At 74.2% G+C, this 111,071-nt stretch carries 109 protein-coding genes (2 of these 109 only partly in view); 55 read left to right on the forward strand and 54 right to left on the reverse strand.

The annotated features are described in order from the left end of the window. A protein-coding gene (rox, locus tag Q2K19_RS28045; RefSeq protein ID WP_302772785.1) for a rifampin monooxygenase crosses the window boundary here: on the forward strand, positions 1 to 596 show its final stretch. Its footprint begins 856 nt before the window's first position; the window shows 596 of its 1,452 coding nt (coding positions 857–1,452); the start codon falls outside the window, past its left edge; the stop codon is at positions 594 to 596. On the opposite strand, the gene Q2K19_RS28050 is transcribed toward rox, so the two are convergent. Next, positions 593 to 1,432 (reverse strand): helix-turn-helix domain-containing protein, encoded by an 840-nt coding sequence (locus tag Q2K19_RS28050; protein WP_302765121.1) that lies wholly within the window; start codon positions 1,430 to 1,432, stop codon positions 593 to 595. The two genes, rox and Q2K19_RS28050, sit on opposite strands and share 4 nt — an antisense overlap. A 101-nt stretch (positions 1,433 to 1,533) precedes the next feature. Here Q2K19_RS28050 and Q2K19_RS28055 point away from each other — a divergent pair, with 101 nt between their 5' ends. Continuing rightward, positions 1,534 to 2,241, forward strand: coding sequence for an SDR family NAD(P)-dependent oxidoreductase (locus Q2K19_RS28055; protein ID WP_302765122.1), 708 nt, complete (start codon positions 1,534 to 1,536; stop codon positions 2,239 to 2,241). Positions 2,242 to 2,257: 16 nt separating this feature from the next. Here the strand turns inward: Q2K19_RS28055 and Q2K19_RS28060 are convergent, their stop codons facing one another. Then, complete coding sequence (locus Q2K19_RS28060; RefSeq protein ID WP_302765123.1) at positions 2,258 to 2,737, reverse strand: DnaJ family domain-containing protein; 480 nt, start codon at positions 2,735 to 2,737, stop codon at positions 2,258 to 2,260. Positions 2,738 to 2,891: 154 nt separating this feature from the next. Between Q2K19_RS28060 and Q2K19_RS28065 the strand changes: the two genes are divergently transcribed. Continuing rightward, positions 2,892 to 3,323, forward strand: coding sequence for a YkvA family protein (locus Q2K19_RS28065; RefSeq protein WP_302765124.1), 432 nt, complete (start codon positions 2,892 to 2,894; stop codon positions 3,321 to 3,323). Positions 3,324 to 3,326: 3 nt separating this feature from the next. After that, positions 3,327 to 4,046, forward strand: coding sequence for a sulfite exporter TauE/SafE family protein (locus tag Q2K19_RS28070; protein WP_302765125.1), 720 nt, complete (start codon positions 3,327 to 3,329; stop codon positions 4,044 to 4,046). A gap of 43 nt (positions 4,047 to 4,089) precedes the next feature. On the opposite strand, the gene Q2K19_RS28075 is transcribed toward Q2K19_RS28070, so the two are convergent. Next, complete coding sequence (locus Q2K19_RS28075) at positions 4,090 to 4,638, reverse strand: GNAT family N-acetyltransferase (protein ID WP_302765126.1); 549 nt, start codon at positions 4,636 to 4,638, stop codon at positions 4,090 to 4,092. Positions 4,639 to 4,775: 137 nt separating this feature from the next. Between Q2K19_RS28075 and Q2K19_RS28080 the strand changes: the two genes are divergently transcribed. Beyond that, positions 4,776 to 5,426 carry a LysE family translocator gene (locus Q2K19_RS28080; protein ID WP_302765127.1) on the forward strand — a complete coding sequence of 217 codons (651 nt, stop codon included), beginning with the start codon at positions 4,776 to 4,778 and terminating at the stop codon, positions 5,424 to 5,426. Between the two features lie 34 nt (positions 5,427 to 5,460). Here the strand turns inward: Q2K19_RS28080 and Q2K19_RS28085 are convergent, their stop codons facing one another. Next, on the reverse strand, positions 5,461 to 5,970 hold the full coding sequence (locus Q2K19_RS28085) for an NUDIX hydrolase (RefSeq protein ID WP_302765128.1): 510 nt from the start codon (positions 5,968 to 5,970) through the stop codon (positions 5,461 to 5,463). A gap of 94 nt (positions 5,971 to 6,064) precedes the next feature. On the opposite strand from Q2K19_RS28085, the gene Q2K19_RS28090 reads away from it, so the two are divergent. The 3 genes from Q2K19_RS28090 to Q2K19_RS28100 are packed head-to-tail and all read left to right on the forward strand — an operon-like array spanning position 6,065 to position 8,484. Next, positions 6,065 to 7,183, forward strand: a complete 1,119-nt coding sequence (locus tag Q2K19_RS28090; RefSeq protein WP_302765129.1) for a coiled-coil domain-containing protein — start codon at positions 6,065 to 6,067, stop codon at positions 7,181 to 7,183. A gap of 22 nt (positions 7,184 to 7,205) precedes the next feature. Next, positions 7,206 to 7,835, forward strand: a complete 630-nt coding sequence (locus tag Q2K19_RS28095; RefSeq protein ID WP_302765130.1) for an alpha/beta hydrolase — start codon at positions 7,206 to 7,208, stop codon at positions 7,833 to 7,835. A gap of 58 nt (positions 7,836 to 7,893) precedes the next feature. Next, positions 7,894 to 8,484: a pyridoxamine 5'-phosphate oxidase family protein gene (locus Q2K19_RS28100; protein ID WP_302765131.1), complete on the forward strand. Its 591-nt coding sequence runs from the start codon at positions 7,894 to 7,896 to the stop codon at positions 8,482 to 8,484. Positions 8,485 to 8,496: 12 nt separating this feature from the next. Here Q2K19_RS28100 and Q2K19_RS28105 read toward each other — a convergent pair whose 3' ends face one another. Continuing rightward, positions 8,497 to 9,978 (reverse strand): peptide MFS transporter, encoded by a 1,482-nt coding sequence (locus tag Q2K19_RS28105; RefSeq protein WP_302765132.1) that lies wholly within the window; start codon positions 9,976 to 9,978, stop codon positions 8,497 to 8,499. A 222-nt stretch (positions 9,979 to 10,200) separates the two neighbouring features. Here Q2K19_RS28105 and Q2K19_RS28110 point away from each other — a divergent pair, with 222 nt between their 5' ends. Further along, on the forward strand, positions 10,201 to 10,542 hold the full coding sequence (locus Q2K19_RS28110) for an RNA polymerase-binding protein RbpA (RefSeq protein ID WP_007460094.1): 342 nt from the start codon (positions 10,201 to 10,203) through the stop codon (positions 10,540 to 10,542). Between the two features lie 66 nt (positions 10,543 to 10,608). Here the strand turns inward: Q2K19_RS28110 and Q2K19_RS28115 are convergent, their stop codons facing one another. From Q2K19_RS28115 to kdd, 9 genes are all read right to left on the reverse strand, one after another. Then, positions 10,609 to 11,133, reverse strand: a complete 525-nt coding sequence (locus Q2K19_RS28115) for an FxsA family protein (RefSeq protein ID WP_302765133.1) — start codon at positions 11,131 to 11,133, stop codon at positions 10,609 to 10,611. 55 nt (positions 11,134 to 11,188) lie between these two features. Continuing rightward, positions 11,189 to 11,977: a polyprenol monophosphomannose synthase gene (locus Q2K19_RS28120; protein ID WP_302765134.1), complete on the reverse strand. Its 789-nt coding sequence runs from the start codon at positions 11,975 to 11,977 to the stop codon at positions 11,189 to 11,191. A gap of 41 nt (positions 11,978 to 12,018) precedes the next feature. Further along, positions 12,019 to 13,623: an apolipoprotein N-acyltransferase gene (gene lnt / locus Q2K19_RS28125; RefSeq protein WP_302765135.1), complete on the reverse strand. Its 1,605-nt coding sequence runs from the start codon at positions 13,621 to 13,623 to the stop codon at positions 12,019 to 12,021. A gap of 573 nt (positions 13,624 to 14,196) precedes the next feature. Continuing rightward, positions 14,197 to 15,534, reverse strand: coding sequence for a glutamate mutase L (locus Q2K19_RS28130; RefSeq protein WP_302765136.1), 1,338 nt, complete (start codon positions 15,532 to 15,534; stop codon positions 14,197 to 14,199). Further along, entirely contained in the window at positions 15,531 to 15,923 is a 393-nt protein-coding gene (kal, locus tag Q2K19_RS28135; RefSeq protein WP_189196058.1) for a 3-aminobutyryl-CoA ammonia lyase, read from the reverse strand. The genes Q2K19_RS28130 and kal overlap by 4 nt, the downstream gene beginning before the upstream one ends. After that, on the reverse strand, positions 15,920 to 16,672 hold the full coding sequence (gene kamE, locus Q2K19_RS28140) for a lysine 5,6-aminomutase subunit beta (RefSeq protein ID WP_302765137.1): 753 nt from the start codon (positions 16,670 to 16,672) through the stop codon (positions 15,920 to 15,922). Before kamE ends, kal begins: the two co-directional genes overlap by 4 nt. Further along, positions 16,669 to 18,228: a lysine 5,6-aminomutase subunit alpha gene (gene kamD, locus Q2K19_RS28145; protein ID WP_302765138.1), complete on the reverse strand. Its 1,560-nt coding sequence runs from the start codon at positions 18,226 to 18,228 to the stop codon at positions 16,669 to 16,671. Before kamD ends, kamE begins: the two co-directional genes overlap by 4 nt. After that, a complete protein-coding gene (locus Q2K19_RS28150; RefSeq protein ID WP_302765139.1) occupies positions 18,225 to 19,796 on the reverse strand; it encodes an amidohydrolase in 1,572 nt (523 codons plus the stop codon). Before Q2K19_RS28150 ends, kamD begins: the two co-directional genes overlap by 4 nt. A 4-nt stretch (positions 19,797 to 19,800) precedes the next feature. Then, the gene (gene kdd, locus Q2K19_RS28155) at positions 19,801 to 20,862 is read right to left on the reverse strand and encodes an L-erythro-3,5-diaminohexanoate dehydrogenase (RefSeq protein WP_446839753.1); all 1,062 of its coding nucleotides are present in this window, start codon (positions 20,860 to 20,862) and stop codon (positions 19,801 to 19,803) included. A 145-nt stretch (positions 20,863 to 21,007) separates the two neighbouring features. Here kdd and Q2K19_RS28160 point away from each other — a divergent pair, with 145 nt between their 5' ends. Next, positions 21,008 to 22,414, forward strand: coding sequence for a KamA family radical SAM protein (locus tag Q2K19_RS28160; protein ID WP_302765140.1), 1,407 nt, complete (start codon positions 21,008 to 21,010; stop codon positions 22,412 to 22,414). Between the two features lie 55 nt (positions 22,415 to 22,469). Here the strand turns inward: Q2K19_RS28160 and Q2K19_RS28165 are convergent, their stop codons facing one another. After that, a complete protein-coding gene (locus tag Q2K19_RS28165; RefSeq protein ID WP_302765141.1) occupies positions 22,470 to 22,805 on the reverse strand; it encodes a YnfA family protein in 336 nt (111 codons plus the stop codon). A 97-nt stretch (positions 22,806 to 22,902) separates the two neighbouring features. Further along, the gene (locus tag Q2K19_RS28170) at positions 22,903 to 23,082 is read right to left on the reverse strand and encodes a CsbD family protein (RefSeq protein ID WP_302765142.1); all 180 of its coding nucleotides are present in this window, start codon (positions 23,080 to 23,082) and stop codon (positions 22,903 to 22,905) included. 173 nt (positions 23,083 to 23,255) lie between these two features. Here Q2K19_RS28170 and Q2K19_RS28175 point away from each other — a divergent pair, with 173 nt between their 5' ends. Continuing rightward, complete coding sequence (locus tag Q2K19_RS28175) at positions 23,256 to 23,867, forward strand: histidine phosphatase family protein (RefSeq protein ID WP_302765143.1); 612 nt, start codon at positions 23,256 to 23,258, stop codon at positions 23,865 to 23,867. Here Q2K19_RS28175 and Q2K19_RS28180 read toward each other — a convergent pair. The 3 genes from Q2K19_RS28180 to Q2K19_RS28190 form a co-directional block, all read right to left on the reverse strand. Continuing rightward, positions 23,797 to 24,303, reverse strand: a complete 507-nt coding sequence (locus Q2K19_RS28180; RefSeq protein ID WP_302765144.1) for an Lrp/AsnC family transcriptional regulator — start codon at positions 24,301 to 24,303, stop codon at positions 23,797 to 23,799. The two genes, Q2K19_RS28175 and Q2K19_RS28180, sit on opposite strands and share 71 nt — an antisense overlap. A 103-nt stretch (positions 24,304 to 24,406) precedes the next feature. Next, entirely contained in the window at positions 24,407 to 25,549 is a 1,143-nt protein-coding gene (locus Q2K19_RS28185; protein WP_302765145.1) for an acyl-CoA dehydrogenase family protein, read from the reverse strand. Then, positions 25,546 to 26,655 carry a M24 family metallopeptidase gene (locus Q2K19_RS28190; protein WP_302765146.1) on the reverse strand — a complete coding sequence of 370 codons (1,110 nt, stop codon included), beginning with the start codon at positions 26,653 to 26,655 and terminating at the stop codon, positions 25,546 to 25,548. Before Q2K19_RS28190 ends, Q2K19_RS28185 begins: the two co-directional genes overlap by 4 nt. Positions 26,656 to 26,809: 154 nt before the next feature. Between Q2K19_RS28190 and Q2K19_RS28195 the strand changes: the two genes are divergently transcribed. Together Q2K19_RS28195 and Q2K19_RS28200 are read left to right on the forward strand one after the other, a co-directional pair. After that, the gene (locus Q2K19_RS28195; RefSeq protein WP_302765147.1) at positions 26,810 to 27,169 is read left to right on the forward strand and encodes a putative quinol monooxygenase; all 360 of its coding nucleotides are present in this window, start codon (positions 26,810 to 26,812) and stop codon (positions 27,167 to 27,169) included. Beyond that, entirely contained in the window at positions 27,159 to 27,767 is a 609-nt protein-coding gene (locus tag Q2K19_RS28200) for a YdeI/OmpD-associated family protein (protein ID WP_302765148.1), read from the forward strand. Before Q2K19_RS28195 ends, Q2K19_RS28200 begins: the two co-directional genes overlap by 11 nt. 45 nt (positions 27,768 to 27,812) lie before the next feature. Here the strand turns inward: Q2K19_RS28200 and Q2K19_RS28205 are convergent, their stop codons facing one another. After that, positions 27,813 to 28,652, reverse strand: a complete 840-nt coding sequence (locus Q2K19_RS28205; RefSeq protein WP_302765149.1) for a siderophore-interacting protein — start codon at positions 28,650 to 28,652, stop codon at positions 27,813 to 27,815. Then, complete coding sequence (locus Q2K19_RS28210; protein WP_302772802.1) at positions 28,649 to 29,680, reverse strand: ABC transporter substrate-binding protein; 1,032 nt, start codon at positions 29,678 to 29,680, stop codon at positions 28,649 to 28,651. Before Q2K19_RS28210 ends, Q2K19_RS28205 begins: the two co-directional genes overlap by 4 nt. A 141-nt stretch (positions 29,681 to 29,821) precedes the next feature. Here Q2K19_RS28210 and Q2K19_RS28215 point away from each other — a divergent pair, with 141 nt between their 5' ends. From Q2K19_RS28215 to Q2K19_RS28225, 3 genes are read left to right on the forward strand one after another with little or no spacing between them, the layout of a single operon-like run. Continuing rightward, the gene (locus Q2K19_RS28215) at positions 29,822 to 30,820 is read left to right on the forward strand and encodes a FecCD family ABC transporter permease (RefSeq protein WP_302772804.1); all 999 of its coding nucleotides are present in this window, start codon (positions 29,822 to 29,824) and stop codon (positions 30,818 to 30,820) included. Next, positions 30,820 to 31,845: a FecCD family ABC transporter permease gene (locus tag Q2K19_RS28220; RefSeq protein ID WP_302772806.1), complete on the forward strand. Its 1,026-nt coding sequence runs from the start codon at positions 30,820 to 30,822 to the stop codon at positions 31,843 to 31,845. Before Q2K19_RS28215 ends, Q2K19_RS28220 begins: the two co-directional genes overlap by 1 nt. A 29-nt stretch (positions 31,846 to 31,874) precedes the next feature. Further along, a complete protein-coding gene (locus tag Q2K19_RS28225) occupies positions 31,875 to 32,687 on the forward strand; it encodes an ABC transporter ATP-binding protein (RefSeq protein ID WP_302765150.1) in 813 nt (270 codons plus the stop codon). A gap of 10 nt (positions 32,688 to 32,697) precedes the next feature. Here Q2K19_RS28225 and Q2K19_RS28230 read toward each other — a convergent pair whose 3' ends face one another. Both Q2K19_RS28230 and Q2K19_RS28235 read right to left on the reverse strand, forming a co-directional pair. Next, the gene (locus Q2K19_RS28230) at positions 32,698 to 34,635 is read right to left on the reverse strand and encodes a potassium transporter Kup (protein ID WP_302765151.1); all 1,938 of its coding nucleotides are present in this window, start codon (positions 34,633 to 34,635) and stop codon (positions 32,698 to 32,700) included. 153 nt (positions 34,636 to 34,788) lie between these two features. Further along, positions 34,789 to 36,054 (reverse strand): L,D-transpeptidase, encoded by a 1,266-nt coding sequence (locus tag Q2K19_RS28235; protein ID WP_302765152.1) that lies wholly within the window; start codon positions 36,052 to 36,054, stop codon positions 34,789 to 34,791. A gap of 465 nt (positions 36,055 to 36,519) precedes the next feature. Between Q2K19_RS28235 and Q2K19_RS28240 the strand changes: the two genes are divergently transcribed. Continuing rightward, complete coding sequence (locus Q2K19_RS28240) at positions 36,520 to 37,770, forward strand: D-alanyl-D-alanine carboxypeptidase family protein (RefSeq protein WP_302765153.1); 1,251 nt, start codon at positions 36,520 to 36,522, stop codon at positions 37,768 to 37,770. Positions 37,771 to 37,893: 123 nt separating this feature from the next. Here the strand turns inward: Q2K19_RS28240 and Q2K19_RS28245 are convergent, their stop codons facing one another. Both Q2K19_RS28245 and Q2K19_RS28250 read right to left on the reverse strand, forming a co-directional pair. Further along, on the reverse strand, positions 37,894 to 38,952 hold the full coding sequence (locus tag Q2K19_RS28245; protein WP_302765154.1) for a S8 family serine peptidase: 1,059 nt from the start codon (positions 38,950 to 38,952) through the stop codon (positions 37,894 to 37,896). A 64-nt stretch (positions 38,953 to 39,016) separates the two neighbouring features. After that, the gene (locus tag Q2K19_RS28250; RefSeq protein ID WP_302765155.1) at positions 39,017 to 41,347 is read right to left on the reverse strand and encodes a hypothetical protein; all 2,331 of its coding nucleotides are present in this window, start codon (positions 41,345 to 41,347) and stop codon (positions 39,017 to 39,019) included. 146 nt (positions 41,348 to 41,493) lie between these two features. Here Q2K19_RS28250 and Q2K19_RS28255 point away from each other — a divergent pair, with 146 nt between their 5' ends. The 9 genes from Q2K19_RS28255 to Q2K19_RS28295 all read left to right on the forward strand — a co-directional run bounded on the left by Q2K19_RS28255 (position 41,494) and on the right by Q2K19_RS28295 (position 53,127). Then, positions 41,494 to 42,270, forward strand: a complete 777-nt coding sequence (locus Q2K19_RS28255; RefSeq protein ID WP_302772808.1) for an FkbM family methyltransferase — start codon at positions 41,494 to 41,496, stop codon at positions 42,268 to 42,270. Positions 42,271 to 42,466: 196 nt separating this feature from the next. Next, positions 42,467 to 43,468 carry a LacI family DNA-binding transcriptional regulator gene (locus tag Q2K19_RS28260; RefSeq protein ID WP_302765156.1) on the forward strand — a complete coding sequence of 334 codons (1,002 nt, stop codon included), beginning with the start codon at positions 42,467 to 42,469 and terminating at the stop codon, positions 43,466 to 43,468. A 121-nt stretch (positions 43,469 to 43,589) separates the two neighbouring features. After that, a complete protein-coding gene (locus Q2K19_RS28265) occupies positions 43,590 to 45,266 on the forward strand; it encodes an ABC transporter substrate-binding protein (RefSeq protein ID WP_302765157.1) in 1,677 nt (558 codons plus the stop codon). Between the two features lie 88 nt (positions 45,267 to 45,354). Further along, complete coding sequence (locus tag Q2K19_RS28270; protein ID WP_302765158.1) at positions 45,355 to 46,518, forward strand: ABC transporter ATP-binding protein; 1,164 nt, start codon at positions 45,355 to 45,357, stop codon at positions 46,516 to 46,518. After that, positions 46,515 to 47,492: an ABC transporter permease gene (locus Q2K19_RS28275; protein WP_302765159.1), complete on the forward strand. Its 978-nt coding sequence runs from the start codon at positions 46,515 to 46,517 to the stop codon at positions 47,490 to 47,492. Before Q2K19_RS28270 ends, Q2K19_RS28275 begins: the two co-directional genes overlap by 4 nt. A 3-nt stretch (positions 47,493 to 47,495) precedes the next feature. Next, positions 47,496 to 48,545: an ABC transporter permease gene (locus tag Q2K19_RS28280; RefSeq protein ID WP_302765160.1), complete on the forward strand. Its 1,050-nt coding sequence runs from the start codon at positions 47,496 to 47,498 to the stop codon at positions 48,543 to 48,545. Further along, positions 48,542 to 49,540 carry an ABC transporter ATP-binding protein gene (locus Q2K19_RS28285; RefSeq protein WP_302765161.1) on the forward strand — a complete coding sequence of 333 codons (999 nt, stop codon included), beginning with the start codon at positions 48,542 to 48,544 and terminating at the stop codon, positions 49,538 to 49,540. The genes Q2K19_RS28280 and Q2K19_RS28285 overlap by 4 nt, the downstream gene beginning before the upstream one ends. A 47-nt stretch (positions 49,541 to 49,587) precedes the next feature. Then, positions 49,588 to 51,051, forward strand: a complete 1,464-nt coding sequence (locus tag Q2K19_RS28290) for a GH1 family beta-glucosidase (protein WP_302765162.1) — start codon at positions 49,588 to 49,590, stop codon at positions 51,049 to 51,051. Positions 51,052 to 51,231: 180 nt separating this feature from the next. Further along, the gene (locus Q2K19_RS28295) at positions 51,232 to 53,127 is read left to right on the forward strand and encodes a ricin-type beta-trefoil lectin domain protein (protein ID WP_302765163.1); all 1,896 of its coding nucleotides are present in this window, start codon (positions 51,232 to 51,234) and stop codon (positions 53,125 to 53,127) included. A 43-nt stretch (positions 53,128 to 53,170) separates the two neighbouring features. Here the strand turns inward: Q2K19_RS28295 and Q2K19_RS28300 are convergent, their stop codons facing one another. After that, on the reverse strand, positions 53,171 to 54,430 hold the full coding sequence (locus tag Q2K19_RS28300) for an ROK family transcriptional regulator (protein ID WP_302765164.1): 1,260 nt from the start codon (positions 54,428 to 54,430) through the stop codon (positions 53,171 to 53,173). A 445-nt stretch (positions 54,431 to 54,875) separates the two neighbouring features. Between Q2K19_RS28300 and Q2K19_RS28305 the strand changes: the two genes are divergently transcribed. Beyond that, complete coding sequence (locus tag Q2K19_RS28305) at positions 54,876 to 56,237, forward strand: carbohydrate-binding protein (RefSeq protein ID WP_302765165.1); 1,362 nt, start codon at positions 54,876 to 54,878, stop codon at positions 56,235 to 56,237. A 59-nt stretch (positions 56,238 to 56,296) separates the two neighbouring features. Here the strand turns inward: Q2K19_RS28305 and Q2K19_RS28310 are convergent, their stop codons facing one another. Next, complete coding sequence (locus Q2K19_RS28310) at positions 56,297 to 56,617, reverse strand: TraR/DksA family transcriptional regulator (RefSeq protein ID WP_302765166.1); 321 nt, start codon at positions 56,615 to 56,617, stop codon at positions 56,297 to 56,299. Positions 56,618 to 56,972: 355 nt separating this feature from the next. Between Q2K19_RS28310 and Q2K19_RS28315 the strand changes: the two genes are divergently transcribed. Continuing rightward, positions 56,973 to 57,461, forward strand: a complete 489-nt coding sequence (locus Q2K19_RS28315; RefSeq protein WP_302765167.1) for a hypothetical protein — start codon at positions 56,973 to 56,975, stop codon at positions 57,459 to 57,461. Between the two features lie 11 nt (positions 57,462 to 57,472). Here Q2K19_RS28315 and Q2K19_RS28320 read toward each other — a convergent pair whose 3' ends face one another. After that, the gene (locus tag Q2K19_RS28320) at positions 57,473 to 58,693 is read right to left on the reverse strand and encodes an LCP family protein (protein ID WP_302765168.1); all 1,221 of its coding nucleotides are present in this window, start codon (positions 58,691 to 58,693) and stop codon (positions 57,473 to 57,475) included. Positions 58,694 to 58,819: 126 nt separating this feature from the next. Here Q2K19_RS28320 and Q2K19_RS28325 point away from each other — a divergent pair, with 126 nt between their 5' ends. After that, on the forward strand, positions 58,820 to 59,248 hold the full coding sequence (locus Q2K19_RS28325) for a PPOX class F420-dependent oxidoreductase (RefSeq protein ID WP_302765169.1): 429 nt from the start codon (positions 58,820 to 58,822) through the stop codon (positions 59,246 to 59,248). Positions 59,249 to 59,317: 69 nt separating this feature from the next. On the opposite strand, the gene Q2K19_RS28330 is transcribed toward Q2K19_RS28325, so the two are convergent. Continuing rightward, entirely contained in the window at positions 59,318 to 60,508 is a 1,191-nt protein-coding gene (locus tag Q2K19_RS28330; RefSeq protein ID WP_302765170.1) for a thiolase family protein, read from the reverse strand. A gap of 142 nt (positions 60,509 to 60,650) precedes the next feature. Between Q2K19_RS28330 and Q2K19_RS28335 the strand changes: the two genes are divergently transcribed. Further along, complete coding sequence (locus Q2K19_RS28335) at positions 60,651 to 61,229, forward strand: TetR/AcrR family transcriptional regulator (RefSeq protein WP_302765171.1); 579 nt, start codon at positions 60,651 to 60,653, stop codon at positions 61,227 to 61,229. A 4-nt stretch (positions 61,230 to 61,233) separates the two neighbouring features. Here the strand turns inward: Q2K19_RS28335 and Q2K19_RS28340 are convergent, their stop codons facing one another. Further along, positions 61,234 to 62,409: a CaiB/BaiF CoA transferase family protein gene (locus Q2K19_RS28340; protein WP_302765172.1), complete on the reverse strand. Its 1,176-nt coding sequence runs from the start codon at positions 62,407 to 62,409 to the stop codon at positions 61,234 to 61,236. Between the two features lie 147 nt (positions 62,410 to 62,556). On the opposite strand from Q2K19_RS28340, the gene Q2K19_RS28345 reads away from it, so the two are divergent. After that, complete coding sequence (locus tag Q2K19_RS28345; protein ID WP_302765173.1) at positions 62,557 to 63,300, forward strand: zf-HC2 domain-containing protein; 744 nt, start codon at positions 62,557 to 62,559, stop codon at positions 63,298 to 63,300. Positions 63,301 to 63,313: 13 nt separating this feature from the next. On the opposite strand, the gene Q2K19_RS28350 is transcribed toward Q2K19_RS28345, so the two are convergent. The 3 genes from Q2K19_RS28350 to Q2K19_RS28360 form a co-directional block, all read right to left on the reverse strand. Further along, positions 63,314 to 63,889 (reverse strand): sigma-70 family RNA polymerase sigma factor, encoded by a 576-nt coding sequence (locus Q2K19_RS28350; RefSeq protein ID WP_302772811.1) that lies wholly within the window; start codon positions 63,887 to 63,889, stop codon positions 63,314 to 63,316. Positions 63,890 to 64,058: 169 nt separating this feature from the next. Further along, positions 64,059 to 65,141, reverse strand: coding sequence for a PIN domain-containing protein (locus Q2K19_RS28355; RefSeq protein WP_302765174.1), 1,083 nt, complete (start codon positions 65,139 to 65,141; stop codon positions 64,059 to 64,061). Between the two features lie 72 nt (positions 65,142 to 65,213). After that, positions 65,214 to 65,684, reverse strand: a complete 471-nt coding sequence (locus Q2K19_RS28360) for a molybdenum cofactor biosysynthesis protein (protein ID WP_302765175.1) — start codon at positions 65,682 to 65,684, stop codon at positions 65,214 to 65,216. 145 nt (positions 65,685 to 65,829) lie between these two features. Between Q2K19_RS28360 and Q2K19_RS28365 the strand changes: the two genes are divergently transcribed. Further along, positions 65,830 to 66,219, forward strand: coding sequence for a DUF2267 domain-containing protein (locus Q2K19_RS28365; RefSeq protein ID WP_302765176.1), 390 nt, complete (start codon positions 65,830 to 65,832; stop codon positions 66,217 to 66,219). A gap of 73 nt (positions 66,220 to 66,292) precedes the next feature. Here the strand turns inward: Q2K19_RS28365 and Q2K19_RS28370 are convergent, their stop codons facing one another. Further along, positions 66,293 to 66,577, reverse strand: coding sequence for a hypothetical protein (locus Q2K19_RS28370; protein WP_302765177.1), 285 nt, complete (start codon positions 66,575 to 66,577; stop codon positions 66,293 to 66,295). After that, a complete protein-coding gene (locus Q2K19_RS28375; protein WP_302765178.1) occupies positions 66,571 to 66,888 on the reverse strand; it encodes a hypothetical protein in 318 nt (105 codons plus the stop codon). The genes Q2K19_RS28370 and Q2K19_RS28375 overlap by 7 nt, the downstream gene beginning before the upstream one ends. Before the next feature lie 102 nt (positions 66,889 to 66,990). Between Q2K19_RS28375 and Q2K19_RS28380 the strand changes: the two genes are divergently transcribed. Then, positions 66,991 to 67,323 (forward strand): putative quinol monooxygenase, encoded by a 333-nt coding sequence (locus Q2K19_RS28380; RefSeq protein ID WP_302765179.1) that lies wholly within the window; start codon positions 66,991 to 66,993, stop codon positions 67,321 to 67,323. Positions 67,324 to 67,339: 16 nt separating this feature from the next. Here Q2K19_RS28380 and Q2K19_RS28385 read toward each other — a convergent pair whose 3' ends face one another. The 3 genes from Q2K19_RS28385 to Q2K19_RS28395 form a co-directional block, all read right to left on the reverse strand. Then, positions 67,340 to 67,843, reverse strand: coding sequence for a hypothetical protein (locus Q2K19_RS28385; RefSeq protein ID WP_302765180.1), 504 nt, complete (start codon positions 67,841 to 67,843; stop codon positions 67,340 to 67,342). Between the two features lie 69 nt (positions 67,844 to 67,912). Next, complete coding sequence (locus Q2K19_RS28390; RefSeq protein WP_302765181.1) at positions 67,913 to 68,632, reverse strand: hypothetical protein; 720 nt, start codon at positions 68,630 to 68,632, stop codon at positions 67,913 to 67,915. Beyond that, positions 68,625 to 69,233 carry an RNA polymerase sigma factor gene (locus tag Q2K19_RS28395; protein ID WP_302765182.1) on the reverse strand — a complete coding sequence of 203 codons (609 nt, stop codon included), beginning with the start codon at positions 69,231 to 69,233 and terminating at the stop codon, positions 68,625 to 68,627. The genes Q2K19_RS28390 and Q2K19_RS28395 overlap by 8 nt, the downstream gene beginning before the upstream one ends. A gap of 46 nt (positions 69,234 to 69,279) precedes the next feature. Here Q2K19_RS28395 and Q2K19_RS28400 point away from each other — a divergent pair, with 46 nt between their 5' ends. Beyond that, entirely contained in the window at positions 69,280 to 70,530 is a 1,251-nt protein-coding gene (locus Q2K19_RS28400; protein ID WP_302765183.1) for a YncE family protein, read from the forward strand. Between the two features lie 23 nt (positions 70,531 to 70,553). Here the strand turns inward: Q2K19_RS28400 and Q2K19_RS28405 are convergent, their stop codons facing one another. Next, entirely contained in the window at positions 70,554 to 71,819 is a 1,266-nt protein-coding gene (locus Q2K19_RS28405) for a multidrug effflux MFS transporter (protein WP_446839752.1), read from the reverse strand. A gap of 171 nt (positions 71,820 to 71,990) precedes the next feature. Between Q2K19_RS28405 and Q2K19_RS28410 the strand changes: the two genes are divergently transcribed. After that, positions 71,991 to 72,755 carry a DUF427 domain-containing protein gene (locus Q2K19_RS28410; protein WP_302765184.1) on the forward strand — a complete coding sequence of 255 codons (765 nt, stop codon included), beginning with the start codon at positions 71,991 to 71,993 and terminating at the stop codon, positions 72,753 to 72,755. A gap of 158 nt (positions 72,756 to 72,913) precedes the next feature. Beyond that, complete coding sequence (locus Q2K19_RS28415; RefSeq protein ID WP_302765185.1) at positions 72,914 to 73,747, forward strand: alpha/beta fold hydrolase; 834 nt, start codon at positions 72,914 to 72,916, stop codon at positions 73,745 to 73,747. Between the two features lie 24 nt (positions 73,748 to 73,771). Here Q2K19_RS28415 and Q2K19_RS28420 read toward each other — a convergent pair whose 3' ends face one another. Beyond that, positions 73,772 to 75,346 (reverse strand): Na+/H+ antiporter, encoded by a 1,575-nt coding sequence (locus Q2K19_RS28420; RefSeq protein WP_302765186.1) that lies wholly within the window; start codon positions 75,344 to 75,346, stop codon positions 73,772 to 73,774. Positions 75,347 to 75,423: 77 nt separating this feature from the next. Then, positions 75,424 to 76,044 (reverse strand): L-threonylcarbamoyladenylate synthase, encoded by a 621-nt coding sequence (locus Q2K19_RS28425; RefSeq protein ID WP_302765187.1) that lies wholly within the window; start codon positions 76,042 to 76,044, stop codon positions 75,424 to 75,426. Positions 76,045 to 76,166: 122 nt separating this feature from the next. Between Q2K19_RS28425 and Q2K19_RS28430 the strand changes: the two genes are divergently transcribed. Beyond that, positions 76,167 to 76,481, forward strand: coding sequence for a hypothetical protein (locus tag Q2K19_RS28430; RefSeq protein ID WP_302765188.1), 315 nt, complete (start codon positions 76,167 to 76,169; stop codon positions 76,479 to 76,481). 195 nt (positions 76,482 to 76,676) lie between these two features. Here the strand turns inward: Q2K19_RS28430 and Q2K19_RS28435 are convergent, their stop codons facing one another. From Q2K19_RS28435 to iolC, 5 genes are all read right to left on the reverse strand, one after another. Continuing rightward, positions 76,677 to 77,057, reverse strand: coding sequence for a VOC family protein (locus Q2K19_RS28435; protein WP_302765189.1), 381 nt, complete (start codon positions 77,055 to 77,057; stop codon positions 76,677 to 76,679). A 108-nt stretch (positions 77,058 to 77,165) separates the two neighbouring features. Next, positions 77,166 to 79,016, reverse strand: a complete 1,851-nt coding sequence (iolD, locus tag Q2K19_RS28440) for a 3D-(3,5/4)-trihydroxycyclohexane-1,2-dione acylhydrolase (decyclizing) (protein ID WP_302765190.1) — start codon at positions 79,014 to 79,016, stop codon at positions 77,166 to 77,168. Next, positions 79,016 to 79,900, reverse strand: coding sequence for a 5-deoxy-glucuronate isomerase (gene iolB, locus Q2K19_RS28445; protein WP_302765191.1), 885 nt, complete (start codon positions 79,898 to 79,900; stop codon positions 79,016 to 79,018). Before iolB ends, iolD begins: the two co-directional genes overlap by 1 nt. Next, positions 79,897 to 80,784, reverse strand: a complete 888-nt coding sequence (locus Q2K19_RS28450; protein ID WP_302765192.1) for a Cgl0159 family (beta/alpha)8-fold protein — start codon at positions 80,782 to 80,784, stop codon at positions 79,897 to 79,899. Before Q2K19_RS28450 ends, iolB begins: the two co-directional genes overlap by 4 nt. Beyond that, complete coding sequence (gene iolC, locus Q2K19_RS28455) at positions 80,781 to 81,746, reverse strand: 5-dehydro-2-deoxygluconokinase (protein WP_302765193.1); 966 nt, start codon at positions 81,744 to 81,746, stop codon at positions 80,781 to 80,783. The genes Q2K19_RS28450 and iolC overlap by 4 nt, the downstream gene beginning before the upstream one ends. 193 nt (positions 81,747 to 81,939) lie before the next feature. Here iolC and Q2K19_RS28460 point away from each other — a divergent pair, with 193 nt between their 5' ends. The 9 genes from Q2K19_RS28460 to Q2K19_RS28500 all read left to right on the forward strand — a co-directional run bounded on the left by Q2K19_RS28460 (position 81,940) and on the right by Q2K19_RS28500 (position 93,122). Beyond that, positions 81,940 to 82,677 (forward strand): GntR family transcriptional regulator, encoded by a 738-nt coding sequence (locus tag Q2K19_RS28460; RefSeq protein ID WP_302765194.1) that lies wholly within the window; start codon positions 81,940 to 81,942, stop codon positions 82,675 to 82,677. A gap of 152 nt (positions 82,678 to 82,829) precedes the next feature. Continuing rightward, entirely contained in the window at positions 82,830 to 84,227 is a 1,398-nt protein-coding gene (locus Q2K19_RS28465; RefSeq protein ID WP_302765195.1) for an extracellular solute-binding protein, read from the forward strand. Further along, positions 84,202 to 85,149: a carbohydrate ABC transporter permease gene (locus tag Q2K19_RS28470; RefSeq protein ID WP_302765196.1), complete on the forward strand. Its 948-nt coding sequence runs from the start codon at positions 84,202 to 84,204 to the stop codon at positions 85,147 to 85,149. Before Q2K19_RS28465 ends, Q2K19_RS28470 begins: the two co-directional genes overlap by 26 nt. Continuing rightward, positions 85,146 to 86,003, forward strand: a complete 858-nt coding sequence (locus Q2K19_RS28475) for a carbohydrate ABC transporter permease (RefSeq protein ID WP_302765197.1) — start codon at positions 85,146 to 85,148, stop codon at positions 86,001 to 86,003. Before Q2K19_RS28470 ends, Q2K19_RS28475 begins: the two co-directional genes overlap by 4 nt. Beyond that, positions 86,003 to 87,139 carry an ABC transporter ATP-binding protein gene (locus Q2K19_RS28480; protein WP_302765198.1) on the forward strand — a complete coding sequence of 379 codons (1,137 nt, stop codon included), beginning with the start codon at positions 86,003 to 86,005 and terminating at the stop codon, positions 87,137 to 87,139. Before Q2K19_RS28475 ends, Q2K19_RS28480 begins: the two co-directional genes overlap by 1 nt. A gap of 2 nt (positions 87,140 to 87,141) precedes the next feature. After that, positions 87,142 to 88,350 carry a CehA/McbA family metallohydrolase gene (locus Q2K19_RS28485; RefSeq protein ID WP_302765199.1) on the forward strand — a complete coding sequence of 403 codons (1,209 nt, stop codon included), beginning with the start codon at positions 87,142 to 87,144 and terminating at the stop codon, positions 88,348 to 88,350. Beyond that, entirely contained in the window at positions 88,341 to 89,252 is a 912-nt protein-coding gene (locus Q2K19_RS28490; protein ID WP_302765200.1) for a sugar phosphate isomerase/epimerase family protein, read from the forward strand. Before Q2K19_RS28485 ends, Q2K19_RS28490 begins: the two co-directional genes overlap by 10 nt. Beyond that, positions 89,249 to 90,382, forward strand: a complete 1,134-nt coding sequence (locus tag Q2K19_RS28495; protein WP_302765201.1) for a Gfo/Idh/MocA family protein — start codon at positions 89,249 to 89,251, stop codon at positions 90,380 to 90,382. Before Q2K19_RS28490 ends, Q2K19_RS28495 begins: the two co-directional genes overlap by 4 nt. A gap of 1 nt (position 90,383) precedes the next feature. Beyond that, the gene (locus tag Q2K19_RS28500; protein WP_302765202.1) at positions 90,384 to 93,122 is read left to right on the forward strand and encodes a glycoside hydrolase family 38 N-terminal domain-containing protein; all 2,739 of its coding nucleotides are present in this window, start codon (positions 90,384 to 90,386) and stop codon (positions 93,120 to 93,122) included. A 15-nt stretch (positions 93,123 to 93,137) separates the two neighbouring features. Here Q2K19_RS28500 and Q2K19_RS28505 read toward each other — a convergent pair whose 3' ends face one another. After that, entirely contained in the window at positions 93,138 to 93,764 is a 627-nt protein-coding gene (locus Q2K19_RS28505) for an SGNH/GDSL hydrolase family protein (RefSeq protein ID WP_302765203.1), read from the reverse strand. Positions 93,765 to 94,036: 272 nt separating this feature from the next. On the opposite strand from Q2K19_RS28505, the gene Q2K19_RS28510 reads away from it, so the two are divergent. The 6 genes from Q2K19_RS28510 (at position 94,037) to Q2K19_RS28535 (ending at position 99,759) form a co-directional block, all read left to right on the forward strand. Continuing rightward, positions 94,037 to 95,281 carry a sensor histidine kinase gene (locus Q2K19_RS28510; RefSeq protein ID WP_302765204.1) on the forward strand — a complete coding sequence of 415 codons (1,245 nt, stop codon included), beginning with the start codon at positions 94,037 to 94,039 and terminating at the stop codon, positions 95,279 to 95,281. Next, on the forward strand, positions 95,278 to 95,736 hold the full coding sequence (locus Q2K19_RS28515; RefSeq protein ID WP_302765205.1) for a roadblock/LC7 domain-containing protein: 459 nt from the start codon (positions 95,278 to 95,280) through the stop codon (positions 95,734 to 95,736). Before Q2K19_RS28510 ends, Q2K19_RS28515 begins: the two co-directional genes overlap by 4 nt. A 21-nt stretch (positions 95,737 to 95,757) precedes the next feature. Then, positions 95,758 to 96,099: a DUF742 domain-containing protein gene (locus Q2K19_RS28520; RefSeq protein WP_302765206.1), complete on the forward strand. Its 342-nt coding sequence runs from the start codon at positions 95,758 to 95,760 to the stop codon at positions 96,097 to 96,099. Continuing rightward, a complete protein-coding gene (locus Q2K19_RS28525) occupies positions 96,077 to 96,682 on the forward strand; it encodes a GTP-binding protein (RefSeq protein WP_302765207.1) in 606 nt (201 codons plus the stop codon). Before Q2K19_RS28520 ends, Q2K19_RS28525 begins: the two co-directional genes overlap by 23 nt. Before the next feature lie 17 nt (positions 96,683 to 96,699). Then, positions 96,700 to 97,938, forward strand: coding sequence for a styrene monooxygenase/indole monooxygenase family protein (locus Q2K19_RS28530; RefSeq protein WP_302765208.1), 1,239 nt, complete (start codon positions 96,700 to 96,702; stop codon positions 97,936 to 97,938). Positions 97,939 to 98,118: 180 nt separating this feature from the next. Beyond that, positions 98,119 to 99,759: a glycoside hydrolase domain-containing protein gene (locus tag Q2K19_RS28535; protein WP_302765209.1), complete on the forward strand. Its 1,641-nt coding sequence runs from the start codon at positions 98,119 to 98,121 to the stop codon at positions 99,757 to 99,759. A gap of 6 nt (positions 99,760 to 99,765) precedes the next feature. On the opposite strand, the gene Q2K19_RS28540 is transcribed toward Q2K19_RS28535, so the two are convergent. Further along, complete coding sequence (locus Q2K19_RS28540) at positions 99,766 to 100,638, reverse strand: SDR family NAD(P)-dependent oxidoreductase (protein ID WP_302765210.1); 873 nt, start codon at positions 100,636 to 100,638, stop codon at positions 99,766 to 99,768. A gap of 172 nt (positions 100,639 to 100,810) precedes the next feature. Here Q2K19_RS28540 and Q2K19_RS28545 point away from each other — a divergent pair, with 172 nt between their 5' ends. Then, positions 100,811 to 101,845: an NAD(P)H-dependent flavin oxidoreductase gene (locus Q2K19_RS28545; RefSeq protein WP_302765211.1), complete on the forward strand. Its 1,035-nt coding sequence runs from the start codon at positions 100,811 to 100,813 to the stop codon at positions 101,843 to 101,845. Between the two features lie 7 nt (positions 101,846 to 101,852). Here the strand turns inward: Q2K19_RS28545 and Q2K19_RS28550 are convergent, their stop codons facing one another. The 3 genes from Q2K19_RS28550 to Q2K19_RS28560 are packed head-to-tail and all read right to left on the reverse strand — an operon-like array spanning position 101,853 to position 105,958. After that, the gene (locus Q2K19_RS28550) at positions 101,853 to 102,275 is read right to left on the reverse strand and encodes a glutaredoxin domain-containing protein (RefSeq protein ID WP_302765212.1); all 423 of its coding nucleotides are present in this window, start codon (positions 102,273 to 102,275) and stop codon (positions 101,853 to 101,855) included. 51 nt (positions 102,276 to 102,326) lie between these two features. Then, positions 102,327 to 103,124, reverse strand: coding sequence for a DUF4253 domain-containing protein (locus Q2K19_RS28555; RefSeq protein WP_302765213.1), 798 nt, complete (start codon positions 103,122 to 103,124; stop codon positions 102,327 to 102,329). A 38-nt stretch (positions 103,125 to 103,162) separates the two neighbouring features. Continuing rightward, positions 103,163 to 105,958: an FAD-binding and (Fe-S)-binding domain-containing protein gene (locus Q2K19_RS28560; RefSeq protein WP_302765214.1), complete on the reverse strand. Its 2,796-nt coding sequence runs from the start codon at positions 105,956 to 105,958 to the stop codon at positions 103,163 to 103,165. A 184-nt stretch (positions 105,959 to 106,142) separates the two neighbouring features. Between Q2K19_RS28560 and Q2K19_RS28565 the strand changes: the two genes are divergently transcribed. Then, on the forward strand, positions 106,143 to 107,000 hold the full coding sequence (locus Q2K19_RS28565) for a S1 family peptidase (protein ID WP_302765215.1): 858 nt from the start codon (positions 106,143 to 106,145) through the stop codon (positions 106,998 to 107,000). Positions 107,001 to 107,265: 265 nt separating this feature from the next. Here the strand turns inward: Q2K19_RS28565 and Q2K19_RS28570 are convergent, their stop codons facing one another. The 3 genes from Q2K19_RS28570 to Q2K19_RS28580 are packed head-to-tail and all read right to left on the reverse strand — an operon-like array spanning position 107,266 to position 110,170. Continuing rightward, positions 107,266 to 108,369: a glycoside hydrolase family 18 protein gene (locus tag Q2K19_RS28570; protein ID WP_302765216.1), complete on the reverse strand. Its 1,104-nt coding sequence runs from the start codon at positions 108,367 to 108,369 to the stop codon at positions 107,266 to 107,268. Positions 108,370 to 108,424: 55 nt separating this feature from the next. Then, positions 108,425 to 109,198: a nucleotidyltransferase domain-containing protein gene (locus tag Q2K19_RS28575; RefSeq protein ID WP_302765217.1), complete on the reverse strand. Its 774-nt coding sequence runs from the start codon at positions 109,196 to 109,198 to the stop codon at positions 108,425 to 108,427. A 42-nt stretch (positions 109,199 to 109,240) separates the two neighbouring features. Then, entirely contained in the window at positions 109,241 to 110,170 is a 930-nt protein-coding gene (locus Q2K19_RS28580) for a diacylglycerol/lipid kinase family protein (RefSeq protein WP_302765218.1), read from the reverse strand. A gap of 155 nt (positions 110,171 to 110,325) precedes the next feature. On the opposite strand from Q2K19_RS28580, the gene Q2K19_RS28585 reads away from it, so the two are divergent. Further along, positions 110,326 to 111,071 carry the 5' portion of a hypothetical protein gene (locus Q2K19_RS28585; RefSeq protein ID WP_302765219.1) on the forward strand. It continues 241 nt past the right edge of the window, so only the first 746 of its 987 coding nucleotides appear in the window; it begins with the start codon at positions 110,326 to 110,328; its stop codon lies off the right edge, out of view.

Below are 111,071 nucleotides of genomic sequence, written 5' to 3' on the forward strand. Positions count from 1 at the left end.
GACAGGGCCTCAACCTGGGCGTTCAGGACGCATTCAACCTCGGCTGGAAACTGGCCGCACAGATCCGCGGCTGGGCGCCGGAAACACTGCTGGACACCTACCAGGCCGAACGTCACCCTGTCGCCGAGGACGTGCTGGACAACACCCGCGCCCAGATGGAACTGCTGTCCACCGAACCGGGCCCGCAGGCCGTGCGTAGGCTGCTCACCGAACTGATGGACTTCGACGAGGTGAACCGCCATCTGATCGAGAAGATCACCGCGATCGGCATCCGCTACGACTTCGGCGCTGGCCCCGACCTGCTCGGCCGCCGCCTGCGCGACATCGACGTGAAACAGGGCCACCTCTACGGTCTGCTGCATCGCGGCCGCGGCCTGCTGCTGGACCGCACCGAACGCCTGACCGTCGGCGGCTGGTCGGACCGGGTCGATTACCTCGGGGATTCCACTGCCGTATTGGATGTTCCGTGCGTCCTGCTACGCCCCGACGGCCACGTCGCCTGGATCGGCGACGATCAGCAGGACCTGGACGACCACCTCGCCCGCTGGTTCGGCAAGCCGCCAACTCAAACGAGAAGAGACAGGCGGCTCACCTAGACCAGGGTCTGGGTGCCGAGGACGGTGAGCAGCGCGAGCCGGTCGGCGTCCTCGGTGCCGGGCTCGGCCGTGTAGACCATGATCCGCAGGTCGCTGCCGGCCACGCTCAGCACATCGCAGTCCAGGGTCAGCGCGCCCACCTGCGGATGGTCGATGGTCTTGCGGGCGGCCTCGTGGCGCCCCACGACACCGGAGTCCCACAGCTCGGCGAACCGGTCGCTGTTCGCCCGCAGCTCCCCCAGGAGCCGTCGCAGCCGCTGGTCCGCCGGGTAGCGGGCGACGGCGGAGCGCAGGTCGGCGACGAGCGCCGCCTCGAAACCGCGCAGCGATTCCGGCGTGTGCCGGACCCGCGAGGAACCGCGGCCGAGAAAATGCCGCCACACCCCGTTGCGCTCGTGGCCCCGCCAACCGGACGAATCACCCATCAGGGCCGCGTAGGGCGGATTGGCCAGCAGCAGCGTCCAGGCCGCGTCGTAGACCGCGACGGGTGTCCCGGTCAGCCGGTCCAGCAGCCGCTGGACGCTGGGGGTGACGTCCGCGGGGATCGCGTCCGGGCCGGGCGGCGCGAGCCCGGCCAGCCGGTACAGGTGCGCGCGCTCCATGCGCGCCAACCGCAGCGCCCGGGCCAGCGCCTCGACGACCTGCGCCGACGGGTTGGCCGCCCGGCCCTGCTCCAGGCGGGTGAGGTAGTCGACGGAGATCCCGGCCAGCAGGGCCAGCTCCTCCCGGCGCAGGCCGGGCGCCCGTCGCTGCCCGCCGGCGGGCAGCCCGGCGGCCTCGGGCGGGACCCGGTCACGCCAGCGGCGCACCGCCTGCCCGAACTCCCCCGTGGCCATGCCACCAGTCTGCCGCGCCGGCCACCCGCCTGCCTGGTACCCGCGGTCCCAGGAAGACCGGACGCCTGGCTGACCGCCCGGGGCGGGCGGAACGTGGAGCCATGACGACAACACTGATCACCGGAGCGAACAAGGGTCTCGGCTTCGAGACCGCCCGCCGGCTCATCGCCGCGGGCCACACCGTCTACCTCGGCAGCCGGGACGCCGAGCGCGGCCGGCAGGCCGCCGACCGGCTGGGCGCACGCCTGCTGCTCATCGACGTCACCGACGACGCGTCCGTCGCGGCAGCGGTCAAGACCGTCGAGGCCGAAGGCGGACTGGACGTGCTGGTCAACAACGCCGGCATCGAAGGCCGGACCGGGGGGAACGGGGTGGTTGGCGCCGCCGAGGTGACCGCCGACGACATGCGCACGCTGTTCGAGACGAACGTCTTCGGCGCGGTGCGCGTCACGCACGCGTTCCTGCCCCTCCTGCGGCGCTCCGCCGCCCCGGTCGTGGTCAACGTGAGCAGCGGCCTGGCCTCGATGGCCCGGGTCACCGACCCCGGCACCCCGGCGTACGCGTACCCGGGGGTCGCCTATCCGGCCTCCAAGGCGGCGCTGAACATGGTCACCGTGCAGTACGCCAAGGCGTTGCCCGGCTTCCGGGTCAACGCGGTGGAGCCGGGCTTCACCGCGACGGACCTGAACGGGCGCACCGGCACGCAGAGCGTCGAACAGGGCGCCGAGATCATCGTCCGGATGGCGCAGCTGAGCCCGGACGGCCCGACCGGAGGCTACTTCGACGCGCAGGGCCCACTGCCCTGGTGAGGAGCGGTCCGGCGGGTCAGCGGCGTCGCCAGGGCAGCCGCCACCGCCGCCGCTTGACCGCCGGCGCGGCGGGGGCGTCGTCGGGCGCCGCGGCGGCCGGTGCCGCCGCCCGCTCCCGGTCGGCCCGCCACCGGCGTACGGTGTCGTCGGCGTTGACCGGGCGGACCACCACCCGGGGCCCGGTCGGGGTCCGCAGCCAGTCCACGATCTGCCTGTTCAGGTCGGCCACGTAGGCCCGCACCGACTGCTCGGTCGGCAGGTCGCGCACCTCGTCGGGGAGCCGTTCCACGCGGCGGCGCAGTTGCAGCGGCGTGGGCAGCAGGAGGTCGCTGGGCAGCTTCTCGCGCTCCAGGAAGCTCTTGATCCACCACGACTCGTCGTACGGCAGGTCCCGTCCGGGGATCGGTTTGCCGGCGCCGGGCAGGTTGTCGAACTCGCCCCGCTCCTGGGCCGAGCGGATCTGCGCCTCGACCGCGGCCTCCCAACCAGTCGTCACGCCGTCACCTCCCGCGCCTACCGTATCCGCCGGTTCCGACCGGGGTCAGCGCTCGTCGGGCGCGGCGCATTCCCCGCCGCGCGGTCGGGGCCGGCGCGGCGTACATTCCTGGTGGGCCGGCGGCGGCCCGTGCCGTGCGGGAGGGACCAGGGTTGTGCGCGACTGGCTGATCGGTCTCGGTGTCGCGGTGGCCTGCCTGCTGGCGAGCTGGGCGCTGCTGGTGCTGCTGGCCCGGCGGCTCCCGCCGGGCATCCTGCGGGACCTGGCGGCGTTCATCCCGGACTGCCTGACCACCGTGCGGCGGCTGCGCAAGGACCCCCGGGTGCCGCGCCGGGCGAAGGTCGCCATCGTGATCGCCGGGCTGTGGCTGGCCAGCCCGATCGACCTGATCCCCGAGTTCCTGCCGGTCATCGGCCCGCTCGACGACATCGTCGTGGTGGCCCTCGCACTGCGGTACGCCGGCCGGCAGGTGCCCCGGCAGGTGCTGCTCGACGCCTGGCCGGGCGAGCCGCGGCTGCTGCTGCGCCTGCTCGGCCCGGCACGGGACGACGCTGCCCCGGCCGGCGCCGAACCGGTCGACCGCTGACCGGTGCTCGGCACCCTGCTGGCCGCGTCGGCGGCGGCGTTCCTGCTGGCCCTGCTGTCGGCGGTGACCGGTTTCGGCGGTGGTGTGCTGCTGCTGCCGGTGTTCACCGCCCTGTTCGGGCTGCGGGTCGCGGTGCCGGTGCTCACCCTCACCCAACTGTCCAGCAACGCCGCCCGGGTCTGGCTGAACCGGCGCGAGCTGCGCTGGCCGCTCGCGGGCCGGTTCGCCGTCGGGGCGGTGCCCTTCGCGGTGGCCGGCGCGCTGCTGCTGGCTCACGCTCCGCTGGCCGCGTTGAAGCGGCTGCTCGGGGTGTTCCTGCTCGCCGTGGTGGCCTGGCGGCGCCTCGGCCGGCGGCCGGGTCGCCCCGGCGAGCGCACCTTCGTGGCGGTCGGCGCGGCCTCGGGTCTCGGGTCGGCGCTGCTCGGGTCGGTCGGCCCGCTCACGGCGCCGTTCTTCCTGGCGTACGGGCTGACCCGGGCCGCGTACGTGGGCACCGAGGCGGCCGCCGCGCTCACCCTGCACCTGTCGAAGACCGCCGGGTACGCCGCCGCCGGCCTGCTCGGCCGGCAGGTGATCCTGCTCGGGGTGGCGCTGACCCCGGCCACCCTGGCCGGCGCGTGGGTGGGCCGGCGGATCGTCGGCCGGATCAGCGACCGCCTCTTCGTCGCCCTGGTCGAGGTGGGGCTGGTCGCGGCGGCGCTGGTGTTCCTCGCCGGCTGGTGAGCGGGCGGCCAGACAACACCGGACAATGGGCCAGCGGGCGCCGTCAGGGTCGGCGGCGGACGTGGCGGTGGCCGTCCCGCGGGAACGGCGGCCGGGCGGGCAGCAAATCCTGGAACGCGTACCCGCTCTTCTCCGCCACCCGGCAGGAGGCCGGGTTGTCGATCTGGTGCATCAGCTCGAGGTGGGTGAGCCCGGCGGCGGCGAAGCGGGCGAACGCCCAGGCGCTGACCGCGTCGACCGCGCGCGGCGCGACGCCGCGCCCACGGGCGGGCGCGGCCGTCCAGTAGCCCACCTCGGCGGACGGCCGGCCGGGGGTGACCTCCTTGAGCACCACGTTCGCCACCAGCCGCTGCCCGTCGGCGGCCGGCTCCAGCACCGCGAAGCTGAACCGGCGGTCGGCCGCCCAGCCCTGCCGGCTGCGGCGCAGGAACGCGCGGGCCTCGGACCGGGTGGTCACCGGGAACCTGGTCCACTGGCGCAGCACCGGATCCCGGTAGGCCGCCAGCACGGCGTCGATGTCGTCGTCGCGCCAGGGTCGCAGCACGAGTTCGGGAGTGGCCGACGTGGCCGGGGCGCGCAGGACGATGGGCATCCCCGCATTCTCGCCCGGGCACTCCGGTCCGTGGGGGCGGCGCTCGGGGCGGGCGCGCCGGATACCTCGGTCCGCGGCGGCGGGCCGTGATCATCCGGGCGTAAGGTCGCAGCAGGACTTGCGAGGACGGGGGCGTCATGGTCACTATCGGCGCGTTGGTGGGCATCGGGCTGGTCGCGCTGGGACTGGTGCTCACGCCCGGCCCGAACATGGTCTACCTGGTGTCCCGGTCGGTCACCCAGGGCCGGCGGGCCGGGCTGGTCTCACTGCTCGGGGTGGCCGTCGGCTTCCTGGTCTACCTGGCCGCGGCGGTCGCCGGGATCGCCACCGTGTTCGTGCTGGTGCCCCCGCTGTACGTGGCGGTGAAGCTGGGCGGGGCGGCGTATCTGCTGTGGCTGGCGTGGCGGACGCTGCGCCCGGGCGGCACGTCGGCGTTCACCCCGGCACCGCTGCCGCCGGACCGCCCCCGGCGGCTGTTCACCATGGGCCTGGTGACGAACCTGCTGAACCCGAAGATCGCCATCCTCTACGTGTCGCTGCTGCCGCAGTTCGTCGACCCGGCGCGCGGGCACGTGGCGGTGCAGAGCCTGCTGCTGGGGCTGACCCAGATCTGCATCGCGCTGACCGTGAACGCGCTGATCGTGCTGACCGCCGGCGCGGTGTCGTCGTTCCTGACCCGGCGGCCGACCTGGGCGAAGGTGCAGCGGTACGTGATGGGCAGCGTGCTGGCCGGCCTCGCGCTCCGCATCGCCGCCGACCGCTCCCGCGCCGCCGTCGCCACCCCCTGACCGGTACGCGCCAGGAGGGTCCGCCGGGCCGACGTCAGAGGCTGTCGGGCTGGCGCAGCGCGGGGTGGCGCTCGCCCGCAGCGGCGTACCAGGCGGTGGGCTCCTCGCGCAGGGCGGTGCAGATCCGCAGCCGGGACCAGTCGTCCAGTTCGGGCAGCTCGTCGGGGTCGAACCAGCCCACCGCGAGGGACTCGTCGCCGTCGGGGGTGGCGGCTCCGCCGACGGCCCGGCAGCGGAACCAGACGTTTAGGTATTCGCAGACGTCGCCGTTGGGGTAGACGACCGGGTGGGTGGCCACCCCGCCGAGCCGCTCGATCTCGACCTTGACGCCGGTTTCCTCGTGGACCTCGCGCAGCAGCGCGTCCGCCGGCTGCTCGCCGGGGTCGACCATGCCGGCCGGCACGGACCAGCGGCCGTTGTCGCCCCGGCGGGCCAGCAGCACCCGCCCGGCGTCGTCGGTCACCACCGCGCTCACCCCGTAGAGCAGGAGCAGCTCGGATCCGATGTGCCGGCGCATGCGGGCCACGTACGGCGACAGGGGCATGCCGGGCACCCTACCGCCGGGTCGCCCAGGACCATGCCGCCGGTGCGCCCGCCGCGGCGCCGCCACCGGGGTCGGCCACTAGACTTCGGCCCCGATGGACGCCCAGCCCGCCCCCGACACCCGTCCCTGCGCCCACTGCGGACGCGAGGTGCCGCAACGCGCCGGCGCCGGCCGTCCCTTCCGGTACTGCCGGGACAACGACGGCGCCTGCCAGCGGGCGTCGCGCAACTCCCGGATGCGCCACCGCACCGCCCCCGGCCTGCCCGGTCAGGTGGCCCGCACCTGGGAGGCGGTGGACCGGCTCGACCAGATCGTGGAGACGCTCACCGAGGCGCTGCACGCCGAGCTCTCCCCGGGCGGCGTGGAGCGGCAGCTCGCGCAGGTCCGCGCCGAGGCGGCCGCCCAGGTGGCGGCCGCGCACACCGAACGGGACGAGGCCCGCCGGGACGCCGAGGACGCCGCGGCGACCGCCGCCCGGGCCCGCCAGGAGGCCCGGACCGCGCAGGCCGAGCGGGACACCGCGCGGGAGCGCGGCGACCGGGCCGAGGCGGAGGCCGCCCGCGCCGGCGACCGGGCACGGCACGCCGAGGCGGCCCGCGACGAGGCGCGCGGGGCGGCCAGCGCGGCGCAGGCGCTGCGGGTGCAGGCCGAGCGGGACCGGGACGCCGCCCGCCACGAACTGCGTGCCGTGGGGGCGGAGCTGGAGGGTGAGCGGCGCCGGGTCAGCGACCTGACCGCCGAGCGGGACGGCGCCCGCGCCGACGCCGAGCGGGCCACCCGCTCGGCCGCCGAGGCGGTGGAGCGCGCCGAGCGGCTGCGGGCCGAGGCGGACCGGTCGCGGGCCGCCGCCGAGGCCGCCGGCAACGCGGCCGCGCGGGCCCGGGCGGAGGCCGACGAGGCGCGGCTGGCCCGCCGGGACGCGGAGAGCGCCCGGGATCGGGCGGCGGCCGCCCGGGCAGAGGCCGACCAGGCGGCCGCGGCGGTCCGCGCGGAGCTCGCCACCCGCACCGGCGAGCGCGACGCCCTGGCCGCGGACCTGGCGGTGGCGCGGGAGGCCGCCGGCGCCGCCGACGCCCGGCTGGCCGAGCTGGCGGCCCGGCTGGCCGCCGCCGAGGCCGACCGCGACGCGGCCCAACGGCGCGCCGGGCAGCTCGCCGACCAGGTCAGCGACCTGGCCAGTGCCCTGGCGCGGCTCGGCAGCCGGGCCGGCTGACCGCCCGCGCTATCCTGGTTGAATGCTCAACCAGTTTTCCTCGCCGGTGGTGGTCACCGCCGGCCACACCGACCCGGCGGCCCCCCTGGTCGTCCTGCTGCACGGCCGCGGCTCGCACGAGCGGGAGATCCTCACCCTCGCCGACCACCTGCCGGCCGGCCCGGCGTACGCGGCGGTCCGCGCGCCGATCGCCGAGGGCGGCGGGTACGCGTGGTTCGCCAACCGGGGCATCGGCCGGCCGGTCGCCGGGTCGCTGCGCGCCACGATGGACTGGTTCACCGGCTGGCTCGACGCGGTCGCCCCGGCGGGCCGCCCGGTGGTGCTGGTCGGGTTCAGCGGCGGTGCGGCGTTCGCCGGCGGCCTGCTGCTCGACGACCCGGCCCGGTACGCCGGCGCGGCGATCCTCTACGGCACCCTGCCCTTCGAGGCCGGCGTGCCCACCACACCCGGCCGGCTGGCCGGGGTGCCGGTGTTCGTGGCGCAGGGCGAGCACGACACCGTCATCCCCCGCGAGCTGCTGGACCGCACCTGGGCCTACCTGTGCGGCGAGTCCGGCGCGGCGGCCGCGGCGCGGCGGGACCCGATCGGCCACGGCATCGCCGGGGAGGCCCGGACCGCGCTCGGCGACTGGCTGCGCGAGCGGCTCGGCTGAGCCGCCACGGGCTGGGACGAGGCAGCGGCGCGGCCGCCCCGACGTGGATGATCGGGGCGTGGGAAAGACGTACGAACGCATCGACGGCCGGCTGCGCACCTTCATCGAGGCGCAGCCGATGTTCTTCACCGCCACCGCCCCGCTCGCCGGCGACGGCACCATCAACCTCTCCCCCAAGGGCCTGCGCGGCTCCTTCGCGGTGCTGGACGAGCACACGGTGGCCTACCTGGACTTCGCCGGCAGCAACGCCGAGACGGTCGCGCACCTGCGGGAGAACGGCCGCATCACGCTGATGTGGTGCGCCTTCTCCGGCCCGCCGAACATCGTGCGGGTGCACGGGCGAGGCGAGCCGGTGTTCCGCGACGATCCCCGGTGGACGCAGCTGCTGCGCCGCTTCCCCGACATCGACCCGAGCGTCCACGGGCTGCGGGCGATCATCCTGGTCCGGGCCGAACTGATCCGCGACACCTGCGGCTACGCGGTCCCGCTGATGACCTACCAGGCCGACCGGGACCTGCACGGCCGGCGGTTCGCCCGGGAGGACGACACCTCGCTGAGCGCGTACTTCGCCGGCAAGGAGCACGTGGCGGCCAGCATCGACGGGCTGCCCGGCCTGCCCCTGCCCTTGCCGCACACCCCGGCGGCCTGATCACCCGGCCGGTCAGTGGATGCCGGCCATCAGGTGCCGAATCTGCCGGGCGAACATCACCGCTGCCACGCCCAGCACCACCGAGGCCAGCCCGAAGGTCAGGAAGTACGTCGGCTCGGACCAGGTCTCGGCCAGCCGGGCCACCTGGCCACCGATCGCGTCACCGACGGCGGTGGCGAGGAACCACAGGCCCAGCATCTGGCTGGCGTACTTGACCGGGGCCAGCTTCGTGGTGGCCGACAGGCCCACCGGGCTCAGCGCCAGCTCACCGGCGACCTGGATCGCGTACACCGCCACCAGCCACCACGGCGAGACCAGCCCGCCCCCGACGGCGGCCTGCGCGGCGGCGGCCATCAGCACGAACGACAGGCCGTTGAGGACCAGACCGACGGCGAACTTCATCGGCGTCGACACCCGGTGCCCGAGCCTCAGCCACAACCAGGCGGCCAGCGGCGCGCCGATGATGATCAGGATCGGGTTCACCGACTGGAGCCAGGACGCCGGGAAGGTGAACCCGGCCACGTTCCGGTCGGTCTTGTCGGCGGCGAAGATGTTCAGCACCGACCCGGCCTGGTCGTAGATCAGCCAGAACGCGGCGGCGAACACGAACAACCACAGGTACGCCTTCATCCGGCTGCGTTCGGTGGCGCTGATCTCCCGGTCGGTCAGGATCCGGGCGAAGTAGCCGATGGTGACCAGTACGGTGACCGCGGTGAGCAGGTTCACCACGGTGTTGACGGTGAACAGCCCGAGCAGGGCGAGCACGGCCAGCACCACCAGCACCACCACGGTGACCACAGCGATCCGGGTCAGCGCCCGCCGCCGGTCCGCCCCGAGCAGCGGGTCCGCCGGCCGGGCGCCCGCGTCGCCCAGGTTGCGCCGGCCCAGCACGTACTGGAGCACACCGAAGGTCATGCCGATTGCTGCGGCGCCGAAGCCCAGATGCCAGTTGATCTTCTCGCCGAGGAAGCCGGTGATCAGCGGGGCGATGAACGCGCCCAGGTTGATGCCCATGTAGAAGATCGAGAAGCCGGCGTCGCGGCGCGGGGAGTCCCGGTCGTACAGGTCGCCGACCATGGTCGAGATGTTCGGTTTGAGCAGGCCGGTGCCGAGCACGATCAGCGTCATGCCGACGAACACGCTCCACCGCACCGGCACGGCCATCACGTAGTGGCCGGCGGCGATGACCACGCCACCCCACAGCACGCTGCGGCGGGCCCCGAGCAGCCGGTCGGCCACCCAGCCGCCGGGCAGCGCCATCAGGTACACCATCGCGTTGTAGGTGCCGTAGACCGCGTTGGCGGTGGACTCGCGGATGCCCAGCCCCTCGTCGGCGACCGCCGCGGTCAGGTACAACACCAGGATGGCCCGCATGCCGTAGAAGCTGAACCGCTCCCACATCTCGGTGAGGAACAGGGTCGACAGGGCGCGCGGATGACCGAAGAAGGTCTTCCCGCCGGGCGGCCGGGCCTCGACCGGCGCGTCACTGGTCATCGTCACCTCCGAACCTGTGGAGGCGGCTAACATCCCCGTTGACAGTCGAAACACTCCACCGATTCGACCCGGCCGGGGACGACCCCGCCGGGCAACTGTCATGGCCGGTTACCCTTGCAGGGTTCCGATCCGCGCGGACGTGTCGGCGTGGGCGGGAATGTCCCGGCGGAGACGGGCCGTTACACCGAGAAGACCAGCACCACGAGCGAGGGGAAGTCGATCATGGGCGAGCGCATGCTGCGCGGAAGCCGCCTGGGCGCGGTCAGCTACGAATCCGACCGCAACACGGAGCTCGCGCCGCGTCAGACCCGCGAGTACCTCTGCGCCAAGGGCCACCAGTTCGAGGTGCCGTTCGCCGTCGACGCCGAGGTCCCGACGACCTGGGAGTGCAAGTTCGACGGCAGCGTCGCCCGGCTGGTCGACGGCAACGAGCCGGAGCAGAAGAAGGCCAAGCCGCCGCGTACCCACTGGGACATGCTGCTGGAGCGGCGCTCGATCGCCGAGCTGGAGGACATCCTCGCCGAGCGGCTCCAGGAGGTCCGCACCCGGCGCGGCCGCGCCTGAGCGCACCGAACGACCGAAACGCCCCCCGGGATCACCCGGGGGGCGTTTCGTCACGTACGGGGTGGTTCAGGGCCGGCCCGGCTCGATGATCTCCCCCTCGATGGCCGGTCCCGGCTCGGCGGGCGGCGGCTGCGGCGGGCCCGGCGCCGGCGGTGGCGGCGACTCGCCCCGGTGGACCCGCACCCGGCGCGGGCCGAACAGGTCACCGGCGACCATCGACGACACCCGGCGCTCGGCGACCCGCTGCACCCCGCCGCGGGCCAGCCGCCGCACCGGCGGCACCAGCAACAACAGCCCCACCGCGCCGCTGACCAGGCCGGGAAGGGCCAGCAGCAGCGCCCCGACCAGGCCGACCAGCCCGTCGGTGACCTGCCGCCCCGGCGGCTGCCGGGACTCCACGGCGGCGCGGAAGCCCCGCCACGCCCGCATCCCCTCCCGACGTAGCAGCACCAGGCCGAGCAGCGACGCCGCGAACACCAGCAGCACCGCGGCGCCGAAACCGAGGCCCCGGCCCACCAGGACGAACACGGTCAACTCCAGCACCGCGAGCAGCAGCAGGGCCGGTGGTACGAACCTCAGTCCTCGGCGCATCTCACCTCATCAGCCAGGGGCGTCATCACGCCCCTCCAGCATGACACGCCGACGCTCACGGCCACCGCGCCAGCGCGTCCGGTCGGCGCGCCGCGGCCCGCCGGTCCCGCAGCCCCCAGCTGGTGATCCGCCACAGCGCCTCGGCCACGATCAGCGGGCTCATCTTGCTGTCACCGTGCTCCCGCTCGGCGAAGGTGATCGGCACCTCGACCATGCGCACCCCGGCGCGGTGCGCCAACCGGGACAGCTCCACCTGGAACGCGTACCCCTGGGAGCGCACCGAGTCCAGGTCGATGGCGTCCAGCACGGTCGACCGGTACACCCGGTAGCCGCCGGTGGCGTCGGAGACCGGCATGCCCAGCGCCAGCCGCGCGTACAGGTTGCCGCAGCGCGACAGCAGCAGCCGCCGCAGCGGCCAGTTCACCACCCGCGCGCCGCGGGTCCACCGGGAGCCGATCACCACGTCGGCGTTTTGGGCGGCGTCCAGCAGCGCGGGCAGGTCCTCCGGGGCGTGCGAGCCGTCGGCGTCCATCTCCACCACGGCGTCGTAGCCGCGCTGCCGGGCCCAGGCGAAACCGGCCAGATACGCCGCACCGAGCCCTTCCTTGCCCTGCCGGTGCAGCACGTGCACGTGCGGGTCGCTTCCGGCCAGGGCGTCGGCGATCGCGCCGGTGCCGTCGGGGCTGTTGTCGTCGGCGACGAGGATGTCCACCGCCGGGGCCGCCTCGCGGACCCGGGCGACGATCCGGCTGACGTTGTCGGCCTCGTTGTAGGTCGGGATGACCACGAGGACCCGTCCCACCCCGGGATGGCCGGCCGTCCGCCTGTCGGCTGCCACGCCCACCGTCGTACCGCCTCCCCGCCGGCCGCACCGGCACCGTCGTGCTAGCCGGGGGTGACCTCCCGGCGGCGGCGCAGCACGGCCGCGCCGGCCAGGGCCGCGACGGCGAGCGCCGCGAGGGCCACCTCCGGCCACACCCCGGCCCGGGTGGCCAGGGTCCGTCCGTCACCGAGCCGCATCTGCCGCACCACCACGGCGGCGGTGTTGAACCCGGTGGCCCCGTCTACCCGCCCGTCGGGGGAAACGAACCCGGACACCCCGACCGTGGAGGCCATCAGGGCGCTGCGGCCGTGCTCGACGGCGCGCAGCCGCACCATGGCCAGCTGCTGGCGGGCCTCCGCCACGTCGAAGGTGGCGTTGTTGGTCTGCACCACCAGCAGCTGGCCGCCGCCGGTGACGGTGTCGCGCACCAGGCCGTCGTAGGCGACCTCGAAGCAGATCACGTCGCCGAGGGTGGCCGGGCCGGCGTCGAGGACCCCGGCGTGGGCGCCGGGGACGAAGTCGGAGCGGACCCGGTCGACCTCCGCGCTGACCATCCGGGCGATCTTGCGCAGCGGAATGTACTCGGCGAACGGCACGGGGTGCCGCTTGGTGTAGAGCTGGTCCAGGTCGGGGCCGGTGCCGGGCCGCCACAGCAGGCCGGCGTTGCGGACCTGCCCGGCGCCCGGGCCCAGCAGCACCGCACCGACCAGGATCGGCGCGCCGATCGCGTCGGCCGCCTGGGAGATCCGATATCCGGCGTCGGGATTGCGCAGCGGGTCGATGTCGCTGGAGTTCTCCGGCCACACCACCAGGTCGGGCCGGCGCTGGCTGCCGGCGGTGACCTGCTCGGCGAGTTTCAGGGTGGCCTCGACGTGGTTGATGAGCACCGCCTCCCGCTGGGCGTTGAAGTCCAGCCCGAGGCGGGGCACGTTGCCCTGCACGATGGCCACCGTGATCGTGTCGCCGCCCCCGCGCACGCCGGCCGGGACGGCGGGTCCGACGGCGAGCAGGGCGGCCAGGGCGGCGGCGAGCGCGGCCACCGGCCGCCACTGCCCGGCGGGGCGCCGCCAGTCGCGCCAGGCGAGGGTGACCAGCAGGCCACCGGCGAGGGCGGCGGCGAAGGTGACCAAGGGTGCGCCACCGAGCGCGGCCAGCCGCAGCAGCGGGGAGGTGTCCTGGCTGAACGCCAGCCGCCCCCACGGGAACCCGCCGAACGGGGTGCGGTCGCGCAGCGCCTCCTGCCCCACCCACAGCAGCCCGGTGACCGCGGGCCACGCCCAGCGGTGCCGGTCGACCAGCGGGGACACCCAGGCCGTGGCGGCGCCGAGCAGCGCGAGGTAGCCGGCCTGCAGCAGGGACAGCAGGATCCACGGCAGGTAGCCGGTGTGCAGGTTGGTCCACTCCAGCAGCGGCCCGAACAGCGCCACCCCGGCCAGGAAGCCCAGCCCGGCGCCGGCGCGCAGCCGGCGGCGGTGCGCGGCGGCGGCGAGCAGCGCCACCCCGGCCGGGGCCAGCGCCCACACCCCGTACGGGGGGAACGCGGCCAACATCGCCAGGCCGGCCAGCAGGGCCGCCGGCACGGCCAGCTTCAGCGGCAGCGGGCGGCCACCCGCGCCGTCACGTGCCACGCCGGTGGCACGGGTCTGTTCCCGGTCGAGCGTCGTCACCGGCACCTCATCACGATCACGCGCCGAAGGCTACCCGCCCGGCCCGGGGATCGGCGTCGCCCCGTCCGGGTGGCGGCACGGGGCCTCGGGTCGCCGGTGACCGACGCAGGATCGGTCCCGCCCCCGCCGCGGTGTACAAGGTCATCAACGGTTGATCCGGGCGCCCAAACGAAATCGGGGCGCGGCTCGCGCCGCGCCCCGATGCTCCCAGGCCCTTCCCGGCCGGTGGGGCGAGGGAGAACGGCGCCGACCTTCGGACCGACCGGACGTGGACTGGCTGCCCCCGCCGGGCCGTTGTCTACTGGCCGTGCCTTTCACCCTGCCCGTACACCGGTTACCGCGGCCGGTTCGCGCCGCCCCGCCGACCCCCGCCCGCTGGACCTGGCCGCCGCAACCACTCGGGTCGCTCGGCCAGCGGACGAAGGGACGAAGCGAACAACAGCCGCTTCCCGTGGTAGGACTCAAAGACGGTACGGCGTCCACCCCCGCCGCTGTCAACCCACCCGGGCCTGTCGTGTGTTGCCCCACGGCGTGTCGCGTCGGCGCGTCTCGATCCGTGCCCGCGCCGCCGGCTCAGGCCCCACCGAGGTGCCGGCGCAGCAGCGCCGCCGCGGCCTGCGGATGCTCGGCGGCGAGGAGCCCACCGGCGGCGAGGACGTAGTCGACGTCGACGACCGGGCGGGCGGCGCGGGGCAGCGGCCACCCCCCGGCCTGGTCGCCGAGCACCGCGGCGAGCACCGCGGCGGCGTCGGCGGGCTCGGCGTGACGCAGCACCCCGCCGGAGCCGACCATCAGTTTCACCTCGCGCAGGTCCCGGCCGGCGCGTTCCCCGGTGGCGGCGCCGCGGGCGTGCCGACGCAGCGCCACCGTCGCGGCGAGCGCGGCGATCCGCCGGTCGACGGCCCGGTCGGTGTCGTCGGCGGGCAGGAACCCGGGATCGCCGGCCCGCACCTGCGCCGCCGCGGCCAGGTCGTCCTCCTCCCCCGGCCCGAGGAGACGTTCCTCGGCGGCGGCGCGGACCACACCGGGCGCGCTCCACCGCATGCCCAGGTCCCCTTCGACGGTGCGGGCCCGCCACAGAGTGCCGGCGACCTCCCGGCCGGGGCCACTGTCCCGCTCGTCCGGGGTGAGCACCGAGTACACGTCGGTGGTGGCGCCGCCGACGTCGACGACGGCCAGGTCGCCGCCGAGCGCGTCGGCGAGCACCTCCACCCCGGTGAGCACCGCGTCGGGGGTGGCCGCGCGGACCAGGTTCGCGAACCGGTTGCCCCGGGACAGCCGCTTGCCGCCGATGACGTGCCGCAGGAACACCTCGCGGATGGCGGCCCGGGCGGGGGCCGGGGCGAGCACCCCGATTCGGGGCAGCACGTTGTCCGCGGCGGTGACCGGCACCTTCGCGGCGGCCAGCAGCGCGTACAGGTCGTCGCGGGCGTCGGCGTTGCCGGCGAGCACCACCGGCACCCGCCAGCGGGCCCGCGCCAGCCGGGTCGCGTTGTGGGTGAGCGTGTCCACGTCCCCGCCGTCGGTGCCGCCGACCAGCAGCACCACGTCGGGGCGGGCGGCGCGCAGCGCGGTCAGCTCGGCCGCGCCGAGCCGCCCGGCGGCCACGTGCACCACGTTCGCCCCGGCGGACAGGCCGACCCGCCGGCCGGCCTGCGCCGTCACGAGAGGCTCGTAGCCGATGACGGCCAGCCGCAACCCGCCGCCGGCGGACGAGCACACGTACCAGGGCAGGTCGCGGACACCCACCCGGGCGGTGGCCGCTTCGACGGCGGCGTCCAGGCCGTGCAGCACGTCCGTGCCGACGGTGGTCGGCGCGGACGCCGCCGCGACGAGCCGGCCGCCGTCGAGGTCGACCACCGCCGCCTTGGTGTACGTGGATCCGACGTCGGCGCAGACGGCGACGTTCACGCCGCCGGCGGGACGACCACGGTGCCGGTCGCGGTGACCGCCACGATCGGCTCGGCGAGGACCTCGGCGGCCGACTCGGACCTGTCGGGGCGGCCCCGGCACACCACCCGGGCCGCGAAGTCGATGGTGCGGCTGCGGGTGCCCACCCGGGTGACGGTGGCGACCACCTCGAGCACGTCACCGGCCTTCATCGGCGCCTTGAACTGCACGTCCGAGTAGGAGGCGAACAGCCCCTCGTCGCCGTCGGTGCGGATGCACACCTCCGTGGCGACGTCCCCGAACAGGCCCAGCGCGTACGCCCCGTCGACCAGGTTGCCCGCGTAGTGGGCGTGCGAGTACGGCACGTACCGGCGGTGGGTGACGGTCAACCCGACCCGAGAGTCGCTCATGCTTTCGCCTTCTTGTTCGTGATCAGGGCGTGGACCAGATAGCTGGCGACCTCGCCGGGGGTGGTGCCGCGACCGAAGATGCGGTCCACGCCCAGCTCGCCGGTCATCGTCTCGTCGAAGCGGGGGCCACCGACGATCAGCAGGGGCCGCTTCCCGGCCGGCATGGCCTCCCGGAACGCGGCGGACATCTCCCGGGTGTTGTGCAGGTGCGCGTCGCGTTGGGTGACCACCTGCGACACCAGCACCGCGTCGGCCTTCTCCTGCCGGGCCGCCTCCACCAGCTCCGGGACGCTGACCTGCGCGCCCAGGTTGGTGACCTTCAGCTCCCGGTAGTACTCCAGGCCCTTCTCCCCGGCGATGCCCTTGACGTTGAGGATCGCGTCGATGCCGACGGTGTGCGCGTCGGTGCCGATGCAGGCGCCCACCACGGACAGCTTGCGCCGCATCCGCTGCTTCACCACCGCGTTGACCTCCTTGGCCGACAGCAGCGGGAAGTCCCGCTCCACCACCTGCACCTGGGCGAGGTCCACGAGGTGGTTCACCCGCCCGTAGACCACGAAGAAGGTGAACCCGTCGCCCATCTGCTTGGCGTGCACCAGCATCGCCGGGTCGATGCCCATCTTGTTGGCCAGCTGCACCGCCGCGCCCTCGGCCCGCTTGTCGTGCGGCACCGGCAGGGTGAACGACACCTGCACCATGCCGTCGCCGGTGGTGTCCCCGTACGGCCGGACGACCTTCTTCTCCGTCATGCCGCCTGCTCCAGGATCTCCGTGGCCGGGTTGTAGTAGTCGGCCTCGTGCCGCGCGACACCGTCGAGGCCCTTGCCCCGGTCCGCGGGCCGCTTCATGATCCCGAAGGTGCCCTCGGCGATCGCCGTCAACAGCGACTGGTCACCGATGCGTTCGAGGAGGTCGACGGCCTCACCGAGGACCCGGTGGGCGCGCTGCTGGATGAACCCGCCCGGGGCGGGCACGAAGTCCTCGTGCAACCCACCGGCCGCGCCCAGCACGTACCGCACGTTCTGCAGGGCGATGTCCCGGTCCGACAGCCACGGCGTCACCACCGCCTCGGTCATCATGCCGACCAGCAGGATGCCCTGCCCGGTCATGGTGCCGGCCAGGTTGAAGAACCCGTCGAGCAGGTTGCCGCGGAACACGTCACCGGTCATGTGCTTGGTCGGCGGCATCCACTTCAGCGGCGCGTCCGGGAACAACTCCCGGGCCAGCAGCGCGTGCGCCAACTCCAGCCGGAACGACTCCGGCAGCTCCGGGTTGATCTCGAACGCGTGCCCCAGCCCCAACTGCCAGTCGGCCAGCCCCGCCTCGTGCGCGAAATACTCGTTGAGCAGCTGCGACACCGTCACCGTGTGCGCCTCGTCGACCGCGTCCGCGGTGGTGAGGTAGTTGTCCTCGCCGGTGTTGATGATGATCCCGGCCCGGGCGTGCACCTGCCGGGAGAACCGCTGGTCGACGAACGTGCGGATCGGGTTGATGTCGCGGAACAGGATGCCGTACATCGAGTCGTTGAGCATCATGTCCAGCCGTTCCAGACCCGCCAGAGTGGCCATCTCCGGCATGCACAGACCCGACGCGTAGTTCGTCAACCGCACGTACCGGCCCAGCTCCCGCGACGACTCGTCCAGCGCCGCCCGCATCAGCCGGAAGTTCTCCTGCGTGGCGTACGTACCGGCGAACCCCTCCCGGGTCGCGCCCTCCGGCACGTAGTCCAGCAGCGACTGCCCCGTCGAGCGAATCACCGCGATGATGTCCGCACCCGCCCGCGCGGCCGCCTGCGCCTGCGGGATGTCCTCATAAATGTCACCCGTGGCCACGATCAGGTAGATCCACGGCCGCTGCTCCGGGTCCCCGTACCGCTTCACCAGGCGGTCCCGCTCGGCGCGGCGCCGGTCGATCTGCCGCACCCCCGCGCCGACCGCCCGGCGGGCCGCCCTGCGGGCGGCCGTGGCGGCCTTCCCGGTGGGCTCGCCGAAGCTCACCGACCCGGCGGCGGCCTTCTGCGCCAGCAGCGTCACGTCGGTGATGCCCTCCCGGGCCAGGGCGTCGAACACCGGCACCGCCACCCCGTGCCCCAGCCCCACATCCGCCACCACCGCGTCGACCAGCCGGTTGACCCACGGGATGCCGTCGGGGTCCGCGCCGGTCACCCCGGCCAGCCGCAGCACCGCCCGCTCCACCGACACCGTGGTGTGGCTGCGCGCCAGATCCACCACCGGCTGCCCGGCGCGGCGCGCCAACTCCCGCGCCCGCGCCACCAGCGCCGGATCCAGCCCAAGCTTCCCTGTCACGAAGTGCCTTCCTGATAGATCACGTCACCGCGCAGCACCGTGGCCCGGCACACCGGCAACGGCGTCGGGTCGTCCGCGCCGCGCGCCTCCGGGTCCTCCGCCTGCAACACGGGCAGGCCCCGCTCCACCCCCGCCGGGGTGGACCACACCGCGAAGGTGGCCGGCGCGCCCAGCGCCAGCACCCCCTCGTTGTCCAGGTGCACCGCCCGCCACCCGCCGCGGGTGTGCGCGGCGAACGCCGCCCGCACGCTCATCCGCTGCACCGGGTTGTGGTGCGCCGCCGCGGCCCGCACCGACCCCCACGGGTCCAGCGGGGTCACCGGCGAGTCCGACCCGAAGGCCAGGGCCACCCCGACCGAGTGCATCGCGCCCATCGGGTTCGACTCCAACGACCGGTCCAGCCCCAACCGCGACTCGTACATCCGCCCCGCCCCGCCCCACAGCCGGTCGAACGCCGGCTGCATCGACGCGACGACGCCGTACTCCACGAACCCGGCGATCAACCGCTTGTTCATGATCTCCGCGTGCTCGACCCGGTGCCGGGCGGCCCGCAGCCGGTCCACACCCAGCTTCTCCGCCGCCTGCGCGAACCCGTCGAGCACCGTGCCGATCGCCGCGTCGCCGATGGCGTGGAAACCGCCCTGCAGGCCGTGCGCCGAACAGTCCAGCAGATGGTCACGCACCTGCTCGGCGCTCACGTACCCGTGCCCGCACGACCCCGGCTCCCCGTCCAGGTACGCCGCCGACACGTGCGCCGTCCGCGACCCCAACGCCCCGTCCGCGAACAGGTCACCACCGGCGCCGACCGCACCCAGATCCCGGGCCCGCGCCGCGCCCAGCAGCTCACCCCAGTACCCGTACACCTCCGGCAGCCCCGCCCCGGAAATGGCCAGCAGCCCGGTGAAGTCCTCCTCGTCGGAGATCTCCGGGCCGCCGCACTCGTGCACCGCGGCGATGCCCAGCGACGCCGCGTGCCCCAGTGCCCGCCGCTGCGCCGCCACCCGCTGCGCCCGGGTCACCGACGCGAACGCCGCCGCCCGCACCACATGGTGCGCGTCGCGGCGCAGCCAACCCGACGCGTCATAACCCGCCGCGGCCGCCGCGTCCGGGCAGGCCGCCAGCAACGCCCCCGACACCAGCGCCGAGTGGATCGACGCCTGCGACAGGTACACCCGCCGGCCGCCGGCCGCCCGGTCCAGCGCCGCCGCGTCCGGCAACGCCCGGTCCGCCCAGCCCGACTCGTCCCAACCGTGTCCCAGCACCACCGCGTCCCGCGGCAGCCGCGCCGCGAACGCCGACACCGCGTCCAGCAGCTGCGCGGCCGACCGCACCGCCGACAGGTCCAGCCCCGACAGGGCCAGCCCGGTGTCGGTAGCGTGCACGTGCGCGTCCACGAACGCCGGCGTCACCAGCGCCCCGGCCAGCTCCACCACCCGGTCGGCGGCCGGCGCGTCCGCGTCGGCACCCAGCCAGCCGATCCGCCCGTCGCGCACCAGCAGCGCCGTCGCGCTCGGGTCGGCCGGACAGTGCAGCACTCCGCCGCGGTACAAGATCGAGGGGTTCGTCATGGTGTCAGTCTGCCGCCAACCGGCCCTCGAAGAGTCGACGCACCCCCGGCTCGGCGCGCAGCAACTCCAGCGCCAACTCCGCGTGACCGGGCACGTACCCGTTGCCCACCAGCATCGTGACGTCCGCCGCCAGACCCTCCGCGCCCAACGCCGCCGCCGCGAAGCTCGTCGCCATCGAGAAAAAGATCACCGTGCCGCCGTCCTCGGTCGCGAGGACCGCCCCGTGCTCGCAGCCCGGCACGTCCACGCAGACCACCGTCACATCGGCCGGGGTGCCCAGCGCACTGGTCACCGCCGTGGACAGCCCCACCGGGTCCCGGGCGTCAGCCAACGCGACCACGTCGGCCAGGCCGGCCGCCTCCAGCGCGTCGCGCTCCCCCGCCACCGGCACCACCCCGACCGTACGGGCGGCGCCCGCCCGCCGCGCCGCGGCCAGGGACAGCGACCCGCTCTTGCCGGCTCCACCGATCACCGCCACGCTCACCGGCCGCGGGTCACCCTCGCGCCGCCGCCGCGCCACCTGCTCGGCGACCACCCGCGCGGTCAGCGCCGGCGCCCCGCACACGTCCAGCACCGCCAGGGACAACTCCGGGTGCAGGTCCGCCGGCAGCACCGCCGCGATCGACCGGGCGAACAGGATCGCGTACCCGTCGCAGGGCACCTGCTCGCTGCGCCCGTCCCAGCGGGCCAGCCCGTCGAGGATCAGCAGCGGGGTCAGCGTCAGCGACACCAGGGTCGCCACCCGGTCGCCCGGCTTGAGCCCCAGCGGGGACCGCTTGCCGGCCTCCTCCACCGTGCCGATCAGCATGCCGCCGGAGCCGGTCACCGGGTTCTGCATCTTCCCCCGGGTGGAGATGATCTCCAACACCTCGGCGCGGACCTTCTCCCCGTCGCCGCCGTGCTTCTCCGACAGCTGCCGGAAGCTCGCCGCGTCCAGGTTCAGCCGCTCCACCCGGATCCGCACCTCGTTCGAGGCGATCCGGGGGTCGGCGTCCAGCCGCCAGGCCGCCTGCGGCAGCACCCCCGCCGGTTCCACGACGCGGTGCAGACCCACCGGTGACGTCACGCCGACCCTCCTCCGTACCACCGCCCGAACCCCTGGGCAGGGCTCGCGTCGCGGGAAAACTTCCGGCAGAATAATTTCTTCACCGGATATTTTCCAGTAGCCTTCGCAACCGTTGATCCACCCGCACCGCCAACGAGGAGGGGCCGTGACCCAGACCCAACCGGTGGAGACCATCCCAGCGCCCCGCTCCACGCCGGTCGCGGTCCCCACCGCCGGACAGCCCTACGAATACCGCCGCAGCCCCCTGGTCGAGCCCGACTGGACCCGCTTCCCCGGCTGGCGCCACGTCACCCGCGAGCAGTGGGAGAGCGCCCAGTGGCAGCGGGTCAACTGCGTCAAGAACATCAAGCAGCTGCGCAACATCCTCGGCGACCTCGTCGACGAGACCTTCTACGCCGACCTCGAGGCCGACCAGAAGGCCCTGGCCACCATGTCGATGCTGGTGCCCCCGCAGATGCTCAACACCATGGTGCCGTTCGCGCCCATGACCACCGAGGCGTTCCTCGCCGACCCGGTCCGCCGCTACATGATCCCCGTCGCCTCCGACCGGCGCACCGACTGGCCGTCCCACCCCTACGCCACCCGCGACAGCCTCCACGAGCACGACATGTGGGTCGCCGAAGGCCTCACCCACCGCTACCCCACCAAGGTCCTCGCCGAGCTGCTCTCCACCTGCCCGCAGTACTGCGGGCACTGCACCCGCATGGACCTCGTCGGCAACTCCACCCCGACCGTCGACAAGCTCAAGCTCACCCTCAAGCCCGTCGACCGCTACGACGCCCACATCGCCTACCTCAAGGCCCACCCCGGCGTCCGCGACGTCGTCGTCTCCGGCGGCGACGTGGCCAACGTGCCGTGGAAGAACCTCGAGTCCTACCTCATGCGGCTGCTCGAGATCGAGACCATCCGCGACATCCGGCTCGCCACCAAGGCCCTCATGGGCCTGCCCCAGCACTGGCTCCAGCACGACGTGGTCGAGGGTCTCGAACGGGTCGCCCGCACCGCCGCCCGCCGCGGCGTCAACCTGGCCATCCACACCCACGTCAACCACCGGCAGTCCATCACCCCACTGGTCGCCAAGGCCGCCCAGACCGCCCTCGACGTCGGCGTCCGCGACGTCCGCAACCAGGGCGTGCTCATGCGCGGCGTCAACGCCACCAGCGCCGACCTGCTCGACCTCTGCTTCGCCCTGCAGGGCGAGGCGGGCATCCTGCCGTACTACTTCTACATGTGCGACATGATCCCCAACGCCGAGCACTGGCGGGTCCCGGTCTGGCACGCCCAGCAGCTCCAGCACGACATCATGGGCTACCTGCCCGGCTACGCCACCCCGCGGATCGTCTGCGACGTCCCCTTCGTCGGCAAGCGCTGGGTCCACATGCTCACCGAGTACGACCGCGAACGCGGCATCTCCTACTGGACCAAGAACTACCGCACCTCGATCGAGTCCGCCGACCTCGAAGCGCTCAACAAGCGCTACGCCTACTACGACCCGATCGACACCCTGCCCGAGTCCGGCCAGACCTGGTGGGCGGCCCACCGCAACGACTGACCGAACCCCGTCCGTCGCCCCCGTCGGCCCGCCGGCCCACGGGGGCGACGCGCGTTCACGTCCCCCGCGGCGCGTACATGATGAGCGCGACGCCGAGCAGGCAGATCGCCGCGCCCAGCACGTCCCAGCGGTCCGGGCGGAACCCGTCCACCAGCACCCCCCACGCCAGCGACCCGGCCACGAAGACACCCCCGTACGCGGCCAGGATCCGGCCGAAGTGCGGATCCGGCTGGAAGGTCGCCACGAACCCGTACGCCCCCAGGGCCAGCACGCCGGCCGCGACCCACCACAACCCCCGGTGCTCCCGCCAGCCCTGCCAGACCAGCCACGCTCCCCCGATCTCCGCCAGCGCGGCCAGCACGAACAGCACCAGGGAACGCAGCACGATCACCCCGCGACCCTACCCAGCCCGCGACCCCGCGAACGGGACCGGACACCGGAGGCAAACGGTGGCGGGCTCCCGGAATCCCGGGAGCCCGCCGAACGGGTCACTTCTCGAAGGCCTTGTTGACGTTCCGACCGGCCTCCTTCTGCCGGGCTCTCGCCATGTTCTGCTCACTGGCGCCTTCGGCCCGCAACCGCTCGTTGTCGGTGACATCGCCGATCCGCTCCTTGGCGACGCCGCTCAGCTCCTGGGCCTTGCTCTTCGCCTTGTCGGTGAAGCTCATGGGACTCCCCTCCGCTGCCGGGGTGCGCCGGGCCGGACGGCCCGCTGCACCTCTCGCGTCCCCGTCGGCCGCCTGTCGAAACGCCTGCTCGACCGGTGACCGGCTGCACCACCGCTATGGCGTCCTAGGACACTAGGTGAACGGCGGAGCGGCGCGACTGGTTAACTGGACGAATGGGAGAGATCCTGCTGATCCGCCACGGGGAGACCACGTGGAGCGCCAGCCACCGGCACACCTCGTACACCGACCTGGAGCTGACCCCCGACGGCGAGCGGCAGGCCCGCGCGCTCGGCGTGCTGCTCGCCGGCCGGCGCTTCGTCCGCGTCCTGTCCAGTCCCCGGCAGCGGGCGGTGTGCACCGCGCACCTCGCCGGTCTCGACGTCGACGCCACCGATCCGGACCTGGCCGAGTGGAACTACGGCGAGTACGAGGGACGCACCACCGCCGACGTCCACGAGGAGAACCCGCACTGGAACCTGTGGACCGACGGCTGCCCCGGCGGGGAGTCACCGGCGCAGATCGGCGAACGCCTCGACCGGGTGATCGCCCGGGTCACTCCCCTGCTCGACCAGGGCACCGTCGCCCTGGTCGCCCACGGGCACAGCCTGCGAGTGCTCGGCGCCCGCTGGATCGGCCTGCCGCCGTCCGCCGGCGCGCTGCTGCGGCTGGACACCGCCACCGCGAGCGTGCTCGGTCACGAGCACGGCCGGCGGGTCATCCTGCGCTGGAACCAGCCGGCTCCGCCGCCGCCCGGGACCGCCCCCGACCAGGCAGCTCGCCATTGATCCGCGGCGACCGGTTCTCGTAGGGCGTGGAGAGCACCACCGTGGTGCGGGTGGTGACGTTGGCGGCGGTGCGGATCTCCTGCAGCAGCCGCTCCAGGTCGGCCGGGCCGGCCACCCGCACGAGCAGCAGGTAGAAGTCCTCCCCTGCCACCGAGTAGCACGAGTCGATCTCGGGCAGGTGGGCCAGCCGCTCCGGCGCGTCGTCCGGCTGGGACGGATCGAACGGCCGGATCGCCACGAACGCGGTCAGCGGCAGGTCCAGCGCCTCGAACGAGACGCGCGCGGCGTACCCCTTGATGACGCCGCGCTGCTCCAGCCGGCGGACCCGCTGGTGCACGGCGGACACCGACAGGCCGACCCGCTCGGCCAGGTCGGTGTACGACAGCCGGCCGTCCTCGGTCAGCGCGGCGACGATGGCACGGTCGATCTCCTCCACGCGGTGCAACCTACCGGAGATAACGCTCCCATGCCGCACCCGGCCCGCGGGCGTCACGCTCGGCCGGCGGGCCGGTCGCGCACCGCGCCCGGGCGCCGTCGGTTCAGTCCTTGGCGAGGGCCCGCGAGATGACCAGCCGCTGGATCTGGTTGGTGCCCTCGACGATCTGCAGCACCTTCGCCTCCCGCATGTACCGCTCCACCGGGTGGTCGGCGACGTAGCCGGCGCCGCCGAGCACCTGCACCGCGTCGGTGGTCACCCGCATCGCCATGTCGGTGGCGAAGAGCTTCGCCTTCGCCGCCTCGAGCGAGTACGGCCGGCCGGCGTCGCGCAGCCGGGCGGCGGCCAGCATGAGCGCGCGGGCCGCGGAGATCTGGGTGGCGTGGTCGGCGAGCATGAAGCCGAGGCCCTGGAAGTCGATGATCGGCTGGCCGAACTGCTGCCGCTCCTTGGCGTAGCCGACCGCGTAGTCGAGGGCGGCCTGGGCGAGGCCCACCGCGCACGCGGCGATGCCCAGCCGGCCGGAGTCCAGGGCGGACAGGGCGATGGTGAAGCCCATCCCCTCGCCGCCGATCAGCCGCTCGGCCGGCACCCGGACGTCGTCGAAGGCGATCTGGGCGACCGGGGAGGCGTGCAGGCCCATGGTCCGCTCGGCGGCCTGCGGGTGGATGCCCGGGGTGTTCCGGTCCGCCAGGAGGCAGGAGATGCCCTTCGGGCCGGGGCCGCCGGTGCGGCAGAAGATGTTGTAGAAGTCGGCGACCCGGGCGTGGGTGATCCACGCCTTGGTGCCGGAGACCACGTAGTCGTCGCCGTCGCGGACCGCCCTGGTGGTCAGCGCCGCGGCGTCGGAACCGCCCTGCGGCTCGGAGAGGCAGTACGCCCCGAGCAGTTCCCCGCCGATCATGTCGGGCAGCAGCTTGCGCTGCTCGTCGGTGCCGAACTGGGCGAGCGGGTAGCAGGAGAGCGTGTGCACGCTGACCGCCTCGGCGACGGCGAGCCAGCGGCTGGCGAGGATCTCCAGCACCTGCAGGTAGACCTCGTACGGCTGGGCGGCGCCGCCGTGCTCCTCGGCGTAGGGCAGGCCGAGCAGGCCGGCTCGGCCCAGGGTGCGCAGCACCTCGCGGGGGAACTCAGCGCGCTCCTCGAAGCCGGCGGCCTTGGGGGCGAGCTCGCGGTCGGCGAGCTCGGTGGCGAGGTCCAGCAGGTCGTGGGCCTCGTCGGTGGGGAGGATCCGGTCGACGTTCATAGCGCGATGAGCTCCGTGGGGGTGGTGTTGAGCCGTTGCCCGCCGTCCGTCGTGCAGACGACGATGTCCTCGATCCGGGCGCCGTGCCGCCCGGCGAGGTAGATCCCGGGTTCGACCGAGAAGGCCATGCCGGCCTCCAGGGGTCGCGGGTTGCCGGCCACGACGTACGGCTCCTCGTGGGTGTCGAGGCCGATGCCGTGACCGGTGCGGTGCAGGAAGGCGTCGCCGTAGCCGGCGGCGCTGATGACGTCCCGGGCGGCCGCGTCGACCGCCTCGGCGGTGACGCCGGGGCGGACCGCCGCCACCGCGGCGCGCTGCGCCGCGTGGAGCACCGCGTAGTAGTCGGTGAACTCGGCCGGGGCGGGGCCGCCGACGACGTAGGTGCGGGTGCAGTCGGAGCGGTAGCCGGAGGGCATGGTGCCGCCGATGTCGACCACCACCGGCTCCCCGGCCCGGATCGGCCGGTCGGCGGTGCCGTGGTGCGGGCTGGCCCCGTTCGGGCCGGCGGCGACGATGACGAAGTCGACGCTGACGTGGCCGGAGGCTCGGATGGCGGCGGCGATGTCGGCGGCCACCTCGACCTCGGTCCGGCCGGGGCGCAGCCACTCCCCCATCCGGGTGTGCACCGCGTCGATCGCGGCGCCGGCCTCGGCGAGGGCGGCCACCTCGGCCGGGGACTTGCGGATCCGTAGCTCGCGCAGCACCTCGGAGGCGAGGCACTGGGTGGCGTCGGGCAGGGTGGCGCGCAGGGCCAGGACCTGCGCGGCCCACATCCGGTCGGCCAGCCCGACGGCGGTCACCGGCCCGGGCAGCGCCGCGCGGACCAGCGGGTACGGGTCGGTGCCGTCGGCGTGGTCGACGAGACGGACACCGGTGGCCGGGGCGGCTTCCGCGGCGGGCCGCTCCAGGGTCGGCACGATCAGGGTGGGTTCGCCCTCGGCCGGGAGCACGAGGCAGGTCAGCCGCTCCCCCTCGTGCGCGTCGTAGCCGGTCAGGTAGCGCAGGTCGGATCCGGGGGTGAGCAGCAGCGCGTCGAGGCCGGCGGCGGCGGTGGCGCGCTGCCCGGCGGACAGCCGTTCGGCCGGGTAGAGCTGGTCGGTTCCCACCCCCCGAGCTTAACGGTCGTTTGGGCCGCGCGGGGAGTCGGCCGCCCCGCCGCCGGGCGCGACGTCAGCCGCTCCGGTCCCGGCGCGGGACCGCCCGCGGCCGGGACACCGCGTACGCTCGGTGCCGACCGGTGGCAGGAGGTGGAAGGTCACGATGGACACGGCAGCACGGACCGGCCGACTGATGACCATGCGCGCCCAGCCCGGCCGGGGCGCCGAACTCGCCGACACGCTGCTGCGGGTCGCCGAGGGGCTGCGCGGCTTCCCCGGCTGCGAGCTGTACGTGATCAGCCGCGACCACGCCGAGCCGGACACCGTCCGGGTGACCGAGGTGTGGTCCGACGAGGAGGCGGTGCAGGCGGCGCTCGCCGCGACCCCCGCCGATTCGTCCCGCCCGAGCATCTCCGACGTGCTGGCGATGCTGGCCGGGCCGCCCGAGCGGGTGGACGTCGTGCCCCTCGGCGGGGTCGGCCTGCCGGCCGGCACCGACCCGGTCGATCGCCGTGCCCGCTGAGCCGCCCGAGCTGGTCGTCGCCGACGGGCCCGCCTGGCGGGACTGGCTCGGCGCGCACCACACCGACCCGACCGGGGTGTGGCTGGTGCTCGCCAAGCGGGGCACCACCGTCCCCACCAGCCTCGGCTACGACGAGGCGCTGGAGGAGGCGCTCTGCCACGGGTGGATCGACGGCCAGGTGCGGCGCCGCGACGAGGCCACCTACCGGCAGCGGTTCACCCCGCGCCGGCAGCGCAGCCCCTGGTCGGCCCGGAACGTGGGCATCGTGGAGCGGTTGACGGCACAGGGGCGGATGCACCCGGCCGGCCTCGCGGAGGTGGACCGGGCCCGGGCCGACGGTCGCTGGGATGCCGCGTACGCCGGACAGTCCACCGCGGAACCCCCGGCCGAGCTGCTGGCCGCGCTGGCCGCCGAACCCCGGGCCCGGCAGATGTTCGACCTGCTCACCGCGCAGAACCGGTACGCGGTGATCTACCGGGTCAGCAGCGCGAAGCGGGCCGACACCCGCAGCCGGCGGATCGGCGAGTTCGTGGCGATGCTGGCCCGCGGCGAGACGATCTACCCGCAGCGACGCACCCTCGGCGACGCCAGGGACTGATGGCGCGGCCGCCCACCGAAGGGGGTGGCCGGCGATCGGGTGCCGTCAGGCGGTTTCGGCCTCGGCGCGGAGGTCCTCCTCGGACGCCCCCCGCCGCCAGTAGCCTGCGAAGGTGACCCGGGCCCGGTCCAGGCCGCGCTCGCCCACGAGGTGCCGGCGGGCGGCCCGCACCATGGCCGACTCCCCGGCGATCCAGGCGTACGGGCTGGCGCCGGGCAGCCGCGCCGCGCGCAGCGTGTCGGCCAGCAGGGCGCCGCCCGGTGCGGTGGCACCACGGACCAGCCAGGTCACCTCGGCGCGGGCGCCGGTGGCCAGCGGTTGGATGTCGCCGGCGGCGGGCACCTCGACGAAGGCCCGGGCCGGGGTGCCGGCGGGCAGCCAGTCGAGGATGCCGCCGACCGCGGGCAGCGCGGTCTCGTCGGCCACCAGCAGCACGGCGTCGGTGCCGGTGGGCGGCTGAAAGCGGACGCTGCGCTCGTCGGCCACGGCCGGGCCGAGCAGCAGCACCGGGTCGCCGGGGCGGGCCCGCCCGGCCCAGCGGGTGGCCGGGCCGGTGTCGCCGTGCCGGACGAAGTCGATGTCCACCTCGGCCCGCTCCGGGCGCTGGGCGCGGATGGTGTACGAGCGCATCACCGCCCGGACCTGCGGGTCGAGGGCGCGCCAGGCCGCGTACCAGTCCTCCCCCGCCTCGACCGGGACGACCGGGGCGGGCTGCCCGGGGTGGGGCAGGAAGAGGGAGACGCTCTGGTCCCGGCCGCCGCCGGCGAAGTCGGCGAGGTCGGCGCCGTGGAAGGTGACCCGGACCAGGGAGGCGCCGACCCGGCGGGTGGCGGCCACCCGGGCGGCGTGGAACCGGTACCGCAGGGCGACGGCCGCCGTGGTCACGTGGTGACCTTCTTCGCGCCCCGGATGGCGGTCGCCAGGTTCTCCAGCAGCGGGGCCGCGCCCCCGTACGAGAAGCGGGGCGCCGCGTCCCACGGGGTGACCTGGCCGGCCCGGACCGCGGGCAGTTGCGTCCAGGTGGGCTTCGCGGCGAGGTCCTTGGGTTGCAGCGCGGTGGGGCGGTTGTCGAGCAGGATCAGGTCGGCCGGGAACGTGCCGGCATTCTCCCAGCTCAGCGCTTCGAAGTAGTCGCCCTGTTCGAGCTTGGTGGGCAGCACCAGGTCGACGCCGAGTTCGGCGAAGTACATCAGGTCGGTGCTGACCTTCGGGTTGGAGACGTAGAACAGGTCGGGGCTGCCGGAGGCGGCCATCACCCGGATCCCCGGATTCGCCTGCACCGCCTGGCGCACGGCGTCGGCGGCGGCGGTGAAGCGGGCCTTCGCCTCGGTGACCTTCGGCGCGGACAGGTCGGCGCCGAGGGACGCGGCGAGCTGGGCGTACCGCTCGATTGGGCGGGTCATCGGCACCCGGGCGGTGGTCACCGCGACGCTCGGCGCGAGCGGGAGGATCTTCGCCTTGCTCTCGTCCGGGACGTACCAAAGGGCGCCGGGGTCGTACATGTGGGTGACGAGCAGGTCGGGGCGGAGCGCCGCGTACCGCTCCAGGTTGAACTCGCCCCAGGCGTTGCCGATGATCTCGACCCGCCCGATGTCGAGGTCGCCGGCCTGCGGCTCCGGGCTGCCGTCGGACTTCTTCGTCTCGCCGAAGACGCCGACGATCTGGGTGTCGAGTCCGAAGTCGACCAGGGCGGCGGCCACCCCGGTGAAGGCGACGACCCGGGACGGCCGGGCGGCGGCGTCGACCTGCTGCGGGCGGTCGTCGGTGAAGGACCAGGGTCCGCCGGTCGGCGCGGTGGCGGCGGTGCCGCCGTCCCGCCCGCAGCCGGCGAGGAGGGCGGCGAGGCCGGCGGCGCCACCGGCGGCGAGCAGGCCGCGGCGGGTGAGCCGGCGGCCGGACAGGGTGTCGGGCATGGCGATGTCTTTCGGGTACGGGTCGAGAATGACCATGGACAGCGAGGTTAGGTTAACCTAACCTAACTTCCTGTCAAGGCCCTTCCGTCATCGGAGCCCACCCTGTCCGTCATCGCCTCACCACGATCCGCCGCCCCCGCGCTGCCGTCGCCCGGCCGACGTCGGGCCCGGGCCGCCGGCCTGCTGCTCGGGCTGCTGCTGCTCGCCGCGGTGGCGGTGCTCAGCATCGCCGTCGGCGCGAAACCGCTCGCCCTCGCCGAGGTCTGGCACGGCCTCACCGACCCCGCCTCCCCCGACTACGCCGTCGTGCACCGGATGCGGCTGCCCCGCACGCTGCTCGGCCTCACCGCCGGCGCGGCCCTCGGCGTGGCGGGCGCCGCCATGCAGGTGCTCACCCGCAACCCGCTCGCCGACCCCGGCCTGCTCGGCATCAACGCGGGCGCCTCCGCCGCCGTGGCCACCGCCACCGTCCTGTTCGGCGTGACCGCCCTGGACCACCAGGTCTGGTACGCGCTGCTCGGCGCCGCCCTGGTCACCGTCGGGGTGCACGCGGTGGCCGGCGGGCGGCAGGCCACCCCCGCGCGGCTGGCCCTGGCCGGCGCGGCACTCAACGCGGCCCTCTACTCGTACGTCAGCGCGGTCATGCTGGTCGACACCACCTCGCTGGAGCGGCTGCGGTTCTGGACGGTCGGCTCGCTGGCCGGCGCGCGCACCGACACCGTGCCCGGCCTGCTGCCCTTCGTCCTGGCCGGCCTGGCGCTCGCCCTGCTCGTCACCCGCCCGCTGGGCGCCCTCGCGCTCGGCGACGACGCGGCCCGGGCGCTCGGCGCCCGGCCCGGCCTGGTCCGGGTCGCGGTCGTCGCGGCCGTCACCCTGCTCTGCGGGGCGGCCACCGCCGCGTGCGGGCCGATCGTCTTCGTCGGGCTGCTCGCTCCCCACCTGGTCCGCGCGTTCACCGGGCCCGACCCGCGCCGGCTGCTGCCGTGGTGCGCGGTCTTCGCGCCCGTGCTGCTGCTGACCGCCGACGTGGCCGGCCGGGTGCTCGGCCGGCCGGGGGAACTCCAGGTCGGCCTGGTCACCGCCGTGCTCGGCGGGCCGCTCTTCCTGCACCTGGTCCGGCGGGGACGGGTGGCCCCGTGATGATCGTGCTGCGCCTCCCCGGCGGGCTGTCGCTGCGCCTGCCCGCCCGCGCCCTCGCGGTCGGCCTCGCCGGCGCCCTGCTCGCCCTGGCCCTCGCCGTGCTCGCGGTCGGCGCCGGCGACTACCCGATCAGCCCCGGCGCGGTGCTGCGGGTGCTGGCCGGCGGCGGCAGCCCCGCGGACCGCTTCGTCGTCACCGAACTGCGCCTGCCCCGGCTCGCCACCGCCCTCGCCGTCGGCGCCGCGCTCGGCCTGGCCGGCGCGGTGTTCCAGTCGCTGACCCGCAACCCGCTCGGCAGCCCGGACGTCCTCGGCGTCACCTCGGGCGCGGCCACCGGCGCGCTGGTGGTGGTCGTGCTCGGCGGCGGCAGCGCCGCCCTGGCCGGGGCCGCGACGACCGGCGGGCTCGCCACCGGCGCGCTGCTGTTCGCCCTCGCCGGACGGGCCGGCGTGGGCGGCCAACGGCTGGTCCTGGTGGGCATCGGCGGCACCGCGATCCTCACCGGCGTCAACGGCTGGCTGCTCACCCGCGCCCCGCTGATGGACGCGGCCCGCGCCGCGCTCTGGCTCACCGGCAGCCTGGACGGGCGCGGCTGGGCGAACGCCACCCCGGTGCTCGCCGCGCTGGCGGTGCTGACGCCCGCCGTGCTGCTCGCCCGCGCACCGGCGCTGCGGCTGCTGGAGATGGGCGACGACGCCGCGGCGGCGCTCGGCGTTCCGGTCCGCCGGGTGCGGCTGGCCAGCCTCGGCACGGCGGTGCTGCTGGTCTCGCTCGCCGCGGCGGCCGCCGGGCCGGTGTCGTTCCTCGCGCTGACCGCGCCGCACCTGGCGCGCCGGCTGACCCGCGCCCCGGGACCGAACCTGCTGCCGGCGGCCGCGCTGGGCGCGGCGCTGCTGGTCGCCGCCGACCAGGTGGCCCAGCACGCGGTCGCCGGCCACCAGCTGCCGGTCGGGGTGGTCACCGGCGTGCTCGGCGGCGGCTACCTCGCCTGGCTGCTCGCCGGCGAACGCGGCGCCCGGCGATGACCGTCCCGTCCACGACAGGAGCACCTCCCATGGCACCCGACACCGCCCGGCTGGTCGGCGAGGCGTTGACCCTCGCGTACGACCGGCGCACCGTCGCCGAGGACCTCACGGTGGCCGTCCCGGACGGCTCGTTCACCGTGATCATCGGGCCGAACGCCTGCGGCAAGTCGACCCTGCTGCGGGCCCTGGCCCGGCTGCTGCGGCCCACCCGCGGCACGGTGCTGCTCGACGGCGCGGACATCCACCGCCGGCCGAGCCGCCAGGTCGCCCGTACGCTGGGGCTGCTGCCCCAGTCCGCCGTCGCCCCGGACGGCCTCATCGTCGCCGAGCTGGTCGCCCGCGGTCGCTACCCGCACCAGGGCCTGCTGCGGCAGTGGTCCCGCGAGGACGAGCGGGTGGTCGCCGAGGCGATGACCGACACCGGGGTGGCGGAGCTGGCCGACCGGCCGTTCGACGAGCTCTCCGGCGGGCAGCGGCAGCGGGTGTGGATCGCCATGGCCCTCGCCCAGCAGACCCCGCTGCTGCTGCTCGACGAACCGACCACCTACCTGGACATCGCCCACCAGGTGGAGGTGCTGGACCTCTGCGCCCGGCTGCACGAGGAGCAGGGCCGCACCCTCGCGGCGGTGCTGCACGACCTGCACCAGGCGGCCCGGTACGCCACCCACCTGGTGGCGATGCGCGACGGGCGGGTGGTCGCGTCGGGCGACCCGCGCCGGATCCTCACCGCCGAGCTGGTCGAGGAGGTGTTCCGCCTGCCCTGCCGGGTCGTCCCGGATCCGGAGACCGGAACTCCCCTGGTGGTCCCGACCGCCCGACGCCGGACCACCGTGCGCGGCTGAGCGGGCGGGCTCAGACGGGGACCTCGGCGCTGAGGACGATGGTGCGTTCCTCGGGCAGGCGCAGGAACTCGGCCTGACTGGCGGCGTTGTGGGCGAGGCCGATGAACAGCCGCTTGCGCCAGGTGGCCATGCCGGGGCGACGGGTGCACCGCAGGGTGATCCGCGAGACGAAGTAGGAGACCTCGTCGTGGGCCACCCCGGCGGCCAGGGGGTCGGTGGCGACGCGGCGCAGCACCTCGGGGAAGTCGGTGAGGTCCTGGAAGCCGAAGACGGCGGTGATGTGGATGATGCCGTCGTTCGGGTCGCCGAGGTCGTCGATGGTCAGCCGCTGATCCCACGGGATGTGCGGGACGTTCGCGGTCTGGCCGGAGATGATCACGATTCGCTCGTGCCGGATGTGGTTGTGCGCGACGTTGGCGCGCAGGGCCAGCGGAGTCGTCTCCTTGTTCGGATGGGGGAAGACGGCGGTGCCCGGCACCAACGGGATGTTCATGGCGTGCAGCTTGTCGATGAACTCCGCCAGCGGACCTTCCAGCTCGGTCCGTCGTGGCGTGACCAGCTCGGCCCCGCGCCGCCACGTCAGCAGGACGGTGAACACGACGATCGCGATGAGCAGGGTCAACCAGCCACCGTGGCTGACCTTGGCCAGGTTCGCGGTGAAGAAGACCAGCTCGAGGCTGCCGAAGACGACCCCGAACAGCACCACCCGCCGGGTGGACCAGTGCCACAGCGCCCGCGCGACGACCAGGAACAGGGTCGTGGTGATCAGGAAGGTGCCGGTGACCGCCACCCCGTAGGCGGCAGCGAGGTTCGTGGACGAGCCGAACGCGAACGTCACCAGCATGACGGCCGCGAACAGGCTCCAGTTCACCCCGGGCGCGTAGATCTGCCCGTACTCGCGGAGGGAGGTCTGCCGGATACGCAGGTGCGGCAGGAAGCCCAACCGCATGGCCTCCCGGGACACCGAGAACGCCCCGGAGATCACCGCCTGGGACGCGATCACGGTGGCCACGGTGGCCAGCACGACCATCGGTAGCCGCGCCCACTCCGGAACGAGAAGGAAGAACGGGTTATCCCGGCTCTCCGGTGCCCGGAGGATCAGCGCGCCCTGACCCAGGTAGTTGAGCGTCAACGCGGGAAACACGATCGCGAACCAGGCCCGGCGGATCGGGGCGCGGCCGAAGTGGCCCATGTCGGCGTAGAGCGCCTCGGCGCCGGTGATCGCCAGCACCACGGCGCCCATCGCGACGAACGCGATGACCGGGTGGTCCACGACGAACAGGACCGCGTACGTCGGTGACAGCCCGGCCAGGACGCTCGGGTGACGGAACACCTCGGCCGCGCCGACCACGCCCAAGCAGGCGAACCAGACCAGCATGATCGGCCCGAACACGGCACCGACCCGTCCGGTGCCCCAGCGCTGGATGACAAACAGCAGGGTGAGGATCACCGCCGAGACCGGCAGCACCACCACCGCCCACCCCGGGGAGGTGACCTCCAGACCCTCCACCGCCGACAGCACCGAGATCGCCGGGGTGATCACGCTGTCGCCGTAGAACAGGGCGGCGCCCAGCGCCCCGAGCGCCAACACGGTGCCGCCCCGCCGGGCGCCGGCCTCGCCCAGCGCCCGTCGGGCGAGTGCGGCCAGCGCCATCACCCCGCCCTCCCCGTCGTTGTCGGCCCGCAGGATGAAGCTGACGTATTTGATCGACACGATCAGCGTGATCGACCAGAAGACGAGCGAGATCACGCCGAACACGTCCGGGGCGTCCGGGACCAGGCCGCGGTCGAGGGTGAAGACGGTCTTCAGCGCGTACAGCGGGCTGGTGCCGATGTCGCCGTACACCACACCCAACGCGCCCAGCAGCAACGCCAGGCCAGCCGCCCCGCCGGCCGCTGGCCCGCTGTCGACGGCCGCGGACCGCTCGTCGTTCGGTTGCTCCGACACCCCACAGGCATACCAGCCCGCGCGCCGCCACCCGCCCGGAAACCGGAACTGGGCGGGAGGCGGCGGCGATGGGCCGGCGCGCGGGGCGATGCTGGGCCAGGTCCGTTCGGGACCCACCACCGCCCGGCACACCGCCGGTCGAGGACTTCCGGATCAGCCCCCGGCGCCGGAGCGGGCGGGGGCGGGCGCCGAGCCGCCGGCCACCACGCCCGGATGCGGCGTGGCACCGACAGTGGGCTTCAGGCCGGCCGGTACGGGCAGCGCGCTGCCCTTGGCGAACTCGTCCCAGCTGACGTTCCAGGCGGTCCAGCCGTTGCCCGCGTCCAGCGTCACCTCGGTGCCCTTGACCGTCACCAGGTCACCGACGTGCGTGATCCCCATCAGCCAGTCGGCGTTGGTGGAGGACACGTTGGTGCAGCCGTGCGAGACGTTGGTGCTGCCCTGGTCCCCCTCCGACCACGGCGCGGCGTGGATGAACTCGCCACCGTTGGTGAGCCGCTGGGCGTCCTCGACGTCCACCACGTAGCCGCCCATCGGGTCGCCCCGGGTGTCGAACGTGGTGTAGTCGAACTTCTCCATGATCACCATGTTGCCGCTGGAGGTCGGCGTGCTCGGCTTGCCGAGGCTCACCGGGACCTTCCGCAACAGCTTGCCGCCCCGGTAGACGGACATCTGCTTGGTGGCGTTGTCGATGTCGAGCGAGACCTGCTGGCCGACCTTGGCGGTGGCGGAACGGTCGGCGTCGCCGATGGCGTCCTTGCCGATCGGCAGCCCCTCCAGGGCGCTCCGCACGCTGATCTTCGTGCCGGGCGTCCAGAAGTCGGGCGCCCGGTATTCGACCTGAGTGCCGTCGCCCAGCCAGGACCAGGTGCCCGGCTGCGGCGGATCCGTCCGCACGAACAACCGGCGCTGCACGTCCGCCCGGGCCGCCTTGGGAATGCCCGGGTCGAAGGTGACCACCACCGGCAGCGCCGTCCCGTACGTCTGGTCGCCGGTGACATTCAGGACGCTGGTGACCGCCGGCTTGCTCGACGTGGCCGTCGTGGTGAACGTCGTCCGCTGCGTGGTCGTCCGCCCGCCCGCACCGGTCGCCGTCACCTCCGCCGTGTACGTCCGCGAATTCCGCAACGGACGGGTCGGCACCCAGCTCGACCCGTCCTCCCGCGGCTCGGCCGGCACCTGGGTGCCCTTGTCGTCGGTCAACCGCACCGAGGTGACCTTCCCGCCCTTGACGACGGTCCCCACCTCGGCGCTGATCGGCACGTCCCGCGCCCGGTCGCCCGGCGTCACCGTCAGCTGCGGCGGGGCCGCCTTCGCCTGCCGGGCACCCGGCAGGTGGTCGGCCGTGCACCCGGCGAGGACCAACGGTGTGGCCGCGATGGTCACCGACAGCAGCCTCAATCGCCGCCTCAGCTCCATATTGCTCCCCCCGTTCGTGGCTTTTCCTCCGCCACATTCTCGCGGCGGCGGGGCCCATCGCGGCGCGATTTCTCCGGAGTCGTCGAAAACGGCCGACGGCAAGCAATTCCCGCGCTCTCCCCGTTGCCGGAAACGGGCCGGGAACCTCTGTTTCGCGGCCGTTCCGGCAGTAAGAGCGAGGCACTGCCCACCCATCCCGTCGCGGCCCGGCTGCCCGGCGTTTCCCCTTGTGGCACTGTCGACCCGGCCGCCGTCCACCCTCCCGCGGATCCGGATCAGGACCGGCCGGGCCGCTCTGCGCCGGTTCGCCGACAACGACCGGATCGCGGTACGACCCCATCGGGACGCAGCCCACGAAACGGCACAACGAGCGCGGCCCCTCCGCCCCGCGGAATTGCCGCCGTTCCGGGACCAATTTCGGCAACCGGCCCGGGCGCGCCCGGTCGGCGATTACGGTGCTTTCACGTGACCGTCATTCGCATTGCCGCCGTGGCGCTCAGCGCCGTTCTCACCACGCCCGCCGTGGCGGCCGGGTCGTCGACCGCGGCCGCCGTGCCGTACGTGCCGTGTCCGGCCGTGAAGCCGCCCGTGGCCCCGCCCGCCGCCCCGTCGCCGCCACCGGTCAGCCCCGCCGACCTGGCCGTCGGGGGCGCGGCGCTGGCGACGGCGGGACTGTCCATTCCCGCCGGCGCGCCGACGGCGCCCGCGGTGACCGCCACCTCGTGGCTGGTGGCCGACCTGGACAGTGGCGCGGTGCTGGGTGGGTGCGGCCCACACGAGCGTCGCACGCCGGCCAGCGTGCAGAAGATGCTGCTGGCCGCCGCCCTGATGCCCCGCCTCGACCCGACCCAGACCGTCGAGGTGACCCGGGCGGACCTGCACGACCTCGACCCGGCCAGCTCGGTGATGGGGGTGGCCGAGGGCGGCCGCTACTCGATCGAGAGCCTGTGGCTCGGGCTCCTCCTCAGGTCCGGAAACGACGCGGCCAACGTGCTGGCCCGCGTCGGCGGCGGCGCCGCCGGGCGGCAGGGCGGCGTGCGGGCGATGAACGACGAGGCGCACCGGCTGGGCGCGAACCAGACCCACGCGGCGACACCCTCCGGTCTGGACGGCCCCGGCCAGTACACCAGCGCGTACGACCTGGCGCTGATCGCACGCGCCACGTACGCCCGCCCGGACTTCCGGCGGTACATCGCCACCCGGGCGGCGGAGATACCGGCCGGGTCGGGCACGCCGGGCCTCTCCCTGACCCACGACAACACCCTGCTGGACCACTACCCCGGCACGCTGGGCGGCAAGACGGGCTTCACCGACCTGGCCCGACAGACGTACGTGGGGGTGGCTGAACGCAACGGCCGGCGGCTGGCCGTGACCCTGCTCGGCGCGGAGACCGCGCCGCTGGGCAGCCTGGGCGAGGCGGCGGCCCTGCTCGACTGGGGCTTCGCCCTCTCCCCCGACGCCTCCGTCGGCCGCCTGGTCACCCCCGACGAGAAGAAGCGGGACCGCCCGGTCGCCGCAGCCCCGGGCGAGCGCCACGGCCACGCCGCGGAGCCTTCCGCGGCACCGCTGCGGACCGCGCTCGGCGCCGGCGCCGCCGTCGTGCTGGCCGTCCTGCTCCTGGCGGCCCCCTGGCGGCGGCGGGCCGGGGCGCGCCCGGCCGACCACCCGATGCCGAGCCCGGAACCCACGGTCGACCGGACCCCGTCCGAACCGTAGGCGAACGGCGGCCGCCCGGCGGGTCACCGAGTCGATGACCAGGACGCCGCCGGGAAGACCTCGGCGCGGCCGTCCGACGGCCGGCGAGCCCGGCATCCGCACCGGGCCCGTCGGCCGTCCAGGTCAGACGCGCGGCGCGGCCACGGCGGCCTGGGCGTCGACGATGCCCCAGCCGTACAGCGGCGAGTAGACGCCGCGCAGACCGACGACGGGGGTGCGGGCGGTGGACATCAGCACCGCGTACACGTTGTCGAGGCTGCGTCCCTGGGCGACGAGCAGGGCGGCGACGCCCGACACGGCGGGGGTCGCCATCGACGTTCCGGCGTACGCGTCATAGTTTGCCTGCCCGCAGCCGGCGGAGCCGGTGCCCACGGGGACGCTGGACCACACGTCGTCGTCGCAGTTGACGAGGCCGGCGCCCCCGGGCGCGGCGACCGCCTTCAGGTCGGTCTTCACGCCCAGGTTGGAATACCAGGCCTTCACCTCGTTGCGGTCGGTGGCGGTGACGCAGAGCGCCCCCGCCTCCCAGGCCGGGGTGTCGCAGAGCGGGGCGGTCTCGTTGCCGGCGGCGGCGATGACGGCGACGCCCTTCGTCTGCGCGTAGGCGATCGCCGCGGTGACGTCGGCCTCCAGCCCGGTGAGGGTGAGGGCCTGCGAGCCCGGCTGCGCCCCGAGGCTGAGGTTGACCACCTTGGCGCCGTGGTCCGCCGCGTAGCGGATGCCGGCGGCGATGTCGGCGAAGCTGCCGCTGCCCGCCTCCAGCACCTTGATCGGCATGATCTTCGCGTCCGGGGCGACGCCCGCGACCCCGACGCCGTTGCCGGTGGCCGCCGCCGCGATGCCCGCGACGTGGGTGCCGTGCTCGTCGCCGGCGTCGGCGGTGCCGTCGGGGCCCCGCCAGTCGCCGTTGCCGCAGGAGGTCGGGCCGCAGTCGACGAAGGTGGCACCGGGCACGAGCTTGCCGCTCAGGTCCGGATGGCTGAGGTCGACGCCGGTGTCCACCACCGCGATCACCACACCGGCTCCGGTGCTGGTCGTCCAGGCCTGGTCGGCGTGGATCTGCCGCAGCCCCCACTGCTTGGCGGACAACGGGTCGTTGACGGCCGCCTGCGCGGGCGTGGCGGTGCCGGCCACGAGTGCCGTGGCCACGGCGGCGCCGGCGAGTAGTCGGTTGATCGACATGGGACCTCCTCAGATGCGGCAGGGTTCATCCGCATATCGGGGAGGACCGTCGATGTGCAACAGATCAGCGGCGGTGCAGTCGGGCGACGAGATCGGCCACCGCGCGCCGGTACTCCGCCTCGTTCGGGTCGAAGCCGTGGCCGCGAACCACCGGCGGCACGGTGTCCGCCGACGGGGTCAGCAGGCCGCACGGATCCCGCAGCCGCAGATCCACCCCGGCCGCCGGGTCGGCGCCCGTCGGACCGCCCATCGCCGCCGGGGCCGGTGCCGGTGCCGGTGCCGGGGAGAAGACCCAACCACCGACCGGGTCGGTGTCCCGCCACAGGTTCCGCCAGCGCCACCCCAGCCGGTCGCCGATGTCGCGCAGGGTCGCCGGACCCAGATACGCGGGGAAGACCATGCTGTAGAGGCGGCGCAACGGATTGGCACTGGTCAGCAGCGCGACCCGGTCGAGGCAGGCGGGCTCCAGTTGCAGCACCGCCGCGGCCACCAGCAGCGCGCCGTGGCTGTGCCCGGACAGCACCACGGCGCCGTGGTGACGGGTCAGGTACCGGACCCGGCGGGTCAGCTCCGGCACCACCCGTTCCGTGTAGCAGGGCGGAGCGAGCGGGTGGGTGGTGCGGGGCCAGAAGGTCGCCAGCTCCCACACCACCCCCACGATGCGGACCGCCTTCGACCGGTGCGACACGCCGGCGAACGCCATCGCGGCGGCGAAGAGCACCGTCAGGTTGGTGCCGAGATGGCTGAGGAACACCGCCGACCGGGCCAGCGACTCACCGCCGATGCGCAGGCCGAGGTCCCGCGGCCCGATGCTGGCGAGGGAGAGCCCGGCGGAGCCGAGGATCAGCACGAAGATCACGGCGTACGCGGCGGGCAGCGGCCAACTCCACTCGGTCAGCTTCGCCCGGGCGATGGCCTCGCGTACCGCGCGGACCCGGGGCTGCTGTTCCGCCGGAGCGTCGGGAAAGTCGCGGCGCAGGATCTCCATCGCCGCCCGGTGCCGTCGACCCAGCGTCAACCGGCCGCGCAGGACGGCGGCGAGACCGGTCGCCAGCAGCGCCACGAAGAAGCCCATCGCGGCCCATCGGTAGGCCACCGGCGGCAACAGCGGCGGCACGTTGCCGGGCAGCAGCCGGCGCGGGGTCGGATTGAGGTTCCGGTCGAGGTAGTACGAGGCCGCGTAGAGCACGGCGGACGAGTAGGCCACCCCGAGTCCGACGGCGAAGGCGGCGGCGACCGGGGCACCCAGCCCGTCCAGGTAGGCCGGGGTTCGCGTCCGGCCGCGCTGCCACAGGACCACCGCGGCGAGGAGCAGCATCAGGGCCGCCTGACTCACGTAGAGCGAGGCGACCAGCGAGTCGTAGCCGGGCAACTCGGTCGCCGGAGTCCACCGCGATCGGGGCAGGGCGGCGTACCCGACCGTCAGCGCGGTGAGCACCAGCATGACCCCGTGCACCGCCTGGACGGCCGCGCCGAGCAGGCGGTCCCGGGGGTGGCCGGGCCGGGCGGGGCGGCAGAGCAGCGCCGCCGCGGCCAGCAGGACGATGGCGGCCAGGCCGAGCAGGCCGTAGCCGGCGCTCCCATTGTCGTGCGGGGCGACCGCCCCCAGCAGGACGACATCGATGATGCCGAGCGCGACCGTCCCGTGCAACGCCCGCAGCCGGCGGAGAAGGGCCCGGTTGTCCCAGAAGTCGTGGTCGTCGAGGCGCAGCGCGCCACAGCCGCCCGGCACCTCGGTCGCCGCGGCGTCCTCGGGCAGCCGCCACGATCGCGCCCCGAGCCACCGGATGAGCGCCACGGCGGCGATCGGCACCAGGGCGGACAGCGCGATCCGCTGCCCGGGCTGCAGGCCGGCCAACCAGGAGATCGTCCGGCGCTCCGCGGCGCAGTGCTGGTAGCCGGCACACTGCCAGGCGACCAGGTCGACCGCCACGCCGACGACCGCCAGCACGTACATCGCGGTCAGCGTGGCGGCCAGCAGCCGGCAGATCGCCCGGGCGACCGCGACCGACCCGGCCGATGCCGGCGGCAGCATCCAGATGGCGATGTTGCTCAGCATGAACGGCAGCAGCAGCACCAGGGAGAGGATGCGGGTCGTCCGGCCGCCGGTCAGGTCGCCCCAGCCGTACGCCTCGATGAGCCCGCCCGGCCCTCTCGGCTCGCCGTGGCCCGCCGTCGGACGGTAGAAACCGGCGTTCCGGTCGCCGGCCACCCGGGTCACGATCGGCCGGTCGAGGATTCCCTCCGGGCTCGATCCGCCGACGCCCGGCACCCGCAACTCGGTCGTCTCCACCGGCACCCGCCGTCCCGTCGACTCGTGGCGGCGGCCGGATACCCGTTCCCTCCTGCCGCACGCCCGGCGGGGCCCGGCGTGCCCGCCGGTCGGCCAGGTCACCACCTCTCCGGCGTCCTAGGAGGCTGGGTTCCGCCGCCCGAAGGCGGATGGACGCGAACCAGGCTCGCGATCGTCCGGGCGCCACTAGCGTCGGAGCCGTGGGCGATCAGCACGGGGTGATCGAGGCGCTCAAGGCGGATCCGGCCATGTCGGGCCTGCGCCGCTCGCTGGAGACGTACTACGGCGACCCGGCCCGCGACGCCGCGATGGACGCCTTCTACGCCGACCTCGTCCACCCCGGCGACCTGGTCTTCGACGTCGGCGCGCACGTCGGGGACCGGCTCGGCAGCTTCCGCCGCCTCGGTGCCCGGGTGGTGGCCGTGGAGCCGCAGCCGCTGTGCGCCCGGGCCCTGCGCACGCTCTACGCCGAGGACCCGGAGGTGACCGTGGTCGAGGCGGCCTGCGGCCACCGCGCCGACCCCGTCCGGCTGCACCTCAACTCCGCCAACCCCACGATCGCCACGGTCTCCCCGGGGTTCATCGCGGCGGCGGCCGGGGCGGCCGGCTGGGCGCACGAGCGCTGGGACGCCCAGGTCGAGGTCGGCGGCACCACGATGGACGCGCTCATCGCCGCGCACGGGGTCCCCGACTTCGTGAAGATCGATGTGGAGGGCTTCGAGGACGCCGTGCTGGCCGGGCTGAGCCGCCCGCTGCCCGCGCTGTCGTTCGAGTTCACCACCATCGCCCGGGAGCTGGCCCTGCGCTGCCTGGACCGGCTCACCGGGCTCGGCTTCACCGGGTTCAACGTCGGGCTCGGCGACGAGATGGCGCTTGCCCTGCCGCGATGGCTGCCGGCGGCGCAGGTGGCCGCGTACCTGACCGCGCTGCCGCACGAGGCGAACTCGGGCGACGTGTACTGCACCTCCCGAGCGGTCCGCCGTCCCGCGGCGGCGCGCCGCGGTGGAGCGCCCCGAGCCGCCTGATCCGCGACGGCCGGCGGGCTGTCCGGCGCCCGTAACCGGCCCCCGCCGGTCACTTTTTTAAGGTTTTGAACTTAGCCATGTTTCGTTACCGGCCCGTTATTGACGTGGCCGCCGCCACTTCGGTTGACTGCGACGGAACCGCTTCCGCAACCGGTTCCGAAACATCCCCCTCACCCCTGCGACCCGGGAGCGTCACGTGCCGATCACCATCGCCGACGTCGCCACCCGGGCCGGGGTGAGCAAGACGACGGTCTCCCGGGTGCTCAACGGCAAGGGCGAGGTGCACGTGCGTACCGCCGACCGGGTCCGCGCGGTGATCAGCGACCTCGGATACGTGCCCAGCGCCCGCGCGGTCGGCCTGGCCCGCGGGCGCACCCGGGTGGTCGGCATGCTCGTCCCCGCCCTGACCTGGCCCTGGATGGGCGAGGTGCTGCAAGGCGCGGCCGACGTGGTCGAGGCCGAGGGGTACGGGATGCTGCTGTTCACCTGCACCCAGGGCGACGAGTCGATGCGACGGTTCGCCTCCCAGGTCTCCGCCAAGTCCTTCGACGGCCTGCTCGTGGTCGAGCCGGAGGGCACCCTCGACTACATCACCGAACTGCACGAGCAGGGCCTGCCGGTCATCCTCATCGACGACCGCGGGCACCAGCCCGGCTTCCCGTCGGTCCGGACCACGAACGAGTCCGGCGCCCGGGCCGCCGCGGCGCACCTGCTGGCGCTCGGGCGCAAGCGGCCGCTGGTGGTCACGGGCCTGAGCCGCTTCGGCTGCACCCGGGAGCGGCTCGCCGGCTTCGCGGGCGGCTACGCCGACGCCGGCGTGCCCATCGAGCCCGCCCTCGTCGTGGAGGGCGACTTCACCTTCGAGTGCGGGCGGGTCGCGGTGGAACGCCTGCTCGCCGACGGCGTGACGTTCGACGCCGTCTTCGCCCACAACGACCTCTCCGCCGCCGGCGCGCTCCAGGCGCTGCGCGACGCCGGCCGGCGCGTCCCGGACGACGTGGCGGTGGTCGGCTTCGACGACCTGCCCCTCGCCGGGCACACCCACCCGCCGCTGAGCTCGGTACGCCAGCCGTTGCGGGAGATGGGGGCGGCCGCCGCCCGCACCCTCATCGCCCACCTTGCCGGCACGCCGCTGCCCGACACCCCGACCGTCATCCCCACCAGCTTCACCGTCCGCGCCTCGACCCGCGCCACCTGACCCTCCACCGCCGTATCCACCACCCACACCGGCGGGCAGCGCGCCCGCCGGTGGTAACACCGCACACCCTCCATCCACCACATCCCGCTCGAGGAATGCGGGACCACTGAGGGAGACCTCCATGAGAAGAAGGCAACTCCTCGCCGTCGCGTTGGCCGGCGCGATGGCCACCGCCCTCGCGGCGTGTGGCGACAGCCCGAACGCCAACAAGAAGAACGGGCAGGCGGCCACCGTCCTGAACGTCGGCATGCCGAACGGTCCACAGGCCGAGAACAACAACCCGTTCCTCACCACGTCCGCCGCGGCCTCCCTGGGCTACCGCTGGCAGATCTTCGAGCCGCTGATGATGTGGAACCCGGTCAAGCCGGCCGACCCGTTCAAGCCGTGGCTGGCCACCAAGGCCGAGTGGTCGCCCGACTACACCTCCGTCAAGGTCACCATCCGTGACAACGCCACCTGGTCGGACGGCCAGAAGGTCACCGCCGAGGACGTCGCGTTCACCTACAACCTGGTCAAGAAGTACCCGGCGCTCAACGACCAGGGTGTGCCCTACACGGACGCGACCGCCAGCGGCAACGAGGTCACCATCAAGATGGCCAGCCCGCAGTTCGTCAACCAGCAGAAGGTGCTGTGGCGGGTGCCGATCGTGCCCAAGCACCTGTGGGAGAAGATCAGCGACCCGACGACCGACCCGGTGAAGCAGCCGGTGGGCAGCGGCCCGTACACGCTGAAGTCGTTCACCCCGGCCACGACGACCCTGACGGTGCGGGACAAGGGCTACTGGCAGGACCTGCCGAAGGTCAAGGAGTTGCGCTTCACGTCCTACACGGACAACAGCGCGCAGACCACCGCCCTGGCCAACGGCGAGTCGGAGTGGAGCTTCGTCTTCATCCCCAACTACCAGGCCGTCTTCGTCGCCAAGGACCAGGCCCACCACAAGGTGTGGGCACCCCCGGTGCTCGGCATCCACGGCCTCTACCTCAACACCACGAAGAAGCCGTTCGACGACCCGACGCTGCGCCGCGCGATGAACATGGTCATCGACCGCGAGGACATCTTCACCACGGCCGAGGCCGGCTACTTCCACCCGCTGGTGAAGAGCGTGACCGGTCTGCCCAGCCCGGCCGGTGACGCGTTCGTCGCCCCGGAGTTCAAGGGCCAGGAGCACAAGGTCGACGTCGAGGGCGCCAAGGCGCTGCTCACCGGCGCCGGCTACAAGCTCGACGGCAACACCCTCAAGGACAAGACCGGCAAGGCGGTCACGGTCAAGCTGACCGACCCGGCCGGCTGGTCGGACTACCAGACCAGCCTCGAGATCGTGAAGGACGGCCTGTCGAAGATCGGCATCGCCGCGACGGTCGACAAGGCCAACCAGGACGCCTGGTTCCGCAACGTCGAGCAGGGCAACTTCGAGGCGACCTTCCGCTGGACCGAGGGCGGCGCCACGCCGTACGACATCTACCGGACCGTGATGGACGGCCGGCAGCTGAAGCCGATCGGCACCGCCTCCCCCGCCGGCAACTTCGGCCGCTTCAACAACAAGGAGGCGACCGACGCCCTGGTCGCCTACGCGAACGCGACTGACGAGGCCGCCCGCACCACCGCGATGAACACCCTGCAGAAGGTCTTCGTCGACCAGATGCCGATGATCCCGGTAGGCGCGGACAACATCGGTGGCGCGTACAGCACGAAGAACTGGACCGGCTGGCCGGACGACTCGAACCCGTACGGCGCCCTGCAGCCCACCCAGCCCAACGCGCTGGACGTGGTCCTGCACCTCAAGCCCGCCGGTAGCTGACCCCCGGCCCCGCCTCCCCGGTCGGCCGCGGCCGACCGGGGAGGCGGAACCCACTTCATGACACGGCAACCCCAGACAGGAACTCGGCATGACGTTGAGCGAGAGCGCGGCGGCGCCGGGCGACGAGGTGGTGCTGGAGGCGGTCGGCCTGACCAAGCACTTCCCCGTCCGCAGACGGCTGCGTGACCTCTTCTCCCGGACGCCGGCAATCGTGCACGCCGTCGACGACGTATCGTTCGCGCTGCGTCGCGGCCAGGTGACCGCGCTGGTCGGGGAATCCGGCTCCGGCAAGTCCACGGTGGCCCGTCTGCTGGCCCAGATCTACCCCCGCACCGCCGGCGACATCCGCCTGCACGGCAGGTCGACCAGGGTGCACGGCGGCCGGGCGTTCCGCGCGTACGTGCGGCGGATCCAGCTGATCCTCCAGGACCCGTTCGCGTCCTTGAACCCGGTGCACACGGTGCGCTACCACCTCACCCGATCGCTGCGGATCCACGGGAACGCGGGGCGGACCGCCGAGGACCTGGACCGGGCCCTCGCCGATCTGCTCACCCGGGTCCGCCTCACCCCGCCCGAGCGCTTCCTCGACGTGTTCCCGCACGAGCTCTCCGGCGGCCAGCGGCAGCGCGTCGCCATCGCCCGGGCGCTCGGCGCCGACCCGGAGGTGCTCCTCGCCGACGAGCCGGTCTCCATGCTCGACGTCTCGATCCGCCTCGGCGTGCTCAACCTGCTCCAGGACCTCAAGGACCGGCTCAACCTCGCCATCCTCTACATCACCCACGACATCGCCTCGGCCCGCTACTTCGCCGACGAGACGATCGTCATGTACGCCGGCCGCATGGTCGAGGGCGGCGACAGCGAGATCGTCACCCAGCACCCGGCCCACCCGTACACCCGGCTGCTCATCGAGTCGGCACCGGACCCCGACCGCATCACCGGCGACGGTGGCGCCGGCGAGACCGCCGGGCAGGACCGTGGTCACGGCGAGCCGCCGAGCCTGATCAGCCCGCCCACGGGCTGCCGGTTCCACCCGCGGTGCCCGGACGCCATGCCGCGCTGCACCACGGACCTGCCGCCCCGGCTGACCATCGGTGACCGGCCCGGCCACTGGGCGGCGTGCTGGCTCTACGACCCGGCCACCGTCGCCGCCGACGCCCCCGGCTCCGCCGCTCCCGACGCCGACCCGACCGAACCGCCACCGCCGGCGCTGGTCGAGCCGGACGGCACCGCGACCCTGGGTGAGGCACGATGAGATTCCTCCTGCAGCGCACGGCCTTCTACCTGTTCACCGCGTGGGCCGCGATCACGCTCAACTTCTTCATCCCGCGGCTGGTCCCGGGCGACCCGGTCCAGTCCCTCATCTCGCGCAACCAGGGCCGGATCAGCGCCGACGCCATCCAGTCGCTGCGCGTGCTGTTCGGTCTGGACAAGAACGAGAACGTCTGGCAGCAGTACCTCGACTACTGGCGCCAGCTCCTCCACGGCGACCTCGGGCTGTCGTTCACCTTCTTCCCGACGCCGGTGTCGACGGTGATCGGCGACAGCCTGCCGTGGACGGTCGGCCTGGTCGGCATCACCACAATCATCAGCTTCTTCCTCGGCACCGCGCTCGGCGTCGGCGCCGGCTGGCGGCGCGGCTCGTGGATCGACGGGCTGCTGCCGGCCACGACGTTCCTGTCCTCGATCCCGTACTTCTGGCTGGGTCTCGTCGCGATCGCCGTGTTCACCGGGCCGGGAAGCTTCTTCCCGTCGTCCGGCGGCTACGAGCCGGGCCTGGTGCCCGCGCTCGACCAGTACTTCATCCCGAGCGCGATCCAGCACAGCGTCCTGCCCGCCGCCACCATCCTGGTCTCCTCGATGAGCGGCTGGATCCTCAGCATGCGCAACATGATGGTCACCGTCTCCTCGGAGGACTACATCACGGTCGCCCACGCGAAGGGCCTGCCGGAGCGCCGGGTGGCCCTGAGCTACGCCGCCCGCAACGCGCTGCTGCCCAACGTCTCGGGTTTCGCCCTGTCGCTCGGGTTCATCGTCGGCGGCACGCTGCTCGTGGAGATCGTCTTCTCCTACCCGGGCCTCGGATACCAGCTCTTCCAGGCGGTCGGCTACAAGGACTACCCGCTGATGCAGGGGATCTTCCTGATCATCACGATCTCCGTGCTGGTGGCGAACCTGCTGGCCGACGTCGCGTACCTGCTCCTCGACCCGCGGACCCGAAAGAGCTGAGCGATGACAATCTCACCGTCGAGCATCGAGCAGGTCATCCCCGGCCAGGGGGCGATGGCCCAGCCGTCGGCCGCGCCGGGCCGGGCGAAGCGGCGCCGGTTCCGGTTCGTGGCCAACGCCAAGGCCGCGACCGGCCTGGTCATCCTGGCCGTCTACGTCCTCTTCGCGGTCATCGGGCCGTGGGTCGCCCCGTACGATCCGGACGCCCGCAGCGGCGACGTCCTCCAGGCGCCCTCGGCGCAGCACTGGTTCGGCACCACCCACCTCGGTCAGGACATCTTCAGCCAGATCCTGGTCGGCGCCCGCAGCGTCATGGTCGTGGGCCTGACCGCCGGGGTGCTGGCGACGATCCTGTCCATCCTCATCGGCGTGACGGCCGGCTACCTCGGTGGGGCGGCCGACGAAGGGCTGTCGGCCCTGTCCAACGTGTTCCTGGTCATCCCCGCGCTGCCGCTGATCATCATCGTGACGTCGATCGTCGAGCAGGCCAGCGACACGCTGGTCGCGCTCATCATCGGGCTCACGTCCTGGGCGTGGGGCGCACGCGTGCTGCGCGCGCAGACGCTGTCGCTGCGCCGCCGCGACTACGTCGAGGCGGCCCGGGCCACCGGCGAGCGGACCGGGCGCATCATCCTGTTCGAGATCCTGCCCAACCTCACGGCGATCATCGCGTCCGGCTTCGTCGGCACCGTCATCTTCGCCGTCATGTCGGAGATCACCCTGGCCTTCATCGGCATCTCGTCGATCTCGTCGTGGAACTGGGGCACCATCCTGTTCTGGGCGCAGGGCCAGCAGGCCCTCGCGCAGGGTGCCTGGTGGTGGTTCGTCCCCGCCGGGCTGGCCATCGCCCTGCTGGGCACCGCCCTCGCGCTGATCAACTTCGGCATCGACGAGTTCGTCAGCCCCCGGCTGCGCAGCGGTGGCCGGGCCCGGATCCGCACCGCAGACGGGCGCAGCGTGCGGATGCGGGTGGGCTTCACCCCCGTTCTGGCGCCGTCCGCGGCCGTGCCGGCACCGCGGCACGCCGCGAGTCGAGAGGAAGTCACGCGATGAGCGACCCGGTCCTGGAGATCCGCGGACTGCGGGTCGACTACGGCCTCGGCGACCAGGCGGTGCACGCCGTGCGCGACGTCGACCTGACCCTGCACCGCGGCGAGGTGCTCGGGCTGGCCGGCGAGAGCGGCAGCGGCAAGTCCACCCTGGCGTACGGGCTGACCCGGCTGCTGCCGCCGCCCGGCGTGGTCAGCGGCGGTCAGGTGATCTACCACCCGGCCGACGGCCCGTCGGTCGACGTGCTGGCCCTGACGCCCGCGAAGCTGCGGCAGTTCCGCTGGGCGGAGACCTCGATCGTGTTCCAGGGCGCGATGAACTCGCTCAACCCGGTGCACCGCGTCTCCACCCAGCTGCTCGACGTGATCAAGGCGCACGAGCCGAAGAGCACACCGGCCGGCCGGCTGGCCCGGGCGAAGGAGCTGCTGCGCCTGGTCGGCATCTCCGCCGACCGGCTGGACAGCTACCCGCACCAGCTCTCCGGCGGCATGCGGCAGCGCGTGATGATCGCGATGGCGCTGGCGCTGGAGCCGCAGGTGGTCATCATGGACGAGCCGACCACCGCGCTGGACGTGGTGATGCAGCGGCAGATCCTCGGGCAGCTCGCCGAGCTGCGGCAGCGCCTCGGCTTCGCGGTGCTGTTCATCACCCACGACCTGTCGCTGCTGGTCGAGTTCTCCGACCGGATCGCCATCATGTACGGCGGGCGGATCGTCGAGGAGGCGCCGGCCGCGCAGCTGTACCGGCGGGCCCTGCACCCGTACACCGAGGGGTTGCTGCACTCCTTCCCGGCGCTGCGCGGGCCGCGCCGCGAGCTGACCGGCATCCCGGGCTCCCCGCCGGACCTGCGGGCCATGCCGGAGGGCTGCGCGTTCCACCCGCGCTGTCCGAAGGCGTTCGACCCGTGCGACAAGGAGGTGCCGGCACTGGGCGCCGCCGACCCGGACCGGGACGTCGCCTGCTGGCTGCACCCGGTCGCCGCCCCGGTCCCCCGCTGAGCCTCACCCTCCGTCCGATCGAACGACCCGCTACCGCGAGGAGAACCATGGACACCGACCTCACCCGCCCGACCACCGACGGCTCCAGGTCGCCGCGCGGCGTCAGACGCGCCGAGCTGGAGTCGTCGCACGGGCAGGCCGACCCGATCGACACGCTCCCGCCGGCCTTCCGGTGGGGGGTGGCGACCTCGTCGTACCAGATCGAGGGCGCGGTGGCCGAGGACGGCCGGACGCCGTCGATCTGGGACACCTTCTGCCGCGTGCCGGGCGCCGTTGCCAACGGCGACCACGGCGACGTGGCCTGCGACCATTACCACCGGATGCCGCAGGACGTCGCGCTCATCGCGGACCTGGGCCTGGACACCTACCGGTTCTCCGTGGCGTGGCCGCGGGTGCAGCCGGGCGGGCGCGGGCCGGCGAACCCGGCCGGGCTGGCCTTCTACGACCGCCTGGTGGACGAGCTGCTGGGCCGCGGGATCGACCCGTGGGTGACGCTCTACCACTGGGACCTGCCGCAGGAGCTGGAGGACGCCGGCGGCTGGCCGAACCGGGACACCGCCTACCGGTTCGCCGACTACGCCGAGCTGGTCTTCGCGGCCCTCGGCGACCGGGTGAAGACCTGGACCACGCTGAACGAGCCGTGGTGCTCGGCGATGCTCGGATACGCGTACGGCAACCACGCCCCGGGACGGCGGAACCTCGCTGACGGGATCGCCGCCGCGCACCACCTGCTGCTCGGCCACGGGCTGGCGGTGCAGCGGCTGCGCGCCGCGGCGGCCACCCCGATCGAGCTGGGCCTCACCGTCAACCTGTCCACCGCCGACCCGGCCAGCGACAGCGCGGCCGACCGGGACGCCGCCCGGGCCGCCGACGGGCTGGGCAACCGGCTCTACCTGGACCCGGTGTTCCGGGGCGCCTACCCGGAGGACGTGGTGGCCGACCTGGCCGCCGAGGGGGTGCGCATCCCGGTGGAGGAGGGCGACCTGGAGGTCATCTCGTCCCCGATCGACGTGCTCGGGGTGAACTTCTACTTCGGGCAGGTCCATTCCGGCACGGACGAGCAGGGCCGGGAGCGGGACGACGACGACCGGCCGGTGCGCCGGGTCATCCGCCGCGACCTGCCGCGCACCGCGATGGACTGGGAGATCGTCCCGGACTCCTTCACCGAGCTGCTGGTCCGGCTGCACCGGGACTACCCGGGCGTGCCGCTGGTGATCACCGAGAACGGGGCGGCGTTCGACGACAAGCCGGACGCCGACGGGTTCGTGGCCGACGACGACCGGGTGGCGTACCTGACCGAGCACCTGCGGGCGGTGGCCCGGGCCCGGCAGGCCGGCGCGGACGTGCGCGGCTACTTCGCCTGGTCGCTGCTGGACAACTTCGAGTGGGCGTACGGCTACGACAAGCGGTTCGGCATCGTGCGGGTGGACTACGACACCCAGCGGCGCACGCCGAAGCGCAGCGCGCACTGGTACCGCGACACCATCCGGCGGGTGCGCGGGGAGCGCTGACCGGACCGCTCGGGGCAACCGCGCCGGAACGTTCCGGGCGGTTGCCCCGACCTGTCCATATACGCAGGTGACGAGGGATTTTCGCCACTTGACACAAGCATGCTTCCATGCCTTGACGGAAGAGGGTGTGAGGCGTTCTCTCCTTCGCGGATGTCGAGATAGCTCCGAAGGGAGGCATCCGTGTCCTCCACCCGATCCCCCACCACCGCCCGCCGCGCCGGCCGCGCGGCACTGGCGCTCTGCCTGTCGGCCGGCGCCCTCGCCCTGTCCCCACCGTCGGCCGCGCATGCTGCCGGCGAGACCGTCAACGTCTGGTTCACCACCACCTCCGACAGCGGCGGGCGGACGGTCACCCGCGGCCTGCAACCGCAGAACCCGCTCAGCTTCGCCGCCAGCAGCCCCGCCGCCACGTACACCATCACCGTCGACGAGAACGCCAGCTACCAGCCATTCGAGGGTGGCGGCGCGTCGATCACCGACACCACCGCGTACCTGCTGCGCGGCGGGCCGGTCACCGCCGCCGCCCGGGACGACGTGATGCGCAAGCTGTTCAGCCCCACCGACGGCATCGGCCTGTCGTTCGTGCGCAACCCGGTCGGCGCCTCCGACCTGTCCCGCCCCGGCATGATCTCCCTCGACGACACCTGCTGCGATCTGAGCGACTTCGGCATCAACGGCTACAACACCGACGTGGAGCTGCTCACCGCACAGGCCAAGCAGCTCAACCCGGCGCTGCGAGTGAAGGTGGTGCCGTGGAGCGCGCCCGGCTGGATGAAGACCAACGGCCGGATGGACCAGATGGGCTCGCTCAGGTCGCAGTACTACGCCACCTACGCCCAGTACCTCGTCAAGACCATTCAGGCGTACGAGGCCCGCGGCGTGCCGGTCGACTACGTCTCGGTGCAGAACGAACCGAACTGCTGCCAGGCGAGCAACCCCACCGCGATGAACTACCCGGGCATGGCCTGGACCTCCGCCAACCTGGTGAACCTGACCAGGAACTTCGTCTACCCGGCGTTCCGCACCGCCGGCATCCCCAGCAAGGTGATGGTGCACGACTTCAACTACGGCGACTACGGCAACTTCGGCGCCGTGCTGCTCGCCGACAGCGGCGTCCGCACCGACCCGCTCTTCGGCGGCATCGCCTGGCACGGCTACTTCGGCAGCCCCACCGTGGGCACCCAGGTCCACAACCAATACCCGACCGTGCCGCAGTTCAGCACCGAGCACTCCGGCGGCACCTGGATCGCCAACCAGCACAACGAGGACATGGCCGACATAGTGAACTACGCCCGCAACTGGAGCCGGAGCCTGGTCAGGTGGAGCCTCGCGCTCAACCAGAACCACGGCCCGCACAACGGCGGCTGCGGCACCTGCACCGGGCTCATCACCGTCCATGAGGGAGACTCGCGCAGCGGCCAGGTCGACTACACGATCGAGTACTACACCACCGGGCACCTGACGAAGTTCGTCCAGCCCGGTGCGTTCCGGATCGACTCCACCGCCAACAGCACCGTGCAGAACGTCGCGTACCGCAACCCGGACGGTTCGAAGGCGCTCATCGCGCACAACGGCGGCACGTCGTCGCGGTCGGTGAAGGTGGTGTGGGGCGGGCAGTCGTTCACCTACACCCTGCCGGCCCGAACGACCGCGACCTTCACCTGGTCCGGCTCCCAGTCGGGTGGCGGCGCGCCGAGCGGGTGGATCACCGGCATCGGCGGCAAGTGCCTCGACGTCACGAACAGCGCCACCTCCGACGGCACGCCGATCCAGATCTGGACCTGTCACGGCGGCTCGAACCAGCAGTGGACCCGGGCTACCGACGGGACGCTCCGGTCGCTGGGCAAGTGCCTCGACGTCTCCGGCGGTGGGACCGCCAACGGCACGAGGGTGCAGCTATGGACGTGCAACGGCACCGGCGCACAGCAGTGGGTGTGGACGGCCGCACGGGACCTGGTGAACCCGCAGGCGAACAAGTGCCTGGACGCCACCGGCAACACCTCCGCCGACGGCACGAAGGTGCAGCTCTGGAGCTGCACGGGCGGCGCCAACCAGAAGTGGACGCTCCCGTCCTGAGCCGGGGCCGGGCCGGCGGCGCTCCCGCCGCCGGCCCGGTGGCTCAGCGGGCGCGCGAGCGGGGCCGGGCCGGACGCGCGGGCGCCGGCACCAGCCGGGCGGCGGGTTCGCGCGGGACGCCGCCGTCGCGCAGCAGCCGGGCCATCGGCAGGGTGGCCGCGCCCATCGCGACCGCGTCCGGTCCGAGCCGGCACAGCTCGATCGAGGTCTGGGCGTACGGCTGGCGCAGCGCGTGCCGCGCCGTCGCCTCCCGGATCTGCGGCAGGTAGCGCTCGCCCAGGGCCAGCCCGGCCCAGCCGCCCAGCACCACCCGCTCCGGGTTGAAGAGGTTCACCAGGTTCGCCACCCCGGCGCCGAGGTAGCCGACGGTCTCGTCGAGCACCTTCGCGGCCGTCCGGCCGGAGGAGCGGAGCAGTTCGCCGAAGGCGCTCTCCTCGTCGCCACCGGGCGCGGGCCGGCCCCGGTTGGCCAGGCGGAACCGGTCGAGCACCCCCTCCGCCCCGACGTACGCCTCCAGGCAGCCGAGGTTGCCGCAGCGGCAGCGGCGGCCGCCGTACACGATGGTGGTGTGCCCCCACTCGCCGGCGCTGCTGTGCGCGCCGCGGTAGCCGACGCCGTCGGCGACCACGCAGGCGCCGACACCGGAGCCGACCAGGGCGACGACGGCGTGCCGGACGCCGCGGCCGGCGCCGAACCACATCTCGGCCTGGCCGAGGGTCTTCGCGCCGTTGTCGATGTGCACCGGGATGTCGGTGCCGGCGCGCAGCATCGCGCCGAGCGGCACCCCGTCCCAACCGAGGGTCTGCGCGTGCACCACCGCGTCGGCGGTGCGCTCGACGGTCCCGGCGACCGCGACGCCGAAGCCGAGCACCGCGGCGGGGTCGACGCCGGCCTGGTCGAGCACCGCGTCGAGGCCGTCCAGCAGGTGGCGGGCCACGTCCTGCGGGTCGGGCTCGGCGCCGGCGATCGGGTACTCGGCCTTGGCCAGGGCGGTCATCGCCAGGTCGAAGAGTTCGACCTGGACCCGGGTCTCGCCGACGTCGGCGCCGACCAGGTAGCCGTAGCCGGGGGCGACGCGCAGCAGCACCCGCGGGCGGCCGCCGTCGGACTCGACCGAGCCGGCCTCCTCGACCAGGCCCTCGGCGATCATCTCGCCGACCAGGTTGCTCACGCTGGCCAGGCTCAGCGCGGTGGTCTGCCCCAGCTCGTGACGGCTGAGCGGGCCGTCCAGCCAGATCCGGGTGAGCAGCACCGATCGGTTGGCCCGGCGCATGTCCCGCACGGTGGTGCGTCTGGCGTCCACGTCCGCCCGCCTTTCCCTGTCACCACCCGCGGCGACTCACCCGGGATGCGTCACCCCAGATTAATGCGGTGAACGAAGCAGCGAAAAATGACCGGAACGAACCGGACGGCCGGGGACGACCCGTACCTCCACTGGCTGATGGTGGTCGGCGTGGTGGGGGTCGCCGCGGGCTTCAGCCGGGTCATCGAGCATTCCCCCTCTCCCACGTGGTCGGGGTCCTCGCCGCCGCCCTCGTGCCGGCGGCACCGCACCTGCCGAACCTGGTCCTGAGCCTGGCCGCCCCCTCGTCCTGCTGGGCGTCGAGGCCGCCGAGTTCGTGCGGCGGCAGCGTGCGGGCGCCGTGCCGGTCACCCCCGGGACGCGCGCGCCGGCCGGCTCGAGGGGACGTATTTACATTTAACAAAGTTTACTGATAACCTCCGCCGCATCGATGAGGAGGCATGTCATGCGACTTCGACGCGGGCTGATCGCCCTGCTCGGCGGCGCCGCGCTGCTCGCCGCCGCCACCGCCCTGCCGGCCGCCACCGGGCTCGCCGCCGCCGGCGCCCAGACCGCGCTGGTGTCCTGCGCCGGGGCGCCGGCCTGGGCCGAGGGGGTCACCTGGGCCGCGGGCAGCCGGGCCACCTACTCCGGTCGCCTCTACCAGGCACTGGTCACGCACACCCCGCCGGCGGGCGCCGGTTGGACCCCGCCCGCCACCCCGGCCCTCTGGAGCGACCTCGGCGCCTGCGACGGCGGCGCCCCGTCCCCCACACCCACCACGAAACCCCCGTCCCCGACGCCCACCGCCACGCCCTCCCCCACCGCGACGCCGTCGCCCACCCCGACCACCACCCCGCCCCCGGGCGGGACCACCTGCGCGCTGAAGTCGCGACCGGCCGGCAAGGTGCTGCAGGGCTACTGGGAGAACCGGGACGGCGCGGCCAACGGCGTGCACCCGGGGCTCGGCTGGATCCCGATCACCGACCCGCGCATCCCGGGCCACGGCTACAACGTGGTCACCGCCGCCTTCCCGGTGATCCGCGCCGACGGCACCGTGCTCTGGGAGGACGGCATGGACAGCGGGGTCAAGGTGCCCACCCCGGCGGAGATGTGCCAGGCCAAGGCCGCCGGCCTGACCATCCTGCTCTCCATCGGCGGCGCCGCCGCCGGCATCGACCTCAGCTCCGCCGCGGTCGCCGACCGGTTCGTCGCCACCGTGGTGCCGATCCTCAAGCGCTACAACTTCGACGGCATCGACATCGACATCGAGACCGGGCTGACCGGCAGCGGGAACATCAACCAGCTGTCCACCTCGCAGGCCAACCTGGTCCGCATCATCGACGGGGTGCTGGCCCAGATGCCCGCCGGCTTCGGGCTGACCATGGCGCCGGAGACCGCGTACGTCACCGGCGGCAGCGTCACCTACGGGTCGATCTGGGGCGCGTACCTGCCGATCGTGAAGCGATACGCCGACAACGGCCGGCTCTGGTGGCTGAACATGCAGTACTACAACGGCAGCATGTACGGCTGCGCCGGCGACTCGTACCCCGCCGGCACCGTGTCGGGCTTCGTCACCCAGACCGACTGCCTGAACACCGGCCTGGTCGTGCAGGGCACCACCATCCGCGTCCCGTACGACCAGCAGGTCCCCGGCCTGCCCGCGCAGTCCGGCGCCGGCGGCGGATACCTGAGCCCGTCCCAGGTGGGACAGGCGTGGAACACCTCCCAGGGCCGCCTGAAGGGGCTGATGACCTGGTCGATCAACTGGGACGGCTCGAAGGGCTGGACCTTCGGCGACAACGTCAAGGCCCTCCAGGGCCGGTGACGCTCGCGGCCGACCCGGTGGTGCCGGGCCGTCACCGCAACGGCCCGGCACCGCGCCGGTCAGCCCTGCCGCTGCTGGCAGGGCACGCAGTAGCGGGCGTGCGGCAGCACCTCGAGGCGCTCGGACGGAATGCCCGTCCCGCACCGCGCGCAGGTGCCGTAGCCGCCGTCGGCCATCCGCCCCAGCGCGTCGGCGATCTGCGCCAGGCTCTGCCGGGTGGCGGCGATCAGCGCGGCGCGGGTGTGCGCCTCGCCGGGATCGCCGGTGTCCGCGGTCAGCTCGGTCAAGCGCGCGGTCTGCGCCTCGAACTCGGTGGTCAGCGTCGTCCGCAGCCGGGTGAGCCACTGCTGGTCGTGGGCGCCGTGGAGTTCCGTGCTCATGGAAAGTCCCTCCGGATAAAGAAAAAGGGCTGAAGCCCGATGGCTTCGCCCTGGTGGCCGTACGCGGGAGGTGCGATTCTCCGGAGGACCACGGTCGGCGGGGACCGGGTTCGGCAACCCGGGCACGACCGCGGTCCGGGGGTGACGGGCAGCCGAGATCGCCGCCGCGAGGACGGCGGTGCGGATCGGCTGCCGGAACATGCGGCCCACCATAGCCGGGGCCGTCGGCGGAACCAACGGGTTTCCGGGTACCCGCCCGGCAGGCCCGACGGGGCCACGTCGGAACGATCAAGCCGGTATGGTTCACCGGCATCCGGGACGCTCGTCCACCCCGCCCCCGTCAGGTGATCCGTCCATGCAGCCCTCCCCCACGGCCCCGGCCCCACCACGCCGGGCAGGGTCCCGCGCCGTCACCGCCGGGCTGGCCCTCCTGTTCGGCGCCGTCGCCGCCGTCGCCGGCGCCGCCGTGGCACGACATGCCACCGTCGCGGTGGCCGGGCAGCCGGCCACCACGACGTTCGTGGTGTCCGGCGCGGTGCTGCTCGACGCCCAGGCGACGTTCCGCACGGACGGGCGCGGCGGCTGCGCCGGCACCGACGACCTCGTCGACATCCGGGACGGCACCCCGGTCGTGATCGCCGCCGGTGCGGGGCAACTGCCCGTCGGCCAGCTGACCGACGGGCGGGTGCTCACCGACGGCACCTGCCGGTTCTGGTTCGCCGTCCGGGGCGTGCCGGCCGGGCACGCCCCGTACCGGATCCTGGTCGGCAGCCGGGGCGGCGACACCGCATACACGGAGGCGGACCTCACGGGTGCGCTGGTGACCCTGCACCTCGGCGGCTGACGCCGCCCGCCCTAGTGTGCCGTGCTGGTCGGTCCGGAGTCGGCCACCCAGGTCGGGTGGGCCTGGACGAACGCCGCGACCGTGTCGTTCCGGACCGCGTGCAGCAGGCTCATGCTGGTCGGGCTGAGGATCTCGGCGCTGCCCACCCCGGGGACCGTCCGGCTGTTGAAGGTGCCGGCGTTGGTCTTGATCGTGGTGATCGCGTCGGGGTGGACGCCGCGCATGGCGAAGGCCCAGTCCTCCAGCGGGATGCCGCCGTCGTCCACGGTCATGGTCTTGCCGACGGCCGTGAGAAGCCCGGGCAGCTTCGTCGGCGAGTCCAGGCCCTCGGTGACCACCTGGTGCAGCACCGCCTTGAGGAACTGCTGCTGGTGGCGCTGCCGGCCGTAGTCGAAGTCGTGGTTGGCCAGCAGGTCGCGCTGCCGGACGAAGTCCAGCGCCTCCGCCGGGTTCAGGCAGTGGTTGCCCTTGGTGTAGATGTTCGGGGTGACCCCGGGGATGCGGTGGTTCACCGTGCCGTCGGGATTGATCTTGTACGGCGCGGCCGGCTGGCCGGTCTTGTCGTCGTGCCCCACGTGGATCGAGGTGGTGGTCTCGTCGACGTACATGCAGACCTTGCCGAGGACCTGGACGATCTGCTTGAAGCCCTGGAAGTCGATGATCGCCCCGGCGTCCGGGGTGATCCCGGTCAGGTCGCGGACGGTCAGCGCGAGCAGCTCGAAGCCGTGCGACAGCGCCGCCGGGCCGGTCAGGCCCCGGCTGCCGAAGGCGAAGGCGGCATTGATCTTGTTCTGCCCGCCGCGGTAGGGGGTCGCGCCGTTGTCGTAGGCCGGGATGGTGACCAGCGAGTCGCGCGGCAGCGAGACCAGGTAGGCCTGGCTGTGGTCGGCCGGAATGTGCACCAGGATGATCGAGTCGGAGCGGATGAGCTGGCTGGCGTCCTGGTGCGGGCGGGTGTCGACGCCGACCAGCAGGATGTTCTTCGCCCCGGTGATCGTCCGGTGCTGCCGCGGCGCCGCGGCGGCGCCGAGCAGGTTCTGCTGGGTGACCTTGCTGGTCGCGGTGTGCAGGAGATACTCGCTGCCGCCGAGCGCCACGCCGCTGAGCACCATCAGCGTCGCGCCGAGGGCCAGGCACCACCGGGCCCACCGGGGCGCGCGCCGGCGCGACGGGCGCGACGGCGGGACCGGGTCCACCGGTCGGTGGTCGGAACGCACGGTGACGTGCGACACGGGTGCCTCCTCGGGCTGGGGGCCAGGCCGGACCAAATGTAGGTGGCGGGTGTGCGGAGCGTCAGCCCGCGCGGCTGTGAATCGGCTGGGAGCCCGCCCGGCGGCGATGACCAGGACAATCACCGGATGGCCCAGCAGATGCGCCACGACCAGTGGCGGACGTTCCTCACCCACGGCAGGCGCACCGGCAAGCTCGCCACCGTACGCGCCGACGGCTCACCGCACGTCGCCCCCGTCTGGTTCGTCCTGGACGGCGACGATCTCGTCTTCACCACCGGCGCGACCAGCGTGAAGGGGCGCAACCTGCGCCGCGACCCGCGGGCGGCCCTGACCGTCGACGAGGAGCGGCCGCCGTACGCCTTCGTGCTGGTACGCGGGCCGGTCGGCATCAGCGAGGACCTCGCCGAGATGCGCGACCGGTCCACCCGGATCGCCGCCCGGTACCTGGGCGAGGAGCTGGCGGAGCGCTACGGCCGGCGCAACGCGGTCCCCGGCGAGCTGCTGGTGCGGCTCCGGGCGGAGCAGGTGGCGGCCGTCAGCGGCGTCGCGGACTGACCGGCTCGGGCCGGAGCGCCGCGAGCGGGCCGGGCAGCCGCCGGCCCGCTCTGCCGGTCCGACCGGCCGTCAGGCGTCGAGGCGCTCGATGATGGTGGCGTTGGCGGTGCCGCCGGCCTCGCACATGGTCTGCAGGCCGTACCGGCCGCCGGTGCGTTCGAGCACGTGCAGCAGCGTGGTGGCGAGGCGGGCGCCGCTGGCCCCGAGCGGGTGGCCGATGGCGATCGCGCCGCCGTCGACGTTCACCTTCGCCGGGTCGGCGCCGGTCTCCGCCACCCAGGCCAGTACCACCGAGGAGAACGCCTCGTTGACCTCGAACGCGTCGATGTCGGCGATGGTGAGTCCGGCCCGGGCCAGCACCCGGGCGGTGGCCGGGATGATGCCGGTGAGCATGAGGATCGGGTCGTCGCCGACGACCGTGGCGGTGTGGATCCGGGCGCGGGGACGCCAGCCGCGTCGCCGGGCGGTCTCGCTGGTGGTGAGCAGCAGCGCCGCCGACCCGTCGTTGAGCGGGCTGGAGTTGCCGGCGGTGACCTTCCAGTCGATCTCGCCGAAGCGCGCGGTCCAGTGCGCGGCGGCGAAGGCCGGCGGCAACTCGGCGAGGCGCGCCACCGTGGTCCCGGGCCGGATGGTCTCGTCCCGGGCAAGCTCGACGCCGGGCAGCGGGGCCACCTGGCTGTCGAACCGTCCCTGCCGCCAGGCCTCGGCGGCCCGCTGGTGGCTGGCGGCGGCGTACTCGTCGAGTTGCGCACGGGACAGGCCCCACTTGCGGGCGATCAGCTCCGCGCTGACGCCCTGCGGGATGAGGCCGCCGGGGTAGCGCGCGGCCACCGCCGGCCCGGCGACGTCCGCCCGGACGCCGTCGACCACGGCGGAGCTGCCGATCGGCACCCGGCTCATCGACTCCACCCCGGAGGCGACCACGACGTCGTACGCCCCGGCGACCAGGCCCTGGGCGGCGAAACTCAGCGCCTGCTGGCTGCTGCCGCACTGCCGGTCCACGGTCACCCCGGGCACGGACTCGGGGAACCCGGCCGCGAGGGCGGCCAGTCGGGTGGTGTTGGTGCTCTGCTCGCCGACCTGGCCGACGGCGCCGCCGATGACGTCGTCGATCTCGACCGGGTCGAGGCCGGGGACCCGGGCGACGAGGCTGCGCAGCGCGTGCGCGTGCAGCTCGACGGGGTGGACGTCGGGGTACGCGCCCCGCTTCGCCTTGCCGATCGGGGTTCGTACCGCCTCGACGATGACCGCGTCCCGCATCACTGCCTCCTGCCCGCTCAGCCGGACCGATCGGTCCGGGACCAATTGGTCCGATCCTGCGCCGCCGCCGTTGCGCCGGTCAATCGCTGACGGACCGATCGGTCCGTTATCCTCGCCACAGCGACCGGAAGGGAGGAGGCCCATGGCGCGCACCGCCGCCCCGGGCAGCCGGGAACGGATCCTGCGCACGGCCGGCGACCTGTTCTACCGGCACGGCGTCCGGGCCGTCGGAATGAACCAGGTGATCGACGCGGCCGGCTGCGGCAAGAACCTGCTCTACACCCACTTCCCCAGCAAGAACGACCTGGTGGCCGCGTACCTGCGGGCCTGCCGCGCGGTGCGGGACCGGGACGCGGCGGCCGCCACGGCGGAGCTGGCACACGACCCGGCCGCGCGGCTGCGCGCGATCGTCGCGGAGATCGCGGCGAGCACCACCCGGCCGGACTTCCGCGGCTGCGCGTTCCGGATGTACCTGACGGAGTTCCCGGAGGACGAGGGCGAGCCCGCCCGGGTGGCCCGGGACTACCTGCGCGACACCCGGGCCGAGATCGACGACCTCGTCGCCCGGCTGGACGTGGCGGACCCCGGCCAGCTCGCCGACCGGATCTGGCTGATCGTGGAGGGGCTCTACGCGAGCGCCGCCCGGCCCCACTCGGCCGCCGCGTCCGCCGCCGCGACCCGGCTCGTCGACGACCTGCTCGCCGCCGCCGCGCCCCGCTGAGCCGTCACCCGGCCAACCAGGCGCGGAGCTCGTCGCCGTGCTCGTCCAGACCGGGCGGGGGCAGGTCGTAGCGCGGCGGGGTCGCCGAGAAGCCAACCGGGTGGCGCACCCCGGGCACGCCGTCGACGTCGACCACCGGATCGAGCCCCAACTCCCGGGCCAGCGCGACGCCCCGGTCCAGCGCGTTGATCGGCGTGCACGGCACGCCGGCCGCCCGCAGGTCGCCGAACCAGGCCTCGCTGCTGCGCTGGACCAGCCGGGCGACCAGGAGCGGGCGCAGCACGTCCCGGTTGGCCGTGCGGTCCTGGTTGCGCCGGAAACGGGGGTCGTCGGCCAGCTCCGGCACGCCGAGGACCCGGCAGAGGGTACGGAACTGGGCGTCGTTGCCGGCGATCACGACCAGCTCGCCGTCCGCCGTCGGCAGCGGCTCGTACGGGAAGATGCTCGGGTGGGCGTTGCCCATGCGGACCGGCACCACACCCGCGGCGACGTGCGCGCTGGCGTGGTTGACCAGGCCGGACAGCGCCGAGGAGAGCAGGTCCACCGTGACGTGCTGGCCGACGCCCGAGCGCTCGCGGTGGCGCAGCGCGGCGAGGATCCCGACCGCCGCGTGCAGCCCGGCGATCACGTCGAACACCGCGACCCCGGCCTTGTACGGCGGGCCGTCCGCCGCGCCGGTGAGGCTCATCAGCCCGGACGCCGCCTGGACCATCAGGTCGTACCCGGGCAGGTCGGCGCCGGCCGCCGCACCGAAACCGCTGATCGAGGCGTAGACGATCCGGTCGTTGGCGGCGGCCACGGTGTCGTAGTCGAGGCCGAACCGGCGCAGCGCGCCGGGCCGGAAGTTCTGGATCATGACATCGGCGCGCTGCGCCAGCCGCCGGGCGAGCAGCAGGTCACCGGCGTCGGTGAGATCGAGCACCACCGAGCGCTTGTTGCGGTTGACCCCGAGGTAGTAGGTGGCGACGCCGTCGTGGACCGGCGGCGCCCAGGTGCGGGTGTCGTCGCCGCCGGGGCCCTCCACCTTGACCACGTCGGGGCCGAGGTCGGCCAGGAGCATGGTCGCGTACGGCCCGGCGAGGATCCGGGAGAAGTCCGCGACGAGCAACCCGCTCAACGGCCCGGCCGAGCCCTCCATCGTCGCCGCCCTCCCCGCCGCCCCGCCCGCCGAGATCACCATGGCACACCGCCGAACCGGGTGGAAGGGCCGCCGCCGGCGCGCGCCTGGTCCGCCGCGACCGCCTGACGGACGATCCCGCCGGTGACCCGCGGCGGGAAAGCAGGGGCTGCCGGGAACCGGACGGACGGTGCCGACGACTATCCGTACATGGCGTGTGAGCAGTGGCGGGAAATCCTGTCGGCGCAGTTGGACGGCGAGGCGTCCGGGTCGGAGAGCGCGGCGGCCGAGGCGCATCTGGCGGGCTGCGCCGGCTGCCGGGCCTGGTTCGACGCGGCCGTGGCGGTGACCCGGCGGGCCCGTACGCACGTGGTGCCGGCGGTGCCCGACCTCGTCGACGCGGTGCTCGCGGCGGTGCCCCCGACGCCCGCCCGGCCGGCCTGGCGGGACCGGGCGGCGCTCGGACTGCGCGCCCTGCTCGGGCTGCTGGGCGCGGTGCAGCTGGCGCTCGGGCTGACCCAGATCGGCCGGGAGGCGGTCGTCGACCACGTGCACACCGCCGGCCAGCACCTGTGGCACGAGTCCGCCGCGTGGAACGTGGCCGTCGCCGCCGGGTTCCTGGTGGTCGCGGTGCGCCGGTCCACCCCGGCGGGGCTGCTGCCGATGCTCAGCGCCTTCGTCGGCACCCTGGTGCTGCTGTCGGTGAACGACCTGATCACCGGGCAGGTGGCGGTACCACGCCTGGTCAGCCACGGTGTCCTGGTCGTCGGCTGGGCGGTGATGATGCTGCTGTCCCGGCCCGGGTTGCGGCCCGGCGGCACCCCACCGCAGCGCGGCCGCTCCGCCGGCTCCCGGTGGTCGCTCCGGCTGGAGGAGCAGGCCGAGCCGGCCCCGCTGCGGCTGCTGCCGCCCGCCCCGTACTCCGCACAGGCCCACCACCGCCGGGCGGCCTGACCGGCGGGGGGGCTCAGCCCACCCGGCCGCCCCGGGCCGGCCGGGCACCGCCCTGCCACGCGGCGACCAGCTCCTCCCGGGCCCGGGCCACCCGGGACCGGATGGTGCCGACCGGGCAGCCGCACACCTCCGCGGCCTCCGCGTACGACAGGCCGACCAGCTGGGTGGCGACGAACGCCTCCCGCCGCTCGGGCGGCAGCGCGGCGATCAGCCGCCGGAGGCTCACCCCGTCGTCGCTGCCGGGGATGACCGCGCCGGCCGCCTCGGCGGCGCTCTCCCAGTCGGGGAGGGCGGCCAGCCGCGGCCGGGCGGTGGCGGCCCGGACGTGGTCCACGGCGACCCGGCGGGCGATGGCGAAGATCCAGGTCCGGGCCGAGGACCGGCCGGCGAAGCCGGGCAGGCCGCGCAGCGCGCGCAGGAACGTCTCCTGGGTGAGGTCATCGGCCTCGGCCGGGCCGGCCAGGTGGGTGAGGAACCGCCACACCGGGCCCTGGAGGGACCGGACGAAGGCCGCCGCGGCCTGCTGGTCGCCCCGGCCGGCCCGCCGCGCCCAGCGGGTCACCTGGTCGTCGTCGGCCTCGGCGGTCATGTGGCCGGCCGGCGTCGTGGTCCGGTCCTGGTCAGGCGCGACGGTACGGGGGGTGGCGCCGATCGCTTCATCCCTCGGGTCCTCCTCCGTCCGCACGCCAGCCGGGCGCCGCAGCACGGCGGCCCCTCGGGTGTTGGTCGGCCGGCGGCGCGGAAAAGTTCCCACCGGGTCAGGAGCTGCGCGGGGTGAGCAGGTAGTCCTCGTGGTCCGGATCCCACCGCAGGTCGACCACACCGCTGGTGGCGGCCGCCTTGCAGAACTGCAGGAAGCTGCGGTAGCCCAGCTTCTTCTCGCTGAAGTCGGGCCGGGCCCGGCGGAGCTGGTTCTTCAGCCCGGACAGCGCCGCCACGCCGCCACCGGCCGCCAGCTCCCCGACCACCGCGCGGAGCAGCTCGAACGCCGCCTCCCGGTCGCCCCGCTCCGGCAGCGACACCTCCGGGTCGCCCTTGGCGGGCCCCTCCCCCAGCTCGACCACGTTGTGCTCGGCGAGGTGACGCAGCAGCTCGCCGAAGGTGCGGAACCCGTAGTCGGACTCGCTGAAGGTGGGGTCCTTGCGCAGCAGGGTGCGCTTCAGCGCGGAGGCCGTCACCTCCCCGCCGGAGCTGCCCTGCAGGCCAGCCACCGTCTGGGCGACCAGGACCGCGAGGCTGTCGACGTCGCGGACGGGTTCCTCCTCCGCCGCCGGGGCGGGCTCGGGCTGGGGCTCCGCCGGCTGCTGCGGCTCCGGCTCGGCGGGCCGGGCCGGGCGCGCCCGGCGCCCCGCCGCCGGCGGGATGTCGACGCCCTCGAGGCGGTCGTAGTAGAGGAACTCGTCGCAGGCGGGGGGCAGCAGCGCCGAGGTGGACTTCTCCACGCCGACGCCGATCACCCGCTTGTTGAGTTCCCGCAGCTTGTGCACCAGCGGGGTGAAGTCGCTGTCGCCGGTGCAGATCACGAAGGTGGAGATGTAGTCGCGCTCGAAGGCCAGCTCGATCGCGTCCACCGCCATCTTGATGTCGGCGGCGTTCTTCCGCGACGCACCCATCCGCTGCGGAATCTCGATGAGTTCGACGTGCGAGCGGGTGAGCATCCGCCGGTCCTCGTCGAAGTACGACCAGTCGGCGTACGCACGGCGCACGACCACCCGTCCCCGCTCGGCGAGGGCGTCGGCGATCGGACGGAAGTCGAAGGGCCTCCCGCCATGGTGGTCGCGTACGCCCAGCGCCAGGTTCTCGTAGTCGAGGAACAGCGCGATCCGGTCTTCCTGATCCACGCCGCCCAGCCTACGACGCGGCGGATCGGTATCCGATCCGGCGCGGCGTCGGCGGCGTGGCGGGCGGGCGGTTCACTCGACGGCGGCGGTGACCGGGCCGACCCGGAGCAGCCCGTCGGTCAGCGGCTCGCAGCGCACCCCGCCCTTGCCGCGCAGCCCCTTCCAGGTGCCCGGCCCGACGGTGACGTCCATCCAGGCGCACGGGTGCGCCCGGCTGTGCACCCGCAGGCGCACCGGCCCGTCCCCGCAGTCCAGCACCAGCACCCGGCCGACCAGCTCGTCGACGGCGAGACCGGCGGTGAGCACGTTGCGCCGGACCTGGGTCAGGTCGGCCCCGGCCGGCAGCGACTCCTGGGCGATCAGCGTCACGCTGGCCTCCCGGTGCGCCGGCTGGCCGAAGTACCGGTCGCCGACGATGCCCAGGCCCGCCCGGATGCGTACCTCCTCGACCAACTCGTCCGGCGGCGCCGGCGCGGGACCGTCCGACGGGCGGCCCACGAAGCGGTGCACCGGCGAGGCCAGCAGCTGGACGATTCGGGACATGTGGCGATTCTAGGGAGCGGCGGGTTCGCCGGGTGGCGGACGACGTCACCCCCGGTGGGCGCCGAGGCGGATGCCGTCGAACCGGGCACCTCACCGGGCGCGGCGTGCCAGGATCAGGCTCGCGGAGGGCTGATTCGGGGGCGTGATGAAGTACGAGGAGTTCGTGGCGCGGGTCCGGGAGCGGGGCGAGTACGACAGCGCCGCCGAGGCGCAGCAGGTCATCGGCATCGTGGTCACCGCCCTGGCGGAGCGGCTCGCCCCGGAGGAGGCGCGCCAGCTCGGCGCGCAGTTGCCCGCGCAGCTCGGTGACGTCCTCCGCACGGCGGTCGGCGGGGGCCTGCGCGAAGGGGTGACCGAGTTCCTGCACCGGGTCGGCGAGGGCACGGGCGCGACGGAACGGACCGCGGAATGGGACGCCAGCGCGGTGCTGACGACCATCGCCGACGCGGTCTCCGGCGGGGAGCTCAACGACGTGCTCACCCAACTGCCGTCCGGTTACGCCACGCTGTTCGGGCGGCCCGGGGTGTCCGGTTGAGGCGCGGGCCGGCGAGCTGAGGGCTCGTTCCACGGGGACGGCGGCCGAGCATCCCCGACCGCCGTCGCCGGGGTCAGCAGAACCAGCCGTCCTGCACCCAGCCGTGCCGGTTGATGTGCCCGTAGGCGAAGCCGTACACGTAGCCGCCGCTGCGCGGCCCTTCCACCAGGAAGGTCTGCCCGCGGTAGAGCGTCCCCATCCAGGCGCCGTTGGGGTCGGTGCGGACGAACAGGTCCTCGGCGCAGACGGTCTCCCGCTCACCGATGGTGCCGGTCGCGGCCTGGGCCGCGCCCGGCAGCGCGGTGACGGCGAGTGCCGCGGCCACGGTGGCGGCGGCGAGACGCCTCGGGCTCACCATGAGTCGTACCCCCCGATGCATTCCAGCCGCAGGTAGCCCCAGTCGTTGGGGCCGAAGTCGAAGCTCGCCGCCCAGCCGTTGTAGACCGGGTGCACCCCCGGGGTATGGCCGATCTTGTTGCCGTAGGTCAGCGTGCGCTTGAGGCCGTAGGGGCCCCGGGCGGAGTCGTAGTTGTCGTAGAAGCTCGCGGTCTGGCAGACCACGATCGCGTGCCGCGGCACGACGGTCTCGGCGTGCGCCGCCGCGGCTCCGGTCGGCGCCAGGCAGAGGCCGGCCACCACGGTGGCCGCCAGTCGCATCGGTTTTCGCATTCGCATCCCTCCCCTGTTGATCGACACCCTACCGATAATACTGATATTTATCTATGCCTGGCGCCGATGCCAACCGCCGGCCCGCTGGGTAGCCTGGTACGCATGATCTTCATTACCGCCAAGTTCCGCGTCCGGCCGGAGCACGCCGACCGGTGGCCGCAGATCGCCGCCGACTTCACCGAGGCCACCCGGGCCGAGCCGGGCTGCCTGTGGTTCGACTGGTCCCGCAGCCTCGACGACCCGACCGAGTACGTGCTGGTCGAGGCGTTCCGGGACGACGAGGCCGGCGCGGCGCACGTGCAGTCGGCGCACTTCCGTGAGGCGCAGCGCACCCTCCCGTCGCACCTGGCCGAGACGCCGCGGATCGTGAACGTCACGGTGCCCCAGCAGGACTGGTCGCGGCTCGGCGAGATGGCGGTCCCCGAGGACCAGTGATGTCGCCCGGGGCGGGTCAGCTGTCGGCGTAGACCAGGTCCATGGTGTCGGTGCGCCCGGACCACCGGAGGACGAGGTGCCAGCAGCCCGCCCGCGGCAGGTCGATGATCGACGGGCCGGGGCCGCCGGCGACCTCCCGGGTGACCCGGGTGTCGGTGCCGTCCAGCGTCGCGGTGATCTCGAGGGTGGCCGGCGCCGTGGTGGCGGGTGACGTGGCGACGGGGCGGGCGACCCAGAGGATCTTGTTGTTGGATCCGTCGGCCCGCTCCACCGCCAGCGGGTGCGCGAACAGCGCCGCCACGATGTCGCCGTGCGCACCCAGGACGTGCGGCATCCGGGCGTCCCCGGAGAACCCGGCGCGCGCCCAGTCGGGCAGGGCGCCGGTCTCCACGCGGGCGGCGCAACCCGTCGCGGCGGCTGCGCCGGGCGGCCCGGCCGGGGCCGCCGCCGGCCGGCTCCCCGTCGTGCACCCCGCCAGCAGGACCACCGACGCCAGCGCCACCCTGACCCGTGCACCCATGTCACGCCCCCGGACCGTCTCCACTCGTGCCTGCCACCATCGGGACACCGACCGGGCCCGCCGGGTTCCCTAACCGAGCGAGCGGGCGACGGCGATCGCCTCGTCCCGGGTGAGGTCGCCCTCCAGCCGGTAGCTCACCCCGTCCCCCTGCCAGATCAGGGTCGAGGCCGCCAGCCGCGCGGTCTCGACCCGGACCGCGCCCGTACGGTCCACATAGGCCACCGGATGCGGGCCGGCGACCCAGACCGCGAACTCCCCGTCGACCTGGACCCACTCCACCCCCGGCCGGCTCGCCTGCTTCTGGAAGACCAGGTCGAGGTCGCCGTCGAAGGCGTCGAGGCGCAGCGCGCCGCCGCGGTAGACGAGGGTGGCCACCCGGTAGGTGCCGGCGCCGTCGGGGTCGGCCACCAGCACCCGCTCGGGCGGACCCAGCTTCGCCGGCACCCGGATCGGGAAGCGCACCTGCCGCTGCGCCTCGTCCAGCGCGGCGGGCCGCTGCCCCGGCAGCGGCGACGGTGTGCCGGTCGGCGACACCGGCACCGGCGACGTGCCGATCACGACCCCCGAGAAGCGCAGCAGCCCGGCCACCGCGTCGGCGACGGCGGCGCGTCCCGGCGGCAGCGCGGCGACGAGCAGGGCGGCCACCGCCGCGGCGAGCCAGTACCGCCAGCGGCGCCGGCGCGCCGCGGGCCGGGCCAGGCGGGCGTGGACGCGGGCCGCCACGTCGGGCGGCTCGGGCGTCTCCAGCCACGCGCCGAGGTCGCGCAGCTCCCGTTCGAGGTCACCCACGGCGCACCACCTCACGGTCGAGCAGCCCACGCAGCTTCGCCAGGGCCCGGGACGTCCGCGACTTCACCGTTCCCCGGGGCACGCCCAGCATGCTCACCGTCTCGTCCTCGCTGAGGTCGAGGAAGAACCGGCAGACGATCACCTCCCGGTCCTTCAGGGGCAGCAGGCGCAGCGCCTGCACCAGCGCGGCGCGACGTTCCGCCGCGAGGACGGCGCCCACGGCGTCGTCCTCGCTGGCCGCCGACTCCGGGTTCGCCGCCGCGGCCCGCAGGACGAGCCCCTCCCGCCGGCTGCGGGACCGGTGCAGGTTGCGGGTCTCGTTCGCGACGATCGCGAGCAGCCACGACCGGAAGGACGACTGCCCCCGGTAGCGGGTCAGGTTGCGGTACCCCTTCACGAACGCCTCCTGGATGACGTCCTCCGCGTCCGGGCCCGCGCCGAGCAGCACCGCCGTCCGGTACGCGGACGCAGTGTGCCGGGCGACCAGGAGTTCGTACGCCTCCAGGTCACCGGCCCGGGCGCGGGTGACAAGCTCGTCGTCGTCCAGGGAAACCTCCGTCGGCTCACTCTCATGACACCGCCCGCGCGGCTCGGGTTCCACCCCCGGACGGCGGGAACCTCGCCGGGGCCGGCGGTGTCACCCGGGCATGACCGCCAGCACACCGATCTCACGCCGCACGATGCTGACCCTGCTCGCCGGTGCCGGCGCCGCCGCCCTGGCCGGCTGCGAGCCCATCCGGGCGGCGGCCCCCGCGGTCGCCGTCCCCGACCCGCTGCTCGTCGACGTCGACGGCGGGGTCGTCGTCCTGCGCGGCGCCGGCCGCCGGACGATCCCGCAGGCCGTCGCGACCGCGGACGGTCTGGCGGTCTACGCGACCGCGCCCGCCGGTCCCGACACCGCCTTCTGGCGGGTCTACACCGGCGCCGGCGGCGCCTCGCCGCGGGTCACGCTCCCGGGGCGCTGGCTGCCGCAGGCGGTCTCCGCCACCGGCACCCTGGTGGCGCTCACGCCGGAGCGAATGGCCGTCACCGACGGGCGTCCGGCGGGACGGGAGCTGACCCGGCTGCTGGTCGCCGACGTCACCGGGGTCCGGCAGCGACTGGAGCTGCGGGGCAACTTCGTGCCGGAGGCGTTCACCGCGGACCTCGGCGGGCTGTTCGTCCTCGAATGGCTCCCGGCCACCGCGCCGGACCGCTACCGGGTCCGCGTCGTCGACCTCGCCACCCGGGCGCCCGGTCCGCTGCTCACCCGCGACAAGTCGCCGGTCCCGCCGGGCGCCGAGGAGGAGATGCGCGGCGAGGGCCGCCAGGCCGTGCTCGCCCCGGACCGCACCACCCTGTACACCCTCTACACCCACCAGCCCGGTCATCGGCACACCCGCGACCTGGTCAGTGGGCGCCCCGGCAACGCGCACGCGTTCGTCCACACGCTCGACCTCGCCGCGCGCTGGGCGTACTGCATCGACCTGCCGCACCCGTTCGGGGAGGCCCCCGTGCACAGCCACGCCATGGCGATCAGTCCCGACGGCGGGCAACTCTTCGTCACCGACGTCACCTCGGGCGCGGTCGCGGAGATCTCCACGGTGGACCTGGCGGTGGTCCGCACGGTCAACCGGGCCGTCGGCACCGGCACCGCGTACGCCGCCACCGACGGCCGCGCGCTCTTCGTGGGCGCCGGCACCGCGGTCCGGCGCATCGACCTGGCCCGGCTGGACGCCGCCGCCGGCTGGCCGGTCCGCGAGCCGGTCACCGGGCTGGTGTCCAGCGCCGACGGCAGCCGCCTCTACGTGGGCCAGCGCGACGCGGTGAGCTGGCACGACCCCGCCACCGGCCGGGAGCTCGGCAGGGTCGCCGTCCCCGGACTGGTGACCGTACGCGGGCCGGCCGCACCCGACTGACCGCCCGGCCGGGTCCGGGTTCGTCAGTGTGCGGGCACGGCGACCACGGCCGGCTCGACGTCGGACAGCCGGGCGCGCCCGACGACGGTGAGCAGCACGGTCAGCGCCGTCAGCATGCCGCCGGCCACCACCGCGGCCATCGCCAGGCTGCCGGTGCCGAGCACACCGACCAGCGGCGCGGACAACGCCCCGACGCCGAACTGCACCGCGCCGAGCAACGCCGCCGCGGTGCCCGCCGCCTCCCCGTGCCGGGACAGCGCCAGGGCCGGCGCGTTCGGCAGCGCGAGGCCGGCGGCCGCGAGGACCAGCCACAGCGACGCCAGGATGCTGGCCAGCCCACCGACGCCGGTGGCGGCGAAGCCGAGCAGCACCAGCCCGGCCGCCGCGCCGACGCCGAGCGCGGTGACGAGGATCCGCTGCGGCGAGTACCGGCGCAGCAGCCGCACGTTCACCTGGGTGGCGGTGATCAGGCCGACCGCGCCCGCGCCGAAGGCGAGCCCGAACTCCTGCTCGTCGAGCCCGTACCGCTGCTGGAAGACGAACGACGAACCGGCCACGTACGCGAAGAGCGCGGCCATGGCGAGGCCGGCGACCAGGACGAGACCGACGAACGTCCGGTCGCGCAGCAGCGCGCGGTAGTCCCGGACGGTGGCGGCCACGCCTCCGTGGCGGCGCCGCGCCGGCGGCAGGGTCTCCCGGAGCCCGACCGCCGCGACCGCGGCCAGCAGCACGCCGAACACCGCGAGGGCGGCGAACACGCCCCGCCAGTCCGACCAGCGCAGCAGCCCGCTGCCCAGGGTCGGGGCGAGGATCGGGGCGGCCCCCATCACCAGCATCAGGCGGGAGAAGAGCCGGGCGAACGCGGCGCCGCTGAACAGGTCGCGCACGACCGCCATGGCCACCACCGAGGTGGCCGCGACGCCCAGCCCCTGCAGCACGCGCAGGACGCCGACCACCTGGATGGTCGGCGCGACCACGCACAGCACCGAGGCCAGCACGTGCAGACCGATGCCGGCGAGCAGCGGCACCCGCCGGCCCACGGCGTCGGAGAGCGGGCCGATCAGCAGCTGGCCGAGCGCGAGGCCGGCGAGGGTGCCGGTCAGGGTCAGCTGCACGGCCGCGGACGTGGTGTGCAGGTCGGCGGTGATGGCCGGCAGCGCGGGCAGGTACATGTCGATGGTCAGCGGCCCGATCGCGATCAGCGAGCCGAGAACGAGGACGAGCCGCAGACGTTGCCGGCGGCTCATCAGGTCACCTGGGGTCTCGATCGGGTCGGCGACGGCGGTCACGGGGTCACGCTCCGTCGGGACGGGCAGCTCTGCAACGCTCACACCTGGCAGCAAAAGCGCCGATGGGTGATCTGATTCCCGGTGCGGGAAAAGGTGCCCCAGCTCACACCGGGCGTGCACGTGGGGTCGCTCCGATCGTTGCACCGTTGACGCCCCAGCAGTGGAGGACCCGTGCCCGACTACCCGAAGGCGATCGCGCCCGTCGACCGGATCGAGCCGGTGCCCCGCCGGATCCGCGCGTTCCTCGCCGGTGAGCCGGTGCTGGACACCACCCGGGCGCGGTACGTGTGGGAGTGGCCTTTCTACCCGCAGTACTACGTCCCGGTCGCCGACGTGCGCCGGGACCTCCTCGTCGACGAGCAGCGCACCGAGGAGTCCCGGCGCGGCTGCGCCCGGGTGTACGGGCTGCTGGCCGGCGGGACCACCCGGGACGCCTGCGCGCGGTGGTACGGCGACGACGCGCTGCCCGGGCTGGCGGACACGGTCCGGTTCGACTGGGCCGCGCTGGACGCCTGGTTCGAGGAGGACGAGGAGGTCTTCGTCCACCCCCGCAACCCGTACGCGCGGGTGGACGCGCTGCGCTCCACCCGCCGGGTCCGGGTGGAGCTGGACGGTACCGTGCTGGCCGAGTCGACGTCGCCCGTGCTGGTCTTCGAGACGGGCCTGCCCACGCGCTACTACCTGAACCGCACCGACGTGAACTTCGCGCACCTCGCCCCGTCGGCGACCCGGACCGCCTGCCCGTACAAGGGCCGGACCAGCGCCTGGTGGTCGGTCCACGTCGGCGACGCGGTGCACGAGGACCTAGCCTGGTCGTACGACTTCCCCACCGGGGCGCTGCTGCCGATCGCCGGGCTGGTGGCCTTCTACAACGAGAAGGTCGACCTGATCGTCGCCGGGGAGCGGCTGAGCCGACCGGAGACGCACTTCTCCTGAACCGCCGCCCCGGCGCGGCAGCGCATCGGTGGCGGGACGGATGCATAGGGTGAGGCGGACGCCCGCGGCCCCGCCGGCCGCCCGCTCGACGAGTTCCCGGGGGATCGGCGAGGTCTGCACCGAAGTCGCACCACCAGTGAGGATGGAGGAACACCAGCGTGACCGCCACCGATTGGACCACCGACGTCGAGGGCACCGGCCGGTACGCCGAGGTCAACGGCATCAACCTCTACTACGAGACGCACGGCGCCGGCCGGCCGCTGATCCTGCTGCACGGCGGGCTCGGGTCGGGTGAGATGTTCGGCCCGGTCCTGCCCGCGCTCGCCGCACGGCACCAGGTCATCGCCGTCGACCTGCAGGGACACGGCCGTACCGCCGACATCGACCGACCGCTCGACCTGGAGTCCATGGCCGACGACATCGCCGCGCTCGTCGATCACCTGGGGCTGGACAGGCCGAACCTCGTGGGCTATTCGCTCGGCGGCGGGGTGGCGCTGCGCGCGGCGGTGCGGCACCCGGCCAAGGTCGGCCGGCTCGTCGCCGCCTCGGCGCACGCCTGGTCCGACGCGATCTACGCCGAGATGCGCGCGCAACAGGGTCAGGTGACCGGCGCCGCGGCCGAGTTCATGAAGGACACGCCGATGTACCAGCTGTACCAGCGGGTGGCCCCGCGCCCGGAGGACTTCCCCCGGCTGCTGGACAAGATCGGCGAGCTGATGGCCCGCGACTTCGACCTCACCGAGGAGATCCGCGGTCTCCAGGTGCCGACGATGATCGTCGCCGCCGACGCGGACATGGCCCCACCGAGCCACTACGTCGAGGTGTTCAAGCTCCTCGACGGCGGGCTGCGCGACGGTGGCTGGATGAACGAGGGCCGGCCGAAGGGCGGCCACGCGCTCGCGATCCTGCCCGGGCTGACCCACTACAGCATCTTCAGCTCGCCGCTGTTCGCCGCCGTCACCCTCGACTTCCTCGACGACCGCTCGAACTGAGCCCGCGCCCCCCGGGGGAGCGGGTCAATCCTCCGGTTCCGGGCCGAGCAGCCGGATCTCCTCGATGTCGACCGCGGCCTGCAACTGGCGTTGCACCGCGTCGTCGATCTGGTTGCTGTCCCGCAGCCGGTTGACCTCCCGCCGCTTGTGGTCGAGCACCTTGAGGCGCAGCCGGCGGGCGATCTCGCGCTCCTCCTCGGTCTCCTCGGTCCGCGGCGCGCGGACGTCCTCCAGGTGGTCCTGGTAGTCGGAGCGGAGCCGTTCGACGGCGTCCGGCGAGGCGCCGAGGTCGGCGGCCACCTGGGGCAGCGCGGCCAGCGCGGCCTCGGTGGCCCGGATCCGGGCCCACCGCACCTCGTGTTCGCGTTCCTCGTCGCCCATCAGCCTGGCCCACTTGACCACGGCGGGCAGGGTGGTGCCCTGCACCAGCATGATCAGCACGATCACCACGACGGTGACGAAGATGATCAGGTCGCGTTCGTGCACGGGGGTACCGGCGTGGGTGGTGACCGGGACGGCGATCGCGGCGGCGAGGGAGACCGCGCCCCGGAAGCCGGCCCAGCCGGCGGCGGTGCGGACCCGCGCGTCGAAGCGGCGGGCCTGGCGGAACTCCCGCCGGTCGATGCCCTGCAGGGCGGACACGGACAGGTGCACCCAGGCCATCCGGACGGCCGTCACGACCAGGGCGATCAGCACCGCGATGGCGAGCGACTGCGTCGGCGAGTGGCTGGTGATGGCGCGCAACGACCGGGGCACCTGCATGCCGAGCAGCACGAAGAGACTGCCGTTGATCATGAAGGTGGAGAGGTCCCAGAACGCGTACGCGGTGATCCGGGATCGGGCCCGGATCACCCGCGGCCCGGCGTACGAGAGCACCAGGCCGGCGACCACGACCGCGAGGACTCCGCTGGCGTGCATCACCTCGGCGAGCAGGAAGGCGACGAACGGGGTGAGGATGCTCAGCCCGCCCTCGCGCAGCGGGTCATCGACGTGCTTGCGGATGAAGATGACCGCCCAGCCGACGAGCAGCCCGGCGGCGATCCCCCCGAGGGACTTGCCGACGAACTGACCGGCAAGGGCGAGCGGCCCGGGGAGCGCCCCGCCGGCGATCACCCCGACGGTGACGGCGAAGAGCACCAGGGCCGTGCCGTCGTTGATCAGGCTCTCCGCGCGCAGCGTGGTGAGGATTCCGCGCGGCATCCGCTTGGCCAGCCCGGCGACGGCCGCGGCGTCGGTGGGCGCGAGGACCGCGCCGAGCACCCAGGCCGCCTCCGGCTCCACCCCGAGGGCCTGTGCGGCGTACGCGACGGCGACCATCGTGATGATCACCAGGGCGACGGCGAGCAGGGCGATCACGGCGAGGTTGGCCCGGATCTCGCGCAGGCTGATGACCAGGCTCTCCCGGTAGAGGATGGCAGGAAGGAAGAGGAGCAGCACCACGTCCGGCTTGAGAACCACCTGGTGGAACGGCGGCAGCAGGCCGAGCAGGGCACCCATGGAGATGAGCAGCACGGGTGGGGCGACGCTGTACCGGCCACCGATCGTGGTGCCGATGAGCACGGTGGCGCCCAGCACCGCGATCAGCACGAGTGCGCTCACGTCGTACTCCCGTCACCCGCCCGCCGCGACCCACGGTGCCCCACCGCGGCGGCACGGTGGGGTGGAACGGCGAATCGCTACTCGAACCGGGCGGTGTCCCCGGCGCCCCGGCGCAGGATCTCCGGCTCGGGGCCGGACAGGTCGACCACGGTGGTCGGCTCCAGGCCGCACTCGCCCGCGTCGACCACCGCGTCGACCTGGTGGTCCAGCCGTTCCTTGATCTCCCAGCCCTGGGTCAGCGGCTCCTCCTCGCCGGGGAGCAGCAGGGTGCTGGAGAGCAGCGGCTCGCCGAGCTCGGCGAGCAGCGCCTGGGTCACCGTGTGCCGCGGCACGCGCACCCCGACGGTCCGCCGGCGCGGGTCCTGCAGCCGTCGGGGGACCTCGGCCGTGGCCGGCAGGATGAACGTGTAACTGCCCGGGATGCAGGCCTTGACCAGGCGGAACATCGAGTTGCTGACCTTGACGAACTGGCCGAGCTGGGCGAAGTCCGCGCAGACCAGGGTGAACGGGTGCCGGTCATCGAGCTTGCGGATCTCCCGGATCCGGTCGACCCCGGCGCGGTTGTCGAGCTGGCAGCCGAGGGCGTAGCAGGAGTCCGTCGGATAGGCGATCAGGCCGCCGTCGCGAAGCAGGTCGACCACCTGCCGGAGCACCCGGGGTTGGGGGTTGTCCGGGTGTAGGTCGTAGTACCGCGCCACGTCGATCAGCCTATGCCCGACCCCGGGCGAGCCGCGAGCCCGGAAAAAGTCGCGGCGAGGAGGTTTGGCGCGCCGACGCGCTGGAAAAGGTGGGGGCCGCTCGAAGAGGGGGACTCACAACCATGTCCGAAGCCAGCACAGACCGCGCCGACCGACCGGCCGAGGTGTCCGACCCGCTGCTGTGGGGCCTGGCCGCCGCCGTGGCCGACGCCCACCAGCCCGACGACGAGCGGGTCTGCGTCAGCCCGAGCTGCGTCGGCGCGGCCTGGCCCTGCGCCGCCTGGAACAGCGCGCAGGAGGGGCTGCGGGCCGCGCGGGCCCCGCTGCCGGCCCCCTCGCCGACCGGCTGGTCCAGCGACCTGGTCCCGGCGGCGCCGGTGGAAGCCGCCGCGCGGCCGGCCGGCGACGAGCAGCTGGCGGTCACCTCCGCGGCCTGAGCTCCGCTCCGGCCGGCTCTTCCGTCCCGGGTACGCCCGGCAGGGTCCCGCCACGCCCCGGCATGCCGGGGATCCGCATCGGTGCGCCGCCCGGGCTGAGCGGCGCCGTGCAGCGGCCTGACGGTACGCACCACTGGGCGGCCCCGCCCGCGCCCGCGCCCGCCCGGCGCGGCGGGGCCGCCGCACCGATCGGGCTCAGTCCCAGCGGCGGGCGGTCGCGGCGAACAGCTCCGGGGCGCTGGCCACCGGAATCACGCAGAGCAGGTGGCCGCCGGGGGCGCGCAGCACCTGGCAGTCCTGCCACCGGGAGACGGGCGTGGCGCCGAGCCCGACCAGCCGGTCCACCTCGGCGGCCAGGTCGTCGGTCTCGATGTCCACGTGGTAGCGGGGTGCGTCGTCCACCGACTGGACCGCGGTGACCAGGTCCGGGACCACGTCGGGCAGGCCGGTGAACTGCGGCTCGGCGGCGTCGACCCGCGGCGGCGACCCGAGCGCCGCGGACCAGAAGGCGACGGCGTCGGGCGCCGACCGCCGGGGAGCGTCGAGGATCAGGGCGTAGACGCGGGACCGGTGCATCCGGCGATTCTAACGATGATCACGGTCGATGGCAGGCGGCCGGGACCGACGGACGGCCAGCTCGTCGCCGGTGCCCGTGTCCACGATGGGCGGTCGTTCCGGGCTCGCTCAGCCGGGGTGGAGACGCGCGCGGCGCGCCTTCCGCCCCGTCTCGTACGCCTCCCGGGCGGCCCGTGTCGGCTCGGTGCTGGACACCTCGGCGACCGGCACGTCCCACCACGCGCCGCCCTCCGGCCCGGGCTCCATGGGGTCCGTCGCGACGTACACGACGGTGGTCCGGTCGGCGGCCCTCGCCGCGCCCAGCCCGGCCCGCAGCTCCGCCATGGTGGTCGCCCGGATCACCTCGGCACCCAGGCTCGCCGCGTTCGCCGCCAGGTCGACCGGCAGCGGCCCACCGGCCCGGTCGCGGTAGGCGGTGCCGAGCCGCTGCGCGCCCACGCTCTCGGACAGCCGGCCGATCGAGGCGAAGCCCTGGTTGTCGACCAGCACCACGACCAGCTTGACGCCCTCGGCGACCGCGGTGACCAGCTCGCTGGGCAGCATCAGGTAGGAGCCGTCGCCGACCAGGACGAAGACCTCCCGGTCCGGCGCGGCCAGCTTCACCCCGATGCCGCCGGCGATCTCATAGCCCATACAGGAGTAGCCGTACTCGACGTGGTAGGCCTTGGGATCGGTGCTGCGCCACAGCTTGTGCAGGTCGCCCGGCATCGACCCGGCCGCGCAGACCACCACGTCGCGGGGGCCGGCGGCGTCGTTGACCGCGCCGATCACCGCCGACTGGGTCGGCGCGGCCTCCGGTCCGGCCTGCCGGTTCCGGTCCACCACCGCCGTCCACCGCGCGGCCAGGTCGGCGACCGTCGACCGGTACGCGGCCGCGGTCGCCCAGTCGCCGCAGGCCGCGTCCAGGGCGGCGAGGCCCTCCCGGGCGTCGCCGACCAGCTGCGTCCCGGACAGCTTGGCCGCGTCGAAGCCGGTGACGTTGAGGTTGACGAACCGGGCGTCGCCGAAGAGGGTGCCGGAGGCGGTGGTGAAGTCGCTGTAGCGGGTGCCGACGCCGATCACCAGGTCGGCGTCCGCGGCGACGGCGTTGGCCGCGTCGGTGCCGGTGACCCCGACGGCGCCCAGGCAGAGCGGGTGGTCGTAGCGGAGCGCGCCCTTGCCGGCCTGGGTCTCCACCACCGGTACGCCGTGCCGCTCGGCGAAGCCGCGCAACGCGTCGGTCGCACCGCTGTAGATCACCCCGCCGCCGGCCACCAGCACCGGACGGCGGGCCGCGGTGACCAGCTCGGCCGCCCGCCGCACCGCCGCCTCGTCCGGTCGGGGGCGGGGCACGTGCCAGGTGCGGTCGGCGAAGAGTTCCTCCGGCCAGTCGTACGCCTCGGCCTGCACGTCCTGCGGCAGGGCGAGGGTGACCGCGCCGGTCTCCACCGGATCGGTGAGCACCCGCATCGCCGCCAGCAGTGCCGCCGGCAACTGCTCGGGCCGGTTGATCCGGTCCCAGTAGCGGCTGACCGGGCGCAGCGCGTCGGTGACACTGACGTCGTACGAGCGGGTGTCCTCCAGCTCCTGCAGGACCGGGCTGGCCGGGCGGGTGGCGAAGAGGTCGCCGGGCAGCAGCAGCACCGGCAACCGGTTGATGGTGGCTCCGGCGGCGCCGGTGACCAGGTTGGTGGCACCGGGGCCGATGGAGGTGGTGCAGGCCAGGGTGCTGAGCCGGTCGGTCATCCGGGCGTACGCGGCGGCGGTGTGCACCATGCCCTGCTCGTTGCGGCACAACCGGTACGGCAGGTCGACGCCCGCCGCGGCGGCGCCGGCCAGCGCCTCGCCGAGGCCGGCCACGTTGCCGTGGCCGAAGATGCCGAAGCAGGCCGGGATGAGCCGGCGGCGCTGCCCGTCGCGTTCGGACCACTGCCGAGCGAGGAACGCCACCACCGCCTGCGCCACGGTCAACCTGCGCATCAGTCGCCTCCCGGTCGGGTCAGGGGCAGCCGGGGGTCGACCGGTTGGTCGGCCCAGCTGGCCCGGATCCAGTGGTGCCGCGGGTCGTCCACGCACGCCATGGTGCGCGCCGGGCCGGGCCCGGCCAGCACGTTCAGGTAGTAGAGGGGGTAGCCGGGCGGGGCCATCGACGGCCCGTGGTAGCCGTGCGGGACGAGCACCACGTCACCGGCCCGCACCTCGGCCAGCACGTCGATCGGCCGCCGGTCGGTGCCGTAGACCCGCTGGTAGCCGACCGGCCCGGCGTCGCCCGGCGCCGCGCCGGACACCTCGAAGTAGTAGATCTCCTCCAGCGCCGCCTCGACGCCGCCGTCGTCGTGGACGCGGTCGTCCTCGTGCTTGTGTGGTGGGTACGACGACCAGTTGCCGCCGGGGGTGAGCACCTCGACGGCGACCAGCCGGTCGCAGTCGAAGGCGTCCGGGGCGCAGAAGTTGTTGACCTGCCGGCTGGCCGGGCCGGCGCCGCGCAGTTCGACGGGCACGTCCCGGGCGGCGCCGTAGCGCGGCGACAGCCGGCGGGTGGCCCGGGCGGCCGGCAGGGCGAAGCGCCCCTGCCCGCGAATCGTGACCGTGGCGTCCCTCGGCACGTACGCGAAGTCGGTGACCGCCGCGAAGACCGAGCTGCGGCCGGCCAGCCTGAGGCTGATCCCGTCACAGTGCACGGTGGCGGTCCCGGCCAGCGGCAGGACCAGCATCTCCTCGCCGCCGGTGGGGAAGGTGACCTCCCCGCCGGCGGGCAGGACCAGCACCCGCAGGCCCGCGTACGTCCAGCCGGCCCGCTCGGGGGTGACCTCCAGCGCCCAGGGCTCCCGGGCGGTCGCGCCCCACGGCAGGTGCCAGCTCATGCCTGCTGCCTCGTGGGCAGCAGCGAGTGGGCCAGGTCGACCGCGGCGGCCACGTCGTCGTCGGGCGGGTAGAGCAACGCCCGGCCGACCACCAGGCCGCGTACGCCGGGCACCCGCAACGCCCGCTGCCAGCGGGCGTAGACCACGTCCGGCGCCTCCGTCGGATCGCCGCCGAGCAGCAGCACCGGCAGCGTGGTCGCGGCCATCACCCGCTCCATCTCGTCGATCGCCGGCAGCTTCAGCCAGGTGTACGCCGAGGTCGTGCCGAGCGCCTGCCCGACGCTCACGCTCTTGATCACCCCTTCCGGGGTCAGGTCGACCCGCACCCGCCCGTCCGCGCGGCCCACCCACATCGGCTCGACCATGGCCACCGTCTGGTGCGCGGCCAGCGCGCTGACCGCCCGGGCGCAGGCCTGCAGGGTGGAGGCCGTGCCATGGTCGTCGGGGTCGATCCGGCACAGCATCTTGCCGCCGTCGTAACCCATCGCGGCGATGGTGTCCGCGTCGTAGGCGGTGAACCGGTCGTCCAGCTCGAACGCGGCGCCGGAGAGGCCGCCGCGGTTCATCGAACCGATCGCCAGCCGGTCCTCCAGGGCCCCGAGCAGCAGCAGGTCCTCGAGGATGTCGGGGGTGCCGAGCACCCCGTCGACCCCCGGTCGGGACAGGGCGAGCCGCAGCCGGTCGAGCAAGTCGGTGCGCCCGGCCATGGCCATCGGCCGGTCCCGCACCCCGAGGGCGGCCCGGGCGGGGTGGTCGGCCGCGATGACGAACAGCGGCCGGTCGTGGTCCGGCCACGGTCGGCGGGTCCGCCGGGCCGCCGCCTCGGCGATCGCCTGCGGCCGGTGCGCTCGGGTGAGGGTCAGTGCCTCGTACTCGGTGCTCACCGCTCTCCTTCCGTCGCTGGGGCCGGCACCGCCCGCGCCACCAGCGCCTCGGTCTCGGCCTCGTCGGGCATGGCGGACGAGCAGGCCAGCCGCGAGGCGACGATGGCCCCCGCCGCGTTGGCGAAGCGCAGCGTCCGGGCCAGCGGCCAGCCGCGCAGCAGCCCCAGGCAGAGGGCGCCGCCGAAGGCGTCCCCGGCGCCGAGGCCGTTGACCACGTCGACCGGCACGGGCGGCTCCCGGACGGTCTCCTCGGCGGTGGCGGCCAGCACGCCCGCCGGCCCGAGCTTCACCACGGCGAGGCGGGGGCCGCGGTCGAGCAGCAGCCGGGCGGCGCGTTCCGGGTCCCGGCTGCCGACCGCCACCGCCACCTCGTCGAGGTTGCCGACGGCGACGGTGACGTGCGGCAGCGCGTCGGCGTACGCGGCGGTCGCGGCGGCCGGGTCCGGCCAGAACATCGGCCGGTAGTCGAGGTCCAGCACGGTGTGCGGGCGCCCGGCGCGGGCGGCCAGCGCCGCGGCGTGCGCGTCCCGGCTGGGCTGCTGGCACAGCCCGGTCCCGGTGAGCCAGAGGATCCGCGCCCCGGTGATCGCGGCGAGGTCCAGCTCGTCGGCGTGGATCTGCAGGTCCGGTGCGGTCGGTGTGCGGTAGAACCAGATCGGGAAATGGTCCGGCGGGAAGATCTCGCAGAACGTCACCGGGGTGGGCAGCCCGTCGACGGGCCGTACCTGGCTGTCGTCGACGCCGAAGTCACGCAGCGCCCGGTGCACGTAGTCGGCGAAGGCGTCCGCGCCGGTGCGGGTGACCACGCCGGCGCGCAGGCCGTACCGCGCGGCGGCGACGGCGACGTTGGTGGGGCTGCCGCCGAGGAACCGGCCGAAGGTCTCGACCTCGGCCAGCGGCGTGCCGATCTGCAGTGGATAGATGTCCACCCCGACCCGGCCGATGGTGAGCACGTCGAGCATGCGGCGTCCTTCCGCCGGGCCGGCGACGGCGTGACCACCGGCTCGAACCTGGTCATTGATTGGTAACAGTGGCCGTGAGTTGTGTCAATGTGTTGTCCTGACATCCGTCAGACTCTGCTCCGTGACCGGTTGGGTACAGTGGCGCCAGCATCGCGACCCCCCACCCCTGGGCAGCCGTGACGAGGAGGTCCCCGTGACCGGCCCCGAGATCGTGATCGACCGGAGCAGCCCGGTCCCGCTCTACTTCCAGGTCGCCGAGCAGTTCGCCGCCGCGATCCAGCGCGGTGACCTCTCCCCCGGCGACCGCCTGGACAGCGAGCTGCAGCTCGCCGACCGGCTGGGACTGTCCCGCCCCACCGTCCGGCAGGCGATTCAGCACCTGGTGGACAAGGGGCTGATCATGCGGCGCCGGGGCGTGGGCACCCAGGTCATCCGCGGCGAGGTCCGCCGCGCGGTCGAGCTGACCAGCCTGCACGACGACCTCGCCCGGGCCGGCCGGCAGCCGTCCACCTCGGTGCTGGAACTGGCCACCGTGGCCTGCCCGACGGCGGTGGCGGCCGCGCTGGGGGTGGACGCCGGCAGCCCCGTGCAGCACCTGCGCCGGCTGCGGTTCGCCGACGGCGAGCCCCTCGCGGTGATGGAGAACTGGCTGCCACTCGAACCGGTCCGGCTCTCCCTGGAAACCCTGCAGACCCGTGGCCTGTACGCGATCCTGCGCGCGGCCGGGGTGCGGGTCCGCAGCGCCCACCAGCGGATCGGCGCGCGGGCCGCCACCGCCGCCGAGGCGCAGATGCTCGGCGAGCGGCGCAACGCCCCGCTGCTGACCATGGCCCGCACCGCCTACGACGACCAGGGCCGCCACGTCGAACACGGCGCGCACATCTACCGGGCCTCCCGGTACGCGCTGGAGGTGACCGTCGCCGAGCGGTGACGGTGGATGTTTCCCACTGATTTCAGTGACAGGTATTTACGTCGTCAGGCTGTCATGACATTGTGGCCGACAAGCACCGCCGGTGTGGAATCTGCGGCCGGCGGGGCGACCCGCGAGTCTCTTCGAAGTCACCTCTGCGAAGGGAACAACCCATGTCAGTCACGCCGAGACGCGTCACAGGCGTGCTCGCCACGCTCACCGCCGTCACGCTCGCCGCCACCGCCTGCGGTGGCTCCGACGAGCCGGCCGGCAAGGACGCCAAGAACATCACCCTCACCATCGCCGCCAACTCCATCGTGGGCGGCAAGAACTCCACCGGCGCGGAATGGATCCAGAACTGGGTCATCCCCAAGTTCGTCGAGGCCCAGAAGGCGAAGGGCGTCACCGCCAAGGTGACGTTCGTGCCCAGCGGCGTCGACGACGAGCAGTACAAGACCAAACTGGCCCTGGACCTGCGGTCCAAGGGCGGCGCCGACGTCGTCTCCGTGGACGGCATCTGGGTCGGCGAGTTCGTGCAGGCCGGCTACCTCAAGCCGCTGTCCGAGCTGGCCGGTGACCAGGCCGACAAGTGGGACGGCTGGTCGCAGATCCCGCAGAGCGTGCAGGGCCTGGGCACGTTCGAGAACAAGCGGTACGGCATCCCGCAGGGCACCGACGGCCGGGTGCTCTACTTCAACAAGAAGCTGTTCGCCCAGGCGGGCCTGCCCGCCGACTGGCAGCCGAAGAGCTGGCAGGAGATCCTCGACGCCGGCACCAAGCTCAAGGCGCTGCCCGGGGTGACCCCGATCCAGATCAACGCCGGCACGGCGATGGGCGAGGCGACCACCATGCAGGGTGCACTGCCGCTGCTCGTCGGCGCCGGCGGGGAGATCTGGAAGGACGGCAAGTGGGCCGGCGCCAACCAGCCGGTCAAGGACCTGCTCGACTTCTACACCAAGGTCTACGGCGGCGGCCTCGGCGACCCGAAGCTGCAGCAGGAGGCCAAGGGGCGGGACAAGTCGTTCCAGGAGTTCGCCGCCGGCAAGATCGGCATTCTGGCCGAGGGCGACTACTTCTGGCGCAGCGTCATCAACCCCAAGGACGGCATCGCCAAGATGGCCGACCGGGACAGCACGGTCGGGTACGCGATGATCCCGGCCAAGCAGCCCGGTGCCGGCATCCGGGGCCAGGACTTCGTGAGCATGTCCGGCGGCGGTGTCGACGTGCTCAACCCCAACTCGAAGTACCCGTCCCAGGCGTTCGAGCTGCTGGCGTTCATGCACTCGGCGGAGGCCACCAAGGCGCAGCTTGCCGGCGACGCGCGGATCACCTCCCGCACGGACGTCAACAAGGAGGTGCTGGCCGGCGACCCGATGCTGAACTTCGTCGCCGAGAAGGTGCTGCCGCTCACCGCGTACCGGCCGCCGCTGGCGGTCTACCCGCAGGTGTCGGTGGCGCTGCAGGAGGCGACCGCGGCCGCGGCGTCGGGCAAGAGCGCCGACGAGGCGGCCTCGGCGTACCAGAAGAAGGTCGAGGGGATCGTCGGTGGTCCAGGTAACGTCTCGTCCTGACGAGACGGTCGGGGGAGCGCGCCCGGAGACGGGCGCCTCCCCCGCCCCCGACGCCGCCGGGCTGGGCCGGGCCGGCGCGGCCGGGTTCCTCGTCCCAAGCATGCTGTTGATCCTGTTCTTCCTGGTGCTGCCGGCCGCCTGGACGATCTACCTCGGCGTCACCAACTACCGGCTGACCGGGCTGGCCGCGGCTCACGCGGAGGTCGTCGGACTGGACAACTACACCAATGCCCTGGGCGACGAACGCTTCCGCACCTCGCTGCTGCTGACGCTGCAGTTCGTGCTCGGTTCGGCGGTGATCGGCCAGGCCGGCCTCGGCTTCGCCATCGCCTTCGCGCTGCGCGACCGGCGGGGCCCGCTGCGCCGGGTGGTCGAGGCGTTCATCCTGCTCTCCTGGATTCTGCCCAGCTCGGTCGTGGCCTTCCTCTGGATCGCCCTGCTCGACCGGGACGCCGGCACGCTCAACGCCCTGCTCCACACGCCGGGCGCGGCCTGGCTGCTCGACCACCCGATGCTGTCGATCATCATCTTCAACACCTGGCGGGGCACCGCCTTCTCGATGATGCTCTACGCCGCCGCGCTGGAGAACGTGCCGCGGTCGCACCTGGAGACCGCCCGGCTGGCCGGCGCGTCCACCTGGCAGCAGCTGCGCGACGTGGTGTTCCCGCGCATCCGCGGCCACGTGCTGACCAACCTGCTGTTGATCAGCCTCTGGACGTTCAACGACTTCACCCCGTTCCTGATCACCGCCGGCGGCCCCGAGCAGCGCTCGGAGATCCTCGCGGTCTACGTCTACAAGGTGGCGCTCTCCGGCGGTGAGCTGGGCTTCGGCGCCGCCATCTCGTTCATCATGCTGCTGATCAACCTGGTCATCGCGCTGATCTACCTGCGCATGCTGGGCCGGCGAAAGGAGCGGGCATGAGCACCGTGGTCGCCCGGACCGACGACGGGGCGCGGGTGGCCGTGCGGCATGTGCTGGCCCGCGTCGGGCGCTACGTGTTCCTCTGCCTGGTGCTCGCGTTCTTCGCGCTGCCACTGCTCTGGCTGGCCACCGCGCCGTTCGACGACACCCCGACGATCGGCATCTCGCTGCCGCAGTTCACCCTGGACAACTTCCGCGCCCTGCTGGACAACCCGTACGCGCTGACCTCGCTGCTCAACTCGGTCTGGTTGGCCGGCGGCACCGCCCTGCTGGTGGTGGTCTTCGCCGCGCTGGCCGCGTACGCGCTGAGCCGGGTGCGGGTGCCGGGCCGCGACGCGCTGCTCTACGGCCTGCTGCTGCTGTCGTCGATCGTGACCGGCACGGCCACCATGGTGCCGTTGTTCGAGCTGGCCGTCCGGGTGAACCTGATCGACTCCCGGCTCGGCGTCATCCTGATCCTCACCGGCGGGCTGCTCCCGGCGGCGATCTTCATCCTCAAGGACTTCATGGACGCCACGCCCACGTCGTACGAGGAGTCGGCGCGGGTCTTCGGCGCCAGCCCGTTGCAGATCATGCGGCACATCGTGGTGCCGGTGGTGCGGCCCGGCCTGGCCACCGTGGGGGTGTGGGCGGTGGCCAACGTGTGGGGCAACTTCCTGGTGCCGTTCCTGCTGCTCGGCCCGGACAAGCGGCCCGCCGCCGTGATCATGTACACGCTCTACACCGAGGGCGGCCAGGCCGACCTGCGGCTGCTCTCCACCTTCTCGCTGCTCTACTCGCTGCCGGTGGCGCTGATGTTCGTCTTCGTCAGCAGCAGGTACGGGTTCCGCTTCCACGGAGGGATCAAGCGCTGATGTCCGCCATCACCCTGCGCGAGCTGACCAAGGTCTACCCCAACGGGGTACGCGCCCTGGACGCCCTCGGCCTGGAGATCGCCGACGGCGAGTTCTTCGCCCTGCTCGGCCCGTCCGGCTGCGGCAAGACCACCCTGCTGCGCACCATCGCCGGCCTGGAACTCGCCTCCGCGGGCACGGTGCGCATCGGCGACCGGGTGGTGACCAACCTGCCGCCGGGGCAGCGGGACGTGGCGATGGTCTTCCAGGACTACGCGCTCTTCCCGCACATGACCGTGCGGGACAACATCGCGTACCCGCTGCGGATCAAGAAGGTCGGCCGGGCCGCCCGGCAGGACAAGGCCGCGGAGACCGCTGACGAGCTGGGCCTGTCCGCGCTGCTGGACCGCCGGCCGGGGCAGCTCTCCGGCGGCCAGCAGCAGCGGGTCGCCCTGGCCCGGGCGATGGCCTGCCACCCGCAGGTCTTCCTGCTCGACGAGCCGCTGTCCAACCTGGACGCCCGGCTGCGCCTGGAGGCGCGCACGTTCCTCAAGCGGCTGCAACGGGAGCTGGGTGTCACCACCGTCTTCGTCACCCACGACCAGGCCGAGGCGCTCGCCCTCGCGGACCGGATCGCGGTGATGGAGGGGGGCCGGATCCGGCAGGTCGGCACCCCCACCGAGGTGTTCCGCCGCCCGGCCAACACCTTCGTGGCCGGGTTCATCGGCTCGACCCCGATGAACCTGATCCCGGCCCGGGTGGACGGCGACGACCTCACCGTGGCCGGGGTGCGGCTGCCGGTGCCGGAGGAGGCGCGCGGCGTGCTCACCGAGGCCGAGACCGTGGTCTACGGCATCCGGCCCGAATACCTCGACCACTCCCCCGAGCCGGTCCCCGGCGCACTCACCGGCCAGGTCGTGGTGGTGGAGAATCTCGGCAGCTTCTCTCTGGTGTCGGTGGACGTGCCGGCCGACGGCGACGCGACGACGAGCGTGCAGGTCGTGGTGCCGGAGGGGCGGGAGCCGGCCCCCGGCGACACCGGCTGGATGGTGCCCCGGCCCGGGCGCTCGCTGATCTACCGGGACGGCGAGCTGGTGACCGGGACGGCGGCGCCACCGGTGCCGGCACCGCGGACCGGCGTCGCGGCGGACGCCTGACCATGGTCACGCACCGGGGGACCTGGACGCTGCCGGACCGCGCGGAGAGCATCCTGCGGGCCCTGCCGGTCACCGTGGCCCCGGGGACCGCCGCGCTCACCGTACGGCTCGACCACTCCCGCGACGCGGGCGTGCTCGACCTCGGCTGCCTGGGGCCGGACGGCTTCCGCGGCTGGTCCGGCGGGGCCCGCGACGGCTTCACCATCACCGCCGACTGGGCCACCCCGGGCTACCTGCCCGGCGCGCTGGAGCCCGGCGAGTGGCAGGTGCTGCTGCGGCTGCACCGGATCCCGCCCGAGGGCCTCCCGTACGAGGTCACCGCCACCACCGGCACCCGCGTGCCCGCCCCGCCGGCGGAGCCTCCCGAGCCGCCCCGGCCCGAGCGCCCGCCCCGCCCGGCGCTGCCCGAGGTGGACGGCCGGCGGTGGCTCGCCGGTGACCTGCACGCGCACACCGTGCACAGCGACGGCAACTACACCATCGACGAGCTGGCCGCCCTCGCCGTCTCCCGGGGGCTGGACTTCCTCGCCGTCACCGACCACAACACGGTCAGCCACCACCCCTGGCTGCCCGGGTCGGCGCACCGGTACGGGATCACCCTCGTCCCCGGGCAGGAGGTGACCACCGACCGGGGGCACGCCAACGCCTTCGGGCCGATCGGCTGGGTGGACTTCCGGGAACCGGCCGACCACTGGCTGCCCGCGGTGGAGCGGGCCGGCGGGCTGCTGTCCATCAACCACCCGCTCGGCGGCGACTGCGCCTGGCGGCAGCCGGTGACCACCCGCACCCGGCTCGTCGAGGTCTGGCACTCCGGCTGGTGGGACCGCACCTGGGGGGCCCCGCTCGCGTGGGCGCGGGCGTGGCGACCGGACGTCGTACCGATCGGGGGAAGCGACTTCCACCGGCCCGGCGCGGACGGGCTGCCCGGCGCACCGACCACCTGGGCGCTCGTCGACGGCGACCCGACCGACGAGGCCGCGGTCCGCGACGCCCTGGCCGCCGGCCGCACCGCGGTCTCCGCCGGCCCCGACGCGCCCCTGCTGCTGCGGCTCGGCGACGAGCTGCTGGCCCTGGGCGCGGACGGCGCGCTGCTCGGCTACCCGGACGGGCGGCACCGGGTCGTGCACGGCGACCGGTGCCTGCTGCCGGCCGCCGACGGGCTGCACGTCCTGGAGTCCCACCGCATGGAGGTGATCGCACTGTGCAGCTGACCGGACGTACCAGAGTGGCCGGAGCCCCGGTCAACTACGGCATCTACCAGCCGACCGACCCCGAGGTCGACGCCGAGGACCTGCTCGCGTCGCTCGCCGCGGACGGCTACACCGGCGTGGACTCCGGGCCGATCGGCTACCTGGGGACCGGCGCGACGCTGCGCCGCCGGCTGGCCGACACCGGGATCGGGCTCGCCGGCGGCTGGGTCGACCTGCGCTTCGCCGACCCCGACGGCTTCGCCGCGGACCTGGCCCAGCTCGACGCGGCGCTGGACGTGTTCACCGCCGTCGCCGTCGACGACCCGCGCTTCGCGCCCCGCCCGACCCTGGCCTGCCCGGGCGATCCGGCCCGGATGGCCCGTCCCGGCACCCCGCCGGACCTGGCCGCCGCGCTGCCGGCGAGCGAGTGGCCGGGCTTCGCCGCCCGGGTGCAGCAGGCCGTCGACCGCTGCCGCGACCGGGGCCTGGAACCGGTGTTCCACTACCACCTGGGCACCCTGGTGGAGACCGAGGCGGAGGCGGACCGGCTGCTGGAACTCACCGACGTGGCGATCTGCCTCGACACCGGGCACCTGACGTTGGCCGGCGGCGATCCGGTACCGGCGGTCCGCAGGTGGGCGGGGCGGATCGGGCAGGTGCACCTCAAGGGCGCCGACCTGGGCGTGCACCGCCGGGTCCGGGACGCCGGCGGCGGGCTCACCGAGGTGGTCGCGGCCGGCGGGTTCTGCGCGCTGGGTGCCGGCGACGTCGACCTCGCCGGGGTGCTGCACGGCCTGGACGAGACCGGCTACGCCGGCTGGCTGGTGATCGAGCAGGACGCGCCCGCGCACGGCCGGGACCTGGACCGGATCCGGGCGGACCAGCGCGCCAACCTGCGGTGGCTGGAGGAGGTGCGACGATGACCGAGCCGGGCAAGCGGATCCGGATCGCGGTGGCCGGGCTGGGCGTGATCGCCCGTACCGTGCACCTGCCCCTGCTGCAGCGCCGCGCCGACCTGTTCGAGGTGGTCGCGCTCAGCGACCTCTCCCCCGGCCGGCTGGCCGAGCTGGGCGACCGGTACGGCGTCGAGCCGGCCCGCCGGCACACCGACGCGGGAGCGATGCTCGACGCGGGCGGCTGCGACGCGGTGCTGCTGGCCACCTCCGGGTCGCACGGTGAGCTCGCCGCGACGGCGCTGCGCCAGGGGCTGCCGGTGCTCTGCGAGAAGCCGCTCGCCTACACCCTGGCCGAGGCGGACCGGTTGGCCGAGGCCGACGCCGGGCTGATGGTGGGCTACATGAAGCAGTACGACCCGGCGGTCGCCGAGGCCGCCCGGCTGCTGGAGGCGATCGGCGGCGCGGCGGCGGTGCACGCGGTCGAGGTGACCGTCCTGCACGCCGCCGGGGACCAGCAGCTCGCCTTCGCCAACCTGCCCCCGGCACCGCGGGACCTGCCGGACGCGGCGGTGGCCCGGCTGCGGGAGGCCGACGCGCGGCTGCTCGACGCCGCGGTGGGCGGGGACGCCGGGGCGCGCATCCTCTACCAGATCCTGATCAACAGCATCTCGCACGACCTGTCGCTGCTGCGGCTCTTCAGCGGGGCACCGGCCACGGTGGACCACGTGGCGACCTGGCCGCTGCCGGACGGGCCGGCCGAGCCGTCGGTGGAGATCTCCGGCCGGCTGCCCGCCGGCGGCCGGTACGGCATCCGCTGGCTCAGCCTGCCCGACTGCCCCGCCTACCGGGAGACGGTCACCCTGCACCACGCCCGGGGTGCGCTGGAGCTGGTCTTCCCGTCGCCGTACCTGCTCAACGCGCCGACCATCCTGACGGCGGTGGACCGGCACGAGGGCGGCGAGCGGCGGGCGCAGTTCCGGTCGGTGACCGAGGCGTTCGAGCAGGAACTGGTCGCCTTCCACGCGATGGTGACCGCGGGCACGCGTCCGCTGACCGGCATCGCCGAGGGCGCGGCCGATCTACGCACCAGCCAACAGGTGGTACGCCGCTACGGGGAGCTGACCGGGGCGGCGATCGGCGGAGAGGCGGCGAGCTGACGTGACGACCGAGATCATCGTGGTGCCGCACACCCACTGGGACCGGGAGTGGTACGAGCCGTTCCAGCGGTTCCGGCTGCGGCTGGTGGCGCTGCTCGACGAGGTGTTCGACCGGATGGCGCGGGACGAGCGGCAGCGGTTCACCCTGGACGGCCAGCTGGCCGCGGTCGACGACTACCTGGAGGTGCGGCCCGAGCGCCGGGAGCAGGTGGAGGCACTGGTCCGGGCCGGGCGGCTGGCGATCGGGCCGTGGCAGATCCTGCTGGACGAGTTCCTCTGCTCCGGCGAGAACATCGTCCGCAACCTGGAGCGCGGGCTGGCCCGCAGCGCGACCCTGGGTGGGGCGATGCCGGTCGGCTACCTGCCCGACATGTTCGGCCACATCGCGCAGATGCCGCAGCTCCTGGCCGGCGCGGGGCTGGCCCACGCCTGCGTGTTCCGGGGCGTGCCGGACCGGGTGCGCTCGCACAGCTTCGCCTGGCGCTCCCCGGACGGCACCGCGATCCGCACCGAGTACCTGCCGGGTGGCTACGGCAACGCCGCCGGGCTGATGGACGACCCGCGGCTGGTCACCCGCCGGGCCGTTGACCTGGCCGAGCGGCTGCGGGGCTGGCGGGCGACGGACGACGGCACGCCCGTGCTGGCGATGTACGGCACGGACCACGCGGCGCCGGCACCGGACGCCCCGGACCGACTCGCCGCCGCCGCGGTGGACGGGGTACGCCTGCGGCTCGGCACCCTGGCGGAGTACTTCGCCACCCAGCCGACCACGGTGGACGGGCTGCCCGTGGTGGCCGGCGAGCTGCGCTCGCACGCCCGGGCCAACATCCTGCCCGGCGTGATCTCCGTGCGCGCCCACCTGAAGCAGGCGATGGGGCGGGCCGAGCGACGGGTGGAGCGGTACGCCGAACCCCTCGCCGCGCTCTTCCACGACCCGTCCGTGCAGCGGTTCCTGGACATGGCCTGGACCCGGCTGATCGACGCGAGCTGCCACGACTCGGTGACCGGGTGCGGCTGCGACGAGACCGCCGAGCAGGTGGCCGCCCGGCTCGCCGAGGCGGACCAGCTCGGGCGGGCGGTCTGCGACCTGGTCGGGGCGCGGCTCGCCGCCGCGGTGCCGCGCGACGGGTACCTGCTGTTCAACCCGACCCCGGCCGCCCGCACCGCCCTCGTCCGCCTCGACGTCGAGGCGCCCGCGGACGGGCCGGTCGGCCTGGTCGACGCCGACGGGACGGTCGCCCCCGCCCAGGTCCTCGACCGGGCCCGGACGGTGCTCGCCGACGACGTGGTGCCGGCGGCCGAGCTGCCGGCGATCCTCACCCGGGTGCACGGGACCGAGCTGTACGGGCAGGAGATCACCGCCTGGTCGGTGTCGCCCGCCGACGCCACCCTCACCTTCGAGGTGGCGCGGCACGGCGACCCGACGTTCGACGTCGAGGACGTGCGGCTGGCGCTCGCCGACGCGGCCGGCCCGGACCGCTGGCGGGTACGCATCGTCGCCGCCCCGCGGGCGACCGTCGCCGCGCTGGTCACCGCGCCGCCGCTCGGCCTGGCCGCGGTCCGCCCGGTGGCGCTGCCGGCGGACGCGCCGGCGCTGCCGGCGCCGGTCACGGTGACCGACCGGACCGTCGACAACGGCCTGCTCCGCGTCGAGGTGGCCGAGGACGGCACGCTGGGGCTGTCCACCCCGGACGGGGTGCGCGTCGACGGGGTCGGCCGGATCGTCGACGGCGGCGACGTGGGCGACAGCTACAACTACGCCCCGCCGGCCGCCGACGAGCTGATCGACAAGCCCCGCGCGGTGCGGACCGTGGTGGTGCACGACGGCCCGGTGCTCGCCGTGCTCGACGTGGTCCGCGAGTACCGCTGGCCGGTCGGCGCCGACGTGGACGCCGGGTCACGCCGGGTGGACCGGGAGGCGACCGTGGTGACCACCCGGGTGGAGGTCCGGGCCGGTGAGCGCTTCGCCCGGCTGCGGCTGAGCTTCGACAACCGCTGCGACGACCACCGGGTACGCCTGCACCTGCCGCTGCCCGCACCGGCGGCCGCGTCGTACGCGGAGGGTCAGTTCGCGGTCGTGGAGCGTGGGTTGACCGCCGAAGGTGGCGGCGGCGAGGTGCCGCTGCCGACGTTCCCGGCCAACGGGTTCGTCGCCGCCGGCGGCCCGGAGGGTTCGCTCGGCGTCCTGTTGACCCAGCCGACCGAGTACGAGCTGGTCGACGCCGGTCGGGAGCTGGCGGTCACCGTGCTGCGCTCGATCGGGATGCTGTCCCGCAACCGGCACGCCCTGCGCGACGAGCCCGCCGGCCCGCAGCTGCCCACTCCGCTCGCGCAGTGCCGGGGCGAACGCAGCGTCGACCTCGCCGTGCTGCCGTACCGGGGTGACTGGGACCCCGCCGGGGTGGCGACGGCGGCCGAGGCGTACCGGCACGGGCTGCTGGCGTTCCCGGGCAACGGCGACCCGGCCGCCGGGCTGCCGGCGCCGGTGACCGGGCTGACCGTCGACGGGGACGGCGTCACCCTGACCAGCGTCCGGGACCGGGACGGGCGGGTCGAGCTGCGGGTGGTGGCGAGCCGCGACACCACGGCTGTCGTCGGCGCCGGCCGCGACGTCCGCGGCGCTTGGCGGGCCGACCTGCTCGGCCGGCCGGGCGACCCGCTCCCGGTCGACGGCGGGCTGGTCCGGCTGCCGCTGCGGGCGTGGCAGATCGCCACGGTCCAGCTCGACCTGACGGACTGAGGCCGCGCCCGGCCCTCAGGTCGCCGGGGTGACCGCGCGCAGCCAGGCCTGGGCGATCAGCGCGTGCCCGAACGGGGTCGGGTGCACGCCGTCGCGGGTCCACACCCGGTCGTCCACCTCGGCGGCCTGGAACAGGTCGTCCACCGCGACCAGCGTCGCGTCGAACTCGGCGGCGAGCGTGCGAACCACCTCGACCTTCGGGTCGAGGTCCGCCCGCCAGCCGCGCTGCTCGTCGTCGAGCGGGACGAGGAACGGCTCGACGAGGATCAGCCGCGCGCCCTGCCGGCGGGCGCCGGCCAGGATATGCCGGTAGTCGCGGGCGAAGTCGGCGGCGCTGGTCGGGTCGTCCCGGGTGTAGCGCTGCCAGGTGTCGTTGACGCCGATCAGGACGGAGACCACCTGCGGGGCGAGGGCCAGGCAGTCCTGCTCCCAGCGGGCGCGCAGGTCGCGTACCCGGTCGCCGCTGACGCCCCGGTTGCGGAAGGTGGCCCGGTGGCCGGGGTGCCGGGCGGTGAACCAGGCCGCGGCCATCATCGCGTACCCGGTGCCGAGGTCGTCTCCGCAGGTCCGGTCCCGTCCGGCGTCGGTGATGCTGTCGCCGATGAAAAGCACCCGGCCGCCGTGCGGCACCTCCACTGTCATCCGCCCGGCTCCTCCCCGCTCGACGTCGCTCGCATGATCATGCCGGAGCGGTCCGGACGCCCGGCGGCCGGCTCCCGGCCGGTCCGCCGGGAAAGTTCCTCCGACCGGCTGTTGCGTTTCGGCGGCCGAGGCCGATGGACAGATCGTGGCAGTGCGGCGCGACGGGTGTGAAAACCGCCCCAAGTTGACCTTGGCCGTTGCAATCGACGCACAAACGGTGTTGACTGCTGCACCATGCCAGAGCCGATCATCACGGACAGGCCGGTAATTTCGTGAGAAGCACCGACATCACCCCAGCAGCCTCGGCGGGCCACCGCCGGGCGACCTGGCGGCAGCGGGCGGCGCGCTGGTTGGATCCGACGGTTGCTCAGTGGGACGTCACTCCACCGGAGACGCCCGAGCCGCCACCGCCGACGCCCGAGGAGCCGCCGCCCAGTCCCTGGCCGGCGATCTGCGAGCAGTTCGCGATGCGGATCATGGCCTCCGCCTACCAGATGGGCTCCCACCTGGAGGCGGTCGAGGCCGACGAGCAGGACCCCGACCGGTTGGAGCGGCTCTACCGGATCGACCACGCCAACACCCGGATCCGGCGGCACGCGGAGAACCTCCAGGTACTGCTGGGCCGCCGCGTCGAGGACGCCGACCCGCAGACCGTGACCCTGGTGGACGTCATCCGGGCCGCCAGCTCGGCCATCGAGCACTACCCCCGCATCCAGGTGGGCCACGTGCTGGACCTCGCGGTCCTCGAGTTCGCCGCCGACGACGTGATCCGGGTGCTCACCGAACTGCTGGACAACGCCGCCCGGTTCTCCCCGCCCACCGCCCCGGTGATCGTGTCGGCGTTCATCACCGAGGACGGCAGCGTCCTGCTGCGGATCGAGGACGCCGGGGTGGGCATCCACCCCGATCACCTGACCCAGCTCAACGCCCTGCTCGGCGGCCGGCCGATCACGCCGGTCACCCTCGACCCGGCGGCCCACCTCGGGCTCGCCGTGGTGGCCCACCTGGCCGTCGCGCAACGGCTCCGGGTCACCCTCACCAACCGGCCCTCCGGCGGCACCACGGCAACCGTGTTCGTCCCCGGCGCGCTGCTCTGCGAGATCCCCGCGGCGCCGGGGCCGGACCCGTCCGGTGCGCCCGCTCCAGCCTCGGCCTGGCGGTCACCGCCCGGTCCGGGTCCGGCCGGCGCACCCGTCCCGCCCCCGGCCTGGCCGCCCCCGCCGGCCGGGGGCGGGACCCACCTCAGGAGCACCCAGATGGCCGCGGCCCAGGACAGCACCAACTCGCCGACCATGCCCCTGACCACGCTGCGCGGCCCGGCCCCCGCGAAGCAGTCGTCCGGCGGCCTGCCCCAGCGGGTGCCGGGAAGCGTCCGTGACCAGGTCCCGGCGATGCCGCCGCCCCCGGCCGACGCCGGCCCCGGATCCCCACCCGAGGCGTGGCCGGACGAGACGGCGGCCTTCGCCGCCGGCGTCAGCGACGCCCTGACCACCAGCGACGAAGGACAGCAGCGATGACCCACGCATACCCCCGCAGCGGTACGGCGACCCCGGGCCAGGGGGTGCCGGACTGTGCCTGGCTGATCCGTCAATTCGCCGAGGACGTGCCCGGGGTCACCCACGCGATGCTGGTGTCGCTGGACGGTCTCCAACTCGCCGCCTCCCGCACCGTCGACCGGGACCTCGGCGACCAGCTCTCCGCGCTGACCGCGGGGCTGCTGAGCATGGCCGACCGCAGCGCGGCCCTGCTGGAGCTCGGCGCCTCCGAGTATCTGACCGTCCGGCTGCCGCGCGGGCACCTGCTGTTCATGCGGGTCGGCGAGTCGGCGGGGCTCGCGGTGGCCGCCGCCCCCGGCTGCGACCTGCGGGTCGTGTCCTACCGGATGACGCAGTTCGTCAGCGCGGTGTGGCACGCCCTCACCCCGGCCGTCCGCCACGAGCTGCATCGGATGACCGCCAGTCAGTCCCGCTGACCCGGCCGAAGGAAGCTGATCATGCCGATGAGGTACTGGAAGGTGCGGCCGTACGTGCTGACCGCCGGTCGGACGCGCACCCGGCAGCCGTTGCTGGTGCACACCCTGGTGTCCGTGCCCTACTACGACGCCGTGTTCGCCTCCGGGCTGCTGCCCGAGGCCCGGTCCCTGTACGAACAGGCCCGCCGGACGGCGCGCTCCGTCGCCGAACTCTCCGCGGTCTGCGGGATGTCGCTGGGGGTCACCCGGGTGGTCGTCGACGACCTGGCCGCCACCGACCGGCTGCTCGTCCACACCGACCACGACAACGTCGACTTCCGCCTCCTGGAGAGACTGCGCGATGGCCTCCGCAAGCTTGCCTGACACCCCGGTGCTGACCTCGGCGAAGATCGTCATCGCCGGCGGCTTCGGCGTCGGCAAGACCACCTGCGTCGGGTCCATCTCGGAGATCCCGCCGATCAACACCGAGGCGTGGATGACCGCGGCCAGCGAGACCGTCGACCGGATGGACCCGGGGATCGACAAGAAGACCACCACCGTGGCGATGGACTTCGGCCGGCTGACCATCGGTCCCGACCTCGTGCTCTACCTGTTCGGCACGCCGGGCCAGCCCCGGTTCTGGCCAATGTGGGACGACCTGTGCCGGGGCGCGGTCGGCGCGCTGGTGCTCGCCGACACCCGGAACCTGGCCGCCTCGTTCCCGGCGATCAACTACTTCGAGCAGGACAGCGACGTGCCGTTCGTGGTCTGCGTGAACCTCTTCGACGGGGCGCTGCACCACCCGCTCGACGAGGTCCGCGAAGCGCTCGCCCTCGCCGCCGGCGTACCCCTGGTCGCCTGCGACGCCCGCGACCCGTCGTCGGTGGCCCGGGCGCTGCTGGCCGTCGTGGAACACACCATGTCCCGCACCGCTCGGCCCACCGCGGGCCCGCTCACGGCGCGGTAGCTCAACCTGGAGGAACCATGCGCAAGATCCTGATCGTCGGGGCCGGGCAGTCCGGGCTCCAGCTCGCCCTGAGCCTGCTCGCCGAGGGTTACGACGTGACCGTGATGTCGGCCCGGACCCCGGACGAGATCCGCCGGGGCTGGGTGATGAGCACCCAGGCGATGTTCACCACCGCGCTGAGCACCGAACGCCGGTACGGACTGGACCTCTGGCAGCAGCAGACGCCCCAGATCGAGGGGCTGCACGTCTCGCTGTCCGCCCCGCCCGGCGAGCGGGCGCTGCGCATCCCGTGCCCGCTGGACGAGCCGGCCCAGAGCGTCGACCAGCGGGTGAAGATGGCCGCCTGGCTGGAACTGGTCGAGCAGCGCGGCGGGACGGTGCTTTACCAGACGGTGACGACCTCAGACCTCGACGGGCTGACCCGACTGGGCCGCTACGACCTGACCATCGTGGCCGCCGGCAAGGGCGACCTGGTCGGCGCCTTCGACCGGGACCCGGAACGCTCGGTCTACGATGCGCCGCAGCGCGGGCTGGCGGTGGCGTACGTGCACGGCATGGCCCCCGACCCGCTGTGGCCGGTGCCGCACGTCGGCTTCAACGCCGTGCCGGGGCTGGGTGAGCTGTTCGTCATCCCCGGGGTGACCCACTCCGGCCCCTGCGAGATCCTGTTCTGGGAGGCGGTGCCGGGCGGGCCGCTGGACCTGTGGACCGAGCGGCGCGACCCGGCCGAGCACCTCAAGCTGACCCTGGACCTGGCCCGCCGCTACACCCCGTGGGTCTACGAGCGCTGCGCCGACGTCGAGCTGACCGACGGCCGGGCCACCCTCTCCGGCCGGTACACCCCGACGGTGCGGCGGCCGGTGGCAGAGCTGCCCTCGGGCGGGCTGGTGCTGGGCATGGCCGACGTGGTGGTGGCCAACGACCCGATCACCGGTCAGGGCAGCAACACCGCCGCCAAGTGCGCGTACGCGTACCTGGGGTCGATCGTGGAGCGTGGTGACCGGCCGTTCGACCGGGAGTGGATGACGCAGACCTTCGAACGGTTCTGGGCCGGTGCGGGCGAGGCGGTGACCGGTTGGACCAACGCGATGCTGCAGCCGCTGCCGCCGCACGTGCAGCAGATCCTCGGGGCGGCCGCGGGGAACCCGGTGATCGCCCGCCGCTTCGCCAACGGCTTCAGCGACCCGAACGACTTCCGGGACTGGTTCATGACGCCGGACGCCGCCGAGCGGTACCTGGCCTCCGTCGCCGGCTGAGCGGTCGGTCGGCCGGGATCCCCGGGTGGTGCCCCTGAGGATCCCGGCCGACCGACCGCCGGCGGCCCTCCCGAACAGCTGCCGAAACGGTCCGTTCGGCCCTGGTGGAGCGACGTCTGACCTGCTGCCCTGAGAGGCAGGACCACTCGGTCGGTCACCGGGATCAGAAGCGAGACCGACATGGACAGCCTGTATCTCCCGCGCACCGGACGCCACCCGATCCGTGCTCTCCTGATCGGCGCCGTCACGGTGCTGGCGCTCGCCGGGGCGACGCCTCCGTCGGGCCACACCATCGCCGCCCGCACCACCGCCGCCCCGACCGGGGCCGCCGGCCCGGCGGCCCTCGCGGTGGCCGACCCCGCGCCCGGCACGTTCACCGGGCTGGGCTTCGACGCGTGCACCGCCCCGTCGGCCGCGACGATGCAGGCGTGGCTGGCGGCCTCGCCCTACCGGGCGATCGCCATCTACTTCGGCGGCATCAACCGGGCATGCGCACAGCCCAACCTGACCGCCTCGTGGGTCGCCACCCAGCAGGCCGCCGGCTGGCATCTCATGCCGATCTACCTCGGGCTGCAGGCACCGTGCACGACGTCCAGCAAACCCAACCTCATCGACCCGGCGAACGCCGCGGCGCAGGGACGCGCGCAGGCGGAGGACGCGGTGGTCCAGGCGAAGGCGCTCGGCCTGGCGCCGGAGAGCGTACTGATCTTCGACCTGGAGGCGTACCGCACCGACGACCCGGTCTGCCGGTCCGCGGTGCTCGCCTTCATGAGCGCGTGGACGGCGCGGTTGCACGACCTCGGCTACCTCTCCGGCTTCTACAGCAGCATGGCCTCCGGCGTCGCCGACCAGGTCGCCGCCTACCGCACGCCCGGCTACGTCCGTCCGGACTACCTGGACTTCGCCCGCTGGGACGGGAACGCCACGGTCGCCGACCCGGCTGTCCCCAGCTCGTACTGGTCGCCGCAGCGGCGGATGAAGCAGTACCGGGGCGACCACGTGGAGACCTGGGGCGGCGTGACGATCAACATCGACAACGACTACCTGGACGTGGCTCCGCTGCCGGGGACCCCCTTCGGCGACTTCACCGGGAACGGCTGGTCCGACCTGCTGAGCCGCGAGCCCGCCACCGGCAACCTGTACCGCTACGCCGGCAACGGGACCTCGCTGAGCGCCCGCACCGCCATCGGGGTCGGCTGGAACAGCATGAACGCCATCATCCGGACCGACTTCACCGGGGACGGTCAGGAGGACGTCATCGCCCGCACCCGGGCGACCGGCGACCTGTGGCTGTATCCGCACACCCTGTCGGGTTGGAGCAGTCGGGTCCGCATCGGCAACGGCTGGAACTCGATGCGCGAGATCACCCCCGCCGCCGACTTCGACCTCGACGGCTATCGGGACCTGCTCGCCGTGCAGACCTCCACCGGGAACCTGTACCTCTACCCGGGCCGCGGCACGTCGTTCGGTGCTCGGCGGCTGGTCGGCAACGGCTGGAACAGCATGGACGAGCTGGCCGGGATCGGCGACCTCGACCGCGACGGCTATCCAGACCTCCTCGCCCGGCAGAAGGCCACCGGCTACCTCTTCCGCTACCCCGGACGGGCCGGCGGGTTCGGCGCCAAGGTGCAGGTCGGCAGCGGCTGGAACAGCATGCGTGACCTGGTCGGCGTCGGCGACTTCGACCGGGACGGCTACCCTGATCTGTTCGCCGTGGAGAAGGCCACCGGCTACCTGTACCTCTACCGGGGTCTGGGCACCGGCTTCGCCACCAAGCTCCGGACCGGTACGGGCTGGGCGGTGATGCAACCGCTGGCCTGACCGCGCTCAGGCGGTGACGTGGGCGCTGTCGCCGCCGGTCGCGGCAAACGAGGTGCCACTCACCATCCGTGCCTGGTCGGAGGCGAGGAACACCACCAGCGGCGCGATGTCCTCCGGCCGCACCCAGGGCACGCCCAGCGGCGTCTTCGCCCGCAGCAGCTCGACCGCGGTCCGCTCGTCGGCGGCGGCGTCCCCGGACGGCGTCCGACCACCCTCGACGATCGCCTGCGCGTACCGGTCCTCGTGCCGGGTGAGGGTGGTGTCGACCAGGCCGGGGATCACCGCGTTCACGGTGATCCCGTGCCCGCCGAGCTCCAGCGCGGCCGACTTCACCAGCCCGATCAGGCCCCACTTCGACGCCGAGTACGCCGACCCGTGCGTCGTGCCGTGCTGGCCCTGTGTGGAGGAGGTGACGATGATCCGCCCGCCGCCGCGGCGGACCAGCAGCGGGGCGAAGACCCGCAGCACGTTCGCCGTACCGGTCAGGTTGACGTCGATCTGGTCGTGCCAGTCCCGGTCGGCCATCTCCAGCAAGGGCTTGAACGCCTGGATGCCGGCGTTGGCGAAGACCACGTCCACCCCGCCGAGGTCCCGCTCGACCGCCTCGGCCACCGCCCGGACGGCGGCGATGTCCCGCTGGTCGGCGACGTGCGCGGACCAGCGCACGCCGGCCCCGGTGACCAACCGGCCGGTCTCGGCCAGATCCTCCGGGGTGGCCGGCGGGAAGTCCAGGATCGGGCTGACCGGCCCGGCGACGTCCACCCCGGCCACGTCCGCCCCGGCGTCGGCGAGGGCCACGGCCGCGGCCCGGCCGATGCCCCGGGCCGCGCCGGTGACCACGGCGACCCGGCCGGCCAGCGGTCGCGTCGATGCCGCCACCCCGTCCCACCCCCGTCCGACACGTCCGGTGACACCCCGGCCCTCCTGCACGGTAGACCGCGCCGGACGGTCGCGCCGGGGATCGGCCGGTCCCGCGGCTCGCCGGCCGGCGGTGCGGGACGTCACGGCGGACCGGCCAGCAGCCCCGGGCCGCGGCGGGCAGACTGGTCCGGTGGACAGGCGACGCGGGGAACTGCTCGGGGTGGACGTGCCGGTCGTGGCGGCGCCGATGGCTGGTGGACCGACCACCACCGGCCTGGTCGCGGCGGTCGGCTCGGCCAATGCGTTCCCGTTCCTGGCCGCCGGCTACAAGACCCCGGAGGCGGTGGCGGACGAGATCGCCGCGGTGCGCGGCGGCGGCCGGCCGTTCGGGGTGAACGTCTTCGTGCCCACCCCGGTGCCGGTCGGCGAGGCGGAGTTCCGGCGCTACGCAACCCTGGTCGCCGCCGAGGGCGCGCCCTACGGGCTCGACCTCGCGACCGCGGCCCGCACCGAGGACGACGACCACTGGACGGCGAAGGTCGACCTCCTGGTCCGCGACCCGGTGCCGGTGGTCAGCTTCACCTTCGGCCTGCCGTCCGCGACCGTCGTGCGGGACCTGCGGCGGGCCGGTAGCCGGGTGCTGGTCACGGTGACCGACCCGGCGGAGGCCGCGGCCGCCGCCGACCTCGGGGTGGACGGGCTGGTCGCGCAGAGCGGGCACGCCGGCGGGCACTTCGGCACCTTCACCCCGGACTCCCCGGCGCCGCTGCGCACCCTGCCGGAGCTGGTTGGTCTGGTCGGGGACCGGACCGGACTGCCTGTCCTCGGCGCGGGCGGGGTCGGTGGCGCCGACGACGTGCGGGCCGCGCTCACCGCCGGCGCCACCGCCGTCCTGGTCGGCACGCTGCTGCTGCGCGCGGAGGAGGCCGGCACCAGCCGCACCCACCGGGAGGCGCTGGCCGACCCCCGGCGGGACCGGACGGTGGTCACCCGGGCGTTCACCGGCCGACCGGCCCGCGGGCTGCGCAACGACTTCATCGACCGGTACGAGGCGGACGCCCCGCTGGGCTATCCCGCGCTGCACCACCTGACCCGGCCGCTGCGCACCGCCGCCGCGCAGGCCGGGGACGCCGACCGGTTGCACCTGTGGGCCGGCACCGGCTGGCGCGACGCCCGGGCCGCCCCGGCGGCGGAGGTCATCGCTGAGCTCACCCGCACGCTCTGACCGGCCGTCACGCGGTCAGCCGCTGCACCAGCCAGCCCGGCTCCGGGTTCACCACGGCCTCGCCGCCCGCCACGACGGTCGGGACCGTCTCGTCGCCACCGGTGATGGCCCGCACCGCCGCCGCCCCGTCCGGGTCGTTCCAGATGTTGACCCAGTACACCCGACCGGCCCGGGGGCCCAGCCGGCGCCGGAGCCGCAGACAGAACCGGCAGCCGGGCCGCCAGTACACGATCGGCCGGCCGTCGCGCGCGCTGCGCTCCTGCGCCTGCGCGGCGGTCAGCGACTTGGGAAAGACCAGCGGGGAGAGCAGGACGGCCAGCGCCACGAAGATGACGAACTCGACGCCGGCCAACCACGGCTCGTCCTGGGTGACGGCGACGAGCAACCCGAAGGCCAGCATCAGCGCCGCAAGCCACCAACTTCGTAACACGCCGCGGATGCTACCCGGCACCGCAACCACGCCCGACCGGCCGGACCGCGGTCAGTCCCACCAGAAGGACCAGGAGTTCATGCCGACGAGCTGCTCCGCGTAGGCGGTCAGCGTGCCGGCGCCCTGCCAGACGTTGTCGGGGCAGAAGGCGAAGTGCTCGGCGGCGACCCGCAGGGCGTGCCCGGGTGCGGCGGGTGGGGCGGCGACGCTGAGGTGCAGGGTGTCGAACCCGACCCCGACCACCCGCGCGCCGAACCGTTCCTCCCAGCTCCGCACGACGGCGGCGATCTCGCCGGTGTCGTTGGTGTGGTTGGCCGGGCCGGACCAGCCGGTCACGGCGAGCGCGTCGGCCCCACGGACGGCCGGGACCAGGCCGAGCCGGGCGGGGGTGCGGAGCAGGAACTCGGCGTACCGGTCGGCGAAGTGGGCGGCGGGCCCCGTCGAGTCGGCCGGCAGCGCGATCCCCGGCCAGGTCTGCCGGAACGGGGCGGTCACCGCGGCCCGGTCGGTCGAGGAGAGCAGGTCGTCCTCGTCGGTGTCCGTGCAGTCTTCCCACCACCGGGCCAACAGGTCCGCCGCGTCGTGCTGGTCCGGCGACGACATGCCGGCCGGGTAGACCTCGCCGTCGGCCCAGGGTCGACTCTCCTCGCGGGACAACCCGCTCAGCAGCAGCGGCCACAGCCCGGACTCCCGATGGCGGGACCGCATCCGCACCCAGACGTCGGGGTCGGTCGCGGCGTCGCTCAACCAGTATCGCGGCGGCCCGCCGTCTTCCGGCTCCACCATCCGGCCGGGCGGCAGCGTCCCCGGCGGGAGGGCGCCGACCAACCGGGGCAGATCCTCGAACATGGCGGGGAGCGTACGGGACGGGTGCGACACCCGGCGGGTCAGACGGTGGCGTCGGCCAGCAGCTCCAGCAGGTGCCGGTACGGCTGCCCGGTGGCCCTGGCCATCCCGATCTCGCAGGTGCGGTTCACCGACGCGTACCCGTCGAAGGAGCGGGCCGCGACGGCGGCGGCCTCGGCGCGGGTGGCGGAGGCGGTCAGCTCCGGGTGCAGCAGTCCCCGGTCGCCGGCGAAGCCGCAGCACTGCCAGCCCTCCGGCACCACCACCTCGTCGGCGACCGCCCGGGCCACGGCGAGCAGCGACTCGTCCAGCCCCAGCCGGGTGGACGAGCAGGTCGGGTGCAGGGCGAGGGAGCCGAGCCGGCGCCGGACGGTGAGCCGGGGCAGCAGCGTGGTGGCGGCGTACGCCACCGCGTCGACCACCCGCAGGTCACCGGCGTCGGCGAGCAGCTTGGCGAAGCCCTCGGTGCACGAGGCCGCGTCGCTGACCAGCGGCAGCGCCCCGTCGCGGCTGGCCGCCCGCAGCGCCGGCGGCACCCGGTCCCGCACGGCCCGGTAGCCGGCGCCGAGGCCCTTGGACGACCACGGCGTGCCGCAGCACATGGCGCCGATGCCCTCGGGCACGAGCAGCCGTACCCCGGCCCGCTCGGCGAGGGTGAGCAGCGCGGCGGCCACCCCCGACCCGCCCTCGGCGGGGGCGAAGAGGGTGCCGAGGCAGGACGGGACGAAGACCGCGTCCGGGTCGTCGACCGGGCGCGGGCGGCGGGCCGTGCCGCCGCGGGGCAGGTCGCGGCGCCACTGCGGGACCCGTTCGGCACCGAGGACCGCGCGGGCGGCCCGGGTGGCGGCCTCGGGCAGCGCGGGCGGCAGCGCGCCGGCCAGGTCGAGGCCGCGGGCCATGCCCCGGGTGGCCGTGCCCCACCGGGTGGCCGCGCCCCGCCAGCCGGCCTGCGCCACCCCGCCGTGGCGTTCGGTACGCAGCCGCTTCACCAGGTCACCGGTGTTGATCAGCACCGGGCAGGCGGTGGCGCACATCCCGTCGACCGCGCAGGTGTCCACCGCGTCGTAGTCGTACGCCTCGGTCAGCTCGCGCGCCAGGGCGAGGTCGCCGTCGGCGCGGGCGGCGGCGATCTCCCGGCGCAGCACGATCCGCTGCCGGGGCGTGGTGGTCAGGTCGCGGCTGGGGCAGACCGGCTCGCAGTAGCCGCACTCGACGCAGCGGTCGACCTCGGGTTCGACGGTCGGCACGGTCTTCAGGTGGCGCATGTGGATCTCGGGGTCGTCGCTGAGCAGCACCCCGGGGTTGAGCACGCCGTCGGGGTCGCAGAGCGTCTTCAGCTCGCGCATCACCGCGTACAGTTCGTCGCCGAACTGGCGGCGGACGTAGGGGGCCATCACCCGGCCGGTGCCGTGCTCGGCCTTGAGCGTGCCGCCGTGGCCGAGCACCAGGTCGACCATCTCCTCGGTGAAGTCGGCGTAGCGCGCCGGCGCCGCACCGCCGGAGAACCGCTCGTTGAGCATGAAGTGCAGGTTGCCGTCCTTGGCGTGCCCGAAGATCACGCTCTGCTCGTACCGGTGCCGGGCGAAGAGGTCGGCGAGGGTGGCGCAGGTGTCGGCGAGCGCGGCCACCGGGACGGCGATGTCCTCCAGCAGCGCGGTGGTGCCGGACGGGCGGGCGCCGGCGACCGCCGCGTACAAACCCTTGCGGATGTGCCACAGCGCGGCGCGGGCGGCCGCCTCGCCGCTGAGCCGGGCGGGGGCGGTCAGCGGCAGGTCGGCCAGCACCGGCCGGGCCGCCGCCAGCCGCGCGGCGAGAGCGTCCGGGTCGGACTCCTGCCACTCGACCAGCAGCGCGGCGTGCTCCCGGACCGGCAGGCCGCGCAGCGCGGCGTCCGCCTTCGGGTCGGTCTGGGCGACCCGCAGGGCGGCGGCGTCGAGCAGCTCGATCGCCGCCGGACCGGCGGCGACGAGGGCCGGCATGGCGGCCATCGCCGCGCCCAGGGTGTCGAAGACGAGCAGCCCCGAGGCGGCGTGCCGGTGCACCGGTACGGTGCGGAAGGTCGCCGCCGCGACGAAGGCGAGGGTGCCCTCGCTGCCGACCACGAGCCGGGTGAGCAGGTCGGCGGGCGAGTCGTGGTCGAGGAACGCGTTCACCCCGTAGCCCATGGTGTTCTTCATGGCGTACTGGGCGCGGATGCGGCGGACCGAGTCGGGGTTGCTTCGCACCCGGTCGCGCAGCCGGAGCAGGCCGGCGTGCAGCTGCGGCTCGGCGGCGCGCAGCCGGTCGTCGGCGTCCGGGGCGCCCGTGTCGAGCACGGTGCCGCTGGGCAGCACCAGCAGCACCGACTCCAGGGTCCGGTAGGTGTTGAACTCGGTGCCGCAGGTCATCCCGCTGGAGTTGTTGGCGACCACCCCGCCGACCGTGCAGGCGGACTCGCTGGCCGGGTCCGGGCCCAGCTTGCGGCCGTACGGGGCGAGCCGGGTGTTGACCTGCCGCAGCACCACGCCGGGCTGCACCCGGACCCGCCGGCCGTCGTCGAGGACGGCCAGGTCCCGGAAGTGCCGGCGGGTGTCGACGAGGAGCTGGTCGGTGACCGCCTGGCCGCTGAGGCTGGTACCCCCGGAGCGGAAGGTCAGCGGCGTGCCGGAGCGGCGGCTCTGCCGCAGCAGGGCGGCGACCTGGTCGGCGTCGGCCGGGGTGACCACCGCCCGGGGGTGCAGCAGGTAGTGCGAGGCGTCGTGGGCGAGCCGGAGCCGGTCGGCGGCCCGGGTCCGCACCCCGCCCGGGACCGCCGCCTCCAGTCCGGCCAGCGTGGACCCGCTCATCTCCGACGTCATCGGCGCACCTCCCCCGCCCACCCTAACCAGCGGCGGGCCGGCGCGATCCACCCCTTGCACATTGCATCGACCTAGGTAGATACTCGCCGCTACAGCGTCCGTCGGGGTCAACCCCGAGCCGACCCCGGCGGAACGGCAGGGACGCCGACGCAACCGGCGGCCTTCACCGTCCTAGGAGGAGACCGTGAGAATCCGCCGTAGCCGACTCACCCCCCTGCTCGCCGCGACCGTCGGCCTGGTGGCCGCCGGCGCCTTCACCGTGCCGGGCACCGCCTCGGCCGCCCCGAGCTACACCGCGGACCAGCTCGCCCGCGTCGACGCCGCCGTGGCGGCCTCCGGGGTCGAGGGCATCGCCTGGCGCGTGGACGCGGCGGCCAACCGGGTCGTGGTGACCGCCGACGAGAGCGTCTCCACCGGCGAGGTCGCCACCCTCAAGAAGAGCGCCGGCGCCCAGGCCGGCGCGATCCGGGTCGACCGGTCCCGAGGCACCTTCCGTCCGCTGCTCTCCGCCGGTGACGCCATCTACGGCGGCCAGTACCGTTGCTCGCTCGGCTTCAACGTGGTCAAGTCCGGCGTCTACTACTTCCTCACCGCCGGGCACTGCGGTGACGTCGCCAACACGTGGTACACCAACTCCAGCCACACCACCCTCATCGGCCCGACGATCAGCTCCAGCTTCCCGGGCAACGACTACGCCCTGGTCCGCTACGACAACACCTCGCTGACCCACCCCGGCGGCTACAGCGCGGCCAACGCGTTCGTCGGCGAGGCGGTCAAGCGCACCGGGTCGACCACCGGCACCCACAGCGGCACCGTGACCGCCTTGAACGTGACGGTCCGCTACCAGGGCAGCGGCACCGTGAAGGGCATGATCCAGACGACCGTCTGCGCCGAGCCGGGCGACTCCGGAGGTCCGCTCTACGACGGCACCAAGGCCCTCGGCATCACCTCCGGCGGCAGCGGTGACTGCCGGTCGGGCGGCACCACCTTCTTCCAGCCCGTCACCGAGGCGGCCAGCGCGTACGGCGTGACCGTCTACTGATCCACCGCCGGCTGCGCGCCGGCGTCGAGGACCCGCGTCCCCCCGGGGCGCGGGTTCTCCGTGCCTGGGTCCGCGCGTTCCAGCAGGCCCGGTCGCTGGCGGTGGACGGCGTGGTCGGCTCCACCACCCTGGCCGCCCTGCGGAAGGCCACCGCGCGGCCGCAACCCCCACCGGGGCGGGCGCCGGGGTCACACACCCTCACCTGGGCGCAGCTGGGCGTCCGGGTCACCTACTGGCGGGTCACCGGCCGGGGGGCGGTCGCCCGTCAGCTCTGCCGCAGCGCCGGCATGGGCACCGGGACGGCGAGCGCCGTCGCACCCGCGCCGGCGCCGCCCTCGCAGGTGTTCGGGGGCACCGTGCCGATGCCCCGGGTGGCCGGGCGTTCGGCCGCCCAGAACATGTAGCCGAGCAGGCCGGAGCTGCTGCCTGCGCCGTGCGGGGCGACGCTCTGCACGTACGGAGCGGCGGCCTTCTGCACCGAGTTGGCGTAGTCGACGCACTCCGGCAGCGGCTTGCCGCCGTACGCGAGGTAGACCCCGCCGGTGAACTTGGCCGGGGCGAGCGGCGGCACCGGCGGACTGTACTGCGGCTTGCCGTCGACGTGCTCCTGCCAGTTCGCCTGGGCGGTGCTGGCCGAGGCGGGCCGGGCGGAAACCATCGCGTTGGCGTAGTCGAGGACCGGCGCGTCGGTGCGCAGCCAGTCGGCGGTGGCCTTGCGGTTGAGGTCGATGAGCCAGCGGTCGCCGGCGGCGACGTCGATGGTGAGCCGCGCCTCGGGCCGGGCGCCGGTCGCATCGTACGGGTGCGCCGCCCGGTAGGCGTCGATGAAGGACTGCAGCCCGGCCAGGTTCGGCCCGGTGTTCTGCTCGTAGTCGATCTCGATGCCCACGCCGAGCCCGGTGGCCGCCGCCGCGGCCCGCTGGCCGAGCAGGGTGGGGTTCTCGGCGAGGGCGGCGTCCCAGTCGTCGGTGTAGGTGATGCCGCCGATGGAGAGCATGACCCGGACGCCGTGCGCGGTGAAGTACTGCACGATCTCCGAGGTCATACCGCGCGGCAGGCCGCCGAGGGTGGTGGCATCGGTGGTCTGGTGCAGCAGGTCGAGCGGGTTGACGAAGCTCAGCACCACCAGGTTGACCGAGGGACGGCCGTCGCCCCGGTCGATCAGCCAGTGGTTCTGGCTGTCGAACTGGGTGACGGTGCGCGGCGTGCCCCAGGTGCAGTAGTCGTTGCCGCAGTGCCAGGCGCCGTAGACCTGGATCGGGGTCGCGGCGAGCGGGGCGGGAACCGCCCGGGATGGCGCCGCGGCGGCGGCCGGGGTGGTGGTGGCGAGCGCGAGCAGGAACGCGGCCAGGGGTACCGAGCGTCGCATGGGGACCTCCCCGATCGACCAGTACGCCTTGTTTACAGTAAGGCGCTGATCCGCGTCAATGCCCTGCGGCGACCTCGGCGCGGACCCACCGCTGGAACGCGCGCGCCTCCGGGCCACTGGGCGCCGGCCCGTCCCGGCGGGCGGCGATCGCCCGGCCGACCAGCTCGGCGTGCCACCCGCGCTCGACCACCCACCGGCCGGCGTCCACCTTGGGCAGCCAGCGCCCGGTGCGGACCCGGGCCAGGGAACGGCAGGCGCCGAGGACGGCGTCCTCGGTGCCGGGTGCCGGGGCGTCCCCCTCGGGGGTGGGCAGCGCCAGCCACCAGTCCAGCGCCGCGGCCAGCAGCCGGCGCAGCTCCTCCGGCGCCGGGTCGGCGAAGACGTCGACCGCGGGCGGGCCGAGCAGGGCCAGGCCGGACTGGCGCAGAATGCTGCGGTCGAGGGCGTACCAGAACCGCCCGTCGGCGGCCGGCCGGTCGGCCGGGTCGTAGGTGGCGCGGAACGGCATGGTCGCCCCGGTGTTGAGCTCGACCTCGAAGCCCGGCTCCGGGGTGCCGGAGGCGGCCACGTCCCGCCGGTAGACGACCAGTTCCAGGCCGCGCGCCGGGCAGGCGAGCGCCTCGTGCCGCAGCCGGTCGACCAGCGCCCGCTTGGCCGGCCCGGCCACCGGCCCGGCCACCACCAGCGCCACGTCCACGTCGCTGCGCCCGGGCTGGTACGCGCCCAGCCCCACCGAGCCGGCCGCGTACGCGCCGAACAGGTTCGCGCCGAGCACCGTCCGGGCCCGGCCGACCAGCCCGGTCAGGTAGTCGCGTACGTCGTCGTCCATGCCCGGCATCCTGCCCGGTCCCGTCGGGCGGCGCGGCGCGGGTCAGCCGGGGCAGCAGACGGTCAGCGCGCCGGGGACGACCCGCACCTTGAGCCGCTTCGCGGTCGACCGCGCGCCCCCGTCCAGCTCGTACGTCTTCGGGGCGGCGAAGCGCACCCGGACCTTGCGACCGCGGGTGAGGCGCACGAAGGGCGACTCCTCGGAGCGCCCGGCGGCCATCCGGCCCAGTGTGCGCGCCCAGTCGATCGCGCCGCTGGCGGTGGAGACACCGACCTCCAAGGCACCGTCGTCGGGGCGGGCGTCGTCGAAGGCGGGGATGCCGCCGGTGATGGCGCCGACGTTGCCGAAGAGCACGCAGCTCGCCTCGCCGTCGAACCAGTCGGCGCCGTCCACCCGGATCCGGGTGCGGACACACTCGCCGCGCACGTGCCGCAGCCCGGTCCAGACGTAGGCGACCCGGCCGAGCTTGCCCTTGAGCTTGCGGTCGGCGTCGCGGATCAGGTCGCCGTCGAAGCCCGCCCCGGCCATCACGGCGAAGTGCTCCCCGTTGAGCCGGCCCAGGTCCAGCTTGCGCCGCCGGCCGTGCAGCGCGATCCGGAGCGCCTCGGGCAGGTCCGCCGGGATGCCGAGGTTGGTGGCGAAGAGGTTGGCGGTGCCGGCCGGCAGGATGCCCATCGGCACGTCCGAGCCGGCCAGGGTGTCGGCGCAGCGCTGCACCATCCCGTCGCCGCCCCAGACCAGGATCAGCTCGGCGCCCTTGTCGAGCGCCTTGCGCACCTTCTTCGGCGCCTTGCGGCTCTTCGGCACCTCGTACCAGAGGAGCCGCCCGACCCCGGCGGCGACCAGGCTGCTGCGCAGCTCGTCGAGGCCGCCGCCGAGGGTCTTCTTCCGGTGGGCGACGACCGCGACCGCGCCGACCGGGCGGGCGGGGACGGCGTCGGCGGCGGGGCGGTCGACCGTGCTCGTGCTCATGACCTCGGGTGATACCCAGTCGCTGGATCACCCACGCCTGCCGCTCAGGCGACACGCCCGATTCCGATCAGCGGCGGACTGTGCTTGGCCCGCTGCAGTCGGTAGAGTATTCACGTTGATCGTCGGCACCGGCCGACGGCCGGAGGGGTGCCGGGATGAGTCGACGGGGTGAGCGACTGGCCCGGGTCGCGCTGCGCCTCGGACTCCTGCTCGGCGGGGCGGTCGCGGTCTGGGGCGCCCACGAGCTCGCCACCGCCGGCACCGCCTACGCGGCCGACCGCCCGCCCGCGATCCGGGCGACCACCGACAGCTTCACCCACGTCCGCACGACACCCGATGCGGAGGCAGCGTCGCGCGCCCGGGCCGGGTCCGGCGACGGTGGCGTCGCACGCACCGCGGGCGCCACGGCGACGACGCCGGCCGGATCTCTGCGCGTCACCGCGCCGACCACCCGTTGGCCCTCGTGGTCGACCGGGTCGGAACCGGCCCGGTCCGCGACCGTGCCGGCCGGGACGCCGAGGGCGCCGCGCGCGGTCCACCACCACGAGTGCCGGCCGACGGACGGACCCGCCGGACCCGACCGCACGCCGGTGCGGCCCGCGCCGAAACCGGGGCACGCGCCCAAACCGGCGGACGAGCCCGGACCGGCGCCCGCGCCCAAACCGGGGCATACGCCCAACCCGGGGCACGCGCCCAAACCGGCCGACCCGGTGCCGCACGACCGGCCACCGGCCGCCGACCCGCCGACGCCGCCGGCCCACGGGGTCGAGGCGCCCTCGCCCGGCCAGCCGGGCGCGGCGGGCCCGACGGGACTCGGACGCGTCCTCCCGGCCCCGCACGCCGACCACGCCCTCGGCAACTCTTCGACGGCCCGGTCGCGCTCGACCGCGGCCTCCTGGTC

Source organism: Micromonospora sp. NBRC 110009 (assembly GCF_030518795.1).
Taxonomy (GTDB): domain Bacteria; phylum Actinomycetota; class Actinomycetes; order Mycobacteriales; family Micromonosporaceae; genus Micromonospora.

What these genes read in the sequence shown, in the direction of transcription:
- Q2K19_RS28480 (WP_302765198.1), top strand. Translation starts at nt 86,003, where the DNA reads ATGTCCGCCATCACCCTGCGCGAGCTGACCAAGGTCTACCCCAACGGG.
- iolD (WP_302765190.1), bottom strand. Translation starts at nt 79,016, where the DNA reads ATGCGCAGGTTGACCGTGGCGCAGGCGGTGGTGGCGTTCCTCGCTCGG.
- Q2K19_RS28225 (WP_302765150.1), top strand. Translation starts at nt 31,875, where the DNA reads ATGGCACCCGACACCGCCCGGCTGGTCGGCGAGGCGTTGACCCTCGCG.
- Q2K19_RS28325 (WP_302765169.1), top strand. Translation starts at nt 58,820, where the DNA reads ATGGCCCAGCAGATGCGCCACGACCAGTGGCGGACGTTCCTCACCCAC.
- Q2K19_RS28435 (WP_302765189.1), bottom strand. Translation starts at nt 77,057, where the DNA reads ATGCACCGGTCCCGCGTCTACGCCCTGATCCTCGACGCTCCCCGGCGG.
- Q2K19_RS28080 (WP_302765127.1), top strand. Translation starts at nt 4,776, where the DNA reads ATGGTCACTATCGGCGCGTTGGTGGGCATCGGGCTGGTCGCGCTGGGA.
- Q2K19_RS28515 (WP_302765205.1), top strand. Translation starts at nt 95,278, where the DNA reads ATGACCCACGCATACCCCCGCAGCGGTACGGCGACCCCGGGCCAGGGG.
- Q2K19_RS28505 (WP_302765203.1), bottom strand. Translation starts at nt 93,764, where the DNA reads ATGACAGTGGAGGTGCCGCACGGCGGCCGGGTGCTTTTCATCGGCGAC.
- kamE (WP_302765137.1), bottom strand. Translation starts at nt 16,672, where the DNA reads ATGACGGAGAAGAAGGTCGTCCGGCCGTACGGGGACACCACCGGCGAC.
- Q2K19_RS28525 (WP_302765207.1), top strand. Translation starts at nt 96,077, where the DNA reads ATGGCCTCCGCAAGCTTGCCTGACACCCCGGTGCTGACCTCGGCGAAG.
- iolC (WP_302765193.1), bottom strand. Translation starts at nt 81,746, where the DNA reads ATGCTCGACGTGCTCACCATCGGCCGGGTCGGGGTGGACATCTATCCA.
- Q2K19_RS28535 (WP_302765209.1), top strand. Translation starts at nt 98,119, where the DNA reads ATGGACAGCCTGTATCTCCCGCGCACCGGACGCCACCCGATCCGTGCT.
- Q2K19_RS28385 (WP_302765180.1), bottom strand. Translation starts at nt 67,843, where the DNA reads ATGGGTGCACGGGTCAGGGTGGCGCTGGCGTCGGTGGTCCTGCTGGCG.
- Q2K19_RS28280 (WP_302765160.1), top strand. Translation starts at nt 47,496, where the DNA reads ATGACAATCTCACCGTCGAGCATCGAGCAGGTCATCCCCGGCCAGGGG.
- Q2K19_RS28580 (WP_302765218.1), bottom strand. Translation starts at nt 110,170, where the DNA reads ATGAGCACGAGCACGGTCGACCGCCCCGCCGCCGACGCCGTCCCCGCC.
- Q2K19_RS28275 (WP_302765159.1), top strand. Translation starts at nt 46,515, where the DNA reads ATGAGATTCCTCCTGCAGCGCACGGCCTTCTACCTGTTCACCGCGTGG.
- Q2K19_RS28170 (WP_302765142.1), bottom strand. Translation starts at nt 23,082, where the DNA reads ATGAGCTTCACCGACAAGGCGAAGAGCAAGGCCCAGGAGCTGAGCGGC.
- Q2K19_RS28520 (WP_302765206.1), top strand. Translation starts at nt 95,758, where the DNA reads ATGCCGATGAGGTACTGGAAGGTGCGGCCGTACGTGCTGACCGCCGGT.
- Q2K19_RS28245 (WP_302765154.1), bottom strand. Translation starts at nt 38,952, where the DNA reads ATGTCGATCAACCGACTACTCGCCGGCGCCGCCGTGGCCACGGCACTC.
- Q2K19_RS28255 (WP_302772808.1), top strand. Translation starts at nt 41,494, where the DNA reads ATGTCGGGCCTGCGCCGCTCGCTGGAGACGTACTACGGCGACCCGGCC.
- Q2K19_RS28330 (WP_302765170.1), bottom strand. Translation starts at nt 60,508, where the DNA reads ATGCGGGACGCGGTCATCGTCGAGGCGGTACGAACCCCGATCGGCAAG.
- Q2K19_RS28055 (WP_302765122.1), top strand. Translation starts at nt 1,534, where the DNA reads ATGACGACAACACTGATCACCGGAGCGAACAAGGGTCTCGGCTTCGAG.
- Q2K19_RS28090 (WP_302765129.1), top strand. Translation starts at nt 6,065, where the DNA reads ATGGACGCCCAGCCCGCCCCCGACACCCGTCCCTGCGCCCACTGCGGA.
- Q2K19_RS28185 (WP_302765145.1), bottom strand. Translation starts at nt 25,549, where the DNA reads ATGAACGTCGACCGGATCCTCCCCACCGACGAGGCCCACGACCTGCTG.
- Q2K19_RS28575 (WP_302765217.1), bottom strand. Translation starts at nt 109,198, where the DNA reads ATGGACGACGACGTACGCGACTACCTGACCGGGCTGGTCGGCCGGGCC.
- Q2K19_RS28370 (WP_302765177.1), bottom strand. Translation starts at nt 66,577, where the DNA reads ATGGTGAGCCCGAGGCGTCTCGCCGCCGCCACCGTGGCCGCGGCACTC.
- Q2K19_RS28350 (WP_302772811.1), bottom strand. Translation starts at nt 63,889, where the DNA reads ATGACCGCCGAGGCCGACGACGACCAGGTGACCCGCTGGGCGCGGCGG.
- Q2K19_RS28290 (WP_302765162.1), top strand. Translation starts at nt 49,588, where the DNA reads ATGGACACCGACCTCACCCGCCCGACCACCGACGGCTCCAGGTCGCCG.
- Q2K19_RS28310 (WP_302765166.1), bottom strand. Translation starts at nt 56,617, where the DNA reads ATGAGCACGGAACTCCACGGCGCCCACGACCAGCAGTGGCTCACCCGG.
- Q2K19_RS28315 (WP_302765167.1), top strand. Translation starts at nt 56,973, where the DNA reads ATGCAGCCCTCCCCCACGGCCCCGGCCCCACCACGCCGGGCAGGGTCC.
- kal (WP_189196058.1), bottom strand. Translation starts at nt 15,923, where the DNA reads ATGAGCGACTCTCGGGTCGGGTTGACCGTCACCCACCGCCGGTACGTG.
- Q2K19_RS28110 (WP_007460094.1), top strand. Translation starts at nt 10,201, where the DNA reads ATGGGCGAGCGCATGCTGCGCGGAAGCCGCCTGGGCGCGGTCAGCTAC.
- Q2K19_RS28305 (WP_302765165.1), top strand. Translation starts at nt 54,876, where the DNA reads ATGCGACTTCGACGCGGGCTGATCGCCCTGCTCGGCGGCGCCGCGCTG.
- Q2K19_RS28150 (WP_302765139.1), bottom strand. Translation starts at nt 19,796, where the DNA reads ATGACGAACCCCTCGATCTTGTACCGCGGCGGAGTGCTGCACTGTCCG.
- Q2K19_RS28360 (WP_302765175.1), bottom strand. Translation starts at nt 65,684, where the DNA reads ATGTCCCGAATCGTCCAGCTGCTGGCCTCGCCGGTGCACCGCTTCGTG.
- Q2K19_RS28050 (WP_302765121.1), bottom strand. Translation starts at nt 1,432, where the DNA reads ATGGCCACGGGGGAGTTCGGGCAGGCGGTGCGCCGCTGGCGTGACCGG.
- Q2K19_RS28485 (WP_302765199.1), top strand. Translation starts at nt 87,142, where the DNA reads ATGGTCACGCACCGGGGGACCTGGACGCTGCCGGACCGCGCGGAGAGC.
- Q2K19_RS28560 (WP_302765214.1), bottom strand. Translation starts at nt 105,958, where the DNA reads ATGACGTCGGAGATGAGCGGGTCCACGCTGGCCGGACTGGAGGCGGCG.
- Q2K19_RS28105 (WP_302765132.1), bottom strand. Translation starts at nt 9,978, where the DNA reads ATGACCAGTGACGCGCCGGTCGAGGCCCGGCCGCCCGGCGGGAAGACC.
- Q2K19_RS28340 (WP_302765172.1), bottom strand. Translation starts at nt 62,409, where the DNA reads ATGGTGATCTCGGCGGGCGGGGCGGCGGGGAGGGCGGCGACGATGGAG.
- iolB (WP_302765191.1), bottom strand. Translation starts at nt 79,900, where the DNA reads ATGAGCTGGCACCTGCCGTGGGGCGCGACCGCCCGGGAGCCCTGGGCG.
- Q2K19_RS28285 (WP_302765161.1), top strand. Translation starts at nt 48,542, where the DNA reads ATGAGCGACCCGGTCCTGGAGATCCGCGGACTGCGGGTCGACTACGGC.
- Q2K19_RS28380 (WP_302765179.1), top strand. Translation starts at nt 66,991, where the DNA reads ATGATCTTCATTACCGCCAAGTTCCGCGTCCGGCCGGAGCACGCCGAC.
- Q2K19_RS28270 (WP_302765158.1), top strand. Translation starts at nt 45,355, where the DNA reads ATGACGTTGAGCGAGAGCGCGGCGGCGCCGGGCGACGAGGTGGTGCTG.
- Q2K19_RS28570 (WP_302765216.1), bottom strand. Translation starts at nt 108,369, where the DNA reads ATGCGACGCTCGGTACCCCTGGCCGCGTTCCTGCTCGCGCTCGCCACC.
- Q2K19_RS28400 (WP_302765183.1), top strand. Translation starts at nt 69,280, where the DNA reads ATGACCGCCAGCACACCGATCTCACGCCGCACGATGCTGACCCTGCTC.
- Q2K19_RS28430 (WP_302765188.1), top strand. Translation starts at nt 76,167, where the DNA reads ATGTCCGAAGCCAGCACAGACCGCGCCGACCGACCGGCCGAGGTGTCC.
- Q2K19_RS28375 (WP_302765178.1), bottom strand. Translation starts at nt 66,888, where the DNA reads ATGCGAAAACCGATGCGACTGGCGGCCACCGTGGTGGCCGGCCTCTGC.
- Q2K19_RS28345 (WP_302765173.1), top strand. Translation starts at nt 62,557, where the DNA reads ATGGCGTGTGAGCAGTGGCGGGAAATCCTGTCGGCGCAGTTGGACGGC.
- Q2K19_RS28175 (WP_302765143.1), top strand. Translation starts at nt 23,256, where the DNA reads ATGGGAGAGATCCTGCTGATCCGCCACGGGGAGACCACGTGGAGCGCC.
- Q2K19_RS28555 (WP_302765213.1), bottom strand. Translation starts at nt 103,124, where the DNA reads ATGTTCGAGGATCTGCCCCGGTTGGTCGGCGCCCTCCCGCCGGGGACG.
- Q2K19_RS28495 (WP_302765201.1), top strand. Translation starts at nt 89,249, where the DNA reads ATGACCGAGCCGGGCAAGCGGATCCGGATCGCGGTGGCCGGGCTGGGC.
- Q2K19_RS28210 (WP_302772802.1), bottom strand. Translation starts at nt 29,680, where the DNA reads ATGCCCGACACCCTGTCCGGCCGCCGGCTCACCCGCCGCGGCCTGCTC.
- Q2K19_RS28115 (WP_302765133.1), bottom strand. Translation starts at nt 11,133, where the DNA reads ATGCGCCGAGGACTGAGGTTCGTACCACCGGCCCTGCTGCTGCTCGCG.
- Q2K19_RS28095 (WP_302765130.1), top strand. Translation starts at nt 7,206, where the DNA reads ATGCTCAACCAGTTTTCCTCGCCGGTGGTGGTCACCGCCGGCCACACC.
- Q2K19_RS28465 (WP_302765195.1), top strand. Translation starts at nt 82,830, where the DNA reads ATGTCAGTCACGCCGAGACGCGTCACAGGCGTGCTCGCCACGCTCACC.
- Q2K19_RS28085 (WP_302765128.1), bottom strand. Translation starts at nt 5,970, where the DNA reads ATGCCCCTGTCGCCGTACGTGGCCCGCATGCGCCGGCACATCGGATCC.
- Q2K19_RS28195 (WP_302765147.1), top strand. Translation starts at nt 26,810, where the DNA reads ATGGACACGGCAGCACGGACCGGCCGACTGATGACCATGCGCGCCCAG.
- Q2K19_RS28075 (WP_302765126.1), bottom strand. Translation starts at nt 4,638, where the DNA reads ATGCCCATCGTCCTGCGCGCCCCGGCCACGTCGGCCACTCCCGAACTC.
- Q2K19_RS28265 (WP_302765157.1), top strand. Translation starts at nt 43,590, where the DNA reads ATGAGAAGAAGGCAACTCCTCGCCGTCGCGTTGGCCGGCGCGATGGCC.
- Q2K19_RS28365 (WP_302765176.1), top strand. Translation starts at nt 65,830, where the DNA reads ATGAAGTACGAGGAGTTCGTGGCGCGGGTCCGGGAGCGGGGCGAGTAC.
- Q2K19_RS28335 (WP_302765171.1), top strand. Translation starts at nt 60,651, where the DNA reads ATGGCGCGCACCGCCGCCCCGGGCAGCCGGGAACGGATCCTGCGCACG.
- Q2K19_RS28530 (WP_302765208.1), top strand. Translation starts at nt 96,700, where the DNA reads ATGCGCAAGATCCTGATCGTCGGGGCCGGGCAGTCCGGGCTCCAGCTC.
- Q2K19_RS28475 (WP_302765197.1), top strand. Translation starts at nt 85,146, where the DNA reads ATGAGCACCGTGGTCGCCCGGACCGACGACGGGGCGCGGGTGGCCGTG.
- Q2K19_RS28235 (WP_302765152.1), bottom strand. Translation starts at nt 36,054, where the DNA reads ATGGAGCTGAGGCGGCGATTGAGGCTGCTGTCGGTGACCATCGCGGCC.
- Q2K19_RS28220 (WP_302772806.1), top strand. Translation starts at nt 30,820, where the DNA reads ATGATCGTGCTGCGCCTCCCCGGCGGGCTGTCGCTGCGCCTGCCCGCC.